Source organism: Streptomyces sp. NPDC126510 (assembly GCF_040302345.1).
GTDB lineage: Bacteria > Actinomycetota > Actinomycetes > Streptomycetales > Streptomycetaceae > Streptomyces.
The window spans coordinates 112,899-228,241 of record NZ_JBEORR010000014.1 but is presented as its reverse complement, the minus strand read 5'-3'; the positions used below and the strand labels follow the sequence as shown (position 1 = coordinate 228,241).

The following is a 115,343-nucleotide window of genomic DNA, read 5'->3' as shown; positions in this document are numbered from 1 at the left end:
TGGTGCACTGCGGCGAGCAGCTTTCCGCGCTGCCCGAGCAGCAGCCGCTGCTGCTCAACTTCGGCACTGCTCACCGTCGTACGAACACCACGCAGCGCCCGCCGCGCGAGCCGTCCCGGATCCAGCGGCTGGGACATCTGGTGCTGGAGACGCGGGTGTTCGCGCGGGCGCTGGACTGGTACCTGGACACCCTCGGCATGATCGTGTCCGACTTCCTGTTCCTGACCGGGCAGCGCGAGCGCGGCCCGGTCATGGCGTTCATCCGCTGCGACCTCGGCAGCGTGCCGGCCGACCACCACACGCTGGCCATGCACCTGGGGCCGGGCACCGGCTATGTCCACTCCGCCTACCAGGTCACCGACCTGGACTCGATCGCGGTCGGCGGCGAATACCTCAAGGAGCGCGGTTACCAGCGCAGTTGGGGCATCGGACGGCACATCCAGGGCAGCCAGCTCTTCGACTACTGGCGCGATCCCGACCACTTCATGCTGGAGCACTTCGCCGACGGCGACCTGTTCTCCTGCGACATCGAGCCCGGCTGGGCGGCCTTCTCGACCAGCGGGCTGGCCCAGTGGGGTCCGCCGGCCACGCGTGACTTCCTCGGTGCGAGCCCCACCCCCGAGCGGGTCCGCCACGTCATCGAGGCCCTGCGCGGTGACAACGAGATGGACATGGCGCGTCTGCTGGGTCTGCTCAAGGCCGCCCAGTCCTGAATCCTCAACTTCCTCACGAAAGTAGCTGACATGAGCACCAACGTCCTGCGCACCGCCGACGGGTGGTGGGCGGTCCTCCCGCAAGCTCACGACTCCGCTCGTGCAGGGGGGACCCCCATCGACCGGGCCGTCCCGGTCGACACCAAGGCCGTCACCACCGCCGAACTGATCGCCGACCGGGCCGCCGTACGAGCGGCCGCGCTCTCCGGCGAACCCGGCACGCCCGTCGCCGACCTGACCGCCCTCTCGCCGCTCACCACCCCCTGCCGGGTGGTCGCGCAGATGGTCAACTACCGTAGTCACGCCCGCGATTCGGGCTTCTCCGGCGACATCCCGCCCGCCTTCTTCCGCAAGGCGTCCGGCTCGGTCAGCGGCCCCGCGGACGCCGTCATCCGGCCCTCGCATGTGAAGTTCCTCGACTACGAGATCGAACTCGGCCTCGTCATGGGGGCGCCACTGCCCATCGGCACCCGAGTCGCCGAGCCGGACCTGCCGTCGTACGTCGCCGGGCTGGTGATCACCAACGACGTCAGCGCGCGGGACGTCCAGCTGACCAAGACGCAGTTCTACGAGAGCAAGTCGTACCCGACCTTCACACCGACGGGGCCGTACCTCACCCTGCTGGAGCCGGAGGACTTCGCCCACCTCCTCGACCTGCGGCTGAAGCTGTCCGTCAACGGCGAACTGCGCCAGGACCGCACCCTCGCCGACATGATCGTCCGCCCCGCGCAGGCTCTGACCCTGCTCGCCCGCTTCCAGACCCTCGACGCCGGTGACCTGCTGCTCACCGGCACCCCAGGTGGTACGGCGCTCAAGGCCCCGCCGAAGCCGGTCGAGAAGATCGGCGCGCTGCTGCCGCCCGCCGTGAAGTGGAAGGCGTTCTTCAAGAGCCAGGCGAAGAACCCGCACTACCTGCACGCGGGCGACGTGATCACGGCGACGATCGCGACCCCGGACGGCCGCATCGACCTCGGCGAGCAGCGCACACCCGTCACGGATGCGCAGTAGGGCAGAGGTGAGCCGCACATGACCGTCGAGCACAACCCGGCAGCCGTACCCGTGGTGATCATCGGGGCCGGACCCGTGGGCGTGACCGCCGCCCTCCTCCTCGCCCGGCGCGGAGTCCGCAGCGTCGTCCTCGAACGCCACCAGGACCTCTACCCGCTTCCACGCGCGGTCGCCGCCGACGACGAGGTACGCAGGATCCTCCAGGCCGCGGGCGTGGGAGAGGAGTTCGCAGCGATCGCCCGCCCGGCGAACGGGCTGCGGCTGCTGGACGCCCGGCACCGGGTGATGGCCGAGTTCCGCCGCACCGAGCACGGCCTGCACGGCTACCCGCAGACCAGCATGTTCGACCAGCCCGAGCTGGAACAACTGTTGCGCGCTGCCCTGGCCCGGCGCCCGGAGTGCGAACTGCGGGGCGGCGTGGAGGTCACCGCCGTCGGACCGGACACGACCGGCCCCGTGCGAGTGACCTACCGTGACGACGACGGCGAGCACCAGCTGTGGGCCGAGGCGGTCCTCGGCTGCGACGGCGCGGGCAGCCTCACCCGCGAGGCCATCGGCGCCGTATGGGAGGACCTGCGCTTCGAGGAGCAGTGGACCGTCGTGGACGTCCGCACGACGGCCGACGTCCGCTGCTGGGAGGGCGTCGACCAGGTCTGCGACCCGGACCGGCCGGCCACCTTCATGCGCGTCGGTGAGGACCGCTACCGCTGGGAGTTCCGGCTGCGGGACGGCCAGGAGCCGGTCCGCGAGCTGATCGCCCCGTGGCTGGCGCAGTCGTACGACGGGGACTTCGAGGTCGTCCGTGAGACGCAGTACACCTTCCGGGCGCGTGTCGCCGACCGCTGGCGCAGCGGACGGGTCTTCCTCCTCGGCGACGCCGCCCACCTCACTCCGCCCTTCATCGGGCAGGGCCTTTGCGCGGGCTTGCGGGACGCCTACAACTTCACCTGGAAACTCGCCCATGTCCTCCGACGGGGCGGCGAAGAACGGCTGTTGGCCACGTACGAGAGCGAGCGCAAACCGCATGCCCGCCATGTCATCCGGCTCGCGGTCGCCATGGGCTGGGCCATGACCGGCGGCCAGGACGGCGCCGCCGCGGCGCGCCGGAGGCTGCTGGCCGTAGCCTGCCGCATACCCGGGCTCGCCACGGCGGCCGGCCGCGACCTCAGCCCGCCTCTGACCAGCGGGCCCCTCGTCCGACGCCGTACTCGCAGGGGCCTGGTGGGCACCTACTGCCCGCAACCGTGGATCACGGCCGACGGGCGACGTACCCGCCTCGATGAGCTGCTCGGCGACTCCTTCGCCCTCCTGACCGCCGCCGAACCCGGGCCCTCGCTGAACGCCCTGGCCCACGGACTCGGCATCCGTGCGATCCCCGTCACGGACTTCGGCGACGACGGCACCCTCGCCGCCTGGCTGCGCGCAGGGCGGGCGGACGCCGTACTGCTGCGTCCCGACCGCATCGTCATGGACATCGTCCCGGCCGGCGGCCTCGACTTCACGGACACCTCCGCCTGGGCGTCCCTCCTGCACACCACGCGCGGCCCCCACCCTTCGTCCCGGACCGTCGACACCAGCCTGCTGAGGAGCATCACACGATGAGCGTGCCCGACCCTTTCCTGACGCCTGATCCGCAGGCCGTCGCGGACAGCTACATCATGGACTTCGCCCGCCACGTCGGGATGCCCGGCTCCGACTACGCCACCTTGCACCGCTGGTCGGTCACCGATCTGGAGGGCTTCTGGGGTGCGGTGTGGGAGTACTTCGACATCGACGCGGACACCCCGTACGAGCGGGCGCTGGCGGAGGAGCGGATGCCGGGCGCCCGCTGGTTCCCGGGCGCCACCCTCAACTACGCGCACCACGCCCTGCGCAACCACGCCGATGACGCCGTGGCGGTCATCGCCCTCGACGAGACAGGCTCCTGCTACGAGGTGACCGCCGGCCACCTGCGAGCCCAGGTCGCCTCGATCGCGGCCACCCTGCGTGAGTTCGGCGTGGGGCCAGGCGACCGGGTGGTGGGCTATCTGCCCAACACCCCGCACGCGATCGTCGCGTTCCTGGCCGCCGCGAGCCTGGGCGCCGTGTGGTCGGTGTGCGGGCAGGACTACGCCCCCAAGGCGGCAGCCGACCGGTTCGCCCAGCTCGAGCCGACCGTCCTGGTCGCCGCCGACGGCTACCTCTTCAACAGCACCACCTACGACCGCCGCGACGCCGCCCTCCAACTCGCGTCCGCACTGCCGACGTTGAAGGCCACCGTGCTGGTCGACCACGTGGGCCTGCCGTGGCCGTCTCGGGCGTATCCGTCACTGGTCGTTTCATGGGAGGACGCCTCCACCCGCACCGAGGAACTCGCCTGCGTCCCGGTGCCGTTCGACCACCCCCTGTGGGTCCTGTTCACCTCCGGCACCACCGGCCTGCCCAAGGGCATCGTCCACGGCCACGGCGGTGTCCTGCTGGAGCATCTCAAGACCCTGGGCCTGCACTCCGACCTGGGCTCCGGCGACCGCCTGCTCTGGTACACCACCACGCACTGGATGATGTGGAATCTCGTCGCCTCGACGCTGCTGACCGGCGCCACGACCTGCACGTACGACGGCAGCCCGGCGCCCCTCGCGAAACCCGACGTCCTGTGGGAGCTGGCCGCGCGTCACCGGGTCACCGTCTTCGGCACCAGCCCCCAGTACCTGCTCGGTATGGAGAAGTTCGGCATCGACCCGTCCGTCCACGACCTGTCGTCGATCCGCGTGGTCGGCTGCACCGGCTCCGCCCTGCCTGCCTCCGCCTACCCCTGGGTCCGTGACCATGTCGGCGACCGCGTGCTGCTGGCCTCCATCAGCGGCGGCACCGACGTCGTCTCCGGCTTCGCGGGCGGCGCACCCAACACACCCGTCTGGGCGGGACAGTTGTCCGCACCCAACCTGGGCGTGGCGCTGGCCGCTTATGACGCCGAGGGCTTCCCAGTAGTGGACCAGGTCGGCGAGCTCGTCGTCACCCGCCCGATGCCGTCCATGCCGCTGTCCTTCTGGAACGACCCCGACGGCACCCGCTACCGCGACGCCTACTTCTCCTCCTACCCCGGTGTGTGGCGCCACGGCGACTGGATCACCCTCACCTCCCATGGCTCGGTGATCGTCCACGGCCGCTCCGACAGCACGCTCAACCGCAACGGCGTCCGTCTGGGCAGCGCCGACATCCACGACGTCGTCGAACGCCTCCCGGAGATCGCGGAGGCGCTGGTCATCGGTGTGGAGGAGCCGGGTGGCGGATACTGGATGCCGCTGTTCGTGGTGCTCGCCGCCGGGGAGACCCTGGACGACGCCCTCCGCGAAAAGATCAGGAAAGCGATCCGGACCGGCGCCTCACCCCGCCACGTCCCCGACGACATCCTCGAGGTCCCCGGCATTCCGCACACCCGCACCGGCAAAAAACTCGAAGTCCCCGTCAAACGCCTCCTCCAGGGCGCCCCGGTCGAGCAGGTCGTCAACCCCGCGGCCGTGGATGCCCCCGACCTCATCGACCATTACGCCCGCCTGGGCGCCGGACGCCAGGACCGATCGGCATGACGACCGCACAGACCACCCTCGCCGTCGCGCTGTCCCTCGTCCTCCTCCCTCTGGGGCTGGCGAAGATCGCCGCCGTGCCGTTCATGCGTCAGGCAGCCGCGCACCTCGGCATGTCAACGGGCCTCTATCGAGTCGTCGGCACGCTGGAGCTCGCCGGAGCCGCCGGGCTGCTGCTCGGTCTGGCTTCGGCCCCGCTCGGCGTGGCCGCCGCCGCTGGGCTGGTTTTGCTCATGGTGGCTGCCGTGGTGGTACACCTGCGCCAAGGCGACCCGCCCGTGCGGGCCCTGCCCGCCGCCGTGCTGGCAGTGACGGCGGTGGCGTACGCCGGGATGGCGATCGCGGTCGGCTGACGGCTCGGGTGCGCGCCGCCTCAAGCGGAGGCTGCCGGTGCCCTACAGTTCAGGAGCTTCCCGTTCGGCGTACTGTCGACAGTGTGGAGTACACGGCCGCCGGCCTTGTGTCGCGTGTCGCCGGGGACCTCGGGCCGATGGCGGACGAGGTGATCGCCGACGTGGTGCGGTGCCTGCGGCGTGAGGTTCCCGAACTGTGGAGCAACCCGGATCTCGTCCGCATGACGTCCGAGAACATCACCGAGCATGTTGTCGGCGTGCTGGCCGGCCTGGAATACGGCATCGAGCCGAGCGAGATAGATCCGCCGTCCGCCGAGCTGGAACGCGCACGCCGGCTGGCCCGGCACGGCGCGCCGGTCACAGCGCTGTTGCGGGCCTTCCGGTTCGGTCAGGGTGTCGTCCTGGACAGACTGCTTGCAGAAATGCCTCGGCTGACGAAGGACGCGGAGTTGATCAGCGCGGCATCGCGCCTCCTGATCGCGATGGCGAACGGATACGTCGACGACGCGTCCGAGCAGGGTGTCACGGCGTTCCAGGAGGAGCGGGACCGGCGACTGCAGGGTCGGCTGTCCTTGGTGAACGAGGCCGGTTTGCGCATCGGGACCACCCTGGACATCGCTCGCACCACCCAGGAACTGGCGGACCTCGCCCTCGACCACTTCGCCGACCTGGTCACCGTCGACCTGCTCGACGCCATGGTCCACGGGGACGGCGGTCCGGAGCCGGGCCCGCTCGTCCTGCGCCGGATCGCCCAGGCGTCGTCGGCGCAAGGCGGCCCGGATCCGACGGTCGGGTTGGGGGCGGTTCACACCTGCGCGGACGGATCGGCCACGGCTCGCGCCCTTGCCACCGGCCGGCCCTCCCGGCACACGACGACGCCGACGGATCCTGCCGACGGCCTCGGCACTCATCCCGCCCGCTCGACGCTGGTGGTGCCGCTGAGCGCCCGCGGCGCCACTCTCGGCGTCGCGCGGTTCTGCCGTCACCACGACCCGGTTCCCTTAGACGACGAGGACCTGTTCCTCGCTCAGGAGATCGCGGCCAGGGCGGCCGTGGCCATCGACAACGCCCGCCGGTACACCTACGCCCGTGCCACTGCCCTCACTCTCCAGCGCAGTCTGCTGCCACGGCGTACGGCGGAGCAGTCCGCCGTCGATGTCGCCTGCCGTTACCTGCCCGCCGGTCCTCAGGCCGGTGTGGGTGGCGACTGGTACGACGTGATCCCGCTGTCCGGAGCCAGGGTCGCCCTGGTCGTGGGCGACGTGGTCGGCCATGGCATTCACGCCGCCGCCACGATGGGGCGCCTGCGCACCGCGGTGCGTACCCTCGCCGACATCGACCTGCCGCCCGATGAGCTGCTGACGCACCTGGACGACGTCGTCATCCGTCTGTCCGCCGAAGCCTCGGCCGAGCAGACGGAAGGGGCGGGGGACATAGGCGCCACATGCCTGTACGCCGTCTACGACCCCGTCGACGGCCGGTGCTCACTGGCCCGCGCGGGGCATGTGCTGCCCGCCGTGGTGAGCGGCGACGGAACCGTCGACTTCCTGGATCTGCCACCCGGCCCGCCGCTGGGCCTGGGGGGCCTGCCGTTCGAGGCGGCGGAGGTCGACCTGCCCGAAGGCAGCCTCCTCGCCCTGTACACCGACGGCCTGGTCGAAGCCCGCGACCGCGATATCGAGGCGGGCCTCACCCTCCTGCGCCACGCCCTCGCACAACCCTGCGCCTCCCTGGAGGCCGCCTGCGACACCGTGCTTCAAGCCCTGCTGCCCGCAGGCCGGCCGCACGACGACGCCGCCCTGCTGCTCGCCCGCACCCGCGTCCTCGGGGACCACCAAGTCGCAGCCTGGGACGTGGACGCCGACCCGACAGCCGTCGCCCGGGCCCGTTCGAGCGCTGTCCGGCAGCTGTCGGCCTGGGGCCTGGAAGCCTTCGACTTCATCACCGAACTGGTGGTCAGCGAACTGGTCACCAACGCCACCCGCTACGGCCGACCTCCCATCCGCCTGCGTCTCATCCGTGACCGCTCCCTCCTGTGCGAGGTGTCCGACGCCGGCAGTACCACCCCCCACCTGCGCCGGGCCCGCGTCTTCGACGAGGGAGGACGCGGGCTGCTCCTGGTCGCCCAGCTCGCCGAGCGCTGGGGAACGCGCCACGCCCGGCAGGGCAAGACGGTCTGGGCCGAGCTGGGCGCGGAGAAGCACGCCGGGCCTTCGGGGCCCGTCTCCGTCCTTTAGCCGGCCCGCGTGTGCACGGAGAGTACCCGCAGTTCTGATGAGTTCATCGTTTTTCTCTGCCGCAACCCTTGACGGTGTATTCCGTCAAGCTTGATGATTTCGTCATCACGGAGTTGTTCCGCTGACGGCACCCGTTTGCGCAACGGCGTGAGGGGAGTGGCAACTCACCGAGGCCGCGCTCCCGTCAGCCGTCCATGAACCAGTCGGCCCCGACAAGCACCGTCATGCCCCACGCTCTCTCACGGCACCTTCAGGAGGGCTCTTCATGCCCATGCGTACGGAGATTCCCGTCTACCACCCCGATCTGTACTCGGCCTCGGCCATCCGCGATACATATCCGCACTACGCCGCGCTGCGGGCACTCGGCCCCGTGGTCCGGCTGAGCAAGCACAAGGTCTACGCCCTGCCACGCTATGCCGAGTGCAAGCAGGTACTGCTGGACGACGACACCTTCGTCTCCTCGGGTGGTGTCGGCCTGAACCCCGTAGCCAACTGTGTGGGCCAGGGCACCACGCTGTTCAGTGACGGCGATGAGCACATCCGCCGCCGCTCCCTCCTCGCGCACCGGCTCACCCCCAGGGCGCTGCGCACGATGCAGGACTCGGTCGAGAAGCAGGCCGCCACCGTGGTCGCGGCCGCCGTCGCCCGCCGGACGGTCGATGCCGTCGAGGTCGCCACGGCTCTGCCGATGGCCGTCGTCCCCGACCTGGTCGGCTGGCCCCGGCAGGGCCGCGAGCACTTGCTGCGATGGGCCGGCGCCACCTTCGACGCCCTGGGTCCGTTCAATCGCCAGGCGGTGCGCACCCTCCCTGCGTCCCTCGGCATGCTGCGCTACGCGCGCGGCGTCGTGCGCGACCGGTCCGTGCTGGACGGCAGCATGGGGCACGACCTGCTGCGTGCCGCCGAAGAAGGCCGCATCATGCCGGACGAGTGCGCCACGATGATGATCGACTACCTGGCGCCGTCCCTGGACACCACCATCAGCGCCATCTCCAGCGCCCTGCACCTGTTCGCCACTCACCCCGAACAGTGGGGCCTGCTGAAGGCGGACCCGGACCTCGTGCCGAAGGCGGTCAACGAGGTAGTCCGCTACGCCTCCCCGATCCGCGCGTTCTCCCGGACCGCAGCCCACGACACGGAACTCGCGGGCATCCCCCTGCCCAAGGGCTCCCGTGTGCTGGTCCTCTACGGCTCCGCCAACCGCGACCCGCTGGAGTGGGACGACCCGGACACCTTCGACATCCGCCGCGACGCCGCCCGCCAACTCGGATTCGGGCACGGCACCCACGGCTGTGCCGGCCAGGGCCTGGCCCGCATGGAGACCTCCGCCATGCTCCGCGCCCTGGTCGACCGCGTCGACCGCATCGAGGTGGCCGGCACACCCGAGTGGGCCCTGAACAACGTCATCCACCGCCTCGAGAGCCTGCCTCTCGAACTCATCCCCGCGTGAGCCCCACGCATGACCGTTCCGAGGACAGCATCATGAAGGTCTCCGTCGACTACGCGCGCTGCGAAGGCCACGGCCTCTGCGCCGAGCAGGCCCCCGGCGTCTTCACCCTGGACGACGACGCCGAACTCACCCACCACTTCGAGGGCGCAGAGATACCCGACGAGCATCGGACCGCCTCGCGCGCGGCGGTCAACACCTGCCCGGTCTCCGCCCTGCGAGTCCTGTCGTGACCGCACCGCGCTCGGTGCTCGTCGTCGGCGAGTCACTCGCCGGCACCACAGCCGTCCGCCACCTGCGCACCCTCGGCTACACCGGACCGGTCACGCTCATCGGTGCCGAGAAGCACGGCGCGTACTCCCGCCCGCCCCTGTCCAAGGTGGTCCTGAAGGACCCGGCCGCGGACCGGACCCTGGGCCTGGCCCTCGACGGACTCGACGTCGACGTCATCCGCTCGGCCGCCGTCGCGGCCGACACCCGGTGCCGCACCGTCACGACCGCCGACGGCCGCCAGGTCGGCTACGAGGCGCTGATCGTCGCCACCGGCGCCCACGCCCGCCGGCTCGCCGCCTCCGGGCAGCGGGGCGAAGTCGTCCTGCGCACCCTGGACGACGCCCGCCTGCTCCGCGCCCGCCTGGCGGACGCCGGCTCGGCGATCGTGATCGGTGCCGGTTTCCTCGGCATGGAGGTGGCCAGCGCCTGCGCCGCCCGCGGCATCCCGGTCACCGTCGTGGACACCGACCGGCCGCTGGAACGCATCCTCGGCGACCACCTGTCCTCCGCGATCACCACACGAGCCGCGGCGTACGGCATCCGCTTCGTACAGGCCACCGGCCTCGCCACTCTGGCCGGCGACCCCGTGAGCGGGGTGGCCCTCCCCGACGGCACCGAGCTCACCGCGGACCTGGTGGTCACCTGCGCCGGAGAAGTACCCTGCGTCGGCTGGCTGGCAGGGACGGGCCTCGCCGACCGCCTCGGCGTAGGTATCGACGATGCCTGCGCCACCACCGTGCCCGGCGTGTTCGCCGCCGGCGACGTCACCTACCTCCGCGGCGACGGCGCGGGGCCCGACCGGCGTGCGCCCTTCTGGTCCAACGCCGTCGCCCAGGGCAGGACCGCGGCGGCCTCCGCCCTGGGTCTCCCTCCGCCGGGACCAGCGCAGGACGACTACTTCTGGACCGAGGTCGCCGGTCTCACCGTCAAGATCGTCGGCCGTCTGCCGCTCCTCGGCGAACCGACCACGGTGCAGGGCAACATGACCGACGGACGCGCGCTGCTGACGTGGAGCCATGTCGACGGAACGTCGACGGCGGTCGCCTACGGACTGCGCAAACCGGTCGCCGCGCTACGGGCCTTGGCCGCCACGTCTTTGCCGCCGTCACCGTGACGGCGGCAGATCAGCGTCGTGACGTAAGGGGCCTCGAAGTATTCGGCCCTACTGTCTCCGGCGGCCCCGTAGCCCTCTTCCCCGACCGGGACTTCCACTGGTTTCCGCTGCAGACGCACTGCAGAGGCTTTCCGCACACGCGCTGTCGGCGTGGACTTCCGCCAGGTCGCGGACAATGCACCGGAGTTGCTGCCACTCCAAGTGCTGGGGCCGGCATCTGCCCGCAGACGGAGACCCGTACGGCTACAGCACGGGCGCGCTGCTGCTTGCACCCGGGTGCCGAGTGCGCGGTGGACCGCTCTCGACGGCCTGGGCTCCTCTCAGAGCAGCGTCACTTTGCAGGAAGATGATCCGGTGGCTACCATCCTACTCAACAATGCGATTAGGTGCATAGTTGCCCAGCGATGATCGTGAGCCACTTCCAGCGTTGACGAGAGGCGGTCAGCCCCGTGTCGAGCAGTGCGTATCTGCGCTATGTCGCCTTGGGTGACAGTCACACAGAGGGGCTCGGGGACGGCGACGATGTCCGTGGACTTCGGGGCTGGGCGGACCGGCTCGCTGAACAGGTCGCTCGCCACAGTCCCGGCTTGCTCTACGCCAATCTCGCGGTGCGCGGCCGTAAGGCCGCTCAGGTGCGCGCCGAGCAGCTCGGTTCGGCTCTCGCGATGAGGCCCGACCTCGCCACCGTGGTGGCCGGGGTCAATGACGTGTTGCGTCCGAGCTGCGACCTCGACGAGGTGGCCGGTCATGTCGAGGCGATGTTCGCCGCTCTCACCAAGCAGGGCGCCACCGTCGCGACCCTCATGTTTCCCGACGTCGGGCGTATCACGCCGTTGGCCCGCCCGATCGGTCACCGTGTTCTCGCTCTCAACGCGCGCATTCGGGAGGCCGCCGACCGCCACGGCGTAGTGGTCGCGGAGACGGCCGCGCACGCGGCGGCCACCGATCCGAGGTTGTGGAGTGCTGACCGGCTGCATGCAGGCCCGCTGGGACACGCGCGCATCGCGGCTGCCGTGGCCCAGGCGCTCGGTCTGCCGGGCAGCGATGACAGGTGGGCCCTTCCCCTTCCGGTCGCGGGGACGGACATCTCTGCCTGGAGGGCGGTGGGTGCCGAACTGCGCTGGGCCGGCACCTTCCTCGGCCCCTGGATGGGCCGCCGCCTGCGTGGTCGCTCCTCCGGCGACGGCCGCCAGGCCAAGCGGCCGACGCTGCTTCCGGTGGCGGCGTCCGTTGGGGACACCTCCCCAACGGTGTGATGCTCTGGCTTGCGGCGACGCCGGTACCTCCTCGTGCTGAACTCTCTTCGTCGGACGGTAGGTGGACAGAGTGCAACCACGCGGGCCGAGCTGGCCCGGGCCTGAGTGCCATCTACTGCTGACTCCAGGTGGGACCGCCGCAGATCAGCTGTCGGCCCGGAGCGTGGCCGTGCGCTGTTCGAGCCTGCGCAGTGCCATGTCCCCCCACTGGAGGTTCTCCCGCTCGAAGGACATTCCGCGCAGCAGAGTGAGGTACGGGCCGATGCGCTCGGCCTCGGCGAAGTACGCCTCCTCGGATCGCCCGTCGAGCAGACGTTGCCGGAGCCTTTCGTAGCGGGCCAGCTTGGCGGTGGCCCACTCCATGCGCTCGGCGATGGCGGTCCGGACCGCTTCCATGTCGCCCGCGTCCAGGCACTGCACCTTGACCATCAGCTCGTCCCGGATGACCGCCGGTTTACCCAAGGGCTCGGCGGTGTAGGCGCGGACGGCCTTCCGCCCGGCCTCCGTCAAGGAGAACAGACGCTTGTTGGGGCGTCGCTCCTGCTCGACCACGCGGGCCGTGACGAGTCCTTCGGCCTCCATGCGCTCCAGCTCCCGGTAGAGCTGCTGGGGCGTCGACATCCAGAAGTTGGCGACCGTCGCGTCGAACGCCTTCGCGAGGTCGTACCCGGACGCCTCGCCCTCCAACAGCGCGGCCATCACCGCGTTCCGCAAAGCCATGGACACACGCTAGCACCGCTGTGATTACTCAACGAAGTGAGTAACGGTCACCCAATCCTTGTAGACAAGCCCGGGCGAGCCCGCTAATCTCGCGTACATCTATTCAATTTGTTGACTATGAGAGGTGGGCTCTCGTGCATCCCTTCCGCAAAGCTGTCGAGAGCGGCGACCTGGACGCCGTGGCCGCTCTGCTGGCCGACGACGTCGTCTTCACCAGCCCCGTCGCCTTCAAGCCGTACCCGGGCAAGGCCATCACCGCCGCGATCCTGCGCGGCGTGTCCCGGGTCTTCCAGGACTTCACTTATGTCCGTGAGATAGCCAATCCCGACGGCCGCGACCACGCCTTCGTCTTCACGGCCACCGTCGCCGGCAAGCATCTCCAGGGTTGCGACTTCCTGCACTTCGACGACAACGGGAAGATCGACGAGTTCACGGTCATGGTGCGCCCGCTCTCCGCCGCCCAGGCACTCTCCGAGGCCATGGGCGCCCAGTTCGAGCAGATCGCCCGAGAGGCCGCCGAGCAGTGACCGCGACGACGGACTTCGACGCGGTGGTCATCGGCGCGGGCAACGCAACGCCGGACTGACCGCTGCCGCAACCTCCAACGCGCGGGACCAAGCGCCTTCTTGGTGGAGCGTCACAATGTCCCCGGGGCTGCGCCACCTCCTTCCGACGCGGACGCTTCGAGTTCGAGACGGCGTTGCACGAGCTGCCCGGAGTCGGTATGGAGGGCCAGCAGTACCCGTTGCGCGGGCTGTTCGAGAAGCTGGGCATCGCCGATTCACTTGAGTTCGTCCAGGAGCACGACCTGTACCGCGCCGTGATACCCGGTCGGCGGTCTTGTGGCCCATCCATTCGGCGACGTCGGTGATGGGGATGTTGTGGGTGAGGCAGTTGGCGGCGAAGAAGTGGCGCAGGCCGTAGACGACCATCCCGTCGGGGATGTCGACCTGGCCGGCCCTATTGATCCGCTGCCAGCAGCGGCAGCAGATGCACCACCGACGCCGGCCCCAGATCCCGCTGCCCGGCCTTCCGCCCGGTGGCGTACTCCCCGAACCGCATCGCCCCGTACTTCGCGATCCGCTCCGCCTCCGCCTGCCCCCGCGGCGCCGCCCGCTTCGCGTTGTAGACCTCCGTCAAACGCGCGATCGCCTTGTCTGGCGTAGCGAACCCGGACTCCTTCACCTGCTTCCCCGCCGCCGACCGATACCGCACCGGACGCGGTTCGGGGGGGTGAAGGGGTATGACGGGGCTCCGTTGTCGGCTCCAGACCTGCCGGCGACGCCTCTGAAGCCGCGGGGGAGGGGGCGCTGACGTGTCGAAATGGCTGATCGGTCGGTGACGGGTGATGACTCGCCGCCGTGTGTTGTCTTACGCGGTTCAATCGTGTGCGGGAGGGCGGCTGGGCGCGTTACGCGCCCGATGCGCGGTGCTGGGCCATTCCACGGTGCCTCCGTCCGTGGGTGGTGGTGGCAGGACTCTTCACCCCGACCTGCGGCGGCTTCGTCACGAAGGGGCGGCGAGGCGCGCAGATGCCTCGCCGCACCCACACTGGCCATGCTCCGCGCCTCGCGGACTCGCTGTCCTTCGTCCACCTGGACATGGTCCGCGTGGTGCAGGACGACTCCGGAGTATGCGTGCAGATCCAGACCGACGACCACCGCACCGACGTCGGCCGGGCGCCTGTACGTCAACGCGCCGTGCCCAGGCGGCCCGACGCGCGGGGGACTGGGCGCTGACCGCAGAGAGGGAGTACGAGTACCGGGGTGGGGCTCAGCGTCGGGCGGGTCCGAACAGCCCGCCGACGATTTGCCGCAGTACGGCTTCCTCCTGAGCAGTGTCTTCCGTCCGCTCGTACTCAGTCAGCGCAATGCCGGCCAGCATGAACTCGTTCGTCAGCGCGCGCACCGCTGCGAGCAGGTGTTCGACGCCGAGGCCGCCGGGCTCCGGCGTGCCGACGGCCGGGAAGACCTGCGGATCGAGGACGTCGAGGTCGATGTGGACGTAGACCGCCTCGGCGCTGGTCGCACGCACCTGGGCCAGGAGCGGGCCTGGGCGGGTCAGTTGCTCGACGCCGATGTGCCGGATGCCGCGACGCTCGACGAGGTCCCGCTCGCCCGGGTCCAGTGACCGGGCCCCTGCGAGCACCACACGGTCGGCCGACACGCTCCGCACGGGGCGCAAGCCCTCGGGGCCGTCGCCGAGGAGCGCGCGCAGCACCATGCCGTGAAAGGCTCCGGACGGCGACGACTGCGGGGTGTTGAGGTCGGCGTGCGCGTCGAACCACACCAGCGTCAGCCGGTCCCCGAAGACAGAGAGGGCGGTTTCGACCGGGGCGAGGTCCACCCCGCAGTCGCCGCCGATGGTCACCGTTGTTTCACCCGGCGGAACCTCCGCCAGGGCTTCGCGCACAGACTGCAGGTGCCGCTCCAACACGTCGGCATTTCGTACGCCGCCCTGCGAGTTCCCGACGCCGCTGTCGATCACGACCCTGCGCCGCCGCTCTTGAGGCATCAACTCAGCAAGCCGGGCAGCACCACTGCGCAATCGACCAGCGGTCGTGGCCCCCGACCCCTGCCACTGCGCCACCTCGAGTACAACCTGACCGGACACGAAGATCTCCCCTCACGTTGATCAACCAGCCTAGGCCGCGTCACCGGCCGTCCCACAGGCCCCCACATGAGGGAGGGGGAGCTGTGCAAGTGCAGCCACAGTCTGCGTCGTGCTGTCTCGGCCGCGGGGCAGGGCAGACGGGCTGCGGCATCCCTCGGAATCCGGGTTGTGCCTGGCGGTTTCGTTTCACCGGTACGACTGTCGTGCACGGGTGGGGATTTCTGGGGCTGTTCACTCCCGCGCCGTGGTGGTAACCCAGGTCTGCTATCGCCCCGACCACCGCCGTATTTCCTTTGAGCCTGCCCGGTTCCGGACGCCCTCAGACTGCGGCCAAGGGGGCCCTGCACGCTGCTTCCTCGATCACCGCCCCCGAAGGGCGGCCCGAAGCGAAGGGGCCACCGCGATGACCACGCATCGACCACCGCCAGGCGCCCGACGGACCCACCCCGACCAGCACCGGACAAGCCGCCCTGGTCTCCTGCGGTGCGCACTCGGGATTCCACTGTGAACCTCTGGCAGAGCGGCTGCCCGGCTTTGACCCAGGCCGGATCCGACAGGGTGCCGACGAGCTCTGGGGTGACGTTCGGGTACTCGGTTGAGTCGAAGTTCTTCAGCCCCTTGGGCCGGGGGTAGTTCGCGTCCCTGACCAGCCGCTGCTTGCGCCGTTCGTCGCGTTCGGTTGCGGCGGGCTTTGCGCCGGGCCGGGAACACGGGGAGGGCCTGGGTGCCGTCGAGGGGCTGGCAGTAGGCGAGAAGCCCGCGGTGCACGGAGGGGACGGCGCTGACGCGCAGGGTGTAGCCCTGTCCGCGCCGTACGGTCACCCCGTGGTCGAGCGCGGCCCACTCAGCGGGCTCCAGCTCAGCGGCGCGGAGGAAGTCGACGACCTTGCCCGGAATGTCGAGGGTGACCGACACCGTCCCTACTGGCCGGACATCCGACCGGAATCGATCTGTGAGGCTGTTCGTCCTGCGATTAGCGTGCGGTGCGTCCTGTTCCACACCCGAGCGAAGAGGTCCCGATGCGCACGCGAAGCAAACTCGTCGGCATAGTGGCGGCCGGGGTTCTGGCTGCCGTGGGGATGGTGTCCCCTTCCAGTGCGGCCTCAGCGCCCACCGCTCTGGAAGCGAGGATCACCGCCGAGGCGAAGAAGGCCGGGCTCAGTGCCCGGGAGGTCGCGGATCTTCAGGGAAGGGTCGACGCTGAGCTGAAGCGCGCTCCTTCAGGGGCGAAGCAGATCAGTGTGAATCAGGTCGTCTACCGTGACGGCGCGGTGATCACGCTTGCGCTTCCGGGTGAAAAGCGGGCCCGTGCGGTGGCGGGTTCTCCCAACTGCCCGTACGGGTCGGCGTGCCTGTGGGAACACCCCAACTTCGAGGGGACCCGTTTCGAGCGGTCCTTGCCGTGCCATACCTGGATCGACCTGGGAGGGTTCAGGGACCGGGCCTCGTCGTACCAGGACAACCAGACCGCTGCCGCCTACCACGTGACCTACAACGACGGGCAGGGAGTGCTGTGGTCAACGCAGAACACCAACGGCCTGAGTGGCTATGTCGGTGACAGCCGGAACGACAGGGCGGATTGGATCATGCTGACGGGGGCGTGCTGATCCTCGGGTACAGCCCCCGCCGCTACCGTGAGCCGCGTGTACGCCGCCGCCTTCACCTCTCCGTGGAGGGAAGCCGGAGTACGGGTTGAACGTGCCGTCTCTCAATGCGGGCACCTGATCTTGTCTTGAGGGCGCCTTCGCCCGCGCCTGGCCCATCCCCACCTCCTAACCCCGTATGAGGGCGTCTGCACCGTCGGCCCCTGCACCCTCCCCCTGGGATGGCGCCGGGGCCGACCGCGGCCACAGCCCGGCGCCGGGTTCGTCCATGGCGACGGTCCGCAGCGGCCTATTCCCCTGGTCGTCGAGCTGGGCGAGCTCGCGCTCGTGAACGGCGCCCAGGGCCTCCCGGTCGTCCCGGCCCAGCGCAAAGCCGTCGAGGGTCGGGAGAACGCGGTGAAGGCGTTCAGCGCGTACGTGAACACCGACCGGTGGAACTGGACGCCGGCGATGGTCGACGAGTGGCTCGGAGACCTGCGCTCACTGCGCGACCTGAAGCGCTCGACGATCCGTTCGCACTCCGAGGCTGTCCGGTCCTTCTGCTACTCAACCGTCGTTCACCGGGTAGTTGGGCCACTTCGACGTGGTCCTGGACACCGGGGGGGGGCAACCTGCGGGCCTTCCGGCGCCCACTGAATCCCCGGCGGGCGCATGGTCACCATCGCCTTCGACCTGAAACGGCTCGCTACATCGCTCGGCTACCTCGCGGCCAGCACGCTCCACGGACACGGCCGGGTGTGCTTCTTCAGCGGCAACCCCACGCGGGCGGACTTCGACGACCCCGCCCGCCATGTGGCCGAGGCAAGCTGAGCCCTGCGGTGGACACGGTCTTCTCCCCTGGAGGAGACAGCAGCGGCACACCAGGCGTGGAGGCGGGCGGTGTCCAGGGCAAGTACGTGGTCAGGGTCGTGTAGGACATCTGTGGAGGTGCTGATCACAGCCACTCGTTGATGGCAGCAATGAGGACGGTCGCCTTGTAGCGGACCGCCGGCTTGTCCTATCGCGTGGCCACGGCGCGGTGCCTCTTGAGGCGGTTGATCCCGCACTCGACCGCGTGCCGCTGTCACTAGTGTTGAGACGGTTGCGCGCCTCATCGGCTTTGTCGGGGATGGCGCAGCGGATTCCGCAGCGGCGCAGGTAGGCGCGGTTTCTGCGGGAGGCGTGCGCCTTGTCAGGGCGGAACCGATGGGTACGGTCACGTGGCCGCCCGGCCGATGCGGGGCATGCGACCTTCACCCGTTCGAAAGGCGCAGAGGCACGCTGCCTGCGGCGGTAGAGGCCCGGCCACCACCGCCACCTGCCTCCACCTGGTGCTCCTGGACTGCGGCGAGCGGCGGATGCGAGGTACCAGTGCAGAGGGAGGCCCGGAACGCCCCTGTCGGCACGGGCCCTTCATTGTCGGCTGCGTGCAACTCGAAGTTCAGACCGCGTCACTCGTAGTAGCGCAGCGTCTGGACGTTCGGCCGCCTCGGCGACCTGCCCGCTGCGCAGGCCCGCGCTCACCGCTGCCCCACGACCGCCTCGGTCCGGACGGCCAAGGCGTCCAGCGCCGCCTCATGCGCCTGGCCCACCGAGATGTCCAGGCGGAGCAGGTCCTGGACGGGGGCGGTGGTGAAGGTGAAGAACGAGCAGCAGCCGCTCTCGCGCTCCACCAGACCCCGGACGCGGTCCTCCACTCCCTCTCCGCCGGCCAGGTGAAAGTGCAGGCGGAGCGGCTACGGCCGGGATAGCGACGTCAGCCGCTCGGAGAACAGTGCATCCCACTCCGCGAACCGCAGGGGCCGCTCCACGGTGGGTAGGGTGCAGGACTGCGGCACCCACGCAAGGTCACTCATCGCGCTCACTCTCCCGTCATCCACGCCCTCGCCGGCGGGGACACCTCCGACGGTAAACCTGTACCTGGGTACCGATTGCAAGCCAGGTAGCCGACGGGCCCCGGCCTCAGTGCACGGAGCGATGAGCGACAAGGTCAGCTTCCGCACGCGCACCGTGCTGCTGCCTTGGCCTCGGCCGGGGTCTGTGCAGGGTCGACGGTCTGCTCGTCGGGCGTACAGCAGGCGGTGGTTCCGCAGCACCCGTCCGGGACGCTGTCGGCGCTCTTGCCGAGGGTGTCGGCGTCGGCCTTGACGACGTAGACCTCCCACGGCTCCTTGCCGGGGCCGGTGACCCACACCTTGTCCTGGAGGGCGTAGCAGCATGACGTGTCGTTCTCCTCGAAGGTCGCCAGCCCGGCGTCCTTGAGGCGGGTGGTGGAGGCGTTGACCTGCTCGGTGGAGGAGACCTCGACGCCGAGGTGGTCCAGGCGGGTGTCCTCGCCGCTCTCGCCCTCGATCAGGACGAGCTTGAGCGGGGGCTCGGCGATGGCGAAGTTGGCGTAGCCCTCGCGGTGCTTGGCCGGCTCGGTGTCGAACAGTTTGGAGTAGAAGGCAATCGAGGCTTCGAGGTCGGCGACGCGCAGGGCGAGCTGGACACGGGACATGGCGGTCTCCCAACGACTTGTTTCGATGTCGGTCGATACAGTGACCTTGCCACCCGGATCGACGGCTGTCAATATTGAGGCATGTCGAAACAAGGTGGTCTGCCGGTGCTCGGACAGGACGACGCGGCGTGCTGCGCGCCGATGGTCCGCGAGCCGCTCGGCGAGCAGGCCGCGGCCGAGCTGTCGCGGATGTTCAAGGCTCTGTCGGACCCGATCCGGCTGCGGCTGCTGTCCCTGATCGCCTCCCACGAGGGCGGAGAGGCGTGCGTGTGCGACCTCATCGGCCCATTCGACGTCTCCCAGCCGACGATCTCCCACCACCTGAAGGTGCTGAGGGAGGCCGGGCTGGTCGGCTCCGAGCGGCGCGGGACCTGGGTGTACTACTGGGTGCTCCCCGAAGCCCTGGCGAAGCTGTCCGAGTTGCTCCGGATCCCCGCCGTGCCCGCGAAGGCCACCGCGTGAGAGCGCCGGCCCCGCTGCTTGGACGTGCCGCCGTCGAGGGGCTCGGCACGGCCGCGCTGGCCGCGGTGGTGGTCGGCTCCGGCATCCAGGCCACCGAACTGACCCGCGACGTCGGGGTGCAGCTGCCGGCGAACTCCCTCGCCACGGTTTTCGGCCTCGGAGTGTTGATCTCCCTGCTCGGCCCGCTGTCGGGGGCGCACTTCAACCCGGCGGTCACCATCGCCGCCTGGTTCACCGGCCGCCAGACCGGCGAGGCCCCCACCCTGCGTGACGTTGCGGCGTACGTGCCTGCTCAGGTCGCCGGGGCGATCGCCGGCGCGGTGCTGGCCGCCGCCATGTTCGGCAAGCCGCTGGTGCACTTCTCCACCCACGACCGGTGGGCCGGGCACCTGTGGCTGGGCGAGGTCGTGGCCACTGCCGGGCTGGTCTGGCTTATCTTCGGCCTGGCCCGCGCCGGCCGCGCGCACCTGGCGCCGCTGCTGGTGGCCTCCTACATCGGAGCGGCGTACTGGTTCACCTCCTCCACCAGCTTCGCCAACCCGGCCGTGACGATCGGTCGGGCGTTCACCGACACCTTCGCGGGTATCGCCCCCACCTCCGTGCTGCCGTTCCTCGCCGCCCAGCTGATCGGCGCCGCCGTCGGCCTGGGTCTGGTCGCCGTCTGCTTCGGGCGTCCGGCCGCCGTGAGCGAGGACGAGGTCACCGTCCCCCACGCCCGGCAGCAGCCCTCTGTCGGCTCCCGTTCCCCTGAAGAGAGCGCCCTGGCCTGATGAGCACCTCCGCCACCCCGTCCGTGCTGTTCGTCTGCGTGCACAACGCCGGCCGGTCCCAGATGGCCGCCGCCTTCCTCACCCACCTCGGTGGCGAGCGCGTCCAGGTCCGCTCGGCCGGATCCGCTCCCGCCGACACCGTGAACCCGGCCGTGGTCGAGGCCATGGACGAGGCCGGCATCGACATCTCCGCCGAGACCCCCAAGGTCCTCACCACCGAGGCGGTGCAGTCCTCGGACGTGGTGATCACCATGGGCTGCGGCGACGCCTGCCCCTACTACCCCGGCAAGCGGTACCTGGACTGGCAGCTCGATGACCCGGCGGGGCAGGGCGTCGCGGCGGTCCGGCCGATCCGCGACGAGATCGAGCGGCGCGTCCGCGGCCTGCTCACCGAACTCGGCATCCAGGCGGGGGCATGAGGGTCACCGCGTCAGGCGTGCACATCACGCCGATGCGGACCTAGCACGCCGAGTAGGTCCTGGCGCGACCTACCAGCTGGAGTCGACGAGGGCACGCCATCTTCTAGACCACCGCCCCGACCTAGGAGGGTTCGGCACCGCCAAGCTCGACAGCACCGCCTGTCGCACCGGAGGAGGATGGCCGGGTCCTGGGCTGGGGAACCGTAGTGCCGGCCTCCGACCGGCGCGCGTACGCCGCGTCGTCGAGCACTGAGCACTCCGTCGGGGAGGACGTACGGCACGGCCTCACGTCCCGCGCGAGCGGGCCACCGTGGGCGCCCCGCGCAAGGCGGCAGGGGACATGACGTGTCCGTCAAGTCGCGCAGCCACCAGATCGTCGCCCCTGCCGAGAAGCTCGCCGTCTACCGCAAGAAGGCCGAGGCGGCCTTGGCCGCGGCACAGCAGACCGGGGGCGGCCGGCCGTAACCGCGGCCGGGCGGCGGGGAGAGTCACTGTCGACGAGACAGGTTCGCCCGCTTGCCTCAGCCTTGCCGTTCACGGGCTCGGACCCGGTCTCGCGCGCAACGCCGACGAGGTCCGGCCCGACATCACGGGCTCGGTGACACGGCTCGGCCATCCGGCCGAGGCAGGCGGGCCCCAAGCCCTCACATCCGGCCGTTCGGCCGAGGCCGACCGCTCTCCCGTGGGGAGAGATTGGGTGCCGCAACCCCGTCTCTCCCCACCAGGAGCACTCCATGGAACGCAAGTCCTTCATCATCACCGGCGTCGCGGTGGCGGCAGTGGCCGTCGGAGGTGGAGCCCTCACCTATGCGGTGAGCGGTACGGAGTCGACCACTGGGCTCGACAGGTCCACCACCGTGACCGTGGACGGCCACAAGGCGCTCCGTGGAACCATCGTCGCAGGCCGCACCTCGTCGAAGTACAGTCCGCTGCCATGGATCGGCGGTGACACGTCCGTCGTGAAGTGCCCGGACCTCAAGGCGGTGGCCGGAGCGAAGGTGACCTGCTCCGCCAAAGACGACGACGGCAAGGACCTCTCCGTCCCGGTCACCGTCGTCAAGGCCGACGCCACCAGCGTCACTTGGAAGTTCGAGCGCGTCTGACCACGGGTGATCAGCGACCGGGTCGGAGGCCGAGCCATTCCGGGGAGGGAGCTCCCGTGACCTCACCGACGTAGAGAGTGAGCTGTTGCCTGAAGCGCTCGACGAGGCCCCGGTCGGCCATGAAGTTCCCGAAGCCGTCCAGGTGGGCGTTGCGGTACTCCCGGACGGGGCGGTAGCCCTTGCGCGTCCGCCCTACCGCTCCCTGACCACGCCGGACTCCCACGCCCAGGCGGCGATCTCGACCCGGTTGCGGGCGTCGATCTTCTGCTGGATGTTGGCCAGGTGCGTCTTGACGGTGGACAGGGACACGACCAGCTGCTCGCAGATCTCCTGGTTGGTGCGGCCCACCGCGACCAGCCGGGCCACGTCCATTTCCCGATCGGTCAGCGGCGAGGCGACGGCCGGCTCGTCCCGCGTGGCGGAAAGGTGCTTCAGCAGCCGGACGGTGACGGCCGGTGAGACCAGGGCGTCGCCGCGGGCGGCGGCTCGCACCGCCTCGATCAGCAGGCCGGGCGGAGCGTCCTTGAGCAGGAAGCCGCAGGCTCCGTTGCGCAGCGCCGTGTGCACGTAGTCGTCCTGGTCGAAGGTGGTGATCACCACGACTTTCATCGGGCTGTGGACTCCGGGGCCCGCCAGGGCGCGGGTGACGTCCAGACCGTCCAGTTTCGGCATCCGGATGTCCACCAGGCAGACGTCCGGGCGCATGCGGCGGGCGAGTTCCACGCAGGCGGCGCCGTCGGCGGCCTCGCCGACCACCTCGATGCCGGGCTGGGCGTCGAGGATCAGCCTAAAGCCCATGCGGACCAGTTCCTGGTCGTCCGCGATCAGTACGCGGATCGCTGTGTCGTTCACGCCGGTGATCCTTCCACGGCGGCCAGCACGGGGAAGGCGGCGGTCACTCGCCAGCCGCGGTCGTCGGTGGGGGCGGCGGTCAGCGTGCCTTCCACCGCTTCGACGCGTTCGCGCAGGCCGACCAGTCCGAAGCCGCCGCGTCCGCCGACCGGGCCGGGGTGGCGCGCGGCCGGTGCCGTGTTGTGCACCTCGACCCGCAGCCGAGGCCCGTCCACGTCGACCCGTACGGCCACTACGGCGCCGGGCGCGTGCCGGCGGACATTGGTCAGGGCCTCCTGCACGACTCGGTGCACGGAGGTCTCCACCTCAGGGGCGAGAGGCGCCTCGCGGGCCGCCGCGGCGACGTGCAGCTGGACGTCCGCTTCGTCTTCGGAGAACGCCGAGACCAAGCGGGCGAGTTCCGCCCACACCTCGCCGGGCCGGACGTCCGCGTGGTCGTCCTCGCGCAGGACCCGCACCAGTCGGCGCATCGAGTCCAGCGTCTCCGATCCGGACCGGCTGATGTTCTCCAGCAGCGGTGCGACCTGCTCCGGTGCGGTGTGTTGGAGGGTGAGCGCCGCGTTGGCCTGGACGATGATGCCGGTGACGTGGTGGGCGACGAAGTCGTGCAGGTCGTGGGCGAGTTCCAGGCGCTGGCGCTGGCGTACGGCGGCGATGTCGCGGGCCCGCTGCTCCTTCAGCAGCCGTGCCCGCAGACCCCAGGCGAGAGCCGTGCCCGCGCCGAGCGTCATCAGCAGGCACCAGTTGATGGCGGTCTGGCTGTCGTTCTGGATGTCTCTCGGCAGCCAGCGCAGTGGGATCGCGATGGCCGCCACGGCCAGTGCGGCCGACACGGCTGCCGCGGTCCTCGGGCGGGGCACCGCCCACACGGCACGGGACAGCAGCACCAGCAGAGCGACGCCCTCCAACACTCCCCAGGTACCGGCACCGTCCGGGCCCGCGAACACGGCGATCCCAACCGTCAGGGCCAGCGAGCCGGCTGCGACGAGTAGGGCACGTACCTGCATCTTGGGCCCACGGCCGGGCCACAGCAGCGCCGCGCAGGCGAGTGGGCCGGACACGATCGGCAGCCAGCTCGTCCAGCGGTAGTCGGGCTCCCTACCGGCGAACACGTCCAGCAGCCCCACCAGGCCGAGGAAGATCCAGCCGACGGCGACCAGCGCCCGGCGGCGCGGCGAAGTCTCGGAGTACACGCTCGGCAGGATACGGAAGAGGCGATCCCCCGCGGGCTCGGCCGAACGGCCGATGTCCGGCACTCACAACCGGCCGTCCGGCCGAACCCGCCGGGGGCGTGCGCCCCGATCGTGGACGGCATGCATCCGATGAGCACCGTTTCCTCCGGGGAGTCCGCCCGATGAACACCACCTCCGCCGTCCTGACCGGCACCGGCCTGTTCAAGTCCTACGGCATGACCCGCGCCCTGGCCGGGGTCGACATCGGCGTTACGGCCGACCAGTCGCTGGCCGTCATGGGTCCGTCCGGTTCCGGCAAGTCCACTCTGCTGCACTGCTTGGCCGGCATCGAACGGCCCGACTCCGGTGAGGTTGTGCTGGACGGCGAGCGGATCGACCAGCTTCGCGAACCGGCCCGCAGCGAGCTGCGCCGCACCGCGTTCGGCTTCGTCTTCCAGTCCGGCCAGCTCCTGCCGGAACTGCCCGCCGACGAGAACGTGGCCCTGCCGCTGATGCTCGGCGGCACGCCGCGCCGGGCGGCCGTCGAGCAGGCCCGGCAGTGGTTTGGCCCGCTGGGCCTCACGGGCCTGGAGGACCGGCGCCCCGGGCAGCTGTCCGGAGGCCAGGCGCAGCGGGTGGCCATCGCCCGCGCCCTGGCCGGTAAGCCGAAGGTGATCTTCGCTGACGAGCCGACCGGCGCGCTGGACCAGGCCACCGGCTTGGAGGTGATCCGCCTGCTGGTGGAGGTCAGCCGCAGCCAGGGCGCCGCCCTGGTCGTCGTCACCCACGACGCGGACGTGGCCCGTTGGTGCGACCGCACGGTGGAGGTCCGAGACGGCCGGCTGGCCGAAGAGCGGGCGGCGGCTCACGCAGGGACCGACACGAAGGCGGGGTACCGGCGATGAGAGCACTGGACCGCACCACGTGGACGCTGACCTGGCGGCTCACCCGGGCCGGCGGCCGCACCGGCCTGCTCGGCACCGGGCTCGCGGTCGCGGCGGCGGCCGTGTCCACCGCCCTGTTGTTGCTGTGCGTCGCGATGAACCTGGGCTTCCAGCACCGCGCGGACCGCACCGACTGGCGCACCCCGGTGAAGTCCTCCCACCCGGTGGCCGTCCAGGCGGTCGGGACCACGTTCACCCGGGGTGAGCCGGTCACCGTCGTCGACGTCGCACAGCTGCCCGGACGCACCGCACCCGCCCCGCCCGGCCTCGACCGCTTCCCCGCCCCCGGCGAACTGTGGGTCTCTCCGGCGCTCGGCGCCCTGCTCGACCGGCTGCCCGACGACCGCCACCCGGTCCCCGGCACACCCGCCGGGACGCTGGGCCGTGCGGCACTGGCACACCCCGACGAACTCGTCGCGGTGATCGGACACCGCCCCACCGACCCGGCGGTCACCGCCGAGCGCGCGCCCGATCCGCGCCGGGCCGGCGACATCGCCTCCCCCACCCGCGTCGCGTCCTTCACCGGCAAGCCGCTCATGGAGGGAACAGGCAGGCTGTACACGCTCCTGGCCCGGCTCGCCACCGTCCTCGTCATCGTTCCGCTGCTGGTGCTGGCGGCCTCCGCCGCGCGACTGTCGGTATCCCGCCGTGACCAGCGCCTCGCCACACTGAGGCTGGTCGGCGCCACGCCGGGCCGTATCGCCGGAATGACGACCGCCGAGGCGCTGCTCACCGGTGCTGCCGGGGCGCTGCTCGGTGCCGTGGGATACGGGCTGCTGCTGCCGGTGGCGGCGAGCCTGCCGCTCGCGGGCGGCTCCTGGTACACGAGCGACCTGTGGATCGGCGCACCGCCACTGCTGGCGGTGATGGCCGGAGTGGTGGCGCTGGTCGTGATCAGCGCGCTCGCCGGACTGCGTCAGGTGGTCGTCGGCCCACTGGGCGTGGCCCGGCGCTCGCGCACCCGTGGGGCGAGCGCCGGGCGGGCGGTGGTCTTCGTGGCCGTCGTCGCCGCCTATGGCTTGATCACGAAGGAGTACGGCAGCGACGACGTCGTGGCGCTGTGCGCGTTCGCCGCGGTCTTCCTGGCGCTGGCCGTGATCGGGCCATGGTTGGTCCGACTGCTCGGCGGGATCGTCACCGCCGTGGCCGAGCGGCCGGCGACGCTGCTGGCCGGGCGCCGACTGCTGGACGATCCCAAGGCTGCCTGGCGGATCGTCTCCGGACTCACCCTGGCCGGTTTCGTCGCCGGGTTCTTCGCCCTGCTCACCATCGACAGCACTCCCCCGTGGGGAGGACGGCCCGACCAACTCGCCATCGCCGCCCCGACCGGCAAGGTGACGCAGATGCGGACGCAGGCCGAACAGCGCCTGCACGCCGCCGGGGTGAGCGCCGTGGTCGGCGTGGACGACGGCTTCGTGGCCACGGCCCCCTACGACAGTCGCGAGATCACCGCCACCGTCTCCGGCGGCCCGGCCGAACTGGACCGCGCCCGCACCGCACTGGCCGGCCTGACGTCGGACCAGTACCCGCTCACCACCATCGACGTGAACTGGTCCGAGGCACAGTTCACCCAGGACTTCACCACCATCACCCGGGTGGTGCTCGTGGTGACGTTCACGGTCGCCATCACCTCCGCCGGGATCACGGCGGCCGCCGCCGTCCTGGACCGCCGCCGCACCTACGCCCTGCTGCACCTGGCCGGAACCCCGCTCCGGGTCCTGGACGCCGCCCGCAGCCGGGAGACGCTGATCCCGGTCACGGTGCTGGCGGGCGGTGCCGTCGCGACGGGACTGCTGTGCGGGGGATCGATGACGCTGGCGGGCGGCGACTCGTCGTTCGACGGACGCGGCCTGATCGTTCTCGCGCTGTGCTGCGCCGCCGGCGTCGGCGGGATCCTGGCGGCCGGTGGACTGAGCCGTCCCCTGCTGCGCGCGGTCGCCCGGCACGCCGGGGTGCGGGGAGAGTGATCGGTGTGGGGCTGAGCCCGACGGCCGGGCCCAGCCCCCGCGGCACGAGTGGAGGCGCGGATCACGTGATGCCTCGGCATCTTCCGCACCTCACGCCATGAGCCGAAGAGAACCGGTTCGGTGGATGTGCCTTCTCCCCAGGCCTGTTCCTGGTTCGCGGATCACCCGGACCGGATCGAGCTGCCCGCTGTCGCACGGGCCGCCGGACGTCCGACCCCAGCCACCCCCGCGACCACCACAGTCCGGTGATCGGCCTGGGTTCGGCCGGCGCGGGACGGCATTCTCGGCGGGCGTGGGCGCGGTGCTGCCCACACTCCCGAAGGCAGCCCCCCGTCGCGGGCCGTGGTCTGCCCGCCGTCGAGCATGGGGCCGGCCGCACACTGCTGTCGCCAGTCTGCCCGATCCGGCTGGAGGGCGCGTTGCGGTCCCACTGAAGGTGAAGAGGCCGTCGCCAGGTTTTCCGCGAGCACTTCCTGAAAGCGTTGCCAGCCCATGTCGGTCGGCGAGGTCGCTGGGAGCGGGCTGGGCGAGGACGCGGGCGATGAGGCCCCTGGTGGCCGCGGGGGAGAGCAGCGCCTCACCGGCCGCGACCAGACGGACGGCGTCGAGAAGGTGATCCTTCACATGGCTATCTGGGCGTCCGAGACGTCCCGGTCGAACGCGACCGTCGCGTAGGCGGTCCTGCCGTCCTCGCTGATCTGCCCCTTGCCGGCCGGCATGTAGGGGCCGGCCAGCGCTGTTACACCCGGCGCGTCGGCGATGTCCCCCAGCGCGACTGTCATCGCCTGCTCGACGCTGCCGCCGTTCATCTGCCACACGACCCGGCCGCTCCTGCCCGCAGCGCTGTCGGAGGCTTGCTGCAGCAGCGCCGCCTTGGCCGAGTCGGTGTCCTGCGAAGTGGAGCTGTTCCCGAAGGCGTTACCGGCGGGATAGGGACGGGCCTTTCCGGAGGACTGCACGTAGGCGTGGGCCGACGATCACGGCCCCATCCTTACGCTCGCAGTTCTCCGGTCTCTCGTCGCTGGCCGCTCGCAGACACTTCGTTCACTGCGATCGCAGCAGAAGCGGGGCGAAGAACGGCCCGCCCCCGGTGGGTGAGGGCACGCCGCTTCAGACACAGCGATCAGGCCGACGAACAGGTGCCCTTGCACGACCGGGCGGCCCGACGCGGCCCGAAGCGGACCCAGCCCCTGTCGGCCGACGGGCAGGGTCGGAGCCGACCGAGGCCAAAGCGGGTTCGGAGCCCGCGAGCCGAGCTGCCGGGACGGGGCGAGCCGTCAGGAGCGCCACTCCCGCGTGTGCGCGGAAGCGCTGTCCACCACGCCGCTGATCCGGCCGAGTCGGTCCGGTTCCGGTCGACCCCTCGACCCCCGGCGTCTCCTCCCCGCCCTGCCGGGGCACCGCCCGCCCATGTGGCCGAGCGATGCCCCGACACGGCTCCCGTCAGACGCGGCGGCGGGTGAAGCGCTGGTTGGGGTCGCCGGTGTACGTCCACTGGGAGATGCGGGCGCCGTCGGCGCTCGAGTGCTCCCAGACATCCATCGCCAGACCGGACTCCCGGTTGACGAGGCTGATCGCCCCACTGCCGTGGTCGACCACACGCCACTGCTGGCCGGTGGCGCCGGTGTCGGCCTGCTGGACGACGTCCGTGCCGGTCGCGCTGCCCGTCGGCTGGAGGAACAGGCCACTGTGCAGTGCCTTGACGCGGACGTGGCCGTCGCCGGCCTCGACGAACTCGAACTGCTGGTTGGTGCTACTGGTGGCGCCCCCCTGGACGAGCCGTGCGCCGGCGGCGGTGGAGGCACCGCTGATCTGCGCGGCCTTGCCGCTGTGCTGGGCCAGCAGGGTGTAGAGGCCCGGACCGCTGGGCGAGGTGCCCAGCTGGGCCTCCCACCTGGTGTTGGACCCGGACGCGTCAGCCGGGAGGCGGTCCCGCGCGGCGGTGTCGCCGTACATGGTCCAGCGGGCCCAGTCGACGACGGTCCTCGGGAAGCGCTGGTCGCTCCAGAAGCTGGTGTGGCTGCCGCCGACGAAGGTGAGGAACGCCTTGGGCCAGGTCATCTCCGAGTACGCCTGACGGGCCGAGGAGTACTGCGTGGTCGAGTCCCGGTCGCCGTGCACGAACAGGACCTTGGCCGAGACCGAGCCGGCCGGGTTGCCCATGTCCACGCAGGACTGGGGGTTGGCGGAGATGATCCTGCTGTCGGGCCAGGAGGTCAGCAGCCCGTGGGTGACCATGCCGCCCAGGGAGTGGCCCGAGACGCCGACACCGATGCCGGTGTTGATGTGCCCGGCCAGCGGTCCGCTCGCGTTGAGCGCGAGGGTGTTCGTGAGGATCTGCGAGACGTCCTTCGACGTGTTGCCGTTGTTGACGTCGCTGAAGTTGTGGTTGAAGTGCGGGGCCGGGACGATGAAACCCGCTGAGGCCAGGGCCCGGATGATGAACAGGGAGTTCTGCGGGCTGCTTCCGAGCCCGTGGGTCATGTTGTAGACGGGGAAGACGCCGCCTGCGACCGGGGCGTCGGTCACCGGGCTCCCCCCAGCGGTGCCGGTGGCCGGGTAGTAGACGTAGGTGGTGCACGGGCGGCTGCTGCGGGTCCAGTTGTACCGGCGCACGCCGACCGCGAACGGCGTGGTCGGCGCCGTGCCCAGCGGCCCCGCGGCGGCCGGTGCACCTCCTGCGCCTAGCAGGGACAGGCCCACGCCCGTTGCTCCGGCCGCGCTCATGCTGAGGAATGTCCGTCGTCGCATGCTCATGGATGACTCCTTGGGTGCAGGGGAGGAGGGGATGGGGAGGGGGGAGCAGGAGCGTCGCGCGGTTTGGCGCGCGAGCCACCGGACGGAGGGACCGATGGGGTCGTCCTGGGCGAAGGCGGGCTGGTTCTCCCGGACGTCGCCGCGGACCGCCGGGGCTATGGCGTGGTCGAGTCGCGTTCGCCGCGCCTGGGAACGACGTCGATGACCGCTGTGACCGGCCATGTACCGGTCATCCCGGTGATGGTCACCTCACCCGGCCTGTCGGTCGCGCCAGGTGGCAACGGCCGCCAGCGGACGGGGACACCGGTGATCGTGTTGTCGGCGGTGGTGAGCCTGTGGAGGGAGGGCGGCAACTTCGGGGCCGCTCCCACCACGGTGGCGGTGTAGACGGTGTCCTGGAGGATGTGTTCGGCGCGGCTGGCGTTGAAGACGTTGATGGAGGCGTGCGGCTCCCATGTGTTCGCCAGTCCGGGCACGGCCCGGAACATCGGCTGGTAGCCGGCCGGCTCCCACACCAGCACACCTGAACCCCGGTTGTCGACGACGTCGTTGGCGGCCTGGAACACCCTCCGGAGAGCGTCCGCCTGGCCCTGGATCGTCCGTGGGAAGGGTGAATTGGGGAGCGGCGAACCCTCACCGCCCGAGGCGGGGTAGGCGGTCTCGGCGATGTCGATCTCGTAGCCGGGATAGGTGGTGGCCATGGTGTTGAGGTTGTGATCCAGCGCTTCGGGCGAACCGTGCCACTCCGGGTAGTACGAGATGGCCAGCACATCAGGGTTCTGGCCCTTCGCCTTCACCCGGGTGAGGAACTGGTGCCAGAACTCCATCGTTTTGGCGAGCTTGTCCTTGTCGACGATCACATGTATCTCGACCTTGGATGCCGGTGACGCGTCGCGGACGGCCCTGATCCCTGCCGCCGCCAGGGTGGTGAACCGGTCCCACGCCTGGTCGTAGAGCTGTTGCTCCTTGGGGTCGGTTGACCGCCAGTACCGCCACAGCAGGCCACCGCCGGGCTTCGACTGGTAGACATCCGCCTGGTCGGCGAAGTACGGCGGATTCGTCGTGCCGATGTGGGTCGCCTCGCTGCCGTACATGAAACCGTTGATGATCTCGTTGCCGACGGCAACCTTCTCCGGTGTGGTGCCCTGCCGGATCAACCGCTTCAGATAGCCGGAGGTGAAGTCGTACACGGCCCGGGACAGGTCCCCGAACTCCAGCTCTGCCCAGGCGCGCGGTTTTGGCTGCTTGCTCGGGTCCGCCCATGAGTCCGCGTAGTGGAAGTCGATCCCCAGGCCCATGCCCCGCTGCTTGATCCGCTTGGCTGAGACCAGTGAGCGCTCCGGACCCTGACGCGGTATCGGCGCCGGTTGACCGGTGCTCTCGCTGCGCGGCTCGTTCCAGATCCGCAGCCGGGTGTGCTGCATGCCACGATCCTTGGCCACGTCGAGCAGGTGGGGCCCGGCGCCCCGGTCCTCGGCCAGGGGGTCGACCCAGTACTGCTGGTCCTCCACGTCGTCCATCCAGGACAGATCGGCACCGAGCGTGACGTCGTCGCGGAGGTAGTTGAAGACCTGGAGCTCGCTGACACCCGCTCGGGCGCGGCCCTGCTCACCTGTGAAGGTCAGCCGGACGAAGCGCGTTGCCGGCCGGGTGAACAGGTGTACCGCCCCTCGTGACACTGCTCGGCTGTGGGACCTGTCAGCGATGGTCTTCCACCGGCGGCCGTCGGATGAGGCCTCGACGACGTACCGGTAGGCCACGCCCCGGTCCGGGAACATCACCTTGACCTTACGCAGGTTGTCGTAGGTTCCACCGAGGTCGACGGTGAGCCACTGCCGGGCGTCGCCGCGACCGGGGTACCAGGACGTCGTCGGGTCACCGTCGATGGCCAGACCGGCGTTCGGTGAACTCTTGCCGGCTGTCGCGGAGGCCCACTCCTTGGCGGCGATATTGCTCTCGATCGGCTTGATGTCCGCGGTTCCGAAGGTCGCGCGGGCCGGTGCGGGGACGATGAGCAGGGTCGCGGACACCACGGTGGCCACCGTCGTCACGCCCGCTGTGACGCGGGCCGGACGATTGGGGCTCATGCCTTCCTCCTGACGATGTGATGTACGTGCGGAGAATGCTGTTCTGCACGCGACCGGCCGCTGGCCCGACTGGGAAGACGGCCGGAAGCGGATGTCACCCATCGGCGGCACCGACATCGAGGCAGTCGACGTCGGACCGTCCGGCCACCGTGCTCGGACCCAACCGGTTGGTTCGGGCGCCGGACGCGATCTCTGCCTGCCGGCGCTGCCCCGACTGGCGCTGCCTAGCCGGCAGAGGTCTTGACGAGTCCGAGGCCGTCGACGAAGAGGCGCCCGTTGCTGCTCGCCGCTCGGATCGTGACGGTCGCGGTACCGGCGGACAGCGGGATCTGCGCCAGCTCACGGCGCGTCCAGCCGCCCGACGCCGGGATGTTGAGGGTGCGCGAGCTGCCGACGGCGTCGGTGACGGTCACCTGCGCGGCGCTGAGCGAACCGCTGGTTTTGGCGAAGAGGGACAGCTTGTAGGTGCCGGCCGGCATGGTGATCTTCTGCCGGACTCCACCGGCGTAGGACTGTCCGGCGCCGATCTGCAGTGCGAAGCGAGAGCCGTTCGCACCGCCGTTGGAGTTGGTCACGATCGAGCTCGGTCCTGACTCACGGAAGTTGGTCCAGCCCTGCGCCTGCGGGACGATGATGCGGTCGGCCTGGAAGTTGGGGTTCAGCACGTAGTTGTTCGCCGGTCCGACGCGCCACTCTCCGGTCGTGGCGTTGAACTGCCACTGGCTCACCGAGTGGAACTGGGGCCTGGTGCCGGTCTTGGTCACCGGCATCCACTGGTTGTACCCGATGCCGTTCCAGGCGAAGTCGGCCCAGCGGTCGCCCGCGAAGATCACCGTTTCCTGCTTGGTTCCCTTGACCGTCACGAAGAACCCGGTCTGGGTCACGTGGCTGTAGTCCGTCTCCGTGCCGGCAAGCGTGTACTCGCCGGTGTAGGCACCCTGGATGTTGCTGGTGGTCGACTCCAGGACATGCGTGACCGAGGTGTTCCAGCCGTGCAGGTCCGATGCTCCGTGGTAGTACTTGCCGCCGAGTCTGAACATGGCGTTGCCCTCGCGGCCGGAGGAGTTCTGGCCGATCTGCACGGCGGGTTCCACCCGCAGCGAGTCGGACTCCCTGAACTTGGCGACGAAGGCCCGCCCTCGTCCCTCGCGGTTGGAGAAGATCAGGTAGTCCTTGCCGTTGTCGTCGGTGAAGACGGTCTGGTCCCCGGTGCCGGTCGTGGGCGAGTTGGTGATCTGAGTCTGGAAGTAGCCGTAGTCGAACGTGTCGGTGGGGGAGTCGCCCTGCAGCAACAGGACCCCGTGCCCGCCCCCGACGTAGGCCTGGGTGGCGAGCACGTATTTGCCGGTGTTCTCGTTGTACGAGACTCCGAGCCGCCCGACCCACCCTGCCTGACCGAGGGTGGCGCCGTTGTTGATTTTGGTCGAGCGCGTCGCTACGCGGTTCTCGAACTTCCAGTTCACCAGGTCCTTGGACGAGTACACGGGGATCGAGACGAAGCTGACGTCGCCGTCGTACTTCTTCGTCGGATTGGCCCGGTAGAGCTCGGCGCCCGTGTAGTGCACGCCGTACCAGTAGTAGGTGTCGCCGAACTTGAAGACCCCGCCGCCCTGCGAGTAGATGGGGTTGCCACTGGTGTCGTTCCAGAAGGTGTCGTTCGTGATGGTCTGGAACGTTCCCTCGTCGGCGGCCTTCAGATCCGAGGCGGCGGTCATCAGTGCCGTCTTCGCGGCGGCGACGTCAGATGTGGTGGCCGAGGTGTCGTCGGCCACATGGGCCGCGACGGTCAACGCCTTGGCGAAGGGCTTCCAGGAGTCAGCCGTGTACATGGACGGAGTGCGTGTCCGGTAGTCGGACACCAGGTGCTTGAGGCCCCGGTCGGTTACCGGTTCAGCAGCAAAACCCTGGTTCTGGAGCACCGTTGCCGAGTTGTCCGCGACCGTGCTCGTCGCAGGTGTCCTGGCCGCAGCGGTGCTCGACGAGAGCGGTGCCGCCAACGCCACGGACAACAATGCGGCGGCGGCCGCCTTCCAGCACTTCGGAACGACGCGCGATCCTTGCCTCACGATGTCACCTTCCGTCGTTCTCAAAGGCGCCGAGGTCCGGCGCACTTCCGCTGAATGGCAGTCTCACGTCGGTGCCCTTGTCGATCAGGGCACTTTGCGCCGCGAGACGGAGGTGGGGCAGCACGGGCAGGCTCCCGTCGGACGGGCGGGGCGCGTCCCAGCCGGACGTCGACACGCTCTGGAACTGGGAGTTCGACAAGGGGACGCCGAGGTCCCAGGAGTTGTACGCGGCGTTGGTGCCGGGCATGTACGACGTCGGCGTTCCGGTGTAGGCGATGTTGTTGCGCAGGTTGCCCCGCCCGACGGCGGCGCCGCTCGAGTCGACACCCCGCATGTTGAAGTTCGGGTGGTTTCCGTAGCCGGTGTTGTTGAAGAAGTCGTTGGCCACCGGGTGGTGGTTGGCGTAGAAGCCGGCCGCCTTGTTGAGGAACGCCACCGAGAAGCGGACGGTGTGTTTCGGCGCGTTGGCTTCGTAGTCGCCCCCATATCCACCCGACTTGAAGCCGGCTCCGTTGCCGGAAGACGTTGTCGTCCCCGGCACGTACCCATTGCGCCAGGCCCACGAGTTCTCGATGGTCACGGGCGAGTAGGTGGAGATGAGGTCGAACCCGTCATCGGCGTTCCACCACGCGCGGCATCCCCGGAACACGTTCGCGGGGCGGCCGGCCGGCGTGTAGTGCGAACCGAACCCGTCGGCGTTCTCACCCGGCCCGTCATTGCTGCGCGAGTCGTAGTTGTCGTGCGAGTCCGAATTGAGGACGAGGTTGGCGCCCCCGCCGTTGATGAACAGACCGGTGCCCATGTGGTGATGGGTGTCGATCTGCTCGAAGGTGTCGTTGCTGCCGGAAACCCAGATCCCCCAGGACTCGGCGTTCCGGTTGTTGTTCTGCGGCACGCCGGTGGCATCCAGCCCTTTGAGGTGGATCCAGCTGCCGGTGACGTTGAAGCCCTTGATACGGCAGTCGTCCGTCATGCGCGAGAAGTCGAAGACCGGTTTCTCGCCCGGATGGGCCCAGTACCGGATCGGGTTGCCCGGGCTGCCGCTCTTGTTCAGGGTGATCGCGTCGACTCTGGCGGACTGGCTCGAACAGGCGCTGGTCGCACGGGTGTAGGCATAGGTGCCGCCCCGGAAATAGACCGTGTCACCCGCCTTGGCGACGGACTGCGCACGGGCGATCGACGCCCACGGAGCGGCCTGCGTGCCCGCTGCGCCGTCACTCCCGTTCGGGGCGACGTAATACGTGTTCCCGGCCGCCGCATCGATCGCGGAGGCCACGCCAGGGGCCATCGCGATGGAACTCGCCGTGACCATCGAGAGCAGGAGGGCAGGGGTGACCGACCTCGCGGTTCTCACAGCTTCGTCTCCCGGGGTAGGTGATGCTCGTCTGCGGTGGCCGGCGCCGGCACCGAGGCAGCGGTCGACAGGGTGGGACTGCTCGTCGGGTGATCGGTGATGAAGAACCGGGCCCCCAGGCAGGGGAACCGCGCGTCGATGTCGCCGCCCGTCCCGCGCCCCACATCGGGGGTGCGGGATGCGGTGTGCCGCCAGATCATGGAGCCGTTGCCGGCCGCGTAGTGAAGGCGGTCGCCGGACAGTGTCCGTCGGGTGTGTACTGACTGCCGCGCAGCCAATTCCACCACTGGACCAAGGGCGGACCGGTGTTGTCTCTGCGGCCCTTCATGAGGGCGACCGGACTGGGCCGTGCACCGTCGAGGTATCCCACACCGACGTACATCGGGCCGTCCGCCAGGTAGTCCATCGGCACGGGAGCGGTCACACGAGGTGTCCAGGTCATGCCGTCGAGGAGCGCGACGAACCGGCGTTCGTCGTCGATGCGGGGGTCGGTGGTGCCGTCGCCGAAGCGGCCACCGCCAGCGATCCGTACGGTGAACTCGAAACGGCCGTCGCTGTCGAAGTCGTACAGGGGCACGCCGTCGTGGTGGCCGACATCGATGGTGGACGATCCGCCTTCGATGGTGTTCTGGCTGGTGCTGGCAGCGCCCACGTCGACCGCGCGGAGGAGCTGTCCGTCGCGCCGATACGCTTCCGGTTTCCGCGGCGAGGTCTGGCGATCCAGGACGAAGTCGTACTCACTGCCGCCGTCGAGCCCGATGCCGACCGGCGGCGTTGCGACACCCGCGTCGCCCATGAGGGCCGTAGCCGCGACGGACAGGGATACGGCTGTGGTTCCGGCTAACGAGACCTTGGCTGTCGAGCCGACCAGCCCTAACTCGCCCATGGAGATGCCTCCTGTCACCACTGATGCGGAGGTGCACGGCCCGAGGCGGTGAGGGGCGATGCCATGCGATCAGTTCATCGTGGCACCCATGGACTGTGAACGTTCCCACACCCGCTCGAATAGTTGAAAGAGTCGCCACCGGACTCTCATCTGTCAATCTCTGCGACCCAATCCCTCAGAACTCAGGGGCAAGCCGTCGGGTCGTCAAGCTCGGCTGTGATCGATAACAGCGCTCGTGCCGGCGATCGTGAGGGCACTGATGTCGAGGTAGGGACCGTACACGGACCAGGCCGCCACCGAACGGGGGGCGTTCTGGGCCGGTTGGGCGAGACCGTCGGCGCGCATCCCCGCCACTCAAGCGCGGTGCGCAGTGCAAGCCGTCGGGTGCTCGCCTGCTCCGGCGTCAGGATGCCCGTCGCCGTGCCGTAGACGGCGACTTCAGCGGTCGCCTCGGACGGGTCGCGTTGAAGGGTGACGGGGGTCGGTGGTCATCAGTGCCCGGCGCAGGGACTCGGCGGAAGCGGGTCCGGTGCAGGTGTCGTTGACTTTGGCGAAAGGGCAATGGAGTGAAGCCAGGCGGCATCGTGACCACAGGGCGAGGTGGAGGTGGGAGATGTCGCTGAACCCGACGACCGGTTTCGCCGTCCCACGACCGGGTCTCCCATCGACCTACCCGCTCCGCCTGGCAGGCGCGTCGTGTGCGGGACGCCGCTCCCGGGCCCCGGTCACCCCGACTCCACACGCGCCCTCTTGGAGGCGTTCGAGGTTCACTACGGGGTGGAGTCGCGTATCAGATGGACGAGAGTCGACGCGTGGTCGTCCGCGTCGAGCTCCAAGGGCAGGCCGTGTGTGAGCAGGACGGCGCCATGATGCAGCACTCCGGTGGCGGCATCCCGATACCGTGCCGAGGGCTCGAGGGCGCGCAGTGGCAGGGCCGGGTCGTCGCGGCCGAAGCGCCGCGCCGTTCTGAGGGCTATCACGGCCATTTCCCTGCCGTCGGGTGCCAGGTACTGCACGGCACTCGGCTCTCCGCCGTGGCGGGGCCCCAGCCGGTACTGCTCGCCGAGCTGTACGAGGTGTCGTACGCGCTTGTAGGCGGCCACGTGTTCTGCTGCCCGGTCCATTTCGGCCGGGCTCCACCGGCTCAGGTCGCCGCCGATCCCCAGGACGCCGTTCATGGCGACGTGGAAGCGGTAGTCCAGGGGCACGCTGCGCCCGGTGTAGGGGTTGGGGCTGTCGGTGACCCAGGCGCCCATGATCCGGGCCGGGTAGAGCTGGGAGAAGCCGTGCTGTATCTCGACGCGGTCCACGGCGTCGGTGTTGTCGGAGGTCCACACCTGGTCGGTGTGGGCAAGAATGCCGAGGTCCAGTCGGCCTCCGCCGCTGCTGCACGACTCGATGCGCAGGTGTGGATGGTCGGCCCGCAGCCGGTCGAGCAGGGTGTAGAGGTTGCGCACGTGCTCGATCCACAGCCGGTCGGGATCCCCGTCCGCGTCGGGCCAGCCGGCCTCGGAGAAGGGGCGGTTCATGTCCCACTTGAGGAAGTCGATGGCGTTCTTGGACAGCAGTTCGTCAAGTCGGCCGTGCAGCCATGCCGCGACATCGGGGCGGGCGAGGTTGAGCACCAGTTGGTTGCGGTGCTCGGTGCGGCGGCGGTGCGGGTGGTGCAGCACCCAGTCGGGGTGGGCGCGGTACAGGTCGCTGTCGGGGTTGACCATCTCGGGCTCGACCCACAGGCCGAAGCGCATACCGAGTTCGTGGACCCGGTCGATCAGGGGGGCGAGGCCGTCGGGGAAGCGGTCGGGGCTGGGGGTCCAGTCGCCGAGTCCGGCGGCGTCGTGGGTGCGGGCGCCGAACCAGCCGTCGTCCATGACGAACAGCTCGGCACCGAGCGCAGCCGCCTTCTCGGCCAACGCGATCTGACCGGTGACGTCGATGTCGAACTCGGTTGCCTCCCAGGAGTTGTAGAGCACCGGTCGCATCTCTTCCGGGTGCGGCAGCACCTGGTTCAGGACGTGTCGGTGCCACAGACGGGATGCCGCGCCGAAGCCGCCCTCCGTGTACGCGCCCGCGCAGACAGGGGTGCTCAGTTCCTCGCCCGGCAGGAGCTTCCAGGTGACCGGGTCGTGGCCGAAGCCCGCGGACAGGGTGACCCGTTCGGTGGGCATGCGCTCGGCGGTCAGCCGCCAGCTGCCGCTCCATGCGAGGGCACACGACCAGACGGCACCGTGGGCCTCGTCGGCCCCGCCGTCGTCGATCATGGCCCACGGGTTGGACTGGTGGCCGGTGGTGCCGCGGCGGCTGGTGAGGACGGTCTCGCCGTAGGGCAGCGGGGTCCGGTTCAGCTGGGTCTCGGCGCACCACTGCCCCCGTACCTGGCTCAGGCGGTACTCGCCCAGTCGGGGCAGTACCCAGGTGGCGGAGTCGGCGCGGACGATCGTGATCGCGCCGTCGGCCTCGGTGCCGGTGTGGCGCAGGACGAGGTGGCGTTCGATGACATCGGTGTCGGAGCGCACGCGGTAGTGGGCCTCCAGGGTGAGCGGGTAGTGCCGGTCGGCGAAGCGCAGCACCAGTTCCGTGCCGTCCTCGTGGTACAGCAACCCCTCGCCGGCCGGTTGCGGTTCGAGGTCGCGCACGCCGTCCGGGAAGCGGACCTGGACGCCCGCGTGGGCGTAGCGCATGGCTCCGGCGGTGTCGAGGTCGAGGGTGCCGTCGGCGTCGTCCTCGAAGGAGCGGCGGCCGGGCTGTGGGTAGCGGAGCAGGGAGACGGCCTGGTCGAGCGTGAGGCGGGGCCCCCAGTGCAGGCCGCGCAGTCGGTCGGCGTCGTCGAGGTGCAGCACGTAACTGGAGCCGGGTCCGGACAGGACCCACAGCCGGTGCTCGGGGTCGTGGGCGATGTTCGGCATGGCGGCCTTTCGGGCTGATGGCGGTCGGGTGGTGGGAACGTGCGGCGGCACGCAGGGAGCAGGGCCGCCGCCCGGCTCGGCGGCGGCCCTGGGGTGGGTACGGTCAGCCGTTCACCGGGGCGACCTCGATGTAGTCGATGTCGGGTGCGTAGGCGGAGGAGTTGGAGATCTTCAGGGTGTTGGTTCCGGCGTTGAGGTTGACGGTGGTGCCCAGTGACCAGAAGTCGCTCCAGCTGTAGGTGTTGCGGAAGGTCGACGTGGTCGGGGTGCCGCCGTTCACCGTCAGCTGGGCGGTGCGGGACTTGACGTTGGTGTTGTAGCTGCCGGTCCCCGACCGGTCGTTGTTGGCGTAGTGGACCACCACCGCGTACCGGCCCGCGGCCGGGGCGCTGATGTTGCCGAAGGTCAGCGTGTTGGCGCCGCCGTTGCCGATGTAGCCGACGTTCTTGCCGCCGGAGCTCCACACGTTCGACTGGATCTTGGCCGCGCCGGCCAGGGTGCCGCTCTCGGCCTCGATCTTGGTGACGCCGGTGGTGTCACCCGAGCCGGTCACCTTCAGGTCCCGCAGGGTGACCGTGGCGCCGCTGTTCGGGCTGACCTTGATCCGGTTGATGCCGGCGACCAGGTAGAGGCGGTTGCTCGCGGTGGCCGCCGCGCCGCTGGAGTTGGCCAGGGTGGCGACGGTGGTGCCGTTCAGGGCCAAGGCGGCCGTTCCGCCCGTGGAGGCGTAGTCGGTCTTCACGGTGTAGTAGCCGTTGGTGGGCGCGTAGGCGTCGAACGTGGTGCTGTCGCCGGAGTCCAGGACGACGGCGCCGGTCCCGGCCTCGCCCACGTCCGCGTACGACCAGCCGGGGGTGCCGCTGGTGTCGGCGAACGTGGCCTCGTACAGCGTCTCCGGGTTGCTCTGCGCGTCCGTCAGGCCGATCTTGTCGAGGGTCACGTCACCCACGCCGGTGCCCAGGGTGCTGTCGGACTTGGCGAGGGAGATGGTGTGGCTGCCCGCGCTCAGTGTGACCGGGACGGTGATCGTGCTCCGGTACCCGGAGTTCAGGGTGGACGGGTAGGTGACGAACTTCGGGTTGGCGCCGTCGATCCGCAGCGCTTGCTGAGCCGGGGTGCCGGTCTGGTTGCCGTAGAAGATCCGCAGGTTGTACGTGCCGGAGGACGGAGCGCTCACCGCGAAGTCGACCTTGCTGGTCGCCGCGCTGAGGCCGGTGACGTCCTTGTTGCCGGAGGCCGCGTACTTCTGAGACTCGTTGTAGTTGGCGCCGTTGCCCTCAGTGGTGATCGTGCCGCTGGTGATGGTGCCGTTCTCGGCCTCGTACGAGGTGCTCTGCGGCACGGTGGGCGTGGCGGCGGTGCCCCCGCCGTTCGGGGTGACCGTGATGCGGTAGGCCGACATGCGGTTCAGGCCGGTCAGCGGAACGGTGATGGACCCGCTGGAGGGAGTGAAGGCGGCACGGGAGATGGTCTGCGGCGGCGCGGACACGCCGTCGTAGCCGGACCAGTCCAGGGCCTGCACGGTGACCTCGACCTTGCTGCCGAAGGTGGTGCTCGGGATGTTGTTGATCACCACGTCGGTGTCGGTGGCGGATCCGCCGAGGACCACCTGGGCCTGCTTGCGGGTGGCGTCCAGCGAGGCCATGCCCTGGAGGGTGTCCTGGACGTTGGGCTGCGGCGGGGTCGCCTTGACGGTCTGCCCGGTCATTCCGGCGTACCAGCGCCAGAACCACCACGAGCCGTTGGGGCTGTTGGTGAGGGCCGTGTTGCCGTCCATGTTGCCGGCCGCGTCCCAGTAGGGCTGCTGGGCGTAGACCTTGGTGTCCTCGAACATCGCGGCCCACTGCACCATCTGGCCGGGCACGGACAGGTCGCGCCGGTTGGCGTACTCGTCGATGTTGACCGTGATGGGGCTGATGCCCCGGGCGCTCTCCAGGGAGCGGTACGTGGCGTAGTGGCCGCGGTACGAGGCGAGGGAGCCCGGGCCGAGCTCGTGCCAGGTGAACACGTCCGGCAGCTGGTTCTTGGACTTGGCGTAGGTCAGGAAGTCGCCGAAGAACTTGCTGTTCCAGTTGGCGGTGTTGGGCCCGCCTATCTTCGCGTCGGGGATGATGCTCCGGATCCGGTCGTAGACGGTGCTCCAGTCGGAGTTGAACTTGTTCAGGGCGTTCTGGTAGACGGTGGCGTCGCCGCTCTTGATGCCGGTGTACCAGATGCCGTCGGGCTCGTTGAAGGGGACGAAGACGACCTTGTCGGCGTACGAGGTCCCCTTGATCGCGTTGACCGCGCTGTCGACCTTGGTGAGGTAGTCGCTGATGCCGAGGTTCTGGTACGGCCAGTTCGAGTACATGTCCTGGATGTTGGTGTACATCGTGCCGCCGCCGTTGCGGAAGAACGACGGGGCCACTTGCAGGATGTCCCCGTTGGGGTGCTGGGCACCGTTCGGGGGCTTCTGCGATCCGGTGGTGAGCTTCAGGGGCGCCAGCAGGTTGTCGCTGGGGACGCCGTCGTCGCTCTGTCCGTACAGCGCGCCGTTCGAGCCGCGCAGGACGGCCCCGGTGGTCGTGCCGAGGTCGACGGTGAAGGTCTGGGTGGCGGCGGCTGCCGGCTGGGGCACGGCGAGTGCGGTGCCTACGAGGGCCGCGCAGGCCAGCAGTGCTCTGGTGAGGTGTGCTCTTCTCCGGCCGGGCGGCGCGGCGCCCGGGGTGCGGGTGTCGAGGGACATGGGAACCTGGCTTTCTCCTCCCGCGGCACTGCGGGAGGACGGATCGGGGAACCGGGATGTTATCGCTCACATCCCCCGCGGATGGAAGCGCTACGGAGTTTCTTCTGGCCGCCGGTGCCACGAAGGCTCCGGCGGGGCGGTCAGGCGGTCCGGTGTGGCGCCGGGCCGGTGCTCTCGCGGACGATCAGTTCCGGTTCGGCCCACAGCGGGAGTACGGGAGCGTTCTCCGGGTCGAGGAGCCGGTGCAGCATTCCGAAGGCGCCGCGGCCCAGCCCTTCGAAGTCCAGTCGTACCGTGGTCAGGGTGGGGTGGGTGTACGCCGCGTACGGCGCGTCGTCGAAGCCCATGATGCTCAGGTCACCCGGCACGTCCCGGCCCGCCTCCCGGGCCGCCCGCAGCACACCGAGTGCGAGATCGTCGTTGCCGCACAGCACGGCGGTGACCTGCGGATCCGCGACCACCCTGCGGGCGGCCAGATACCCGGATCGCGGGCTCCAGCCGCCGTCCAGCGGCTCGGGGGCGGAATGACCGGCGGCGGTGAGCGCGTCCCGCCAGCCCTCGGCGCGCTGCCCGACCCGGGTCGTGGAGGACGGGATGGTCATGTAGTGGACGGTGCGGTGGCCCAGGCCGAGCAGGTACCGGGTGGCCTGGGCGGCCGCCGCCCGGTCGTCGAGCCAGGCTTCCGGCCGGCCGTCGGCGTGCTCCTCCTGCGGCCGCTCCACCACCGCGGCCGCGGGGAAGTCGGCGGGAAGCGCACGCCAGGCCCGTTCGCCGGCCGCGTTGAAGGCGATCACCAGGACAGGTTCCCCGGGCCGGGCGAGCCGGCCGGCGACGTCGTCGGGCGTCAACGGGGAGTTGTCGTCCAGGACGCTGACCGACACCGCGAAGTCCGCGGCCCGGGCCGCCTCCTCTATGCCCCGCAGCGCGAGGGAGGCCCCGTACAGGGTGGTGTCCGAGGTGAGCACCGTCACCGAGCGCACCACACCCCCGGCCAGCGCCCGGGCCAGGCGGTTGGGCTTGTAGCCCAGCTCGTCGATGACCTTCAGCACGCGGTCGCGGGTGGTCTTCTTCACCCTCGGGCTGCTGTTGACCACGCGGGAGACGGTCTGGTGGGAGACCCCTGCCGCCTTGGCGACGTCCCAGATGTTGACCGAGCGCTGCCGGTCGCCACCCTGTTCGGAGGGTGCCTCGCCGGGACGGGCTGGGGTGGGCTTCTGCATGGTCGTGGGCTCCTGGCGGGGTGGGCGGGGCGTGTGTCGGCGGTGCCGGCTACTTGACGGCCGCGTTGGACGCCTCATTGACGGAGTCGGCAGCCGCCTTGGGGGTCTGTTGTCCCAACCACACCTGATTGAAGGCGTCCTGCACCTTGACGTTGTACGTCGACGAGGACGTGGTCAGCGGGTAGCCGATCGTTGTGCCCTCGGCCTCCTTGGAGAAGGCGCTGACGTCCACGCCCCGCTGCTTCCACACGCCCACGTAGTCCTTGTTGAGCGTGGGGATGCCCGGCCACACCGACCCCTCGGAGACGATGATCTTCTGGGACTCCTGCGACCCGAGCCACTTCACGAGTTCCCACGCCTCCTTGGGGTGCTTGCTGCCGGCGTACAGGGCGTTGCTGAGCCCGTTGTACACCGTGCCCTTCCCCACCGGGCCACCGGGCAGCTCGGCGACGCCGAAGTTGCCCTCCATCGAGCTCTGGTACGCGTTGAGGTCCCAGCTGCCGTCCCACACCACGGCCGCCTGCTTGCGGGCCAGTACCTGTGGCAGGGACGCCCCGTTGGGCGGGTTCGTGACGGAGGCCGGCACCGCCACGTGGTACTTCAGCCGCAGGTCCTGGATGAACTGGATGGCCTGCACGCAGGACGGCTGGTTGATCGTCCACTTGCCCCACGCCTTGTCCTGGAGCTTGCAGCCGTTCTGGACCGCCGCGTCCCACCAGTCCGTCTGGCCGTTGGCCGACCCGAGCGCGAGACCGTACTGCTTGACGTGCTTGGCGTCGAAGCCCTTCTCGTTCGGGTGCTTGCCGTTGGCGTCGACCGTGAGCTTCTGCAGCGCCTTGACGAAGCTGCCGCCGTCGGTGGTGTTCCAGGTCAGGCCGTCCAGCTCGCCCTGCGTGAGCCCCGCCTTCTTGACCATGGTCTTGTTGTAGACCTGGGCGATGGTGTCCCAGTCCTTCGGCAGGCCGTACTGCTTGCCGTCCTGCTGCCAGCCGGCCAGCAGCTTGGGGTCGTAGATCGACGTGTCCAGCTTGTCGGCCTTGATGTACGGGGCGAGGTCGGTGAGGACGCCCTGCTGGGCGAACTGCGGGAAGTAGGCGACGTGGTCCCAGAAGACGTCGGGCGCGGTGCGGCCGGCCATCTGGGTCTGCAGCTTGCTCCAGTACTGGGCCCACGCGTTCAGCTCGATCTTGACCTTGATGTTGGGGTGCTGCTTCTCGAACACGGCGATCGACTTCTTCAGCGCCGGCTCCTGGATCGCGTCCCACATGGCGTACCGCAGGGTGACGGTGCCTGAGGACGAGGAGGAGTCCGAGCCGGACGATCCGCAGGCGGTGGAGAGGCCGAGCAGGAGTGCGCCGGCGGCGGTGGCGGCCAGGATTCTTCGGGAGGATGCGGACATGGTTGGGCGTCCCTTTCGGTGCTGGTGGTGTGACGTGGTGTGGGGGAGGTCGGGGTGGGGCCGGCTACTTCAGGCCGGTGAGGGCGATCGAGCGGACGATGTGCCGCTGGAAGACGAGGAACACCGCGATCAGGGGAAGCAGGGCAAGGGCCGCACCGGCCAGCACGATGTGCGGAAGGTCGGAGACGTGTTCGCCCTGGAGGGCCGCGATACCCACGGTGATCACCCGGGTGCGGTCGCTGTTGGTGATGATCAGCGGCCAGATCAAGTTGTTGCAGGTGTTGACGAACGTGATGATCGCGAGCGTGGCCAGGATCGGACGGCTCAGCGGTAGCATGATCCGCACCAGGATGGTCCAGGTGTTCGCCCCGTCGATGCGGGCCGCGGCCTCCAGGTCCTTGGGGACGGTGCTGAAGTGCTGGCGTACCAGGAAGACGCCGTACGGGGTGCCGAAGACGGTGGGCAGGATCAGGCCGGCGTACGTGTCCACCATGCCCAGTTCACGCATCATCAGGAACAGCGGCACGAGCGTGATCATCTGAGGCACCATCATGGTGGCCAGGTAGCCCCAGAAGATCCAGTCGCGCCCCGCGAACTCCATCCGGGCCAGCGCGTACGCCGCCAGCGCGCTGAACACCACCTGCCCGGCGGTGACGACGACCGCCACGACGAGGGTGTGCAGCAGGAAGGAGGACATCCCGTACTGGTCCCACACGTCGGCGAAGTTTGCGAAGGTGGCCGGGTGTGCGGGTGCCCAGGCGTCGGTCGACAGCAGGTCCGACGGCCGCTTGAACGCGCCGTTCAGCGTCAGCAGGTACGGGGCGATCGACAGCAGCGCTCCGGCGGCGAGGATCCCGTAGAGCGTGGTTCTGCGGACGGCGGTGGAGAGAGAAGACATGGTCGTGGCCGTCCTCAGCTGAAGTCGTAGACGGTGCGCTTGCGGAAGTACAGGACCTGAACGGCCGTCACCAGCAGGATCACGGCGAAGAGGAGCATCGCCAGCGCCGAGGCGTAGCCGGTGCGGAACAGCTGGAAGGCCTGCTGGTAGATGTCGTAGTTCATCGTGGTCGTCGACCCGCCCGGCCCGCCCTGGGTCATCACGTAGACGGTGTCGAACATCTGGAACGACCCAATGGTGTTGGTGACCAGCACGAAGAACATCGACGGGCGCAGCAGGGGCAGCGTGATCCGGAAGAAGCGGTGCACGGGTCCTGCCCCGTCCAGGTCGGCCGCCTCGTAGAGCGACTCGGGGATCGCCTGCAGGCCGGCCAGCAGGAAGAGCATGGTGTAGCCCGTGTACTGCCAGATGTTGACCGAGGCCAGCACCGGCATGGCCCAGGTGGTGGACGACAGCCATGCGGGGCCGTCGATGCCGAACAGGGCCAGGAACTGGTTCACCACGCCGTGCTGTGGGTCGAACGCCCAGCTCCAGACGATGCCGAGGGCCACCGGCATGGCCATCCACGGCAGGACGAACAGCACCCGGAAGACCTTGCCGCCCCGCAGTTTCCGGTTCATCGCGAGGGCGAGCAGCAGCGCGAGCACGGTCTGCGCGGGGATGTTCAGCAGGACGTAGTACACGGTGTTGCGCATCGCGCGCCACACCTCGCTGTCGCCCATCATCTCGCGATAGTTCGCCAGCCCCACGAAGTGCGGGGCGCCCATCAGGTTCCAGTCGAAGAAGCTGATGACGACGACTGCTGCGATCGGCGCCACCAGGAAGAGCACAAGCCCGGCGAGGCTCGGCGTGAGCAGCAGGTAGGCCTCGACGGTGGCGCGAATCCGGCCCCGCCTGCGGTGGTGCACGGTTGCGGCCGACGTCGGCGGAACGGCTGGGGGACGTCGGCTTCCGTCGCCCGGCAGGTAGGGCGCTGTGGGCCTAGGAATGTTATCGATCACATTTACGCTCCGTCGGGCGGCTCTCGGGGCGGCGATGCCCTGAAGTGGGAATCTCCAGGCGTTAAGCGTCTCGACGGGCGTGGGCCTCGCCGACGGTTGTGCTGTTCGCCATGACGTACAACGGCGGAATCGCCGCCGACGCGAGAGAGAGTGTTACCGTTAACACTCCGTTCGGTCAATGGACCGTGACCGGATTTCCTCCCCCAGGTCGGTTCCGTGCACACCGCGATGCCGCAGATCGACTTCGCCGGACACGTGTGCATGGCGCTCGTTCGTCGGCCAGGCATGTTGAGGCTGACCGGAATCTTGTCATCTGCGTGAGGCCCCGATATGTTCCGCCGTGCTTGGAAACCTCTGTTTGTGTTCGCTTCTGTTTCGTTTCCCGCTGCACCGGACGGTCCTGCACAGCCAGACGGTGGCAGGGTGGCAATGCATCCGGCACGGCGGACGGCCCCTCAGGGGCGCCTAGCTGGCCTGCTCCAGTGACAGTTGTCCCGGTGTGCCCGCTTTTGTGCGCGACTCGCGACCACGACCCCGACCCACTTCCCTGGGCAGAGCCCGTCCCTGGCCCGGGAACGGGTCTGGCCGGCCTCGCATCGACATCACCCCCTCGTACGTGCCAAAGCCCCGGCGCGGAACGTTATCCCCAGGAGGACCGACCCTTGCCCGACATCCTGCGCCTGCCCGACAGGCACATCAGACGGATAGCGGCCCTCGCCGCCGCGTTCCTCATGCTCGCCCTGCTCACCGGGCGGTATCCGTCGACCGCGTACGCCGTCACCAACACCGCGATCACGGTGGACGGCACCAGCAGCGGCCGGACCTTCGACGGCGTCGGAGCGATCAGCGGCGGCGGCGGCAACACCCGCCTGCTGGTCGACTACCCCGCCACCCAGCGCAACGAGATCCTGGACTACCTGTTCAAGCCCGGCTACGGCGCGTCCCTGCAGATCCTCAAGGTGGAGATGGGCGGCGACGTCAACTCCACCGACGGCGCCGAGGCCAGCTTCCAGCACGCCCGCGGACAGATCGACTGCAACGCCGGCTACGAGTGGTGGCTGATGGAGCAGGCCAAGGCCCGCAACCCCGGCATCAAGCTCTCAGCCATGCCCTGGGGTGCCCCGGGCTGGGTCGGCAACGGCACCTTCCACAGCCAGGACATGGTCGACTACTACATCGCGTGGCTGGGCTGCGCCAAGCAGCACGGGCTGGGCATCGACTACGTCGGCGGCTGGAACGAGCACGTCTACAGCGCCTCGTGGTACAAGAGCCTGAAGGCGGCGCTGATCTCCAACGGCTACACCTCCACCAAGCTGGTCGGCGGCGACAACTACGGGCCCAACGCCTGGACGATCGCCACCGGCATGAAGAACGACAGCGCCCTGTACAACGCCGTGGACATCGCCGGTGCCCACTACCCGTGCAACAGCACCATGACCAGCTGCAGTTCCACCACCGACGCGCAGACCCTCGGCAAGCCGATCTGGGCCAGTGAGAGCGGCTCGCAGGGCGCCGAGGCCGGCGCGGCTCCGGTCGCCCGGGCGCTCAACCGCGGCTACATCGACGCCAAGATGACCGCCTTCATCAACTGGCCCATCGTCGCGTCGATCTACAACAACCAGCACCACAACGCCAAGGGTCTGATCACAGCCAACCAGCCGTGGTCGGGCAACTACATCGTGGGCCGCACCGCCTGGGTCATCGGTCAGACCACCCAGTTCACCTCTCCGGGCTGGAAGTACCTCGACACGGCCAGCGGCTACCTCGGGGGCGCCCGCGCCAACGGCTCCTACGTCAGCTATGCCGCGCCCGACAAGAGCGCCTGGAGCACGGTCCTGGAGACGGTGGACGCCACCGCCTCGCAGACGGTCACGCTGAACGTGGCCGGCGGTCTGCCCGGCGGCACCCTGCACGTGTGGTCCACCGACCTCTCGCAGCCCGGCCTGGGCAACCCGCGCATGGTGAAGAACGCCGACTTGACGGCCACCGGCGGCTCCTACACCCTCACCCTCGACCCCGGCCACGTCTACACGCTGACCACCTCCTCGGGTGGGGGCGCCGGCAGCACCACGCCGCCGCAGCGCTCGCAGCTGGCTCTGCCCTACTCCGACTCCTTCGCCGGTTACAGCACCGGCCAGGAGGCGAAATACCTCGCCACCATGAACGGCGCCTTCCAGGCCGCACCCTGCACCGGCGGCCGCAGCGGCCAGTGCCTGCGCCAGACGGCTCCCATGGCGCCGATCGCCTGGGTCACCCAGACCGGGCCCCAGCCGTACACCATGATGGGCGACACGGGCTGGAGCAACTACACCGTCAGCTCCGACGTGCTGCTGGAGAAGAGCGGCAGCGCCGCGGAGATCCTCGGCAGGGCCGGCACTCAGGCGAACAACAACCAGGGACTCAACGCCTACCACCTGCGCCTGTCCGACACCGGCGCCTGGTCGCTGCAGAAGACGAACACCTCCTGGACGTGGACCACCCTGGCGAGCGGCACGGTCACCGCGCCCGGCACGAACACCTGGCACAACATGGCCCTGTCGTTCCAGGGCAGCACCATCACAGCCAAGATCGACGGCACCACCGTCGGCACGGTCACCGACACCAGCTACGGCGGAGGCCTCGTCGGTCTCGGCACGGCCGGCTTCTACCCCGTCCAGTACTCCAACCTGTCCATCACCCCGGGTACCGTGCCCGACCTATCCGGCACCTACAAGATCGTCGGCGTCCAGAGCGGCAAGGTGCTGGACGCGATCGGGGCCGCCACCGCCAACGGCACGAAGATCGACCAGTGGACCTACGGCGGAGGCACCCACCAGCAGTGGAAGCTGACCCGCAACAGCGCCGGCTACTACAGCATCGTCGGCGTCGGCAGCGGCAAGGCCCTCGACATCGACCACGCCACCGCCTGGCCCGGCACCCAGCTACAGCTGTGGACCCCCGCCGGCAGCGTGAACCAGCAGTGGCAGATCTACCCGAACGACAACGGCAACTACGTCATCGAGTCCCGCCTGGACGGCTACCGGATCGACGTCCTCGGCAACTCCACCGCGGACGGAGGAGTCATCGACCAGTGGCCCGCCGGAGGCACCACGAACCAGCAGTGGAACCTGGTGAAGCTCCCCTGACGTCCTGACAGTTCGAGCACGACCCCGGGAGGGGGCGGACCGGCACCGGCCGGTCCGCCCCTGCGGATTGCGTCCGGCGTGCCTACGCCGACTGCCGCGGGGCCGGAATTGATCTGTTCCGGCCCCGCGGCAGCGGCGATGGTGCGTCAGGGGCGAGGGTGGCGTCGGCGCAGCACCCGCTTGCGGGTGCGCGCCGCGGCGACGACACCGACGGCCGCGGCCCCGGTGAGGAGGAGGGCGGTGTAGGTCGTTCCGATCACCACCGGGGACTTCACCAGTTGGATGCCGCCCAGGACCAGCGCGGTCACGGCCAGGGTGACGGCGACGAACACGGCGATCTCCAGCGGGATCATCCAGGACGGCGCGCGGTCCGGCCGGGCGGTCTCGTCGGCACCCCCCTCGTCGCCTACCTGATGATGTTGATGCATGTCACTTCCCTCCGCTTGCCGGCCACGAACAGGTGCGCGCACGCCTTTCCGTAGTGCGGCAGGGTGTGGTTCCTCTCCCGCTTGCGGATCAGGTCGCCGTAGGCGCACGTATTGTGCATGGAACCCTTGTTGATCGAGTAGGTGCGCCCGTTGGTGTCGGCGTAGTGGAAGTCGACCCGCCAGTTGCAGAACTTGGTGTAGATCGAGGCGGGCGGGTAGCAGTCGGCGCTGCCGTCCTGGTAGGTGATCTTCCTGCCGCTGCCCTTGATCAGCTGGCTCCAGAAGCAGCCGGTGGGGATCCTGATGGTGGCTCCGCCGACGGCGTATTCGAAGGTGCTGACGGGGGTGGCGCTGACCGCGGTCATCGGGGAGATGCTGACGTCGTCGCCCGATCCGCCGTCGACCACCGGGGCCTGCGACGTGTCGAGCGGCAGTTGTACGGCCGCCACTCCGTCGAGGTCGTTCAGGGAGAGGACCACCGCACCGCTTGCCGAGGTGGTGGCGAGGGGCTCCTTCGCCAAGTCCCTGACGTGCCGGGTGACAGAGGTGTTCTCCTCCCACGCGATCTGGCCGCCGGTGTCGTCGTAGTGGTACTTCGTGGTGCCCGCCGCGGTCCAGGCTCCGTCCTTGAGGGTCTCCTGCCGCGCGGAGGCGGCCCGGGCGGCGGCGTCGTAGGTGAAGGTCTGCCGTGTGTCTGTGACAGTGCGCCGGTAGACGGTGCCGTTTGCGAAGTAGGCGAAGGACGTGCCGCCCGCGAGGGCTGTGGCGCGGCCCAGGGCGTCGTAGGTGTAGCCGGTGCCCGTGGGGCGGCCCGCGCTGTCGTAGGTGCGGGTCGTGGTCGTGGTGGTCCGTTCCGCGGACAGGCAGGAACCGGTCGCGGTGGTGATCTTCTTCAGACTGCTGTTGTCGTCGTAGTCGTACGACTCGTCGACACAGCGGAACCAGTTGCCCGAGTGCATCGCCGCGGAGCGGCCGAGGGCGTCGAACGTGTAGTCGGCGCTGACCGTGGAACCCTTCGTCTGGCTGCGGGTGGTGTTCTGGTCGTGGATGTTCACGTCGGTGTTGTCGGCGAACGCCACGACGCCCGCGCTGTCGGTGTACGTCTTGGACACCGTGTTGCCCGCGGTGTCGCGGTCCCAGGTGACGGTGAACCCGCCCGGCAGCTGCTCGCTCGCGATCGAGCCGTCGGCGTCGTAGCCGGCCGTGACCTTTCCGGCTACGGAGTCGGTGACGGCGGTCGCCCGTCCTCGGGGCTCCTTGTCGCTGTCATAGGTGTACGTCGTCGTCGACGGAACCGAGTCGGTGACCTTGACCGGGCGGTCCAGGCCGTCGTACTCGGTGGTCGCCGTGTTGCCCGCGCCGTCGGTGACGGCGGTCTGGCGGCCCAGCCTGTCGCGGGTGTATGTGATCGTCCCGGTGTCGGAGACGATCGTGGCCGGCTCGCCGTCGGACGGGTTGTACGTCCTGGTGACGGCCGGGACCGTCTGGTCGCCGTTGCCACTGACGGCCGTCTTGAGCACCCGGCCCGCGGCGTCGGTGGTAACCGTGGTGGTACGGGTCTCCGAGCCGCCGGTGACGGTCGTCCGGGCCGTCTGGCCCCAGCGGTCGTACTCGACGGTCGTGGTGCCGGTGCTGTTCGGGTCGGCCGAACCGGAGGAGCAGAGCAGGTCAGCCCATTCGGGGCGGCCCTGGCAGGCGCCCGACCCGGTGGCGGTCCAGTAGCGGCGGGTTGTCGTACCGGCGTCGGACCCGGTCGACAGCGGCTCGGACTCGGCGACCACCCGCCCCTGGGTGTCGTATCCGGTGATGCGGCTGACGTTCTTGCCGCTCGGGTCTTCGGTCTCCCTGGTGGGCAGGCCCTTGGCCCAGTCGTAGACCGTCCGGCTGGTGCGCGCGTCGGCGCCCGTCGGGTAGCCGTCGACGGATGCGCTCACGACCGTGGTGGTCGGCTTCCGGGACACGGTCGCGGTTCCGTCCGTCGGACGGCCCTCGTCGTAGCTGTTGGCGGTGTGCCGACGCGCCGGAATCCGGGATCCCGCGGGCCGGTCGGTGCCGCCGGTGCCGGCCTTCAGCGCGCTCTGCAGGACCACCAGGTGCAGCGGGCCGTACTCGTCGAGCAGGGAGCCGTCGGCGGTGTAGGTGGACACGGTGGACAGCTGCTGGGCACGGTCGGCCGTGGACAGCCCGTCGATGCCGAGGACGGTGAGCCGGTCCAGTGCGTCGCCGGAGGAGGCGAGGGCCAGGGCGCGGTTGGCGGCGCTGAGTTGCCGCACCACGGCGCCGTTCTCGTCGTACTCGGTGGTCGAGATGTGACCGCCCGGCTCGGCGGTGTCGACCTCTCGGCCGGACGCCGAGAAGTAGGTGACGGTTGCCCGCGTGAAGTCGCCGCTCGCGGCGTCGGCTCCATCATGGGTCGTGGGCACCTTGGCCGCGGCGTCGGCCGGGAAGACCGCGGTGCCACGGACCGGGGGCTGGGTCTGGCCCCACGCGGCCACGCCGGAGGCGGAGAGGTCGTAGGGGGCGTGGCTGCCGCCGGCGGCCACGTCGTAGACGACCTTGGTGACCGCGGTTCCGTCGGTCTCGGTGGTGCTGCCCGTCTTCAGGGTCGGCCGGGAGACCGACAGCAGCATGCCGGGGCCGGCGGGTGCGGCCGAGCCGACCTGGCCGTAGGAGTAGGTCCACGGCAGTTCGCCGGGCGGGGTCAGGGTGGCGACCCGGCCGGCGGCGGTGTAGGTGTACTCCGTCTTCAGAGCCGGCGAGGTCCGGGGGTCCCACGCCTCGCGCAGGCGGCCGTCGGTGTCGTAGGCGTACGTGGCGACCGCGGTGGGGGTGGCCTTGTCCGCGCCCGGGTCGGTGGCCCAGAGCCTGATCTGCCTCACCTGGCCGGCGACGTCACCGAATGCGCCGCTCGCGGCCGTGGTGGTGTCCGCGTAGACGTACTCCAGCATCCGGCAGCCCCTGGTGGCCGGGGTGGCCCGGCAGGTGTCGGACGGGACGGCGGTGGTGGGTGCGATCAGGTACTTCGGGCGGGCCAGGGTCTTGCCACCTGACGTGGTCTTGTCCCACACGTATGTCGTGGTCGAGTTGTCGGTCGGCAGCGCCGTCGACGTCACCTGCCAGGCCGCCGCGTCCGAGGAGACCTTGGCGAACTTCGTCACCGAGCCGTCGGAGTGCTTCAGCGTGAAGCCCGCGGTGAGCGACCCGGTCAGAGCCAGGCCCTGAGCGCCGGGCTCGGCGGTCCAGCCGCCTACGGCGGTGGCGGTGAAGCCGACGGCCGAACCGTCCGCGCGCAGCGCCGCCACCGCGGTCGCGGACGTCTTGCGGAGGTACACCCAGCCGGTGCCGGTGCGGTCGGAGCCGAAACCGGCGCTCCACTGGGGGCCGTAGACCGGCGCCTGACCGTCCTGGTCCTCGGCCAGGCCGGGACGGCGGGACGAGGCGGTGCGGGTGGCGGTCAGGCCGAAGGCGTCGGCGTCGTTGGCGCTGAAGGTCTGGTCGCCGGTGACGGCGTTCACGCCACCCGGGGCGATGTCCTCGGCCACGTCGGCGCCGCCCCACCGGTCCAGGGTGACCGTGCTGCCCGGGGAGTTCACCGTGGCGCTGCCGGTGAACTTGGCTCGGAGGTCGACCGGGCCGTCCTCCGTCAGAGTCCTGGTGATGTTCCAGGTGAGCCCGGCCGGCGTCACGTCGCTCATCGCCAGCGGCCAGGCGGCGAGGGCCGAGTCGTCGGCGGTCTTCGTGACATCGGCGACCGGGACGTCCTGCCACGTGTCGGTCTCGCCTCGGCGGTACTGGTAGGTCACACCGGTGCTGCCGCTGCCGCCGCGGGAAGTCAGGGAGACGGCCGAGTTCGGCCGGTCGCCCTGGGCCGGGGTCAGCAGTGCGGCGCCACCGACGCCGAAGGCGTACGCGGTCGTGCCGGTGGAGACGTTTCCGCCCGAGTCGATGGTCTTGGCGTACAGCGTGTGCCAGCCGGCGGCGGGCTTGATGGTGACGTCGAGCGGGTCACCCCCCGTGCCGTTGGCCGTGTCATCGGTCCGCTGCGGCGTGTTGGGGTCGTCCAGGCCCCAGTAGTAGCCCTGGCCGTCGGTGGAGGAGGTGTCCAGCACACAGGTCGCGCCCGCATCGGCCTTGTCGGTCCAGACGTCCTTGGCGTACGGCGTGCACGTGACGGCGGGGGCCGCGGGCTTGGCCGTGTTGAGCGTGAAGTTCGTGTACGCCGACCAGGTGCCGTAGTCGGTGCCGTCGTAGGCGCGTACCCGCACCCGCAGATGGGAGCCCGCGGGGAAGGCGTCGGCCGAAGGCACGGTGAGCTTGGCCGTTGCACCGGAGGCCACACCCGAGCTGGTGCCGGTGTACGCGTAGGTACCCGCGTCGTTGTACGTCGGGTTCGGGGTCACTTCGAACTGCGCCTTGACGGTGCTGCCGTCGGCGTCCGTCACCTTCGCACTCAGCAGGGGCGTGAGCGAGGTGACGTAGCGGGAGCCGTTGTAGGCGTTGACCGTCGACGGAGAGACCGCGAGAGCGGAGGTGGTGCCGTAGGAGTTGTAGGTGACCGTCAGGTGCGGCTCGGAGGTGGCGTCCCCCGAGGCGTAGTTCGCCGAGCGGAAACGGCGCCAGGTGAGCGAGTCCGACTCGTCCGCGCCGCGGATCTGCATGCCGTGGTTGGCCGAGCCGTCGGCCCAGGTCTGCACGATCCCGTCGACGTCGAAGTTCATGTACCCGGCCGGGCACGACGAGCTGTAGCCGAGCGCCGCCGTGTTCGTCTTGGCGTCGGTGGTGGTGGTCCCGGGCTGGGCGCTCCAGGCCACGGTGTCCGGGTCCCAGTCGGCGGTGATCCGGCGGACCTGTACGCCGGCGCCCGTGGTGGCGCAGGTCGAGGAGTAGTACGAGTACAGTGCCAGGTTCGTGTCGAGGATGTGCTTGCCCTTGAACCTGGACACGTCGAACTTCACGTAGCTGCGGGCCACCGTGGTGCCCGCGTCATATGTGCCGGCCTTCAGTTCGGTCGAACCACGCTGCGAGTCAGGGTAGTTGGTCGCCACCCAGGTGTCGGTCGACGCCGCCAACGTGGAGACCGGGTCCACCGTCACGGGGTACGTCACGTCCGGATCGGCCAGGAAGGCGGCATCCGGCTTCAGGACAAGCACGGTGCCGCCATCGGCGTCGTGCTCAATGGCGGTATCCACCTCGGCGACGTGCGCCGGGTCACCGGACGCCTTGTCCTTGTCCGATCCCCACATCGCCGGCGCCGAAGCCTCGGCGACAACCTCACCGTCCGCTGACTTCAGCAGCAGGTGGCCGTTGTCGGCCTTGGACAGCTTCAACCCCTTCAGATCCAGCGGAACCCGGTACGACACCTCTCCCGCGGGCCGGTCCTTCAGGACGACCGACTGCTCGAAGCCCTGCGGTAGGGCCTGTACCGTCAGATCGGCGCCTTCGGTGAGCGCGTAGGTGGCGGTGTCACCCTTCAGCGTCGGCGCGGGCAGGCTCTTGGACCAGCCCATCGCGAACACGTGCTTGCCCTGCTGTACCGAGGCGAGTGTCCCCGTCCCGCCGTCGGACAGTTCGACCTCGGCCGCGGTCGCCTTCGGTGTCACGGCCCTACCGGTGTCGGCGAGAGTCGTGTCGATGTCGTGCCACTTGTCGTCGCCATCCTGGACACGCACCGGACCCGAGAACGCCTCCGTGGTCAGCGATCCGTCCGGATTCGCCCACGTGGTCGAGTCCTCCGCGCGTTCGGAGAGTATCTCGATCCGCCGGTCCTGCAACCGGGCCATCAGCCGCGCGGACGCCTCATCCGCGGCCTGCGCAGGCCCTCGCTCCGTGGCGCTCACCAGGGACGCCCCCACCCCGGTTGCGGCCTCGGCCGGCGCCTGTCCCGTGCCTGCCGCAATCAATGCCGGTTGTGCCACCAGCGTGAGCGACACGGCTAGTGCCGCCGCTCTGAACCGCTGCGACCGGCTTTGCGGCCGCGCGAGGCCCGACGCCCCGCGAGGCGCCCCCACCCCTTGCTTTCTCAATGCACTCTCCACGATGGATCTCCCAGGAAGTGGGAGACAGGGAGGAGAGATCTATCAACACGAAGGACACGGAATCTTCACAGGGGGGCAGGTGGGGGGATCACCCGGGCCGGATCACGTCTTATTCTTGATGGATTAGCGACGATTTGCCTGCAATCTGAGGTGACTTTTACGCCACGCCAAAAGGTAGCCCCAGGTACCGAACCATCGTGATGAATCTGCAATCTCGATTTCCCGCGGATTCACGACATTACTTTCTCGACCCCCAAATTCCTTACTGCAGCTCACCTTTGACGACGAGTCGGAGAAACGCGAGATCCTCCACTGACCCCTGCATCTCAGGGAAGGCGCCCGAGAGGACGGTCGCGGTGCCGGGCCTGGCGCCTATGAGCTGCTCGGCGGACGTCATGCGGGTGCTGGAGGCTCGAACGCCGTTCTGAGGAGTCAGCGGCCCGGGGGGACGCCGGGGCCGAGGCCCAATGACATCACCAGACGGTCCTGGCCTGGCCCGAAATAGTCCCGTCGCACCTCGGCCTCTGGTTCCTCGGGACTGAACCCCAGGGATCGGTAGAGCTCGACGGCGGGACGGTTGGCCGATTCCAGGGTGAGCCGGACCCGCTCGATGCCGGTGCGGCGCAGGCGGGTGAGGATCTCGGCCATCAGCTCGCGGCCGAGGCCGTGGCCCCGATGACCCCGGGCCACACACAGGGCGAGGATCCAGGCGTCCTGCGACAGCGCCGGGGTGCCCGCCACCACATGGCCGTGCAGGTTTCCCGTGCCGTCGTCGAGGACCAGGAAGTGCTCGGCGTACAGCTCGACGAGCTGGCGGAGCAGGAAGGCGGGGTAAGCCAAGTCCGAAAAGACCTCCTTCTCCAGTCGCAGCAGCTCGGGCAGGTCGTGCTCGTGTACGGCGCGGAGCAGGACCGGGCAGGCCTCCGGGGCGGCGGGTCGCCCGGCGGCGAGGAGACGTTGCAGGGGTTCGGCGGTCATGACGCTCCTGATCGGTGCGGGCGGGCGTGGCAGGCGCCTGCGCACGCGTGGTCCGCGTCCGCTGCCTCACTCATCCTGAGGGCGGCGGTGCCCCCGCGGAAGGCGAAGACAGGAATCGCGGCACCGAGGCGTGGGAAGCATCAGGAACGGGGGTGTCGACATGCGCATGGAGCCGCGCCAGCATCTGCTGGATGTATGGCGGGCGGTGGCCCGTCACTCCTTCTCCTTCGAGGACGGGAAGCCCGGCGAGGGGGACCGCGACGGGCTCAGCAGCGTCGCGGACGCCGAGCGGTTGCTCTGCCTGCTGTATCCCGCTACGGAGATCCCCGCCCTGCGGATCGATCAGCCGGACACCACCGAACGGGACGTCCTGCACGCACTGGAGAGCGTCGGCGGTCGGCTGGAGATCCCGCCCCACCTGATCGCCACACTGGGCCGGTTCATGCGCACCCACAGCGGAGAGGACGGCCATCCCACCTTCCCCGGCGGTCACTTCCTCACCCCCGCCGAACCGGGAGCCCACCTCACCCGTGATCAGGCCCAGCTGGGCGTCGTCGATTCCTACGCCAAGTCCGTCACCCTCTGCCTCGCCACTCTGGGGTTCCTCAAGGTCTACGAGACCACGACCTTCCGGCCCGAGGCCCGGGCCGCCGTCGCCGAGTTGCGAGACGTCACCGGCACCCGGCTGACGGCTGCGATGATCAGCCTGCTGCGCTCCTTCACAGTGAACGTCTTCGGCGCCGAGTCCGAACAGGGCCGCCGCCTGATCCAGATCATCGGACAGAACAAACAGCCCGACCCGGTCGTGCTTCAGCAGTTCGCCCGCCGGTTCCGGCCGCTGCGCGTCACCATCGTCGAGAGCCTCACCCGCGGCGTCCGAGTCGACGAGTCCATCCGCGACGAGAACCAGCTCTTCGAGTGCGGCTGGGCCTGGGGCGTGGTCGAGGACGCCCCCGAGGTCACCGACCTCGACGGGGTCGTCCCCGCCCAGCCCGCCGGGATCGCCGACAGGCTGCCGTACGTGTACTTCACCGTCGTCGCCCTCGACGCCATCCAGAACCTGTTCTCCGAGCGCACCCTCGTCCTCGGCCTGCTTGACGAGGACCAGCAAAAACTCGCTGAGGCCCTGCGTCTGCGCTGGGAACTGAGCCAGCAGTACTGGTCGGCCGTCGCCCGCTTCGGCGCCGACCGCTGGCCCCTGGAGGACCTGCCCTGGCGTACCCCCGGCCTGCTCCTGGAATCCGAGTACTTTTCACTGACCGTCGCCGCCGTCCTCGTACAGGACCTCGAGCGCCGCAACGCCACCGACGACGACCTCACCCGCACCGCCGCCCTCATGGAACGGCTGGCCGACCGCGGCCGGGTCACCAGTCGGATGACTGAGAACGATCCCGCCAGGCGGCTGCACGACCCCGGCGTGGCCATGCCGCTCGCCGGTTCGGAGCGGTCCGGCAGCCTCCTCCTGTGGCGGGCGCCCGACTTCTCCGCCCAGCTCCTGAAACGAACCCTCCAGCTCGCATGCCTCTCCCGGGACTTCAGCGCTCGGGACCGCTTGTTGCGCCTGGCCGAGCAGGCCTTCGAGCACCTGTGGCGCCGGCGCGTCGAGGAGGGCGAGGGCGAAGGTCTCTGGGCGGTCGGTCCGAACCTGTCCTGGAGCATGACCGAACGCGTTACCGAGTGCCTGGTCGCCGCCTACAGGCTGTATGCGCGGTCCCCCTTCCGTAGCCACGACATAGAGCGACTGGCAAGGGACATGCTCGGCGAGGCCGCCTGTCTCCTTGGCCAAGAGCAGCTCGCGGCACCTGTCGGCCCAGCCGGCGGCAGTCGGCAGCGCTCGCTGCGCAATATCGTCAACCGCCTTGACCGAGCCCGTCGGCTGCTCGACAGCCAGCCGGGGACCGCCTACGCCCTGGCCCTCGCCGTGCTGGGGGAACTCGATGTCCTGGCCTGGGCCAGGAACGAGGACTGAGCCCGCGCGTCCGCACCGCCCACCTCGATGTCACAGCTTGAGGCTCATGCCGAGGCGGTGAGCGCCCGGTCCGAAGTGATCAGGGCGAGGCCCCTCGGGGTCTGGGGTGAAACCGAGGGACTCGTACAGCGCTCTGGCTGGTTCATTGGTGGGTTCCACCCAGAGCCGGACGCTGCTCGCCCCTTCGGCGCTCACGGTCTTCAGCGCCTGCGTCATCAGTGCTCGGGCCAGCCCCTTCCTGCGTCTCGCGGGCGCGACGCCCAGGCTGAAGATCCAGCTCTCCCCTTTGTACGGCGGTGTGGCGAGCACGTAGGCGCACAGGCTGCCGTCGTCGTCCTCGATGACCAGCAGGTGGTCCGCGTACATGTCCAGCAACTGGCGCAGGGTCGAGTTTCGCATCGGATCGTCGGGAAAGGCAGCCCGATCCAGACGGAGAAGGCCGGGCATGTCCTGCCCCCTGGCCTCGCGAGGCCGGCCGGGCGGAAGCGAAGGTGCTGGCATCGCACCAGAATTGCCTGGTGCCCCCGCCGGTTCAAGTGCCCGGAAGCGTGCCGGGTCCTGCCGTGCGTTCATCATGTCCCCTTCCACCGACTGTGTTGATACCGTGAGGCATGCCTTTCGGATCATCGGATGAACAGGCACAGTTGAACGGGGGCGCGCAGTGGGACGACTTCGACCCCGCGAGGTACGTCGAGAAGAACTACAGCGAGGTGCTCTCCGTCGACGAGGAGATTATGTCGATTGTCCGCGCCCACTTCAGTGATCATTTCCGGGGACGGTCCGATCTGCCGGTTCACGGTATCGACGTGGGGGCGGGAGCCAATCTCTACCCCGCATTTCTGATGCTGCCCTGGTGCGACCGAATCACCCTGCTGGACCGGTCGAAGACCAACCGCGCCTACTTGCGGGGTCAGATCGACAAGCATGACGGAAGTTGGGAGAAGTTCTGGCAGAAGCTGTGCCAGGACGACGCCTACGCAGCGATCTCCGACGGCCCCTGGCCCCGGCTGCGGGAGGTCGCGCAGGTGAAGGAAGGCGACATCCTTCGGCCCGTCGACCTGCCGGACAACTGGCAGACGGGCACCATGTTCTTCGTCGCGGAGTCGATCTCCACCGACACCGAGGACTTCCATCGCGCCGTCCAGCACTTCCTGGAGGCTCTCACCCCTGGCGCCCCCTTCGCGGCCGCCTTCATGGAGCACAGCGCCGGGTACCAAGTGGGTGATCTGTGGTTTCCCGCGAGCAACGTGAGCCGGACGGAAATAGAGGCCAGCATCAGGCGCTTCACCGATTCCGTGCAGATTCACGAGATCGGTGAGCAGGGAGAGGTGCGCACCGGCTACGACTACATCATTCTCGGTTGCGGTTTCCGGTGAGCGGGTAGCTTTCGATGACCGTCATGGGGAGGCGTGGCCGGCGAGGGGGGAGAACAGGATGCGGATCAGGCCACGGCAGCATCTGCTGGACATATGGCAGGCACTGGCCCGGCATTCCTTCCCAGGAGGAGTGTGGGCCTGGGACGACACGGACGGACGCAGCAGTGTCGCGGACGCCGAGCGGCTGCTCTGCCTGCTGTATCCCGCCACCGAGATCCCGGCCTTCCGGCTGGACCACCCCGACACGACGCAGCTCGACGTCGCGAAGGCGCTGAGGGCCCTGGGGGACACCACGGACATCCCCCTCCGTCTCATCGAGGTGCTCGGCGAGTTCATGGAGCGCAACCGCCACGGACGGGAACCCGACTTCGCCGGGGGCGACTACTTCGTCCCGGTCGACCCGGCGCTGAAACTCACTCCGGAACAACGGGGCATCGACGTCGTCGACTCCTACTCCATGTCCGTCAGCCTGTGTCTGGCCGTGCTGGAGTTCCTCAAGGGGTGCCGCAGCACGACACGCCGGCAATCCACCCTCGACCGCATCGACCGGCTCCAGAGCGACACCAGCGTCCGGTTGTCCGCCGCGCTCGTGGGTCTGCTGCGGTCCTTCACCGTACACGTGATCGACATCGCGTCCCCCGAGGGCCAGGTGCTCGCCGGCCTCCTGAACGAGGACGGCCTCTCCGACCGTCAGGTCGTCGATCGCTTCCAACGCCGGTTCGGGACGCTGCGTGCGACCATCACCGAAAGTCCCGGCCTCCATCTACCCGCCGAGGTCCGTGACGAACTCACGAACCCCAACCGCCTGTTCGAGTGCGGCTGGTCGTGGAGCATCGTGCGGGACGCCCCGGAGTTTCCCTTCAAGAGCCCCGCCTACGAGGCGGTCCCGCAGCCCGCCGGTGTCGCCAGCCCCCTGCCCAACCTTCACTTCACGGTCGTCGCGCTGGACGGCATCGTCGACCTGTTGTCGGAGCGCACTCTCACCCGGGGGCTGCTCGACACCGAGCAGCACAAACTGGCCAACGCGCTGCGGCTGCGCTGGGAGATAACCCACCAGTACTGGTCGGCCCTCGCGCGCTTCGGCGAAGACCGCTGGCCGCTGGCGAAGATCCCGTGGCGGACCACGTCCCAGCAGTCGGACTCGGCGTACTTCTCCCTCTCCGTCGTCTCCGTCCTGGTGCACGACATGATGCGCCGGCGTACCACCGGCCACGACCTCAACCATCTCATCAAGGTCATGGAACGCCTCAACGAGCACGGTCGGTTCACCGGTGCAGCCACGAACGACGCCCAGGAGACCGGCCCGCACAGCCCAGGGGTCACCATGCCGCTGCCGGGCAGCGAGGCACTCGGACCCGCCATGGCCTGGGTGATGACCGACTTCCCCACCCAATTGCTGAAACGAGCTGTCCAGTTGTGCTCGCTGGCGCAGAAGACCTCGGAAGAGGAGAAACTGCTGCGCCTCACGGAGGAAACCCTCGACCACGTCTGGAGCCACCGCGTCGAGGACGGTGCGGGCGTCGGCCTCTGGAACGGCCTGCCGGTCACCGGCCTCCAGACACCGGTCCCAGCCGGTAGACCGTCCTGGAGCATCACGGAACGCGTCACCGAGTGCATGGTCGCCGCGCACATCCTGTACATCCAGCCGCCGAGCCACAGCCGCGACCTGTCCGGCCAGGCGCAGGAGGCGATCAGCGAGGCCGCCCACCTGCTGGGCAGGGAACAGGAGCAGTACCCGGCCCCGCGCCGGGCCACCGACCAGGAGAAGTGGATGAAGCGCCTGGAAGCCGACCTGGAGCGGGCGCACCGGCTGGTCGGCGAACAAGCGGGGACGGCGCTCGCGCTCGCCCTCGACGTCCTGGCCCGGCTGGACACCCTCGCCCGGGCTCGCGGCACCGACGGGGAGGTGTGACGGTGCTCGTCTTCTCAGCCTCGGACAAAGGCGGGACCGGCAGGTCCGTCACCAGCGCCAACCTCGCCTACCAATGTGCCCTGGACGGCTCCGACGTCTGCTTCCTGGACTTTGACTTCGGATCTCCCACCGCCGCCACCGTCTTCGACCTTCCCGACGTCCACCGCGAGGCGGAGACGACCGGACTGCACGCCTATCTGCAGGGCACCGTCGGCGAACCCCTGCGCGTCGATGTCTGGGCCCGCACCGAACACTCCGACCTCCGTGACCGGCCCAACGGCTCCGGTCGTCTCGTCCTCCTGCCGGGCGACCGCTACGGAGGGGAGTTCGTCACCGGTGAGGAGCACGTGCACCGGTGCGTCGACCTCGTCCTGCGGCTCAGACGCGAGTTCGACGTGATCATCGTGGACCTGAGCGCCGGACGCAGCTACGCCGTCGACCTGGTGCTGGACGCCACCTCGCCCCGCGGCGGACTCGACCGGCTTCCCCACCGATGGCTGGTCTTCCACCGGTGGACGCGGCAGCACATCGCCGCGGCAGCGGAACTCACCTTCGGACCGCGCGGCATCCTCAGCACCGGCGAGGGCATGGGCCACGACGGGGACGCGCTGCGTGGCGCCATCCGATTCGTGCGGGCGGCCGTACCCGATCCGGATTCGCCCCTGTGGTCCCAGGTCGGGCCGGCGAGGTACGCGTGGATGACGCAGTGCGACAGGGCGCTCGAGAAGCTCGCCTCGGACCGGGGGCTGGGCCGGACCGGCATGGTCGCGAAAATCCCGCTGGAACCCGTCCTCCAGTGGCAGGAGCGGCTCATCACCGACCAGGACGTGCACGACCGCCGGATTGCCGACCCGGAGACCTGGCGGGCCCTGGGCGACCTCGCGCAGCGGCTGACCGACGACAGCTTCTGGGGGGAGCGGTGAACCGACCCGTCCCGATCTTCCGCGAGTCCAGCGCCGAGCCGCGTACCGCATCCCTGCCGTTCTCCCACCTCTCCCTGGAGATCGGCCACTTGTACATGGAGGACATCGTCGAGGGGCCCGAGCGGCTTCGGCGGCACTTCGCCACCGTACGGCCGTGGGTGGACGCCGTCCGGTCCGGCCTCGGCACGTCCGTCACCGGCTCGCGCCCACGCGTCAGCACCTGCTTCCTCATCGACGACTACTTCTCCCGGCTCGCCGCTCCTGACGAACTCCTGCCGTCGCTCGTCGAAGAAGCCACCCGTGCCGGACTGGCCATCGACTACCTGGCCCGCGAATCCGCCTGTGCGGTCGCTCCCGGCGCCGACCGCACGCGGATCCGCCCCGCCGAGTCCGTCATGGACAGGCTGGTGGAGTCCCCGCCGCCGGGCAGCGGCGGCTTCCGGCCGCCCGTCAGCCGCACGGGTTGGCTCAGCAACGGCAGACGCACCCCGTCACAGCGCACCTCCGCCGCCCTGGACCCGGCCGGAGCCGTCTGGCAGCCGCCAAGGGAGACAGGCGCGCGTGGTCACTCGGTCTTCATGGACGTCGAGCTGTGGAGCGAGACGGAAGGGCAGCGCACCTGGTCCTGTGCCTTCCTCGCCGCAGTGTGCTGCCCGGCCGGTTCCTGCCGGTCGAGCACGCCGTACGCGTCATCCTCGACCAGGTCCACGTCGAGGAGGGGCCGCTCAGGCAGGTGGCGCAGCGGTCCGCCGCCGAGCGCTTCGACGTGCCCCCGGGCATCGCGGACCGCGTCTCCTACGTGTTCCCGCCCGGGTTGTGACATGTCGACCGCGCGCACGGACGCCGGTTCCATCCTCGCCTGCGGTGAGGTCCGCACCTGCCTGCTGCCCACCCGCGACCCGCTGGACGAGCCGACGGCCGTGCGGCTGCTGCGGTTGCGCACCGACGAACGGGTCAGGGTCTCCCGGCACCCGAGCCGCCAGGTGGTCTCCCCGGAGGTGCTGACCGGTGTCGACTGCCCGCTGCCCGCCGACACCGGGACTCGGGTCCGCGCCGTGGGCACAGTGCGGGCCCGCGCTGTGCTCGTGGAGGGCCGGGTGCTCCAGTCCTCCGCGTTCTTTTCACTGGCCGGCGCCGGGACCGACCGGCGGCAGCCCTGGGGCCACTACCTGGTCAGGCCCGGGCTGCTCGTTCCCGTCGGGCGACTGCCCGAGCAGGCGGTCGCCCGGGGCTTTCTCCTCGGTCACCGTCCGGGACAGCTGGACATCGGGTCGATCGCCGAGTCCCTGGTGGCGCGGGTCTCCCGGCAGCACCGGGTCCTGGACCTCGATCCGCCGCTCACCACCGCCGACACCCGTCTGCGCTGGGCCGCCGCGCGGACTGCCCCCGGTGACCGTCCCACCGTTCTCTTCACCAAGGACGAGGACGGGCTGCGTGTTGTGGAGTTGCGTCTGCCGCCCGACACCGCACCCGGTGACGCGGCCGGACTCTGCGAGGACCTGGCCCTGCACGACTGGCTGCTCACCACCGTCGCCGACAAACTCGACGGACTACGGACCGGCGCGGCGGACCACCGGGCCGACTCCCTGGTCCTGGGGCCGCTCGTCGACCACGTGCTGCACCTGTGGATGCCCCGGGCCCGCGTCGACCGTGCCCTGCACCCGGTCTGGGAGCAGTTGGACGAGACACCGGGTTACGGAAGGCAGTGGAAGACACTCACCCAGCGCATCCGGGACCGGCTGGCGCTTCTTTCACTTCGCTCGCGCCAGGAGGTGCCGGCGCCGGGCCGACCGGACACCATCCTGTGAGCATCTGAGGGGGGGAGAGGTACATGCAGGGAGATCCGGGCACACCGGGACCGGCCACCGGCGGGGTGCGCGTCGCGCCCCTGGTGCTGAAGGTCCTCATCACCGTCGTGGTGAGCACCGTCGCGTATGTGCTCACCAACCTGGTGGAGCAGTCGGGCGACGAGCTGTGGAAGATCGCGGTGGCCGTCGTCATCGGCGGTTCCGCGCTCATCGTCCAGTACATGGTGGACTTCGAGCAGCGGCTTGCCACGGTCGAGACCGGTCACAGAGAGCGCAGTCGTCGGCTGGAGGAGCACTTCGACCACCTCAGTGACGCTGCCGCGTTGCTGAGCGATCTGGACGATGCGGGCATGAGCACCAGTGACGCCAAGCGCCTGATCAAAAGCTTGAGGCGGGTCGGTCAGCAGGGCCCGGAGATCGTCAAGGCATTCGCCCGGTCGGAGGTGGAGAGTCTTGCCTCCGTCGTCACCGACCTGACCGGGATGAGCGCGCACTGGCCACGGGACAACAACGAGTGGCTCATCCGCCTGACGCAGTGCGCCCAGCGGACCATCGACGCCACGAGCAGCTCCGTTGACCAGCCCTTCTGGGGCACGGACTCGGCGGGACCGTACCTGGACGCACAGACCGAGGCGATGGCGGTCCGTCATGTCACAATCCGCCGTCTCTTCATGATCAAGGAAACCGAGGCGGAAGACTCCGTCGTCATGGCCCGGTTCACCAGGCTGTGCCAGGCCCAGCGCAATGTCGGCATCATGGTGCGCTACCTTGTCCTCCCGCCTTCTCCGGAAGAGCAGCCGCACCCGAGGCCGGCGGCGCGGGACGTGGTGATCTTCGACACCGATCTGTATCTGGAGTTCGAACCGGACCAGCTCGGAGTCAACGTGAAGACCACGCTCGACGCGCAGCGCGAACGGGTCAACCGCCAGGTCAGGTGGTTCAACGCCCTCTGGACGCGGGCCCGGGAGATCGCTCCCGGAGCCGACCCGGTGACATGAGCACCGTGCTGCGCCGCCGGCACGGTTCGGGTGTCCAGGACGTCCTCGGTCGCCCGGCTCACCGAACTGACCACAAGTGCCCGAGCGACAAGCATGATGGGATGCCCGCGCCGCCGGGCACTCCGTCGACGCCACTGGCATGGCTGTAGACCTGGAGTTCTGAAATAGCGGCCCGGGACGAAGTCACCCACTCAACACGGAAGCTCCGGAGGGAACGTGCTCCGGAGCTTCCGTGGATGAGAGGGGAATGGGCCTCGACGAGTCCGGCGAGGTTGTCCTGACAGGGTTTACGGGGCCGGTGTCCCGCGGCGCTTGATCCACCACACGCCGCCTCCGAGGGCGAGCAGTACGGCGGCGCCGATACCGGCCCACGCGGCCGGAGCCATCCCGTCGTCGGCCCCGTCGTCGGCCTGCTTCGCGGAGGGTGTCGCCGCCGCAGCCGACGGCTCGCTCGGTGCGTCACTGGAGGGCGCCGCGGTCGTGGCTTCGTCCGTGGGGCTCGGGCTGACCGGTGTCGCGCCGGGCTCGGCGGGCCCCAGTTCCAGGGTCGGCGCGGGGTTGCCGTGCCCATGGCCGTCGTCGCCCGAGTCGTCCACATCGATCCAGCGGTCGACGTGGCCGTCGCTGTAGGTCTGGAGCGTCTTGAACACGAGTTCCTCGGCCTCCGGCAGCTGACGGACGGTCACGGAGAACTCGGCGTCTTCGCCGACGGCGAGTTCGGGGCCCGACACGGTGTAACCGCGGCTGGTGGTGCCGAACTTCCAGCCCTTGGGTCCCTGGTCGTAGGTGATGTCCGCGGGAATGATGCCCTTGGGCAGGACCACCTCCAGCTTGGTGATGCCGGCCGAGGAGGACTCGGATGCGGCGTGGAAGTCCAGGGTGACGTTCTGGGCGAGGGCGCGTGCGCCCTTCGCCTCGACCTCCGTGTGGGCGTACGCGGGGCCGGCGGCGACGACGCCGGCCACGAGGACCGCGCTGACGGTGGTGAGACGGCGCGCGGTGCGCGCCTTGCCGTGACGGGACACAACGGACTCCGGATGGTCGTCGGTGCATGACATCTCACCCGGTCCGGCGCAGACACGTGGCGGGGCACGCGGGCCACGGCGGGCGCGAGCGGTGGATCGTTCAGGGAGTCGGATCGCGACCCCGGCGAGTTCCCTCAAGAGTGTGTGCTGTGCGTCACAAGGGTTGTCCGGGGTCGCGATGTGGAACGGCGCGTCTACTGCGCCATCTCGTACGTCCCGGACAGCGCCTCGACCCGCTGCCAGACTCGCTCCGTGCGCCCCTCGTCGACGACCGGCCGCCGGACCGAGGCCAGTGCCCACTCCTGCTGCCGCTCGGTCGCCGAGTCCTTCCCGTGCAGTTCGACGGCGTGCCCGGAGAAGTCCCGTACGAGGACGGCGAAGAGTTCGTCGAGTACGTCCTCGTCGAGTCCGGTCAGCTCGGCCTGCTCCAGGACGAGCTGCCCGTGCACGACGAGCGCGAAGAGCTGGCCGATCGAGAGGACGAGGTCGAGGTCGCGGCTCTGCTCCGTGTCGGGGGCGGCCGTGGCGACGAACTCGCAGAGCGCGTCGGCCTGTTCGCGCAGGCGAGCGACGTTGGGCAGGTGCGCGTACGCTTCGAAGGCCGGGCGCCAGTCGTGGAAGCGCACCGAGCCCAGGCCTCGGGCCGGCCCCTGCCGGAACAGGAAGTCGTCGTCGGCCGCGTCGAGACGGGTCGGCACACTCGGGTACTCGGCCGGGTCGAGGAGATGGTTGCGCATGAACTTCAGGATCAGCGCCAGATTGACGTGGACCGTGCCCTCCAGCTTCGGCAGGCTCCGGATCTCCACAGCAGCCTGGCTGAAGTAGTTGTCCTTCTCGAAGCCCTTGGCGGCGATGACGTCCCACATCAGGTCGATGACCTTCTCGCCCTCCGTGGTCACCTTCATCTTCGTCATCGGGTTGAAGAGCAGGTAACGGCGGTCGTCCGGGCCGGCGGAGCGGAAGTAGTCGACAGCGCGGTCGCTGAACAGCTTCATGCCGACGAGCCTGACGTATGCGTCGGTCAGCTCGCGCCGCACGTGCGGGAAGGCGGTGACGGGGCGGCCGTAGAGGACGCGGTTGCTCGCATGGGTGACGGCCTCGTACATCGCGTGTTCGCAGATGCCGATCGAGGCGGTGCACAGGTTGAACTTGCCGACGTTGACCGTGTTGAGGGCGGCGTCGAAGGCCGCGCGGCCGGTGTGCAGAACGTCGGCGGACGTTACGGGATAGTCCTCCAGACGGAACTCGCTGACGAACTTGGACGAGTCGACGACGTTCTTGACCAGGTGGTAGGCCGGATGACGGCTGTCGGCGGCGAAGAACACGTAGCCGTCGGGACCCTCGACGTCGGTACGGCGACCGAAGACGGAGACGAGCCCGGCGGCGTTGCCGTTGCCTATGTAGTACTTGGAGCCGGTGGCACGGAAGCCGCCGTCGCCGTCGGGCTCGAGCAGCATGTCGGTGGAGTAGATGTCGGCGCCGTGGGCCTTCTCGGACAGGCCGAACGCGAACACCTCTCCCTGCGAGAGGAGTGCCGCGGCGCGGGCGCGGGCGGCGGCGTTGTCGCTCTGCCAGACCGGGCCCAGGCCGAGGATGGTGACCTGCCAGGCGTACCAGTAGTCCAGTCCGTAGAAGCCGAGGATTTCGTTGAGCGCGGCGATACGGGCGGTGTCCCACCGCTTGTCCGGCTCGCCCTCTCCCGCGGTGGACGACGGCGTCAGGAAGGTGGCGAACAGGCCCTCCTTGGCGGCGAAGGCGAGGAAGTCACCGAGCCATGCGCGGGTCCGGTAGTCCTCGATCAGCTGCCGCTTCCCGCGCTGCTCGAACCAGTCGACGGTGGCACGCAGCAAGCGGCGTGTCTCGGGGTCGAAGTGCGCGGGGTCGTAGGTGCGCGGGTTGAAGAGCAGGTGGTCAGCCATGGTGAGGACCCCTTTCGGCTGGTGGACGGATGGGAATGGAGAGGTACGGCGGCCGGAGAGGAAGGAGCGGTCGCGGCCGGTGCGGCGGCGCGGTCAGTGACCCGGGCCGAATCGGGCCAGCGTGGCGAGCACGTCGTCCAGCCAGCCGATCATCATCCGCTCGTAGGCGATGCCGCCGCGCAGTACGACGTGCTGGAGCTCGCGCTCCGCGTCCAGGGGCGCTTCCGGAGCGGCCGCGCCCGCCTCGGGACCCGTGAAGTCCCGCTCCTCGCCCGCCAGATAGTGCGCCAGCCGGTCCCGGTGCGCCTGCCGGTGCCGCTCCACCTCGCGGATCAGGGCAGCCGGGTCGTCGAAGGCGGCACCCCGGATCTTCACCGCCAGGTCGTGGCGGACGCTCTCCGGCTCGATCGGATCGTGCAGCCACGAGGACAATGCGGCCCGGCCGAGGTCGGCGACGGAGTACTCCTTCTTGTCCGGCCGCCCTTGCTGCGGGATGTCCCGGGCCTCGACCCAGCCGTCGCTCTCCATGCGCTTCAGCACGCGATAGATCTGCTGGTGGGTCGCGGTCCAGAAGTAGCCGATGGACCGTTCGAAACGCCGGGCCAGCTCATAGCCGGATCCCGGCTTCTCCAGGAGCGACACCAGGATCGCGTGTTCGAGCGCCATGACGACGATCGTGCTATGCAACTCGTTGCATAGCAAGTCCCAACCATGGCGATGCGACGCGGCTCACGTGAGGAGCGCATCGTCCTGCTCGCTCAGGAGAGGTTCAGGGAGCGCCGGACGGTCAGGACCGCGAAGTCGTCGTGACGGCTGTCGTGGCCGGTGAAGGCGCGGGCGTCTTCGAACAGGGCCCGGGGCAGCTTGGTGGGGGAGACCCTCAGGTGGCTCGTCAGCCGCTCCTCGACCGGATAGAACGTCCCGTCGGGCGCGCGGGTCTCGGTGAGTCCGTCCGTGCCCAGCAACAGCGTCGAACCGGCCGGGAAGTCGAACCAGTGCACGGTCGTGGGCTCGGAGGCCAGCCCGGCGAGACCGAGCGGCACACCGGAGTCCAGCGGTGGCGTGGTCACTTCGGCGTCGTGCATCAACCAGGGTGGAACGTGCCCGCAGTTGACGAACTGCGCCTCCGGGCCGTGGTCGACACCGATGATGAGCGCCGTGACGAACCGTTCGTCGTCGCCCGTCTGTTCGGCGTAGGAGTTGTGGCGGACGACCGCGGTGTCCAGGGCGTCGACGAGAGCCGTGAGCGTGGGCTCGCGGTGCGCCGCCTCGCGGAAGGCGCCGATCACGGCGAACGCCGCCCCCACGGCGGCCAGCCCCTTGCCCTGTACGTCCCCGATCAGCACCCGGGTCCCCCAGGGAGAGGCCACGACGTCGTAGATGTCACCGCCGACGAGACGATCCTCCTGCACGGGTTCGTAGACACCGTTGACCAGAACGTCGTCGGTGACCAGGGGGAGGGGACGCAGGATGTGCCGCTGCATGGCCGCGGCGGTGGAGCGCAGGCGGAGCATCTCGTCCTCGCGCCTGATACGCCGCCGGCAGGCGTAGACCGAGGTCGTCCCCAGCGCGAGGGTGAACAGCACCAGCAGCGTCCGGTCTAGCCATCCGCCCCCTTCGTCGTGGCGGAGCAGCACGGTGAGGGTGACGACGAGCGTGGCCCACGCGGAGACGAACCCCGTCTGCCGGACCGTGCACAGGGCCGACGCCGTGCCCGGCAGGAAGACCAGCAGCCCGAGGAGCCACACCGGGGACCGGGACAGGGCGCCCAGGAACTCGACCAGGACCGTCACCGCCAGCACGCCGACGACCAGCTCGGCGTTCCCCGGTGGCTCGATGGCCTGCGGGGCGTGGGCAGACCTTCTCCGGCGGGTGCGCAGGAGGTGGGTACCGGTCATGGGACTCCCGGGCAGGTGGGGTGCTCTCTCTGTTCTACAGGCCGTGGGGCGCACCGGCCTTTCATGTCGGCGGGTGCCGGGGACGCCGGCCCGCCGGTCGGGGGCGGCACCGGGAGGATCGACCCTGCCCGGCGGACGATGCCGACAGCGGGCCGCACGCACCCGTCCCCTGTCATCCCCGGCCGGGCAGCGCCTGCTCGAACCAGACGACCTTGCCCGTGCTCACCCTGGTCGCCCCCCAGCGCTCCGCCAGCTGGTCGACCAGGAACAGTCCCCGACCCCCCTCGTCACTCAGCCCGGCGTGCCGCATCCTCGGCACCTGCGGCGAGTCGTCGCCCACTTCGCAGCGGAGTACGGCCGTGCGGAGCAGGCGCAGGGTGATCGGCCGGGACGCGAAGCGTACGGCGTTCGCCACCACCTCGCTGACCAGCAGTTCGGCCGGCTCCACCATCGAGTCGAGGCCCCACTGGTGCAGTGTCCTTCGCGTCAGCCGGCGGGCCTGCCGCGCGGTCTGCGGCCGTGGAGCCATGTACCAGTACGCCACCGTTTCCGGCAGGATGCCCTCGAACCGGGCCGCGAGCAGCGCGATGTCGTCGTCCCGGTCGCGCGTGCCCAGCGTGTCGAGCGCGTGGTCGCACAGCACTTCCAGCGACGGGGGTTCCGAACCGGCAGCGCCGGCGCGCAGGTGTGCGCACAGCCGCTGCACGCCGGACAGCACGTCCGAGTCACGGGACTCGACGAGCCCGTCGGTGTACAGCAGCAGGGTCGCTCCGGACGGCGCGTGCATCTCGGTGGACTCGAAGGCCCTGCTGCCGACGCCGATCGGCGCCCCGGGCGCGATCGGCAGTACCTCCTGCCGGCCGTCCGTGTGGAGGAGTACCGGGGGCGGGTGACCGGCGTTGGCGACCAGCAGCCGATGCAGTACGGGGTCGTACATGGCGTACAGACAGGTCGCCATGTGCTCGCTGCCCAGCCGCTCCGCCTGCTCGTCGAGGTGGTGGAGGACCTCGTCGGGAGGAAGGTCGAGCCCGGCGAGGGTCTGCACGATGGTCCGCAGCTGGCCCATGATGGCGGCCGACGTCATGGAATGGCCCATGACGTCGCCGATCACCAGCGCGACACGGTTGCCGGGCAGGGGGATCGCGTCGTACCAGTCGCCGCCCACCTGCGAGGCCCGTGAGGCGGGCAGGTAACGGCTTGCCAGCCGGACTCCGGTCGGCTCGGGCAGTGCCGGAGGGAGCATCGTGCGCTGCAGTGCTGCGGCGACCGACGTCTCGCGGAGGTAGAGCGCGGCCTTGTCGACGCCCAGTGCGGTGTGGGTGGCGAGCTGGGAGGCGACGAGCAGGTCGTCTTCGGTGAAGGGGGGCCGGTCGGGGCGGCGGACGAGGACGACGCTGCCCATGACGTGGCGGCGGCCGTGCATCGGGGCGATGATCAGCCGGGGTCCGGGTCGCGCCGCACCGGGAACGCTCACCGGTCCCAGCAGTTCGGTCAGGGCGGGAGCGGCCCCTGGGGCGTCCCCCGGCACGGGCTGCCCGGCGCGCAGCAGCTCGGCCAGCGGGCCGTCGGCGGCCGGGCGTACGACGTCCGCCGGTCGCACGTCCGCCGGGGTCCTGCGGGTGAGACCGGGTGCGTGGGCTGCCGGATCCCTCGGCGGCGCCCGGTCCGTGCTGTGCAGCCGCAGCATGGCCGGGGAGCCAGGAGCCTCGTCCCCGACCGGCAGCGGATCGGACAGGTGGACGAAGGTCGTGTCGGCGAAGGACGGGACAGCCGCCCGGCACAGTTCGTGCAGCGTCTCGTCGAGATCGATGCCGCGGGCTATCCGGCGCGTCGCCTCGTCGAGGTAGCGGAGCCGGTCGGTCTGCGGCCCGAGGAGCTGTGGCCGGCGCCGGGGCGTGACACGCTCCTTCGCCCTGGCCTTCCTGCCGGGGTGTTCGTGAGTTCCCAGGTGCTTCGTCACCGTGTCGCTTCCGTCTGGGTGGGCCCCGGGCACCTGCCGGTGCGTGCGGAGCGGGAGCGGTCAGCCGCGCCGTCGGCAGCGCAGGAAGATCTGCACCTCGGGCGGTACGTCGGCGCTCGCGGGTGCGTAGGTGTAGGAGGCCTCCTCGACGATCTCGAAGCCGGTCGCCTCGACGGTCTCCCTCAGCTCGTCGCGTAGGTATCCGGACACCCGGATGGTCTTTCCGAGGAACGGGATCGAGAAATCGTCCACGTCGGCCTCCACCATCGACAGCACGAACATGCCGCCCGGTACAAGGAGATGGCGGACGGTCCGCAGCGCGAGGGGGATCTCGGAGCGCGGCAGCATGAGCAGGGAGAAGAAGGCGGCCACCGCGTCGAACCGGCCGAGGTCGCAGGGTCCTCCCGGCCGCAGATCAGCGATGTCCACCTGGTGGAAGGTGCCGCCGGGCACGTGCTCACGGGCCAGGGCGACCATTCCGCCCGACAGGTCGACGCCGGTGACCTCGAAGCCCGCCTCCGCCAGCTGCCGGGCGGTCGGGAGCCCGGTGCCGCATCCCAGGTCCAGCACGCGGGACCCGGCCGACAGGGAGTCCACGAGCCACTTGGTGGCCGCGACCTGCCCTTCCTTGTGCGGGAAGGCCTCGTCGTAGTGGTCGCCGATGGCGTCGAAGGCCTCTGCCTGGCCGGTGCGGTCAGGCACTGCGTCCTCGTAGCCCAGGTCGCCGGGAGGGCTGCTGCTCACAGGCGTTCCCCCTTGTTCATCCTGCGTAATTTTTCCACATATCCCCCTTATAGGGTCCACGGAGACGTCCCGCATGCGCACCGTATCCCTTGGGCAGCGCAATGTAGTGGGCGGCGGCCTCGAACGGCGGTCGGTCAACCCGCGGCGGTCGTCGTCGAGCCGTCCTCGAGCCTGGCGGCATGGAGGCTGTCCAGCCGCCCTGGCCGAGGGCACGCCGCCCGGTGCGTCGAGATGGCGATCACACGTGCGGTGTCGTCAGCCGTTCAAGGGCGCGACGGTCACCTTGTCGATGTCCGGCGCGTACGCCGTCGAGTTGCCGAAGGTGATGGTGTTGATGCCCGCCTTGAGGGTGACCGGGACCGGCAGGTCCCAGAAGTTCGACCAGCTGTAGGAGTTGCGGAACATGACCCTCTGGGAGGTGTCGTCGACGGTGATGTCCGCTGCCCGGGAGATGACGTTGGTGTTGTAGTTCCCGGACCCGGCGACCTCGGCGTTGGCGTAGCGCACGTTCATCACGTAGCGCCCGGCCGACGGGGCGTTCACCTTGAAGGTGAGCGTGTTGCCGGCGCCCAGGCCGACGTGCCCGACGTACTCGCCGCCGGAGGCCCAGGAGTTGCCGGAGACCGACGCGGTGCCGGCGGGGGTGGCGTCCTCGGCCTCGTAGGCCGTGGCCCCCGAGGTGCTGACCGCGCCGGTGACGCGCAGGTCGCGCAGGGTGAGGCCGCCGTCGCCCGGGACGGCGGCGGTGACGCGGTTGTTGCCCTGCGACAGGTACAGCCGCAGGGGCTTGTCGGTGACACGGCCCCGGGTGGAGGGCAGCGCGGCGGCGGTGGCACCGTCCAGGCTCAGGGTGCTCTCGCCGGTGGCGGCGTAGTCGGCGTGCACGGTGTAGTAGCCGTCGGCCGGCGCGTGGACGTCGAAGGCGGCCTTGTCGCCGCGGCCCAGCACCAGGGCGCCGGCGCCGCTGATCCCGGAGGCACTGTAGTCGTACGACGGGGACCCGCTGATGTCGGCGTAGGCCGCTGGGTAGACGGTGTCCGGGGTCCTGGACGCGGTGAGGTCGATCTTGTCGAGGGTGACCTCGTTCGTGCCCTTGCTCAAGGTCAGGGTGTGCTTGCCGGCCGTCAAGGAGACGGGTGTGCCCGCCGTGGCGCGGTAGGTCCAGTTCAGGGTGGAGCCGTAGGTGAGGGTCTTCGGCGCACCGCCGTCGACCGTCAGGGTCTGGGTGGCGGGCCCGCCGGACTGGTTGCCGTAGAAGACGTCCAGGTCGTAGGTGCCGGTCTTCGGAACGTCGACGGTGAAGGCGACCTTGCTGTTTGGCTGGTTCAGGCTGCCGACGTCCTTGGTGCCCGAGGTGGCGAAGCCGTAGGGGTTGCCCAGCGAGCCCTGGGAGTAGACGGTGCCGCCGGTGACGGCGGCGTTCTCCGCCTCGTACGAAGCGGACCAGGGCAGGCTCGCCGGGATGGGGGAGCCGCTGCCGGCCGGGTTGACGGTGACGCGGTACGCCGACATGGCGTCCAGGTTCGTCAACGGCACGGTGATGCTGCCGTTGGCGGCGACCTTGCCGGTGGTGCGGGACACCACGCTCGGCGCGGCGGCGCCCTCGTAGCCGCTCCAGCCGATGCGCTCGACGGTGACGTTGACCTTCTTGCCGAAGCGCGAGGGGACGTTGCGGAGCACGGTGTCGACATCGCCGGAGGTGCCGCCGAGCAGTACCTGGGCCTGTGTGCGGCCGGTGTCCAGTGAGGCGATGCCCTGGACGGTGTCGATCGTGTTCGGCTGCGGCGGGTCCAGCCGTACGGTCTTGCCGGTCAGGCCCGCGTACCAGCGCAGCAGCCACCAGGTGCCGTTGGGGATGTCGGTCTGCGCGGCGTTGTCGTTGAGGTTGCCCGCGATGTTCCAGTAGGCCTGGTCGGCGTAGACCTTGTTGCGCTCGAACATCGACAGCCACTGGACCATCTGGCCGGGCACGGACTGGTCGCGCCGGTTGCCGTACTCGTTGATGCCGACCGGGCGTTCGGAGATGCCGGCCTTCGCCTCCACGGCCCGGTAGTCGACGAGGTGGGATTCGAAGTCCTCGAGGGAGTCCGGGCCCAGCTCGTGCCAGGTGGTGATGTCCGGGAGCACTCCGGCGGCCTTGGCCCACGGGTAGAAGTCGCCCATGAGCTTGCCGTCGTAATGGGTCTCGTTGGGCCCTGCTATGCGGGCACCGGGGATGATCGAGCGGATCTTCTTGTAGACGGTGCTCCAGTCGCTCTGGAACCTGCTCAGCGCGCTCGCGTACTTGGCGCTGTCGGAACTGCCCAGATCCGGATACCAGTTGCCGTCGGGCTCGTTGAAGGGCACCCACACGAAGTCGTCGCGGTCGGGGCGTGCGGCGACCTTGCGGACCATGGTGTCGACCTTGGCCAGGTAGTCGTCCAGACCGAGATTCTCGTACGGCCACTGGGCGTAGACGTCCTGCATGTAGATGTGGACCTCGCCGCCGCCGTTGCGGTCGTAGCCCTTCTTGATCGCGAGAGCGTCCCCGTTGGGGTGCTGCGCCCCGTCCGGCGCCTTCTGCACGTACCGTGGTCAAGTGCAGCGGGGCCACCAGCTCGTCGCCGGGGACGCCGTCGTCGCTGAGCCCGTACAGCGTTCCGTTGGCGCCGTGCATCACGTCACCGGTGGTCCTGCCCAGGTCGACGGTGACCTGCGGGGTGGCCGCATGGGCGACGGGAGCGGTCACGGCGGCCGACCCGATCAGCGAAGCGGCGCAGGCGATGGCCCCCATGAGGCGCGTGGTGCTGCGTGGGGTGTGCTCGGTTCGGGGCATGTGCGTCCTCCGCCTCCCGCGTCGCAGCGGGAGGATGGTGAGTGGACCCGGGGAGCCCGGACGGGCCGGGCGGACCGGAGGGTGAGGGCCGGGGCGCGCGGGGAGTCGCGCCCCGGAGGTCGTGGGCGCGCTATTTGACGGCGCCGCTGGTGATGCCGGCGACGATCCGGCGCTGGGCGATGACGAAGACGGCCACCATCGGAAGGCTCAGCATCACGACGTAGGCGAAGATGAGGTGCCAGTTGTTCAGGTACAGCTGGGCGCTCGCGACCTGGTAGAGGTTGAGCGGGAGCGTGGCCTTATCCCCGCCGCCCAGCACGAAGAACGCGTAGAAGATGTCGCTCCAGGCGAAGAGCATCACCATGATCGTCGCGGTGGCGATGACGGGGCGCAGGAGCGGCAGGATCACCTGGAAGAAGACCCGGGCCGGGCCGGCGCCGTCCATGCGGGCGGCCTCCTCCAGTTCCTCGGGGAGGTTCCGGATGAAGCCGGTCATGAAGAAGATCGACGTGGACAGGTACATCCCCGTATAGACCGCGATCATGCCCAACTGCGTCCCGGCCAGGCGGAGTTGACGCAGTTCCATGACGATGGTGATGACGGCGGGCGGCAGCAGGAGGCCGCTGATGCTCAGCGCGTACAGCGTGCCGGTCAGGCGCCCCTTGCGGCGGGCGAAGACCCAGGCGGCGCCGGCGCCCAACAGCAGCACGAGGACCACGGAAGGGACCACGACCAGCAGGCTGTTGACGAGACCCTGGACGACCTTGCCCTGGTCGAAGGTCTGCTGGTAGTTCTCCGCGGCCTGCACCCGGTGCGGCAGCGAGAGGTTGGGCTTGATGGCCTCGGCCTGGGGCTTCACGGAGGTCACCGCGACGAGCCAGAGCGGGATGCCGATGGTGACGGCGGCGATGAGCAGGACGGCGGCCTGCTGCAGCCGGCGCGGGGCGCGTCGGCGGGCGGGAGCGAACACGGTGGCGGTCACTGGTTGTTCTCCCTCCGGCGCAGGCCGACGATCACGGGCACGGCGAGGACGACGACCACGAGGAAGAGCACCAGGCTCATCGCGGACGCCTGGGCGTACAGGCCCTGGCCGAAGATGCGGAACATGTAGATGTTGAACACCTCGGTTTCGCTGCCCGGACCACCCCCGGTGGTCGCCTGGACGATGTCGAAGGTGTTCATGGAGCCGATCAGCGCGGTCGTCACGTTGAACGTCACCGCGGGCGCCAGCAGCGGGAACCGGATCGACCAGAAGGTGCGCCAGGCACCGGCCCCGTCGATCCGGGCGGCCTCCAGCACGTCACCGGGCATGCTCTTCAGGCCCGCGAGGTAGATCAGCATGGCCAGGCCCATCCACTTCCAGCCGTGGACGAGGGTCACCACTACCAGGGTCCAGGTCGTCGATCCGAGCCAGGGCGTTTCGACCTGGTGCCCCGCGAGGGACGACAGCACGCTGTTGAGCGCCCCGTCCTGTGCGAGCAGGGCCCGGAAGATGTAGCCCACGGCCAGGGCGGAGATCAGTACGGGCAGGAAGAACACCGCCCTGAAGAAGCGGTTGAAGCGGGTGTCACGCTCCAGCAGCAGGGCCAGGCCCAGGCCGAAACCGTTCTGGAACACGGCCACCAGGACCGCGTACTCCAGGGTGATGCGGATGTCGCGGGCCATCGAGCCGTCGTTCAGGATGGTCTCGAAGTTCGACAGGCCCACGAAGCCGATCTGCGGGTGGAACGCCGACCAGTCGGTGAACGGGTAGACGAAGTTCAGCAGGTTCGGCAGCAGGAAGAACGCACCGAACACGGCGAGCGCGGGAAGCGCGAACCACCACGGCTGGTCGGCCCTCCTGCGGACGCGCTCGCGCCGGCCGCGACGGGGCGATGCGCTCCGGTCCTTCGCGCGCGCGGCGTCGATGGCGCCCCTGGTGGCGGTGTCCACCACTTGCTTACCTCCGGATGCGGGCCCCGGGCGCGCCGCCGACGGCGGCCCGGGGAGCGGGTTGGCGATAGGGCGACGGTCAGAAGCCGGAGACGCCGCGCGCCTTGAGCACCTGCTCGAACTGGTCCTGGGCGGCCTGGGCGACCTGCCGGGGCGACTTCTTGCCGTAGATCATGTCGGCGAGGGCGAGGTGCATGTCGGGCGCGGTCAGTGCCTTGACCTGGAAGACGCCGGTGGCGGAGGGCAGCGCCTCGGCCTGGGCGATCGCGGTCTGCGGCAGACCGCCGGGGTTGGGCACCGACGGCTGCACCGAGACGAGCTTGTTCGCCTTGATGTAGTCCGGGTAGTCCTTGCCGAGCCAGAAGGAGAGGAACTGCCGGGCGGCGTTCTGCCGCTTGGTGTCGCCGGTCTTGAAGGCGACGACGCCGTTGGTCTGGTCGGGCGAGTACTCGGCCTTGGCGGCGCTGTTGGCGATGGGGAACCAGCCCAGCTTCTTGTCCATCTCCTCCGTGCTGGAGGTGGCCTGTATCTGGGACTGGAGCGAGGTGACGTTGAGAGCCATCGCGGCGCTGCCGTCCATGATCGCCTTGCCCTGGTCGACGAACGTGGCCGTCTTGTAGTTCTTCTGCGCCAGGCCGCCGTCGAGGACCTTCGTCTTGTACCTGGTGATGGCGTCGACGACGGTCTTGTCGGTCCAGGCGGCCTTGTTCTTGTTCAGCTTGTCCCAGAACGTCTGCGGCAGATCCGTCATCTGCACCTGCACCTGCCACTGCAGGGGCCACTTGTCGCCGCCGACCTCGAAGAAGGGGGCCACGCCCGTCTTGGACTTGATCTTCGAGGCGGTGGCGAGGAGGTCGTCGTAGCTCTTCGGCATCGTGGTGATGCCGGCCTTCTCGAAGACGTCCTTGTTGTAGTAGACGCCGAGGACCGCGGGGCTGGTGACGATGGCCGCGTAGCGGTGGCCGTCGACCTGGCCGAGGCCCTGTTCCGTCTTGCCGAGCTTTTGGACCCAGTCCTCGTTGTCGAGCTGGAGCAGGTTCTGCTGAGGCTGGATGAACGGCAGGGTGCTGCCCGTGGGCTGCCAGAACATCAGGTCCGGCTTGACGCCCGAGGCGAGCTTGGTCGGGACGTTCGACTCGTAGGGGTCGGGGATGACCTCGGTGTTGATCTTGGCGCCGGTGGCCTTCTCGAACGCCTCGATGGCCTGCTTGGGCTGCCCGACGCTGTTCTGGGCCGTCCACATGGTGAGTTGGACACCCTTGAGGTCGGCGGTCGGATCGACGGACCCCTCGGGAGCGGCACCGGTTCCGCCGGCGGTGCTGTCGCTGCAGGCGGTGGCGGTCAGGCCGAGCAGACAGGCGGTGACAAGGACGGAGACGGCTCTTCTCATGGCGAGATCCTCGGTCGTAAGGAACGGGAGGGCGGTGCGCTGCTGTGGAGAGGGGCGATGGCCGCGGGGAACGGGAAGGGGGCGGAGGGAGACGTGGGGTGCGGGGATCCGGTCCGGCTCATGTGCGGCGCGGGCCCGCACTCTCCCGGAGGACGAGGGCGGGTTCGGCCGGCACGGCGACGGATGCCCGCCGATCGGTGTCGAGCCGGGCCCGCAGCAGCCCGAAGGCGGCGCGGCCCAGCCCCTGGAAGTCCATGCGGACCGTCGTGAGGGACGGGGTGAGGTAGGCGGAGTGCGGAGCGTCGTCGAAGCCGATGACGCTGACGTCCTCCGGGACCCGCCGGCCCGCGTGGTGCAGGGCCCGCAGGACACCGAGCGCCAGGTCGTCGTTGCCGCAGAGGATCGCGGTGGCCTCCGGGTCGCGGGCGAGTTTCTCCCCGGCCTCGTATCCGGATTGGGCGTCCCAGCCCTTGCCGGACGGTTCGGGAGCGGCGACACCGGCCGATTCCAGGGCCTGGCGCCAGCCCTCGGCGCGCGGTCCCACCGAGCGCCGGGGTCCGGTCGAGGCGGGAATCGCCACGTAGTGGACGGTGTCGTGCCCCAGCGACAAGAGGTGCTCGGTGGCGGCACGGGCCGCCTCGCGGTCGTCGGCCCACACGGCGGGCCGACCGGGTGAACTCCCCGGGGGCGGCGCCTCCACCACCGCCGCGCACGGCACGTGTGCCGGTACGCGGTCCAGGGCGGCCGCGCCCAAGCGGTCGAAGCCGATGACCACCAAGCCGCCACCGGCGTCGGCGGCCGAGGCGATCGTGCGGTCCAGGTCGTCCTCGGGAGTCAGGACCCGCACGCCGAGTGTGTGGCCCGCGGCGCGGGACGCCTCCTCCAGGCCCCGCAGGGTGGCCGCGTAGCCGTAGAGCAGGGTGTTCGACGTGAGGACGGTGATCGACCGGTTCACGCCGCTGGCCAGCGCGAACGCGGTGGCGTTGCGCCTGAATCCCAGGGTGTCGATGGCCTCCCGCACCCGCTCGCGGGTCTCGTCCCGGACGTTCGGGTGGCCGTTGATGACCCTCGAAACGGTCTGGTAGGAGACGCCCGCCGCCTGGGCGACGTCGCGGATGCTCGCGGCCTTCCGCTGTCCCTGAGGGGGGTCGGAGGAGTCGCCCGACCTTGTGTGACCGGTCACAAACATGCGAGGATTGTGAGCGGTCACAACGCGGGCGTCAAGAGACCGCGAGCGCAGAATCCGCTTGAGGGCCCATCCACCGCCGGGGCCCGGCTCCGTCGCCGTCGGTGAATCCCCAGATCAGCCCCCACAGACCGCCGCAGGACCGAATCATCCCGGAAGGGGAATCGCGTTGACCGCTACCGTCGAAGCAGCCGAGGGCTCCTGGGTCTGGTCGCATCCGGAATCCGGCCTGCACGCCGTCATGGATGCCACCGGAGCGGTGAGGCTGGGAAGACCCGGTCAGGACTGGGCCCGCCTGGTGCCCCTCGTCGAGGTCACCGCCACCGGCCACGGACGCATGTGGTCGGGGGAGCGATTCATCGAGACGGCCATCGGTGAGCGCCTGACCTACCGGGGCCATGAGACGGTCCGGCGCGGCGACGGGGAGCGTACGACGATCCGGCTCATGGACACCGGGACCGGCCTGGCAGCCCACGTCACCCTAGAAACCCGGACGGGCAGCCGGTGCCTGCGGGCCCGGGTACGCCTCGTCAACGAGGGCGACGTGGCGCTGCGGCTGGAGAGCGTGTCCACCCTGGCCCTCGGCGGCGTCGTCGACGGGGCCGGCGGCCTCGACGGCCTGACCCTGCACTGGGCGGACAACGACTGGCTCGCCGAATGCCGGTGGCGGCAGGACGGGTTCCGCAGGCGGGTGGTCCCGCTGAGCCGCTCCGCCCACGGCCACGAGGGCCGGGGCTGCTTCGAGCGGTACTCGCAGGGGAGCTGGTCCACCGGCCGCCACCTCCCCGTGGCCGGCCTCACCGACTCGGAAGGCCGCGCCTGGCTGTGGCAGATCGAGTCCAGCGCGGGCTGGCGCTTCGAGACGGGCGAACGCGAGGGGGCCGCCTACGTGGCCCTGTTCGGCCCCGACGACGCACACCATCAGTGGCGGCACATGCTGGCCCCCGGCGAGGAGTTCCACACCGTCCCGGCCGTGCTCGTCCACACGGAGACCGGCGGACTGGACGCGGCCTTCGGTGAACTCACCGACCACCGCCGGAGCATCCGCCGCGACCACCCCGACCACCGCGCGCTGCCGGTGATCTACAACGACTACATGAACACCCTGATGGGCGACCCCACCACCGAACGGCTCCTGCCGCTGATCGAGGCGGCGGGTGCGGCCGGTGCCGAGGTGTTCGTGATCGACGCGGGCTGGTACGACGACGACGCCCAGGGCTGGTGGGACGCCGTCGGCGCGTGGGAGCCGGCTCCCCGCCGTTTCCCGGGCGGTCTGCCGGAGGTCCTGGACGCCGTCAGAGCGCACGGGATGACCGCGGGGCTCTGGCTCGAACCCGAAGTCGTCGGCGTACGCAGCCCCCTGGCGCGCACGCTGCCCCCCGAGGCGTTCTTCCGGCGCGGCGGTCTGCGTGTCACCGAACACGGGCGGCATCACCTGGACCTGCGTCACCCGGCCGCCCGCGCCCATCTCGACGAGGTCGTGGACCGGCTGGTCGGTGAGTGGGGCGTCGGCTACCTGAAGCTCGACTACAACATCAACATCGGCCCCGGCACGGAGAACGGCTCGGAGAGCGCGGGCGCCGGCCTGCTCGGACACCACCGTGCCCACCTCGACTGGATGGCCTCGCTCCTCGACCGGCATCCCGGCCTCGTCCTGGAGAACTGCGGATCGGGCGGGCTGCGCATGGACTACGCGCAGCTGGCCGTGGCCCAACTGCAGTCCACCAGCGACCAGCAGGACCTGCTGCGCTATCCGCCCATCGCCGCCGCGGCCGCCACCGCCGTGACACCGGAACAGGCCGCGGTCTGGGCCTACCCTCAGCCGGACCACACGCTCGACGAGATCGCCCTCACCCTGACCGGGGCCCTGCTCGGCCGCGTCCACCTCTCCGGCTTCCTCAACCAGATGAGTCCCGAGCAGTCCGGCCTCGTCCGATCGGCGATCTCTTTGTACAAGGAGCTCCGGCCGGAGCTCGGCGGGGCGAGGCCGTTCTGGCCTCTGGGGCTTCCCGGCTGGGAGGACGAGTGGATCGCTCATGGACTTCGGGGCCCGGCGGCCACGTTCCTCTCCGTCTGCAGGCGGGCACCGCAGAACGCCGGAGCGGCCACCCCGAGCAGCACCCTCGCCATCCCCCACCTGCGGGGCAGGCACGTCCGGCCCGTGGTGCTGTATCCACCGACAGCCGATGCCGCCGCGGAGTGGGACGCGGACGCGGGGCGGCTCACGCTCTCGCTGCCGCGCGGGAACACCGCCGTTCTCCTCCGGCTGGACTCGGTGACGGCGGACGCGCGGGGATGACGTGCGGCTGGACCGCGGCCCGTTCCTGCAACGGAACGGGCCGCGGCCGCGCAACAAGGACACGCCCCGCCGGCTCGGCGCGGGGCGGGTCTCAGAACCGCGTGAAGAAGTTCCAGATCTCGCCCGGCACCCAGGTCCTGGAGCCGCTGTCGCCGGGGGCACCGTCCTGGGGCGCGGCGATGTGGCCCTCGTCGAACGCGGCCCACACGACCGGGCGTCCGGAGGAGCAGCCCGCGTACTGGGTGACGCGGTGCGCCCTGCTGCCCTGCGCGGGTTCGGGCGCGTTCTGGGCCGTGCACCCGTTGTTGCGGACGAACCGGTCGCGCAGCGAACGTCCGCCCGCCACCCCGAGGACGGAGTCCCGGATGCCGTGGATGCCCAGGTACGCGACGGGCTGGGAGCCGCCGCTGCAACCGCTGAGCTGCCCGCCGGACTGAACGGCGACCGCGCGGAACACCGTCGCCCGGGAGCAGGCCAGGGCGTAGGTCATGGCGCCGCCGTAGCTGAAGCCGACGGAGAAGCGCCGGGTGGTGTCGACGCACAGCGCAGCGTCCACCTGGCGGATGATGGCGTCGACGAAGGCCAGGTCCTCGCCGCCGGAGTTGGCCCAGCCGTTGTTCAGGCCCTGGGGTGCGATGAAGACGGCGCTGTTGTTCGCGAGCCGTTGGAGCCCGTAGTAGGCCCAGGTGCCGTTCTGGACGGTGCGGCCCGTGGCCACGTCAGTGGAAGTGCCGCCCAGCCAGTGGAAGCCGAAGACCATCCGGTAGGAGCGGTTGCGGTCGTAGTTGTCCGGCACCTTCAGGATGTAGCTGCGGCTCTTGCCGTTGATCTGCAGGGTGTGGGTGCCGTTGTTGAGTCCGGGGGCCTTGCCGCATCCGGCCGTCGCCGCCGGGGCCGCGGCCGCGGCGGGCGCGGTGCGCGGCCCGTCCGTGGCGTCGTGCAGAGCCGTGGCACTGGTGGCCGTGGCCAGGGCGAGGAACGCCGCGGCGACGACGGACCATAACCTGGGTGACTTGCGCGCTGGCATCACATCACTCCTTCATGGGAGAACGGGTGTGTGCATGACAAATCGCGTACGTAGGGGGCGCGCCGCTCAGGAGCTCCGGCGACCCCCGGTTCTCATGGTTCGTCCGATACCTCGAACAGCGCTCGGAGTTTCGGTAGTTGGGATGATAGGAAGCTCGCCGCAACCGTCAATGCGTGGCACAGGCTTCTTCCCGCGCGTTGTGGCCGAACCCCGTCCGTGCCGCGACTCCCGAGGGGCCGCTACGCCTGAGGATCGAGAGACTGCAGGTGCCGACGGAGCCAGTGCTCGGTGTTGCTGACGTGCAGCAGGGCGGCGGCCTGGCTGAGGGCGGGGTCGCGCGCGCACAGGGCGTCGAAGATCGCCTGGTGTTCCGCCAGGGTCCGCTCGGACGACCGGTCGTCTACCTGCCCGCGCCAAATGCGTGCGCGCAGGGTGTGGCCGGAGATGCCCTCGAGCAGGGAGAGCAGGGTCTCGTTGCCGGTGGCCGCGACAACCGCCCGGTGGAAGGCGGCGTCGTGCGCGTTGAGCTGCTCGACGTCGTCGCGAGCCTCGCGCATGGCGTCCAAGTGCCGCTCGACATCGGCCAGTTGCTCGTCCGTGATCCGGCCGGCGGCGAGCCCGGTGGCGAGCGGTTCCAGCAGCCGCCGCACCTCCATCAGGTCCAGCAGCGCGCCCTTGTCGCTCTGGAGCAGCTCCACCGCGCCGCCCAAACCCTCCAGGAGCAGGCTCGGCTGGAGACTGGTCACGTACGTACCGTCTCCTCGGCGGACCTCCAGCACCCGGGCGACGGACAGCGCCTTGACCGCCTCGCGGGCGAGGTTGCGCGACAGCCCCAGCTGCGCCGCCAACTCCGGCTCCGGGGGCAGTTTCGCGCCCGGGGGAAGCGCCCCCGAGCGGATGAGCTCACGGATCTGCTCTATGGCCTTGTCCGTCAGGGACAACCTGAGCTCCCTCCGTGAGTGCGCCGCTCCACAGGGCCCCTTCCGCGAGTCCGCGGCAGGGCCGTCACATGTGACGCCGATGATACCGGCAGGACCGGTCGAAGATCCCCGGACGTAACGGGGCGGGGACGTCGCGCCGGGCCCGCTCGTCCCGCTTCCGGACGGTCCGCACCCGGCGTGGCCGGCCCTCGTCAGGAGGCGAGCCCGCCTGCCGGGCCGCTCTCGGGCGAGCCGCTCGTGGACTCCAGGTGCTCCCGCAGCCACTGCTCGAAGTTGCTGACATGCAGCAGTGCCGCCGCGTGGCCGAGTGCGGCATCCCGCGCGGCCAGGGCGGCGTAGATGGCCTCGTGCTCCGCGAGGGTGCGCTCGTGGGACCGGCTGTCGACCAGGCCGCGCCAGATGCGGGCGCGCAGGGTGCGGCCCGAGATGCCTTCGAGGAGGGTGATGAGGGTTTCGTTGCCGGTCACGTTGGTGATGGCCCGGTGGAACGCCGCGTCGTGGGCGTTCAACTGCTCGATCCCGCTCGCTTCCCGCATCGCGTCCAGATGCCCCTTCACCTCGGCCAGACCGTCGTCCGAGATCCGGGCGACGGCCAGCGCGGTGACCACGGGTTCCAACAGGCGCCGGACCTCCATGAGGTCCAGTACGACGCGCGGGTCCACCTGGAGCAGCTCCACCGCGCCGCCGAGCCCTTCGAGGAGCAGACCCGGCTGGAGGCTGGTGACGTAGGTGCCGTCTCCCCGTCTGACCTCCAGGACGCGGGCCACGGCCAGCGCCTTGACCGCCTCCCGGGCCAGATTGCGGGACAGGCCGAGCTGGGCCGCCAGTTCCTGCTCGGGGGGCAGCTTGGAGCCGGGCGGGAGCGCACCGGAGGCGATGAGCTCGCGGATCCGCGCGATCGCCTTGTCGGTCAGGGACACGGGGTGCTCCTCTCGGAGACGCCGTCACCGTGCGGGACCTGCCCGAGGGGTACGTCGGGCCGGATGAGTCCCTGGTCGAGGAGGTCGTTCCAGAGGCCGGCGGGAGTGCTCCGCCGGTGGAGCTCGGCGTTGCGGGTGACCTGGTCGGCGTTGCGCATGCCGAGGGTGACGTTGACGACGTGGGGGTGGGTGTGGGGGAAGGCGATGGCCGCGGCGGGCAGGGTCGTGCCATGGGCCTCGCAGACCTCCGCGATGGCCAGGGCACGCCGTACGAGGTCGGGCGGGGCGTCCTGGTAGTCGTACTTCATGCCGGCGGCGGGACGGTCGCGGGAGAGCAGGCCCGAGTTGAAGACACCGACGGCGACGACGCTCTTGCCGGTCTCCCCCGCCGCGGGCAGGACGTCGTCGAGGGCGCCTTGGTCGAGCAGGGTGTAGCGCCCGGCGAGCATCACGACGTCGGCGGCGGTCTCGCGCAGGAACCGGGCGAGCATGGCGGACTGGTTCATGCCGGCGCCGATCGCACCGACGACGCCCTGGTCGCGCAGGTCGGCGAGGGCGGGCATGGCCTCGTCGGCGGCCTGCCGCCAGTGGTCGTCGGGATCGTGCAGGTAGACGACGTCGAGGTGGTCCAGGCCCGTGCGCTCCAGCGTGGCCTCGATGGAACGCAGTACGCCGTCCCGGCTGAAGTCCCACTGACGGCGCACGTCGTCGCGGACGACGAAGCCATCGGTGTCGACACCCCGCGGGTTCTCGTTGGGGACGAGCAGGCGGCCCACCTTGGAGGAGACGACGTACTCGCCACGGGGCCTCTCCCGCAGCGCGGCGCCCAGGCGGCGTTCGGACAGGCCGAGGCCGTAGTGCGGGGCGGTGTCGAAGTAGCGGATACCCGCGTCCCAGGCGGCGTCGACCGCGGCTGACGCCTCCTCGGGGGTGGTGGTGCGGTAGAGGTTGCCGATCACGGAGGCTCCGAAGCCGAGCTCGGTGAGTTCGACACGGGTGTTGCGGATCGTTCGGCGTCGCAAGACGTTCTCCTCGGGACTTCGGGGTGCGTGCGGTCAGCGTCTGACGTGGGCCGAGCCGCCCGCGACGAGCGCCTCCACCTCGGCGAGGGTCGCCATGGAGACGTCCCCCGGGGTGGTCATGACGAGGGCGCCGTGGGCGGTGCCGTAGGCGAGGGCCCGTTCCAGGCCCGCACCGGTGAGCAGGCCGTAGACCAACCCCGCGGCGAAGCCGTCGCCCGAACCGATGCGGTCCAGGACGTGCAGTCCGGGCATCCGCGGACCGGCGACGAGGCCCGTCCCGTAGGACCAGGCGAGCGCGGACCAGTCGTTGACGCCGGCGGACGGCACCTCGCGCAACGTCGTGGCCAGCACGCTCACCCCGGGCAGCAGACGGGCGACCTCGGCGAGTGCGTCGGGAACCTCGTCGGCGGTGAGGCGACAGGCGCCCGGATGGCTGCCCGCGAGACCGAGGGCACCCACGACGACGTCGGCGTGCCGGGCAAGGCGCAGGTCCGCCTCCCGCGCGCCGTCGGCGCCGCCCCGGCCGGCCCAGAGGCTCGGACGGTAGTTGGGGTCGTACGAGACGGTCACCCCATGACGGCGTGCGGCGGCCATCGCCTCGTCGGCCACATCGAGGGTGGTGTCCGACAGCCCGGCGAAGATGCCGCCGGTGTGGAACCAGCGCACCGGACCGGAGAAGACGGCGTCCCAGTCGACGTCTCCCTTCCGCAGTTGCGACACGGCCGTGTGCGCCCGGTCGCTGACGCCGAGAGCACCGCGGATACCGAAGCCGCGTTCCACGAAGTTGAGGCCGTTGCGGGCGCCGCGGCCGATGCCGTCGTCGGGGACCCAGCGGATCAGCGAGGTGTCGACACCGCCCTGCAGGACCAGATCCTCGACGAGCCGGCCGACGGCGTTGTCGGCGAGGGCGGTGACCACCGCGGTGCGCAGCCCGAAACAGCGGCGCAGACTCCGTACCACGTTGTACTCACCACCCCCCTCCCACACCTGGAAGGAGCGGGCGGTGCTGATCCGGCCCTCGCCCGGGTCGAAGCGCAGCATCACCTCGCCCAGGGCGATCACCTCGGTCACGGCGTGCTCCTCTCCACTGCCTCGGCGGTCAGCCGGCGGATCTCCGCGTACTCGCCGCGTTCCAGGTGGCCGGAGGTGACCATCCAGCTGCCGCCCACGGCGAGGACCGCCGGGTGGGAGAGGTAGCCGGGCATCAGGTCCGGCCCGATGCCGCCGGTGGGCACGAAACGCGCCTGCGGGAAGGGCGCCGCCAGGGCCCGGAGCATCCGGGTGCCGCCGAGCGGCTCGGCGGGGAACAGCTTGACCGTGTCCAGGCCCGCCTTCAGCGCGCTCATCAACTCGGTGGCGGTGGCGATGCCGGGCACCACCGGAACCCCCAACTCCCTCCCTCTGTCGACGACTTCCGTGTCGAAGCCGGGGGAGACGAGAAACCGGGCTCCGGCCGCCACGGCCCGCTCCGCCTGCTCGGCCGTGAGGACGGTGCCGGCTCCGACGGTCAGACCACCGTGAGCCGCCATGGCCTTGAGGGTCAGCTCGGCGTCGGGCGTGCGGAAGGTGACCTCGGCGCACCGGGCACCGCCCGCCGCGAGCGCTTCGGCCAGGGGGCCGGCACTCGCCACGGACGGCACGGTCAGCACGGGCAGGAGACGGGCCCCCTCGAGGACGGCCGTCAGGTCGGTACCACTCGTCGCGCTCATCGGCCGAGCCATCCGCCGTCGACGGGCAGGGTGGTGCCGTGGATGTAGTCGGCCGCGCCCGACGCGAGGAAGACGGTCGCACCGGCGAGATCGTCGGCGGAGCCCCAGCGGCCGGCCGGAATCCGTTCCAGGATGGCCTTGCTGCGCGCCGCGTCGTCCTGGAGCGCCTGCGTGTTGTCGGTGGCGATGTAGCCCGGGGCGATGGCGTTGACGTTGACGCCGTGCGGGGCCCACTCGTTGGCCAGGGCCTTGGTCAGGCCGGCGATGCCGTGCTTGGCGGCGGTGTAGCCGGGGACCGTGATGCCACCCTGGTAGCTGAGCAGCGAAGCCGTGAAGATGACCTTGCCGTGCCCGCGGGCGACCATGCCCGCCCCGACCGCGCGGGTGAGCGCGAACTGTGCGGTGAGGTTGACCTGGAGCACCAGCTCCCAGTCCGCGTCGGAGTGCTGGGCGGCGGGCGTGCGGCGGATGGTGCCGGCGTTGTTGACGAGGATGTCCACCGGGCGTTCACGCCCGGCGAGGTCCGCGCCGAGCGCCCGGACGGCCTCGGGATCGGCGAAGTCGGTGCGGATAGCCTCGAAGGCGCGGCCCGCGGCGATGACGTCCTTCTCCACGTCGCTGCCCGGCTCCAGTGACGCGCTCACGCCGATGATGTCGGCGCCGGCCTCGGCGAGGCCACGGGCCATGGCGCGGCCGATGCCACGACTGGCACCGGTGACCACGGCGAGCTTTCCGGTGAGGTCGAAGGCGTTCATGCGGCGGCTCCCTCGGAGTCGGTGGTGCAGTCGACGAGGATCTTCATCACGTCGCCGCCGCCTTCCAGGGCTTCGAAGGCGGCCGGTGCCTGGGTGAGCGGGACGACCTTGCTGATGAGGCGGTGGGCGGCGACGGTGCCGTCGGCGACCAGGGCGACCGCCTTCTCGAAGTCGGAACGGTCGTACAACCGGGCCCCGACGAGGGTGAGTTCGCGCCAGAAGAAGCGGTGCAGGTTGATCTCGCGGGGCCTGGGGTGGATGGCGACCAGGCAAAGCCGCCCGCGCACCCCGAGGACCTCGACGGCGGTGTCGACGCCGCCGGCGGCGCCGGACACCTCGAAGGCCACGTCGGCGCCCGCGTCTCCGGTCCACTCACCGACGAGCGAGGGGATGTCGGCGGCGGCCGGGTCCCAGGTGGTCAGACCGAGTTCCTCGGCGAGCAGGCGGCGGTGCGCGCTGAGTTCCACCACGCGCACCTCGGCGCCGGCGGCCCGGGCGACCAAGGCGATGAGGATGCCGACCGGACCGCCGCCGACCACGACGACCTTCTCGCCGTGGCGGACACCGGCCCGGCCGACGTCGTGCACGGCGACCGCGGTGGGCTCGACGAGCGCGGCCTGGTCCAGGGGCAGCGAGTGGGGCAGTCGGATGAGGGTGGAGGCGGGGACGGTCCAGCGCTGCTGCATCGCACCGGGGGAGTCGATGCCGATGAAGTCGAGGTGCTGGCAGATGTGCCGGTGACCGGAGCGGCAGGCCGGGCAGGTGTCGTCCCAGCGCAGCGGCATCACGGTGACCGCGTCCCCGGGGCGCCAGCCCTCAACGCCCGCCCCGACCGCGACGACGCGGCCGGACATCTCGTGCCCGAGCACGGCGGGCGTCGCCACGCGGGCGTCCATGTCGCCGTGGAAGATGTGCAGGTCGGTGCCGCAGATACCGACGTAGGCGGGGGCCACCTGCACCTCGCCCGGGCCGGGTTCGGCGCTTTCGGCGGGTGCGGTGTCGAGAGTTCGGGCGGCGAGATAGCGGACGGCGAGAGTCATCGTGGGGTCAGGGTCCTTTCAGCGCGGACGCCGATGGTCAGCAGCAGGTTGGCGTAGGTACGGATGTCGGCGGTGACGACGGCGAGGGCGAGGTCGGGTGAGCGGGCGGCGTCGTAGAACTCGAAGCGGCCGAGCGTCTCGACGGGGACGGGCGCGAGCCGGGAGCGGTACTCGGCGATGGCGGGCGGTTCGGGCTCCCCCTCGGGCGGCACCATCACGTGGGCCGTCTCGACGGGCAGGGCCCGCAGCAGGACGTCGAGGACCGTGGAGACGTCGAGTACGCCGGGGGAGAGGTTGAGGTGGACGATCCTCGCCCGTTCACCGACGGCGGTGCTGGCGGGGTAGTGGCCGTCGGCGAGCAGGACCCGGGCCCCGTGCCCGGCTCCCGCGAGCGCTTCGAGGATGCCGGGGTGGAGCAGTTCGGTCAGCAGCATGAAAGGGCCTCTTCCTACGTCTCGTACAGCCGGTAGAAGCCGGCCGCCGTGTCGCACAGCAGCGCCTGCTTCTCGTGCTCGGAGAAACCGTGCAGCAGCTCCTCGACGGTGGCCGCCCAGCGGGCCCAGCCGCCGGCCAGGACGCAGACGGGCCAGTCGGAGCCGAACATGAGCCGATACGGGCCGAAGGCGGCCAGCAGGGTGTCCCACACCGGCCGGATGTCGGCGATGGTCCACTCGCGGTGATCGGCCTCCGTGATCAGCCCGGACACCTTGCACCGCACCTGCGGGAAGCCGGCCAGCACGCGCACCTTCCGCTGCCAGTCGGGCAGGGTGTCGCGTTGGGCGTGCGGGCCGATGGGCGGCTTGCCCGCGTGGTCCAGGACCAGGGGAAGCTCGGGGAAGCGCTGGGCCAGACGGATGGCCTGCGGGAACTGGTGGCTGCGGATGAGCACGTCGTAGCCGAGGCCCCGGTCCTGGACGGCGCGCAGGCCCCGTTCGACGACCGGCTGCTGCAGCCACTCCGGATCGGGCTCCCCCTGCACCAGGTGCCGCACGGCCCGCAGGTACGAGCCCCCGGTACCGGCGAGGAGCACGTCGAGCATGTCCCCGATGTCGGCCCCCGCGAGATCCGCCCAGCCGACGACCGCGCCGATCAGCGGGTCCTTGTCGGCGAGCACGAGCAGTTCCGCCGTCTCCGGCACGGACGCGACGCACTGGACGAGCACCGTGCGGGTCAGCCACCGGCCCGCGATCGGCCGGATTGCCTCCCGCCGCAGGTCCTCGACGCCGTAGGTGCGGCGGATCGGTTCGAGGCCCGGCTCGTCCAGCCAGGGCTGCGGGCGTCGGCCCAGGTCCCACACGTGGTGGTGGGAGTCGACCAGGGGCAGGAACTCAGACACGGGAGGACCAGACCGGGCCGTCGGGGTAGGAGTACTCCTTGAGGGACTCCGGGTGCATCTGCGCGCTCAGCCCGGGCAGGGTCGGTGCCAGGTAGTGGCCGTCGGTGATGCGCACCGGGTCGACGAAGTGCTCGTGCAGATGGTCGACGTACTCGATGACGCGGTCCTCGGTGGTGCCGGAGACGGCGACGTAGTCGAACATCGACAGGTGCTGCACCATCTCGCACAGGCCCACCCCGCCGGCGTGCGGGCAGACCGGCACGCCGAACTTCGCGGCGAGCAGCAGGATCGCGATGTTCTCGTTGACACCGCCGACGCGCGCCGAGTCGATCTGCACGATGTCCACCGCGCCGGCCTGCAGCAGCTGCTTGAAGACGACCCGGTTGGCGATGTGCTCGCCGGTGGCGACCTTCATGGGGCTGAGCGCCTTGCGGACGGCCGCGTGGCCGAGGATGTCGTCGGGTGAGGTGGGCTCCTCGATCCAGTACGGGTCGTAGGGGGCCAGCTCGCGCATCCAGTCGATGGCGGGCTGGACGTCCCATCTCTGGTTGGCGTCGACCGCGACGCGGATGTCCGGGCCGACGGCCTCGCGGGCGACGCGCATGCGCCGGATGTCGTCCTCCAGGGACGCCCCGACCTTGAGCTTGATCTGGGTGAAGCCGTCGGAGACGGCCTCGCGGGACAGCCGGGCCAGCTTCTCGTCGGAGTACCCGAGCCAGCCCGGGGTGGTGGTGTACGCGGGGTAGCCGCCGTCGATCAGCAGGCCGATGCGCCGCTCACGGCCCGGCTCGGCGCGGCGCAGGATCTCCAGGGCCTCCTCTGGGGTGAGCGCGTCGGACAGCCAGCGGAAGTCCACCTGCGCGACGAGCTCCTCGGGGGACATCTCGCCGAGGAAGCGCCAGACGGGCTTGCCGGCCCGCTTGGCCGCGAGGTCCCAGGCGGCGTTGACGACGGCGCCGGTCGCCATGTGGATGGCGCCCTTCTCCGGTCCCAGCCAGCGCAGTTGGGGATCGTGGACGAGGGAGCGGGAGAAGGCGCCGAGGTCGCCGCAGACCTCCTCGACCGACCGTCCGACGACGTGCGGGGCGAGGGTGGCGATGGCGGCGGCCTGCGCGTCGTTGCCCCGTCCGGTGGTGAAGGCCAGCGCGTGGCCCTCCAGCCCGTCGCCGGCGTCGGTGCGCAGGACCACGTAGGCGGCCGAGTAGTCGGGCTCGGGGTTCATGGCGTCCGAGCCGTCGAGATGCTCCGAGGTGGGGAAGCGGACGTCCAGGACGTCCAGGGCGATGATGCGGGCGGTAGAGGGCACGGCGGAGGACATGGCAGCAACTCCTGTGGGGGCGGGCGGGGCACGCGGCCCCCTGCGACGGGAAGGGCGGGGCGGTCATCGGTGTCCGGCGGCGACGGCCGCCGGGTTCACTCCTGGACCTTGCCGCCCGTGATGCGGGAGATGGTCAGGGCGACCAGGATGATCAGGCCGTTGAGGGCACCGATCCACTGGGCGGGGACACCGGCCAGGGTGAGCACGTTCTGGATCATGAAGAGCAGCAGGATGCCGCTGAAGGCACCGAACACGGTGCCCTTGCCGCCGTTGAGGCTGATGCCGCCGATGACGGCCGCGGCGAAGACGGTGAAGATGTAGCCGTTGCCCTGGGCGGAGGCGACGGAGGCCAGTCGTCCGGAGAGCATCAGGCCCGCGAGGGCGGCGAGCAGGCTGCCGGTGACGATGACGATCCACAGCACCCGGTCGGTGCGGATGCCGGCCGCCTTGGCCGCGTCGACGTTGCCGCCGATGGCGTAGAGCGAACGGCCGAAGCTGGTCCAGCCGAGGACGACGATCGCGACGGCGAACAGGGTCAGGCAGATCCAGATCGAGGCCGGCATGCCGAACCATTGGGCGGTCCCCAGGTACAGCATCGACGACGGCAGCTGGAAGAACGTCTGGCCGCCGGAGATGCCGGTGAGGATGCCGCGCAGCACGATCAGCATGCCGAGCGTGACGATGAAGCCGTTGAGGCCGAAGCGGATGATCAGCACGGAGTTGATGACGCCGATCAGCAGACCCACGGCCAGGGTCACGGGGATCGACAGGCCACCGGGTATGAGCCCGAGGCCGTGTCCGGCTCCGGCCGGCACCACCAGCCAGGCGGCCACGCCGGGCGCGAGACCCATCGTGGACTCCAGGGACAGGTCCATCTTCTTGACGATCAGGATCATCGTCTGCGCGAGGACCAGCAGCGCCATCTCGGACATGGTCTGCAGGACGTTGATGAGGTTGTCGGCCTGCAGGAACACCGGGTTGACGATCTGGCCGACGATCGCGATGGCCACGATCGCGGGAACGAGGGCGAGGTCGCGCAGCCGGGCCAGCGGGATCCGGCCGCCGAGCAGCGCGGTCCGCTTCGCGCGGTGCGCGTCCGTCGCGGTCACGGACGCGTCGGCGACGACGGTTTCAGGCATCGAGGTCCATTCCTTCCATCGCGGCGACGAGGTCGTGGTCGTGCCAGCCTCGGGCGATCTCGTTGGTCACACGGCCCTGGAACATCACCAGGACGCGGTCGCACATGCGCAGGTCGTCGAGCTCGTCGGAGGCGATGAGCACTCCGGTGCCGCTCTGAGCGGTCTCCTCGACCTTGCCGAGGAGGAATTCCTTGGACCGCACGTCCACGCCCGCGGTCGGGTTGATCAGGACCAGCAGCCGGGGGTCGTCGGCCAGGGCACGGGCCATGACGACCTTCTGCTGGTTGCCTCCGGAGAGCCCGGACACCGGCAGCTCAGGGCCCGGTGTCTTGATCGCCAGGTTCCGGATCATGTCCTCGGCGAGCCGGTCCCGCCGGCCGCGGTTCAGGAACCCGTTGGAGCCGAGCCGCTGGGGCACGGACAGCGTGGCGTTGTCCGCGATCGACATGTCGGGCACGAAGCCCTGGTGGTGCCGGTCCTGCGGGACGAACCCGGCACCGGCGGCGAGGGCGGCGGGCACGCTGCCCGGCCGGGGCCGGCGCCCGGCGATCTCGACGTTCCCGGTCGAAGCGGCCCGCAGACCCACGACCGTCTCGGCGACCTCGGTACGGCCGCTGGCGGCGGCCCCCGCGAGTCCGACGATCTCCCCGGCGCCCACCCGGAACGTCACGTCACCGTAGTCGCCGTCGCTGCCCAGCGCGCGCACGGACAGCGCGGGCGGTGCGGTGGGGTTCAGGCTGCTGGGGCGTTCCTGCCGCCGGTCCGCCGCCGCCTCGCCGGTCATGGCGGCGACCAGCTCGGTGCGGGGGAGGCCGGCGACCGGGGCGGTCACGATGTGCCGGGCGTCGCGGAACACCGTGACCATGTCGCAGATCTCATAGACCTCCTGCAGGTGGTGACTGATGAACAGGAAGGTCACGCCCTGGCGTTGCAGGTCGCGGATGCGGTCGAAGAGCCGGTTGATCGCCGCCCCGTCGAGTTGCGCCGTGGGTTCGTCGAGGATGATGAACCGGGCCCCGAAGGACAGCGCCCGGGCGATCTCCACGAACTGCCGCTGCTCCACGTTCAGGTCGCCGGCCGGGCTCTGCGGGTCGACGTCCACCGACCAGGTCGACAGCAGTTCCTGCGCCCGGCGGCGTACGCCCGTCCAGCTGATCAGCCGGTTGCGCCCGTGGTCGTGCCGGTTCAGGAAGAGGTTCTCCGCGACGGTCAGCGTGGGGATGATCGTGGATTTTTGGTAGACGCAGGCCACGCGCTGCCGCCAGGCGTCGCGGTCCGCCAGTCGCGGTGCGGGGCTGCCGCCGAAGGTGACCTTGCCCTCGTCCGGGGACTGCAGGCCCGTGAGGACGGACACCAGGGTGGACTTGCCCGCCCCGTTGCGTCCGACGAGCGCGTGGGTCTCGCCGGCTCTGATGGTGATCCGGGCGCCGTTCAGAGCCACCGTCGGACCGAATCGTTTGACTATGCCCGTCGCCTCGACGATGGGCAGGCCCGTGGAAGCCTGCCCGAGGTCCGCCGGGGCGGGCACGGGGTCCGCTGTTCGCTCCCCGTCCTTCATCTCAACCGCCTAGATCTCGTCAGCCGTCGCTCTGCCGGGGAATGTCAGCCGAGGTTGTTGCCCCAGAGGGCCTTGTCGTCGCTCTTGACGCTGGGGACGCCGCCGTAGGTGCCGCCGTCCGCCGTGACCAGCGGGGCCGAGAGCTGGTCCTCCAGCAGACCGGGACGGACCTGGATGATGGTGCTGTCGTGGTCGGTCTTGCCGGGCTTGAACTTCTTCCCGTCGATCGCGGCCTTCAGGTAGTACAGGGCGTACTTGGCGTAGAGGTCGGCCGGCTGGGAGACGGTGGCGTCGATCTTGCCCGCGGCGATGCTCTTGAGCTCCTCGGGGATGCCGTCGTTGGAGACCACGAACACGTGCTTCTTGTTCTTCGGGTCGACCAGCAGACCGCGCTGCTTGAGCACCTGGAGCGTGCCGGACAGGGCGAAGCTGGACTGCATGTAGACGCCCTTGATGTCCGGGTTGGCCGTGAGGTCGGTCTGGAGCTTCTGGGCCGCTATCGCCCCGTCCCAGTTGGTGGCCTCACCGAAGACCTTGATCCCGGGGTAGTTCTTCTTCATGCACTCGTTGAACGCCTCGGTGCGGTCACGGCCGTTGATCGAGTCGAGGCCGCCCTGGAGCATGACGACCTTGCCCTTGCCGCCCAGCTTGGTGCCGAGGAACTGGCAGGCCTTCTCGCCGTAGGCCCGGTTGTCGGCGCGGACGACCATGTAGACCTTGCCGCTGTCGGGGCGGGTGTCCACGGTGACGACCGGGATCTTCTTCGCCTCCATCTGCGCCAGGGTGGGCGCGATGGCGGCGGTGTCCTGCGGGGCCATCGCGACGCCCTTGACGCCCTGGCTCATGAACGTCTGCGCGTTCGCGGTCAGCTTGGCGACGTCGTTCTGCGAGTTGGTGGTCTTCAGGTCCAGACCCAGCTCCTTGCCGAACTGGGGGGTGTACTTGATGTACGAGTTCCAGAAGTCGGTGTCGGAGCGGGGGTAGTCGACACCCACGAGCGGCTTGTCGCCCGACGACGCGGCGGTGGTGGAGCCGCCGCCGCAGGCGCTGAGCAGCGTCAGTGCGGAGAGGGCGGCGGCCGTCGAGCAGAGAACGGATCTGAGTCTCATCGTTGGATTCCTCGCGCTGGTCCCGTAGCGGAAGTTGTTACGCCGACACGACAGCTGTGTGTCGCTCGTGAAGAGATGGGATGTTTATAGATGGTGTTCGGTCGAGCCGTCTAGAGGCTTGGGTAAAGTTGCTGGTAAAACGCGCAACTCGATCTAGGGCAGGGTCGGTGTGCGGCCTGAGGGGTAGATCCATCCCATCAATATTGAGATGGATCCGTGACACCCGTCACAGCCCTACGAGCTGCCACTCTTGGTTCCAGCCGGTGCCGGCGGGCCACTGGATGACCTTCGCGCGGTTGTCCGTGGAGTTGCCCTGTACGTCCGCGCAGAGCCCGCTCCTGACGTTGACGAGACGGTAGTAGCCGCTGGTGGACGCCGGTACGAGCTTCCACCACTGGTTGGGGGAGTTGGTGTCCGACCACTGGTCCAGAGCCGTGCCGGCGCTGGTGGAGCTCCCGGGGTTGTCCAGCAGCCTGCCGCTGTTGACGTTGGACAGCCGGAACGAGCCGTCGTAGTCGGGCAGCAGCTTCCACTGCTGGTTGGGGCTGCCGGACCAGTCGTACTGGATGACGGAGCCGCCGTTGTCGGTGTAGGAGCCCGCCACCTCCATGACCTTGCTGCTGTTGTGGTTCACCAGCTTGAACGGGCCGGTCAGCAGACCGACGGTGATCGTGGTGACCGTCCCGGCGGTGAGCGACACGACCCGGGCGTGGTTGCCCAAGGGGGACGTCTTCACGGTCGCGGACGTGCTGACGGAGGTCATGCCGCGCCGGCACACGAAGGTGATGTCCTGGTTGATGTCCGAGGTGAGCGAAACGGTGGCGGTACGGGCGCCGGTGTCCCAGGTCAGGGACCGCACGGTGATGCGGTTGCGGCCCCGTACGCCCTTGATGGTGCCGGAGGGCAGCTGGTCCGGGAGGGCCGGGAGGATCTCCAGGACACCGGGGCGTGAGTAGACCAGGGCTTCGCCGAGCACGCCCGGGATGGCGTTGGCGGCGTCGCAGTTGTAGATGTCCAGATTGGGGTTGTGGGACGTCATCAGGGACCGCCACACCATGTTCTTGCCGTAGATCTTCAGGAGGTTGGCGTAGACGCCCGGGGCGTCCTTGAGCCGGGCGCGGGCCAGGGCCCGGTGCAGGCTGCCGTGGGCCGAGTAGTTCTCGTCGCCGCGCAGGTCCAGAGCCCTGCGGGCGTACTTGACGAGGTCGGGCTCCTCCTCGGGGTTGATCTCGTGCAGCGGCCAGGCGCCGTACATGTGGTGGACGTGCCGGTGGTTGTAGCGGTCGGTCAGGCCCGGCCAGGACCATTCGGCCAGCGCCCCGTCGCCGTTGACGGTGTAGTCGGGCAGCTTGGCCAGCAGCGCGGTCCAGCGCTGCACGCCCTGGCCGCTGCCCTGCTCCACGTCGAGCTCGTTCGCCGCGTCGATGGCGGCCTGCAGGGCGTGCTTGCCGGCCATGATGTCGCCGGTGGCGTTGATGGAGAGGTACTGGCCGGTGCTGGCCGGAGAGTTCTCCATGGAGAAGGAGGGGACGAAGACGGCCTTGCCCTCGGAATCGGTACGGGTGAGGAAGTCCTCGTAGAACAGGGCCAGTTCCATCAGGGCGGGACCGAGCTTGTTCTTCAGGAAGTCGGCGTCGCCCGTGACCTGGTAGTACTCCAGCAGCGGGTAGAGCAGCCAGTCGGCACCGCCGGTCCACGCCTCACCCGGGAAGCTGCCGCTGTTGAAGTGCAGCATGTGCCCGTACTCGCCGTCGGTGCGGGACGGGGCGAGGAAGCCGCGGGCGCCGTAGAGGTTGGTGGCGTTGTCCCGCCAGTGGGCCAGCTGGCCGAGGACCAGATCGAAGTAGCCCTGCATGGCGTCGCCGAGATCGAGGATGTTGGCGCCCGCGACTTGCAGGTTGATGTTGGCGTCGGTGGTGATGTCGTCGGCCCAGGAGCCGTTCCAGGTGCCGGTCCAGATCCCGGTCAGGCGTGGTGGCAGGACACCGCTGGAGCTGACGAACAGGTAGCGGCCCGAGTCGTACATGCGCTCCAGCAGCGCACGGTCGATGGTGGAGGAGTTGCTCTTCTGCCGCGCGATCAGGGCACTGGTGGACAGCTGCCGGTCGGCGGTGGAGACGTTCAGGTCGAGGCTGGAGCGGTCGTACATCACCTGGTGCTTCGGGGCATGGCGGCCGAGCAGGGTGGCGTAGTCGGCGGTGAGCGCCGCGAGCGCGGCCTGCAGCGGCTTGGCGTCCCAGCCGGTGGCCGTCTCGTACCGGCCGAGCTTGGTCAGCAGCAGCACCTTGGTGGCCTTGGCGACCACGAGCGTCGCCCCGCTCGCGTTCACGGAGGCGTTGCTGCCGGTGACGACGACCCGGGTGACGCCCTCGTAGCCGTACGCGCCCCCGGACGGATAGGTGCCGCGCAGGTTGAGGTAGCCGTCGGCGCCGCTCTTGGTGGCGGTGGTGGTGTAGGTGACGCTGGTCGGCGCACCTTCCAGGGCGGTGTTGACGCTGATCGTGGTGTCGACGGTGCGACCGGTGGCAGGCAGCAGTTCGTGGACGATGACCTGATCGGCACGGGAGACGAAGACGTGCCGCTTCCAGGTGCCGTACTGATCGGTCCAGGTGTGGGTGACCTCGCCGGTGCGGAAGTCGGTGATCCGGGCGAAGTCGTTGACCGTGGTCATGCCCGGGGTGGACAGCTGCAGTTCGTAACCGGGGTGGAAGGTCTGCGTCCAGCGCAGGTTCCACCCATGGGCGAAGGTCGAGGAGGCACCGGCGTAGTCACCTGTCAGGGCCTTGTCACGGGCTGACTCGAGGTAGGGCGATATCACGGGAGGCATGACGTCCCGGCTGCCGTTGGGCAGGACGAACCGGTGGTGGTTGAAGATCATCTTCTCGAGCGTCGGCGCCCCGTAGTAGACGGCGCCGTACTCGCCGTTGCCGCTCAGGAACCCGTCGGTCCAGGTCGAGGAGGCGGCGTCGTCCCAGATGCCGCGGTCGGGGAGGGTGACCTGGGGCGGCACGGCGGCGGCGGCCGACGGGGCGAAGACGAGGCCGGGCAGGGCCGTGGTGCCGGTCACGAGAGCGGCCGCGGCGAGGAAGTTTCTGCGGCCGAGGGGGCGGTCGGGCAGTGGCATGGTGAAGACTCCGTTGTCCGTGGGCGGGCGCGACGGGCCACGGGCACGGCTGTGCTCATGGTGGTCGCGGATCCGGTGGGGCGAGGGCGGCCTGCCGGGCCGGAGTCATGGCTGTCGGGCGGGGTTCATGAGCGGCGGCAGGAGTCGGAGCCACTGACTCCATCTCGTGAACCCGGCGGGACGAACGCCGATGACATGGGATGAATTAACGGGGATGTTTCCCGGCTTGTCCAGAGCGCGAGCCGCAAAATCTTGACGAGCAGGTGATATGTCGGTTTTGTCAGGCCGTGCGGATGTGGGGGTGACTCCAAGGAGGGGGCTCCGCCCTCGCTACATGGGATGTCTGCTCGGGGCGTCCGATCCCCTCAGACCTGCTTGCCGGAGCGCTTGTCCCGGATCCGTTGGGCGACGTCGCGCAGCTTGACGTTGTGGTGCTGCGAGATGTTGCGCAGCACGCTGAAGGCGTCCTCGTCGCTCATCCCGTGGCGCTCCATGAGGATGCCCATGGCCTCGCCGATGGCGTGCCGGGTCTCCAGCGCGTGTTCGAGCTGGTCGATGGTGCGGGCGTCCGCGAGGGCGACGGCGGCGTGCGAGGCCAGCAGCCAGCCGGCGGTCGCGATGTCGTCGGTGAAGGTGCCCGGGCGGCCGGAGTACAGGTTGAGCGCGCCGAAGTCCTCTTCGTGGGTGTAGAGCAGGACCCCGGTCATGCTGCGGATGCCCAGCTCGCGCGCTGCCTCGGCGTAGCGGGGCCAGTCGGGCTGAGACCGGGTCATGTCCACGATCCGGAACAGGCGCTCGTCGTCCGCGTGGCGTGCCAGATCGAAGCACGGCCCCTCGCCCAGCTCGCCCTGCAGACGGTCCGACTCCTCGACCATGTCGCCGCACGAGGACAGCGTGACGGCACGGCCCTTGCGCACCGCGAGGATCCCCGCCGCGTCACAGCCGTCCACCAGCCGCACGGCCGACGCCACGATCTCGTCCAGCGTCTGCTGCACGGAGTTCTGCTTCAGCAGGGTCCGCGCGAGCACCGCCATCTCCTCGGCGAACTTCTGCCACTCCATGTCGCACCGCCCGCATCGATCACCAGTCCGGCCACCCTACGCACAGCCTTGTCCCTCACCGTCGAAGGCGCCAGAACCACACCAGCGTGGCGTGAGCCGCGCCGTCTTCCGGTTCCGTGCACCGAGCGATCGTGAGCAGTGGCCGCGGTAACGAGATCACGCATCACCTGGGTTGCCGACGATCCCGTCCCATAACCTCGTGTGTGGAGACGTCGGAGGCCGGACGTGTCCACCGTGAGGAGGCGATGGTGCTCGACAGGCGCACGGGCGCGCGGTTGCTCGCGGGCGTCATGCTGGCGGTCTGCATGGTGCTCGTCGGCCCCAGCGCACCGAACGGTGCCCTCTTCGCCGGGGCGCAGCCCGCCGTGGCCGCCAGGGACGTCGTGCCCAACCGGGTCATGACGTGGAACATCTGCAACCCGTGCTCGGCGAGCGACGTGGACAAGGCCGCGGAGATCGCCGCATACGCGCCCCAGGTCGTCGGCCTGCAGGAAGCCTGTGTGCGTGACGTGGAGAGGATCCGGGAGTATCTGGAGAACCTCCACGGGCTGGCCTACCACGTCGAGTACGGGTCGGTGCTGCGCAAATGGGGCCGTTGCGGAGGGACGCCGTGGAGCCCGGGAGCCTTCGGCCAGGCGATCCTGTCGGCCGCGCCGATGACGGACCCGGTCACCGTGGAATATGCCGACGGCGGCTCCGAGGACCGCGGGTACATGGCCGTCACCACCACCGTCGACAGCCGGTCCGTCCGGGTCTTCAACACCCATCTCGCCCAGCGACGCCAGGAGACGGTCCGGGCGGAGCAGATCCGCGTGCTCGCGGCGGAGGTCGCCCGGCACGACCGCGCGATCGCGCTCGGCGACTTCAACGCCGTGCCGGACGCCCCCGAACTGTCCGGCATCTGGGCGCTGGCCACGGACGCCGACCCGCAGTGCCGTCCGTCGCCCGCCGGCAGCTGCCAGCCGACGACCGACTGGCAGAGCAAGTTCGACTACGTGTTCCTGCGAGGCGTGGTCCCGCTCAGGCACCGCGTGCATCCGACCTCGTCCTCGGACCACAGCCTGCTGCACGCCGACCTCGACCTGGGCTGAGGACGTTCAGCGGCCGGCCACGCCCGGCCCGGCCCGCCTCGACCGGACGGTCCGCTTTCCCGGGACCGCAGGTCAAAGGCCCGCACGGGGTGGCGGAATCAACGACGCCGGCCCGCCACGTGGAATCTTGCGCCGTATGGGCATACGGGGAGGGCAAGCAAGCAAGGGACGCCGGCGAGCGGGAGGCCGGCTCGATCAGCAGGGAGGCCGCGATGACGGGGCCGGAGTACACGGAGACCGTTCACGGGCCGTCCGTGCCGACAGCGTCCGTCGCGCCGACCGCGTCCCTGGAAGCCATCGGCGCCGGCGCCTACGTCGTGGACGAGCAGGGCTGCATCATCGCCGTGAACGCCCACACCGAACACCTGCTGGGCCGGCCCGCCGCCGACCTCATCGGACACGACGCGCACGACCTGCTGCATCGCGGCCCGCAGGGGCAGCCCCTGCCGAGAACCCAGTGCGCCATGCGGCAGGCCTTCCACGCCGGGCGCACGGCCCAGGCCGACGAGGACTACTTCGCCCGCGCCGACGGCACCGTGCTGCGCATCTCCTGGCTGATCACGCCGTACGCCCTCGATGGCCGGCACGGCGGCACGCTGGTCGTCTTCCACGCCCCCGACCACCCGCACGTCGCCGAGCCGCAGCCGGAGCCGGCGGCGCATCCGCTGTCGGAGCTGGCACGGCTCGCCCTGCTGGCCGAGACCACCACGCAGCTGACCTCCACGCTCGACGTGGACGAGGCGCTGCGGCGGCTGGTGAACCTGGTCCTGCCCCGCCTCGCGGACTGGGCGGTCATCGACCTGATCACGGAGCGGGACGAGGTGTGGCGCACCGTCGTGGTCCACGCCGACGGCGAGAAGCTCACCCACCACGAGGACCTGCAGGGACCGATGCCGCCGATCCCCGAGGAATCCCCGATGCCCCTGTCCAGGGCCCTGCGCGGGGTCGCCTCCAACCTGGCCGGCCCGCAGACCTACCAGGGGGCACCGGACTCCGGCATCGCGGTGGAACAGCGCCGCCTGTTCGACGTCACCGGGATGCGCTCCGCCGCCATCGCGCCCATTCGCAGCACCCGCGCCGTCCTGGGAGCACTCACGCTGGGCCGCGACGAGACATCGACGCCCTTCACGTCCGTGGACCTCCCCCTCATCGAGGACATCGCGCGCCGGGCCGGTCTGGCCCTGGACAACGCCCGCCTCTACCAGCGCCAGCGCAAGGTCGCCGAGACCATGCAGAACCATCTGCTGCCGCAGATGCCGGGCGTCTCCGGCCTGCAGATGACCGTCCGCTACCTGCCCGCACCCGACGCCTCCCAGGTCGGCGGCGACTGGTACGACGCCTTCCCCCTGTCCGACGACTCCACCGCCCTGGCCATCGGGGACGTCGTCGGCCACGACCTCGAGGCGGCGGCCGGCATGGCACAGGTCCGCAACATGCTCCGCGCCTACGCCTGGTCCCAGCACGAGCCGCCCAGCCGGATCGTCGAACGGCTCGACGAGGCGATCCAGCACATCACCGACGTCACCATGGCCACCACGATCTTCGCCCGGGTCGAACCGGCCGACGACGGCTGGCGGCTGTCCTGGACCAACGCCGGCCACCCTCCGCCGCTGCTGATCAGCCGGGACGGCCTGGCCCACTACCTCACCGACGGCCACGGCATCCTGCTGGGCACCCAGACCGGCACCCGGCGCCCGGACGCCACCGCGCAGCTTCCGCCCGGTTCCACCCTGGTGCTGTACACGGACGGACTCGTCGAAGCGCCCCGCCGCACCCTCGACGAGGGACTGGACCGACTGCGCCAGCACGCCGCCGCCCTGGCCCACCGGCCCCTCGCCTCGTTCACCGACCAGCTCCTGCGCCGCGTCCGCCCCGCAGGCAACGACGACGACGTCGCCGTCCTGGCCCTGCGCGTCCCCGACAGCTGACCGCAGGGGAGAGGGCAGGCCTCGCCGAACGGCTCAAGCCACCTGCGGCGCTCCTCCCCGAAGCCCCGGCGTACAACCCGGACACCGCGTCCGTCCGGCACGGCCGGGCCTCCGTGCGGGGCGGTTCCCACGCGTGAAGCGCCCGTGAAAACCCGGTGGAGAGCATGTCGGTGGGTCCGCCTATGCTGCACCGGAAGATCACGGGGTACCAGGGGAGGGCGCGGCATGTTCGGCAAGCTGTTCGGCAGGGGCGGGGAGAGACCGGCGGCCGATCCGCACGTCCTGCCCGCCCCGCGCAGGCAGAAGAACGGGATGTACACGCTGCGCGCGCTCGGGGACGCACGGGTGCTCGCCCTGGTGGAGGCGGCGGACGCGGGTGACTGGGACGCCGTCAAGGGGGCACTGGCCCCGTTCGACCTGGGCCGCGACCACCGGGTCCTGGGCGAGCTCGCCGTGCTGGACGGCGTGCAGGACTGGATCGGCCGGGCCGTCGCGGAGGAGAAGGAGCACCGGGCGGCGGCCCTGCTCATATCCGGGGCGCGCCACATCACCTGGGGCTGGGAGGCGCGTACCGCCGAGCTCGCCGTGAACGTCACCCGGGACCAGTGGCGGGTCTTCCACGAGCGGCTCGAGATCGCCGAGGAACACCTTTTGCAGGCCGCCGAGCTGCGGCCGGAGTGGGTCACGCCCTGGCGTCAGCTCCTCACCTCCGGCCGGGGCATGTCGCTGGACTCCGCCGTCAACCGGACCCGCCGCGACGCGGCGCTGCGCCGCGACCCCCTGGACCTGGAGACCCACCTGGAGTGGGTGTCGCAGTTGCAGCCCCGCTGGGGCGGCGAGCCGGGGCAGGCCCTGGCGTTCGCCCAGGAAGCGGCCTCCCGCGCCCCTGAGGGGCACCGCCTCGGCTGCGTGATCGCCATGGCGTACATCGAGGAGTGGGTCGAGTCGGACCGCGGCGACTACCTCCACACCGACGAGATCCGGGCGCAGTTGCGGGAAGCGGCCGACTACAGCATCCTCCACCCCGCTTATGTGTGGCGCCCCGGCTGGCAGCAGGACTTCAACATGTTCGCCATGGCCCTGTCCCTGGCCGGCGAGCGCCACACGGTCCGGCGGGTCTTCCAGACCCTGGACGGCGCGTACACCAAGTGGCCGTGGACCTACTTCGCCGAGCCCGAGAAACAGTTCGCCCAGCGGCACCGCCGCACCTGAGCAGCCGGGCCAGGAGCCTGCGCGCACCCGCCCGCGCCCGAGTCGGTGCTGGTGCCCGCACCGCCCGAGCCGAGCAGCCCGTAGCCCGGTGCGCACCGCACACCCCGCGTCCGAGCGCCCCCGCCGCACCACCCGGCCTCGTCACACCCGCCGGCCCCGCCGCCCTGGTACCGCCGGCGCCGCGCGCCATCCCCTCGCCCCTCCCACCCCGGACTGCCCCATGACTCTCCACGACACCGTCCCGAACCCGCCGTCCGACGCCGACCGCACCTTCCAGGTGGATCTGCGCGGCCTCGTCGACCTCCTCTCCCACCACCTCTACTCCAGCCCGCGCGTCTACCTGCGCGAACTGATGCAGAACGCGGTGGACGCACTGACCGCCCGGCACGCCCTGGAACCCGCCGCCCCCGCCGACGCCTTCGGCGTACGCCTGCACGCCGACGGCTCGGTGGTACGCGTCGAGGACGACGGCGTCGGTCTCACCGAGGCAGACGTGCACGGCTTCCTCGCCACCATCGGCCGCAGCAGCAAGCGCGCCGACCGCATCGCCGAGCAACGGGGCGACTTCATCGGCCAGTTCGGCATCGGCCTGCTCTCCTGCTTCCTGGTCGCGGACGAGATCCACGTGTTGAGCCGCTCCGCCCGTACCCCCGACGCACCCGCCGTGGAGTGGCGTGGACGCGGCGACGGCAGCTACACCGTCCGCACCCTGCCCGCCTCCACCCGGCCCCGGCCCGGCACCACCGTCACCCTGACCCCCCGCGCCGACGCGGGGGAGTGGACCCGGCCGGCACAGGTGCACGCACTGGCCCGCCACTTCGGCTCCCTGCTGCGCCACCCGGTCACCTTCGACGACGGCACCGGCGGTACGGACCGCTCCGGCACGTCCGTCAATCCCGAGCCCGCCCCCTGGGCGCGTACGTACCCCACACCGGGAGCCCGTTCCCGGGCCCTGGCCGCCTACGGCGAGGAGGCCTTCGGCTTCCAGCCGCTGGACACCATCGAGCTGGACCTGCCGGCCGTGGGCCTGAAGGGCATCGCCTGCGTCCTGCCCGAGACGGTGCCGGCCGGGCGCCGCCACGGCCACCGCGTGCACGTCAAGGGCATGCTGCTGTCCGAGCAGGCCGAGGAGATCCTGCCCGACTGGGCGTTCTTCGTCCGCTGTGTCGTCGACGCCGAGAGCCTGCGCCCCACGGCGTCCCGCGAGTCCCTCTACGAGGACGCCACCCTCGCCGCCGTCCGCGACGCCCTCGCCGAGCGGCTGCGCGACTGGATCGCCCGGACCGCCGCCGGCGACCCGGACCTGCTCGGCCGCTTCCTCCAGGCCCACCACCTGGCAGCGAAGTCCCTCGCGGTGCACGACGACGAGATCCTGCGGATGCTGCTGCCCTGGCTGCCGTTCGAGACGACCGACGGGCACTGCACCCTCGACGAGTTCGCCCGCACCCACCGCACCGTGCTGGTGACGTCGAGCGTGGAGGAGTTCCGCCAGGTCGCCGCGATCGCCTCGGCCGCCGGGCTCGGCGTCGTCAACGGCGGCTACACCTACGACCGCGAACTGGTCCACCGGCTGCCCGAGATCAGGCCCGAGGCCAGTGTCGCCGACCTCGACCCGGCGACCCTCACCGCCCACCTCGACCCCGTCGACCGGGAGACCGAGCTCGCCGCCGCGGCGTATCTCGCGCAGGCCCGCGACGCCCTGGCCGTCTTCGACTGCGACGTCGCCCTGCGCACCTTCCAGCCCGTCTCCGCGCCCGCCCTCCTCATCGACAGCCGTGAGGCCCGGCACGAACGCACCCGCTCCCAGCTCGCCCGTGAGCAGGAGGGCGGCCTGTGGGGCGACATCCTCGGCGCCCTGCGCCACGAGGCACCGCGGGCCCAGCTGATCCTCAACCAGCTCAACCCGCTGGTCCGCACCGCCGTCGCCATCGACGAGCCCGAACTCGCCCGCACCAGCGCCGAAGCCCTCTACGGGCAGGCCGCGATGCTGTCCCGGCGCCCGCTCCGGCCCGCCGAATCGAGCCTCATCAACCGCTCCTTCCTCGACCTGCTCGCCCACGCCCTCCGCAAGGACAGCTGACGATGCCCACCGCACCCCACCCCCAGACCACCGACGAGCTGTACCAGGCGCTCCAGGAGAACCAACGGCGCCCCTACGGCCGCACCCGCACCGTCACCGCGGAGGAACTCACCGACGCTGCCGAGCAGTTCGATGACCCTGCCCCGCTCGTCCGCGCGCTCCTCGAACTCCAGGAGGCGTACACCTACGGCTCCGAGCCCCGGAAGTCGCCGGTCGTCTTCGCACGTCTGCTCACCCTCTTCGACGAGCAGCCCGACGTCTTCGACGAGCGCCTGCGCCACATGCTGTTCTGGCGGTTCAAGTGGGTGTCCAACGCCCTGCGCGCCCTGCCCGAGATACCGCTGACCAGCCTGCGCCAGTGGCTCACGGAGATGCGCGACCGCTACGAGAAGGCCGGCCTCGGCCTCCAGCCCTACTATGGCGAGGCGTACCAGCTCGCCGCCCACGTCGGTGAGGACACCACCCTCGCCTACGAGCTGTGGGCGGCCCGCACTCGCACCCGGCTCAGCGACTGCGAGGCCTGTGAGATCTGCCGGCGCGCCCGCCACCACCTCGCCGCGGGCGACGACGAGCGGGCCCTGCGGGCCTGGGAGCCCGTCCTCGCCGGCCAGGAGTCGTGCCAGGAGGAGCCCGCCCGCTCCCTGTCGTACGCGCTGCTGCCCCTGCTGCGGACCGGCCGCGCCGACCGGGCCCGCGAACTGCACCTCGCCGGTTACCGCGGCTGCCGCCGCAACCCCTCGATGTCCGGGGAGGTGGGCCGGCACCTGGAGTTCTGCGCGCTGACCGGCAACGAGGCCCGCGGCCTGGAGCTGCTCGCCGAGAACCGGAACCTGTTCGACGAGGTCGACTCGCCGCTCGACCAGCTCGACTTCCTCACCGGCGTGGAGGTCCTGCTCCAGCGCGTCGAGCTCCTTGGCCACGGCGAGCTGCCCGCCGCCGGATACGCGGGCCGCACCTGGACCGCCGCCGGTCTGCGCGCCGAGGTAAGCAGCCGCGCCGACGACCTCGCCGCCCGCTTCGACGCCCGCAACGGAACCACGGCCCACACCGGCCGCCGCAGGGACCGCCTGGACCGCGCCCCGCTTCTGGACACCCTGGAGCTGACCCTGCGCACCCGCGGCCTCGACGACGTGACCCCGGCCGCCACCGCTGCCCCGACGGCCCCCGCCGTACCCGAGTCGCTCACCGAACTCATCCTGCGCGCACGGGCGCTGGACGAGCAGGGCCACCCGGACGCGCGGGCCTGCTGGGCGCGGCTGCGCACACTCGCCGCCGCCCGCGACTACACCCACCCCGACGACCCGGCCGTCGGACCGCTCGCCCGGCTGCGCGCCGACCTGCTGGCCGAAGAGGCGAACCGGGCGCACGAGAGGGACCGGTTCACCGACGCCGCCGCCCTGAACGAGGAGGCCGCGGCCCTGTACGACGACGCCGGCGCGCCGGGCGACGCCGCAGTCACCCGGGCCGGCCTTCTGCTCGCACACGCCGAGATCCTCGCGGAGGGCGCCGACGGACCGGAGACGAAGGCCGCCGCCCTCACCGACGCCCACGCGTCCATGGTCCGCGCGCACGAGGAGACGCCCGGCCTCACCCCGCATCAGGAGGCACGCCTGCTGCGGCTGCGGGCGACCGCGCTCGCCCTGCGTCTGCAGACGACCCGGAGCCAGGAGCACGTCGCGCCGGTCTTCGCCGAGGCGGACCTGCTCACCGCGTTCGCCGCCCGGCACGACATCGCCGGGCAGATCTCCGGCGCACACATGCTGCGGGCCACCACGTACGCCCTCTCCGGTGACCTGCCCGCCGCGGTCACCGAGGCCGATGCCCTCCTGGACCGGCTGAAGGCCCAAGGCCCCGCCTGGCACCTGCCCCGCACGCTCGGACTGCGCGGCCGGCTCCGGCTCGTCCTCCAGGACCCCCAGGCGGCGTACGCCGATCTGGCCGAGGGCCTGCGCCTGGCCGCCGACTGGTCGGCCGAGGCGGTCGGCACCACCCGCCTGCACGCCGACCTGGCCGAGGCCTGCATGCACCTGGGCCGGCCCGAGGAGGCGCTGCGGCACCTGACGCGCGCGGCGGAGCTGGACCTGTGGCACGGCAGCCGGACCGACGCGTACTGCACCTACGGCAACGCCGCCCAGCTCAGCCTCGACCTGGGCCGCGTCGAGGACTGCATCGCGCTGCTCGACTCCCTGCTGGCCGAACCGGACGTGGCCGCCGGAGAGCTGGACGACCGGCTCGTGGCCCAGCTGCGTCTGACCCGCGCCCGAGCTCTGCACACGGGTGAAGACCTCAAGGCCGCCACGGCGGAGTTCGTCGCGCTCGCGGCCGAGTCGGCCGGCTGGGACGACGACCCGGGCAGCCACGCCATGATCGCCGCGGAGACGGCCGTGCTCCTCGCCGAGTCCGGTGAGTTCGGCCGGGCCCGCGAGGCCGCCGGCCAGGCGCTCGCCGCCCACGCCGAGGACCCGCGCTACGAGCACCTCAGCAACTCCCTGCGTGAACTCGCCCGTCTCCAGGCGCAGCAGCAAGGCGCGGACGGACTGCCCGACGCCCTCGCCGTCCTCGCCGACGCCGGCCGCGTCGCCGACGAGGCCCGTGCCGCCGGGTACGAGGCCCACGGCCGTTCCCTGGACACGGCCCTGGCCTACGAGTACGGGCGGGTCAACGCCTACGCCGGCGCGTACGAGGACGCCCTGACGGCTCTGGACCAGGCACTCACCCTGCTAGGCGAGCCGGGAAGGGACGACGACCGGGCCGGCGAATGGGCCGAGTGCGTACGCCTCGCGGGCGTCGTGGAGGGCCTCTACCTGGAGCGTCCCGCCCCCGCTCTCACCCGGCTGGACGCGGCCGTCGTCCGCCTGACCGCCCTGGGCCACACCGAGGAGACCGAGTCGCTGACCGCACTGGCGGCCCGGTTGCGCGACGAGGAGTGACGGGCGGGGTGATATTCGCTGGTCGGAGGATCGGTGCGGCGCACATACTGACGCGGTGGATCCAGTGACACTTGAGACCGGGCGTCTGGTGCTGCGGGCCTTCGAGCCGGGCGACGTGGACGCGGTGCACGACGCCTGCCAGGACGAGGACATCCAGTTCTACACACCGGTGCCGGTGCCCTTCCGGCGGCAGCACGCCGAGAAGAGCGTTCTCGAGGAGTGGCCCGAGGGCTGGGCCGCCGACAAGGACTACGTCCTCGGGGCGTTCCGCAAGGACAGTGCGGCTCTCGTCGGCTCGTACTGCCTGACCAAGGTGAGCGCGGGCGTCTACGAACTCGGCTACTGGGCGGTCAAGGAGCAGCGCGGCCAGGGCTACTCGGTCGAGGCCGCGCGGGCGCTGTGCGACTGGGGGTGGGCCACGCTCGACGTCCACCGCATCGAATGGTGGGCCATGACCGGCAACACCGGATCGCGTGCCGTCGCCGAGCGACTGGGCTTCACCCTCGAAGGGACGCTGCGCAACCGCGGCATCGCCAACGACGGCAAGCCGCACGACTGGTGGGTCGGCGGACTGGTACGGGCCTGACGTGGAGCGCGGGGAGCGAAAGGGCAGCGCCGGGCGCGCTGTGAAGGTGGGCCTGCTGATGGCGTGCGTACCGGGCCTCCCGTGGGCCGCTCTCGCCCTGGGGGTGGCCCTGGTGGAGTTCCTCCGGGGAGGGGACACGCCGCCCGGGACCTGCGCTACAGCGGCTTGCTCACGGGAGGAAGCCTGCTGGCCGGTGTGCTGATGGGCCTGGTCCTCGCCGGTGGACTGGCCGTCGCGGCTCGTGTCCTCACCCGCCGGTGGGCACTCACCCTCGTGGGAGCACTGCTCGGGGCGCTCGTCTTCCCCGCCGAGTTCGTGGCCGTCGCGATCGGCACGGACGGGGCCGTCGCCCAGCTCGGCACGACCTTCCTCGCTTGGCCGTTCATGACGGCGGTGGCGGCACTGCACAGCACGGACATCGCGGGCCGCACCCGCAAGCGCACCTGGCTGTGGGCACCCGGCCGCGGGCCGGCGCCGGTGGCCGTCCGCTCGGTGCCCGAACCGCGTCACGGTCCCTCGTAGGGTGCCCTCCGTGAGGGTGGGGACCGAACAGACCCGGCTCATCGTGCTGCGGGGCAACAGCGGGGCGGGGAAGTCGTCCGTCGCGGCCGGGGTGCGTGAGAGGTTCGGGCGGGGGCTGGCGCTGGTGGGGCAGGACAACCTGCGCCGGGTCGTGCTGCGGGAGAGGGACCAACCCGGCGCGGCGAACATCGGCCTGATCGATCTGACGGCCCGCTACGCCCTCGACGCCGGGTACCACGTCCTGGTCGAGGGGATCCTGTACGCCGACCGCTACGGCGAGATGCTCACCCGGCTGCGCGCCGACCACCGCGGGCCGACCCACGCGTACTACCTGCACGTGCCGTTCGAGCAGACCCTCGCCCGTCATGCCGGCAAGCCGATCGCCAACGAGGTCGGCGAACCGCAGCTGCGCGAGTGGTACCGCGAACTGGACCTGCTGCCCGGCGGCATCGAAACCGTCATCGGCGCCGACAGTGCCCTGCCGCGGACCGTGGACCGCATCATGCTCGACACGGGGCTGGCCGGTCTGCCGGAGACTGATCTCTAGCACGACTCACCCGTCCGCACGCGCCGGACAGGGCGTGGGCGGTGCGACGCGGTGAGGATGGGCGGTGCCGGACGCCCGCACCGGCGGCTCGGTGCTGCCTGGTGGGACGTGTGGCTGTCGCTGCCCGTACGCGCGAGGGAGAGGTATGACCGAGACCGAGGAGGCCGGGGCCATCTCTGCCGGGGCCGCGTCGCCGGCGGCACACGGTGACCCGGGTACGGGCACGGTCGATCTCCGGCGCGTCGGGGCGAACCCCGACTTCTGGTACCCGGTCGCCCTGGCGAAGAACGTGCGGCGCGAGCGAGCGTTCGCGGCGACGTTCGCCGGCGAGCGCATCGCGCTCTACCGCGGGCGGAGCGGCACCGTGTACGCGCTGGAGGACCGGTGCGCCCACCGGCAGGTGCCGCTGAGCATGGGCGTGGTGGAGGGCGAGACCCTCCGCTGCTGCTATCACGCCTGGGCCTATCGCGGCGACGGCCGCATCTCGCAGATCCCGTACCTCTCCAAAGGAGACGGCCGGCCCCCGCGCGGCGTGCGCGGCTACCCCGTGCGCGAGGCCTACGGCCTGGTCTTCGTGTTCCCCGGCGACCCGGACAAGGCGGCCGCCGCTCCGCTGCCCGACCTGCCGGCGTTCGGCTCGCCGCGGTACAGGACGATGACGTACTCCCGGACCGTGCACTGCCACTACTCGTTCATGCACGAGAACCTGCTCGACATGAACCACCAGTTCCTGCACCGGGGCGTGGTCGGGAAACTCCGTCCCGAGCTGCTCGACTCCCGTACCGACGAGCGGTCGGTGGAGGCCAGGTACCTGTTCAGCCACGCCGGGGGGAAGCGCAACCGCGGGGCCAGCCTGCTGGCCGCCGAGGGGATCGGCGGCAGCGACTCCAGCGACGTCATGACGATCCGCACCGAGTACCCGTACCAGATCCTGGACCTCGTCCCGGAGAACGCCGAGCGGCCGGCCTTCCGCCTCTGGGTCGCCTACGTCCCCGAGGACGCCGAGCAGCGCCGCTGCCACACCTTCGGCCTGCTCATGATCGAGAAGCCGCGGATTCCCGGCGCTCTGCGGTTGGCCTGGCCTCTCATCAGGCGTTTCACCGAGCGGGTGTTCGCCGAGGACCGGATGGCCGTCGAGGCGGAGCAGCGGGCCTGGGACGAGCAGGGCGAGGACCGCAATCGCGAGGTGTTCTCCCTGATCCTGGACGTCCGCGAGGTGCTGCGCACCAACGGCGTTCCCATCCGCCCCCGGGCTGCCGCGTGCGGCGCCGCCTCGCTCTGCACCGGGCAGGACCGCGATCCGGCGGCGATGGCCGACACCCCCTGAGGGTGCGGACGCGTACCCGTGGGGCTCAGGCGAAGAACTCCCGCAGCAGCCTGTTGAGTTCGGCGGGTCGCTCGGTCAGCAGGGAGTGGTGCGAGGCACCGGGCAGGGTGACGACGCGCGCCGAGGCCAGGAGCCGGCGTGCGGCGGCCGCCGCACGCAGCGGATCGTGGGCGCGGCTGTGTTCCGCCAGGAGCACCAGGGCCGGGACGGTGCATTCCGCGAGTTCCCGCGCCTTGGGGCGCCGCATGGCCACGACCTTCGACCGGTGGGCGGTGGCTGTGCTCCCCAGGAACGCCCGCCACACCGGATCCTCGGGGTCACGGCCGGACTCCCACCGGTGGAAGGCGAGCACCCGCTCGGCGCTGGGCCTCAGCAGCATCGGCAGGGCGCGGGCGAGGTAGCGCGGGCTCATACCGGTGAAGCAGTTGACCGGGTCGAGCAGCGCGAGCCTGCCGAGCCGATGGGGCGCGTGCAGTGCGTAGCGCAGGGCGATCCAGGCGCCGTACGAGTGGCCGCACAGGTGCGCGCCGTCCAGGTCCAGCGCGTCGAAGAGGGCGTCGAGCCAGGCCGTGAGGTCCGCCGCGCCGCGTAGCGGTGCTCCGTCGTGGACGCTGCGGCCGATGTCGCCCATGAGGTCGACGGCATGGACGCGGTGCCTGGCGGACAGGGCACCGGCATTTGCGAACCAGGCGGCCGAGGTGGTTCCGCCGCCGGGCAGCAGGACGAGCGGGGTTCCGTCCTCGCGACCGCTGATCTGGACCCGGGTGCTGCCGTAGGGGGTGGGGACGTCGACGCCGTGCACCTCTCCCGGCCACTGTCGCAGGACGTCGTCGTACGCCCTGAAGAACGCTGCCGTGTCATCCATGTCCCCGCCCCGTATGACTCGTTCACCGATACTCTCGACCAACGAGATATTAGGGGAGTGAAGCATGGACGACCAAAATCCCGGTCTGCGACTGGTGCACCTGCTGCGGGCGGTGACGATGGAACTGGACCTGTTCGCAGCCGAGTTCGCGGGCCGCAACGGGCTTCATCCCACGGACGTACGGGCGTTGATCCACCTGCTCGACGCCGGCCGGGAGGGCGTGCGGGCCACCCCGGGATGGCTGGGCGCGCAGCTGGGGGTGAACTCGGCGTCGACCACGGCCCTGGTCGACCGGCTGGAGCGGCTGGAACTGGTGCGGCGGGAACGGGACACCGCGGACCGCCGGCGCGTGCTGCTGGTCCTGCGGGAGGAAGCCGTCCATCTGGGCTGGTCCTTCTTCGGGCCGCTGATCCACGAGATGGTCGGCTCGATGCGGTCCTTCGACGAAGCGGAACTGGCCGTGGTCCGGCGTTTCCTGCTGGCCATGCGGGACGTCGCCGCGGCCGGGCGCCGCACCCAGCGGGACGGTTCCGGGGGAGGGTGACGTCAGGCCGCCGCGAGCGGCCGGTGCACGTTTCGCGTGCCTGGCCGGCCTCGCCGCCTTACGGTGCCCCGACCATGACCGGCCAACGCGCAGGCCCTCACGGGCGGGGATTGGTGCGGTGCCAGCGCGGGCGGGTGTCCGGGCCGCGGCGGCCCGCCACCGACGCGCAGCGCGGGCACAGGCGCCGCACCCGGTCCGCGGCCCCGCCGGACTCCGGGAAGGTGTCCGGCCAGCCGACGTGCGGGAACCGGACCAGCCGGGAACGGCTGAGGGACAGGCCGCAGACCGTCTCGTTGCGGCCCGGCTCCCAGGCGTGCACCTCACCGGAGGGCAGTCGGCGCCGCCCTTCCTCCTCGTCGGTCCACTGCCCGGACGCCGCGACCGCGTACTGCCTCACGCGTGCCACGGCGGGTCAGCCGGCCGCGTGGTCGACGTGCAGCCGCACCTGCTCCTCCAGACGTCGCAGGCTGCCGTCCAGGGCGTCGGAGACGGCCCGCTCGCCCGGGTCGTGGCTGTCGTCGAAGAACGACAGGTGCACGGTCACCTCACTGGCTCCGCCGTCCA

At 70.4% G+C, this 115,343-nt stretch carries 89 protein-coding genes and 4 pseudogenes (2 of these 93 cut by a window edge); 39 read left to right on the top strand and 54 right to left on the bottom strand.

The window, feature by feature from the left end:
• From ABTX60_RS21955 to ABTX60_RS21910, 10 genes are all read left to right on the top strand, one after another.
• On the top strand, positions 1–713 hold the 3' portion of the coding sequence (locus tag ABTX60_RS21955; protein ID WP_352098686.1) for a VOC family protein. 433 nt of this gene lie to the left of the window's left edge; only the last 713 of its 1,146 coding nucleotides appear in the window; its start codon lies off the left edge, out of view; its stop codon occupies positions 711–713.
• 30 nt (positions 714–743) lie between these two features.
• Positions 744–1,721, top strand: a complete 978-nt coding sequence (locus ABTX60_RS21950) for a fumarylacetoacetate hydrolase family protein (protein WP_352098685.1) — start codon at positions 744–746, stop codon at positions 1,719–1,721.
• Between the two features lie 18 nt (positions 1,722–1,739).
• Positions 1,740–3,323, top strand: a complete 1,584-nt coding sequence (gene mhpA / locus ABTX60_RS21945; RefSeq protein WP_352098684.1) for a bifunctional 3-(3-hydroxy-phenyl)propionate/3-hydroxycinnamic acid hydroxylase MhpA — start codon at positions 1,740–1,742, stop codon at positions 3,321–3,323.
• Positions 3,320–5,287, top strand: a complete 1,968-nt coding sequence (locus tag ABTX60_RS21940; RefSeq protein ID WP_352098683.1) for an acetoacetate--CoA ligase — start codon at positions 3,320–3,322, stop codon at positions 5,285–5,287. Before mhpA ends, ABTX60_RS21940 begins: the two co-directional genes overlap by 4 nt.
• Positions 5,284–5,637, top strand: a complete 354-nt coding sequence (locus ABTX60_RS21935) for a DoxX family protein (protein ID WP_352098682.1) — start codon at positions 5,284–5,286, stop codon at positions 5,635–5,637. Before ABTX60_RS21940 ends, ABTX60_RS21935 begins: the two co-directional genes overlap by 4 nt.
• Before the next feature lie 83 nt (positions 5,638–5,720).
• On the top strand, positions 5,721–7,874 hold the full coding sequence (locus tag ABTX60_RS21930) for an ATP-binding SpoIIE family protein phosphatase (RefSeq protein ID WP_352098681.1): 2,154 nt from the start codon (positions 5,721–5,723) through the stop codon (positions 7,872–7,874).
• A gap of 265 nt (positions 7,875–8,139) precedes the next feature.
• Entirely contained in the window at positions 8,140–9,324 is a 1,185-nt protein-coding gene (locus ABTX60_RS21925; RefSeq protein ID WP_352098680.1) for a cytochrome P450, read from the top strand.
• Positions 9,321–9,554: a ferredoxin gene (locus ABTX60_RS21920; RefSeq protein ID WP_502992363.1), complete on the top strand. Its 234-nt coding sequence runs from the start codon at positions 9,321–9,323 to the stop codon at positions 9,552–9,554. The genes ABTX60_RS21925 and ABTX60_RS21920 overlap by 4 nt, the downstream gene beginning before the upstream one ends.
• Entirely contained in the window at positions 9,551–10,708 is a 1,158-nt protein-coding gene (locus tag ABTX60_RS21915; protein ID WP_352098679.1) for an NAD(P)/FAD-dependent oxidoreductase, read from the top strand. Before ABTX60_RS21920 ends, ABTX60_RS21915 begins: the two co-directional genes overlap by 4 nt.
• Positions 10,709–11,157: 449 nt before the next feature.
• Positions 11,158–11,964, top strand: coding sequence for an SGNH/GDSL hydrolase family protein (locus ABTX60_RS21910; protein WP_352098678.1), 807 nt, complete (start codon positions 11,158–11,160; stop codon positions 11,962–11,964).
• Positions 11,965–12,108: 144 nt separating this feature from the next.
• On the opposite strand, the gene ABTX60_RS21905 is transcribed toward ABTX60_RS21910, so the two are convergent.
• The gene (locus tag ABTX60_RS21905) at positions 12,109–12,684 is read right to left on the bottom strand and encodes a PadR family transcriptional regulator (protein WP_352098677.1); all 576 of its coding nucleotides are present in this window, start codon (positions 12,682–12,684) and stop codon (positions 12,109–12,111) included.
• Positions 12,685–12,818: 134 nt separating this feature from the next.
• Between ABTX60_RS21905 and ABTX60_RS21900 the strand changes: the two genes are divergently transcribed.
• Positions 12,819–13,211 carry a nuclear transport factor 2 family protein gene (locus ABTX60_RS21900; protein WP_003994666.1) on the top strand — a complete coding sequence of 131 codons (393 nt, stop codon included), beginning with the start codon at positions 12,819–12,821 and terminating at the stop codon, positions 13,209–13,211.
• Positions 13,212–13,644: 433 nt separating this feature from the next.
• Here ABTX60_RS21900 and ABTX60_RS21895 read toward each other — a convergent pair whose 3' ends face one another.
• Positions 13,645–13,824, bottom strand: coding sequence for a hypothetical protein (locus tag ABTX60_RS21895; protein ID WP_352098710.1), 180 nt, complete (start codon positions 13,822–13,824; stop codon positions 13,645–13,647).
• A gap of 78 nt (positions 13,825–13,902) precedes the next feature.
• On the opposite strand from ABTX60_RS21895, the pseudogene ABTX60_RS21890 reads away from it, so the two are divergent.
• Positions 13,903–13,998, top strand: a pseudogene (locus tag ABTX60_RS21890) (pirin family protein); the annotation flags it as partial.
• Between the two features lie 459 nt (positions 13,999–14,457).
• On the opposite strand, the gene ABTX60_RS21885 reads toward ABTX60_RS21890, so the two are convergent.
• Positions 14,458–15,297 carry an arginase family protein gene (locus tag ABTX60_RS21885; protein WP_352098676.1) on the bottom strand — a complete coding sequence of 280 codons (840 nt, stop codon included), beginning with the start codon at positions 15,295–15,297 and terminating at the stop codon, positions 14,458–14,460.
• A gap of 1,019 nt (positions 15,298–16,316) precedes the next feature.
• On the opposite strand from ABTX60_RS21885, the gene ABTX60_RS21880 reads away from it, so the two are divergent.
• A complete protein-coding gene (locus ABTX60_RS21880) occupies positions 16,317–16,904 on the top strand; it encodes a peptidase inhibitor family I36 protein (RefSeq protein WP_352098675.1) in 588 nt (195 codons plus the stop codon).
• 565 nt (positions 16,905–17,469) lie between these two features.
• A pseudogene (locus ABTX60_RS21875) lies at positions 17,470–17,815 on the top strand (zinc-binding dehydrogenase); the annotation flags it as partial.
• Between the two features lie 585 nt (positions 17,816–18,400).
• Here ABTX60_RS21875 and ABTX60_RS21870 read toward each other — a convergent pair.
• On the bottom strand, positions 18,401–18,577 hold the full coding sequence (locus tag ABTX60_RS21870; protein WP_352098674.1) for a hypothetical protein: 177 nt from the start codon (positions 18,575–18,577) through the stop codon (positions 18,401–18,403).
• Positions 18,578–18,870: 293 nt separating this feature from the next.
• Positions 18,871–19,380, bottom strand: a complete 510-nt coding sequence (locus tag ABTX60_RS21865) for an ArsI/CadI family heavy metal resistance metalloenzyme (protein ID WP_352098673.1) — start codon at positions 19,378–19,380, stop codon at positions 18,871–18,873.
• Between the two features lie 81 nt (positions 19,381–19,461).
• Here ABTX60_RS21865 and ABTX60_RS21860 point away from each other — a divergent pair, with 81 nt between their 5' ends.
• The 4 genes from ABTX60_RS21860 (at position 19,462) to ABTX60_RS21845 (ending at position 22,134) form a co-directional block, all read left to right on the top strand.
• Positions 19,462–19,842, top strand: coding sequence for an ArsR/SmtB family transcription factor (locus ABTX60_RS21860; RefSeq protein ID WP_352098672.1), 381 nt, complete (start codon positions 19,462–19,464; stop codon positions 19,840–19,842).
• The gene (locus ABTX60_RS21855) at positions 19,839–20,612 is read left to right on the top strand and encodes an aquaporin (protein WP_352098671.1); all 774 of its coding nucleotides are present in this window, start codon (positions 19,839–19,841) and stop codon (positions 20,610–20,612) included. The genes ABTX60_RS21860 and ABTX60_RS21855 overlap by 4 nt, the downstream gene beginning before the upstream one ends.
• Positions 20,612–21,031, top strand: coding sequence for an arsenate reductase ArsC (locus ABTX60_RS21850; protein WP_352098670.1), 420 nt, complete (start codon positions 20,612–20,614; stop codon positions 21,029–21,031). The genes ABTX60_RS21855 and ABTX60_RS21850 overlap by 1 nt, the downstream gene beginning before the upstream one ends.
• Positions 21,032–21,765: 734 nt before the next feature.
• A complete protein-coding gene (locus tag ABTX60_RS21845; protein ID WP_352098669.1) occupies positions 21,766–22,134 on the top strand; it encodes a hypothetical protein in 369 nt (122 codons plus the stop codon).
• 192 nt (positions 22,135–22,326) lie between these two features.
• Here the strand turns inward: ABTX60_RS21845 and ABTX60_RS21835 are convergent, their stop codons facing one another.
• Positions 22,327–22,986 (bottom strand): response regulator, encoded by a 660-nt coding sequence (locus ABTX60_RS21835; RefSeq protein ID WP_352098668.1) that lies wholly within the window; start codon positions 22,984–22,986, stop codon positions 22,327–22,329.
• The gene (locus tag ABTX60_RS21830) at positions 22,983–24,179 is read right to left on the bottom strand and encodes a sensor histidine kinase (protein ID WP_352098667.1); all 1,197 of its coding nucleotides are present in this window, start codon (positions 24,177–24,179) and stop codon (positions 22,983–22,985) included. The genes ABTX60_RS21835 and ABTX60_RS21830 overlap by 4 nt, the downstream gene beginning before the upstream one ends.
• A 161-nt stretch (positions 24,180–24,340) precedes the next feature.
• On the opposite strand from ABTX60_RS21830, the gene ABTX60_RS21825 reads away from it, so the two are divergent.
• Both ABTX60_RS21825 and ABTX60_RS21820 read left to right on the top strand, forming a co-directional pair.
• Positions 24,341–25,063 carry an ABC transporter ATP-binding protein gene (locus ABTX60_RS21825; RefSeq protein WP_352098666.1) on the top strand — a complete coding sequence of 241 codons (723 nt, stop codon included), beginning with the start codon at positions 24,341–24,343 and terminating at the stop codon, positions 25,061–25,063.
• Positions 25,060–27,069 carry an FtsX-like permease family protein gene (locus ABTX60_RS21820; RefSeq protein ID WP_352098665.1) on the top strand — a complete coding sequence of 670 codons (2,010 nt, stop codon included), beginning with the start codon at positions 25,060–25,062 and terminating at the stop codon, positions 27,067–27,069. Before ABTX60_RS21825 ends, ABTX60_RS21820 begins: the two co-directional genes overlap by 4 nt.
• Before the next feature lie 495 nt (positions 27,070–27,564).
• On the opposite strand, the pseudogene ABTX60_RS21815 reads toward ABTX60_RS21820, so the two are convergent.
• From ABTX60_RS21815 to ABTX60_RS21755, 13 genes and pseudogenes are all read right to left on the bottom strand, one after another.
• Positions 27,565–27,687: pseudogene (locus tag ABTX60_RS21815) on the bottom strand (DNA-binding response regulator); the annotation flags it as partial.
• 2 nt (positions 27,688–27,689) lie between these two features.
• Positions 27,690–28,028, bottom strand: a complete 339-nt coding sequence (locus ABTX60_RS21810; protein WP_352098664.1) for a hypothetical protein — start codon at positions 28,026–28,028, stop codon at positions 27,690–27,692.
• Positions 28,029–28,512: 484 nt separating this feature from the next.
• Positions 28,513–29,826, bottom strand: coding sequence for an RICIN domain-containing protein (locus tag ABTX60_RS21805; protein ID WP_352098663.1), 1,314 nt, complete (start codon positions 29,824–29,826; stop codon positions 28,513–28,515).
• 155 nt (positions 29,827–29,981) lie between these two features.
• On the bottom strand, positions 29,982–31,913 hold the full coding sequence (locus ABTX60_RS21800) for a glycosyl hydrolase 53 family protein (RefSeq protein ID WP_352098662.1): 1,932 nt from the start codon (positions 31,911–31,913) through the stop codon (positions 29,982–29,984).
• Positions 31,914–32,137: 224 nt separating this feature from the next.
• On the bottom strand, positions 32,138–33,742 hold the full coding sequence (locus ABTX60_RS21795) for a family 43 glycosylhydrolase (RefSeq protein WP_352098661.1): 1,605 nt from the start codon (positions 33,740–33,742) through the stop codon (positions 32,138–32,140).
• A 241-nt stretch (positions 33,743–33,983) separates the two neighbouring features.
• A complete protein-coding gene (locus ABTX60_RS21790) occupies positions 33,984–35,333 on the bottom strand; it encodes a right-handed parallel beta-helix repeat-containing protein (protein ID WP_352098660.1) in 1,350 nt (449 codons plus the stop codon).
• 196 nt (positions 35,334–35,529) lie between these two features.
• Positions 35,530–36,129, bottom strand: a complete 600-nt coding sequence (locus ABTX60_RS21785; RefSeq protein WP_352098659.1) for a hypothetical protein — start codon at positions 36,127–36,129, stop codon at positions 35,530–35,532.
• Positions 36,130–36,989: 860 nt separating this feature from the next.
• Positions 36,990–39,125, bottom strand: coding sequence for an alpha-galactosidase (locus ABTX60_RS21780; RefSeq protein WP_352098658.1), 2,136 nt, complete (start codon positions 39,123–39,125; stop codon positions 36,990–36,992).
• A 103-nt stretch (positions 39,126–39,228) separates the two neighbouring features.
• A complete protein-coding gene (locus ABTX60_RS21775; protein ID WP_352098657.1) occupies positions 39,229–41,850 on the bottom strand; it encodes a carbohydrate-binding protein in 2,622 nt (873 codons plus the stop codon).
• Between the two features lie 140 nt (positions 41,851–41,990).
• Positions 41,991–43,070 (bottom strand): LacI family DNA-binding transcriptional regulator, encoded by a 1,080-nt coding sequence (locus ABTX60_RS21770; protein WP_352098656.1) that lies wholly within the window; start codon positions 43,068–43,070, stop codon positions 41,991–41,993.
• Positions 43,071–43,119: 49 nt separating this feature from the next.
• Positions 43,120–44,469: an ABC transporter substrate-binding protein gene (locus tag ABTX60_RS21765; RefSeq protein WP_352098655.1), complete on the bottom strand. Its 1,350-nt coding sequence runs from the start codon at positions 44,467–44,469 to the stop codon at positions 43,120–43,122.
• Between the two features lie 64 nt (positions 44,470–44,533).
• Complete coding sequence (locus ABTX60_RS21760) at positions 44,534–45,367, bottom strand: carbohydrate ABC transporter permease (protein WP_352098654.1); 834 nt, start codon at positions 45,365–45,367, stop codon at positions 44,534–44,536.
• 14 nt (positions 45,368–45,381) lie between these two features.
• On the bottom strand, positions 45,382–46,275 hold the full coding sequence (locus ABTX60_RS21755; RefSeq protein ID WP_352098653.1) for a carbohydrate ABC transporter permease: 894 nt from the start codon (positions 46,273–46,275) through the stop codon (positions 45,382–45,384).
• Positions 46,276–47,030: 755 nt separating this feature from the next.
• Between ABTX60_RS21755 and ABTX60_RS21750 the strand changes: the two genes are divergently transcribed.
• Complete coding sequence (locus ABTX60_RS21750; RefSeq protein ID WP_352098652.1) at positions 47,031–49,493, top strand: RICIN domain-containing protein; 2,463 nt, start codon at positions 47,031–47,033, stop codon at positions 49,491–49,493.
• 146 nt (positions 49,494–49,639) lie between these two features.
• On the opposite strand, the gene ABTX60_RS21745 is transcribed toward ABTX60_RS21750, so the two are convergent.
• The 3 genes from ABTX60_RS21745 to ABTX60_RS21735 all read right to left on the bottom strand — a co-directional run bounded on the left by ABTX60_RS21745 (position 49,640) and on the right by ABTX60_RS21735 (position 56,934).
• Positions 49,640–49,921 (bottom strand): hypothetical protein, encoded by a 282-nt coding sequence (locus ABTX60_RS21745; protein WP_352098651.1) that lies wholly within the window; start codon positions 49,919–49,921, stop codon positions 49,640–49,642.
• Positions 49,900–55,758 (bottom strand): DNRLRE domain-containing protein, encoded by a 5,859-nt coding sequence (locus ABTX60_RS21740; RefSeq protein WP_352098650.1) that lies wholly within the window; start codon positions 55,756–55,758, stop codon positions 49,900–49,902. The genes ABTX60_RS21745 and ABTX60_RS21740 overlap by 22 nt, the downstream gene beginning before the upstream one ends.
• Before the next feature lie 630 nt (positions 55,759–56,388).
• Positions 56,389–56,934: a GNAT family N-acetyltransferase gene (locus tag ABTX60_RS21735; protein ID WP_352098649.1), complete on the bottom strand. Its 546-nt coding sequence runs from the start codon at positions 56,932–56,934 to the stop codon at positions 56,389–56,391.
• A 160-nt stretch (positions 56,935–57,094) separates the two neighbouring features.
• Here ABTX60_RS21735 and ABTX60_RS21730 point away from each other — a divergent pair, with 160 nt between their 5' ends.
• On the top strand, positions 57,095–58,903 hold the full coding sequence (locus ABTX60_RS21730) for an SCO2524 family protein (protein ID WP_352098648.1): 1,809 nt from the start codon (positions 57,095–57,097) through the stop codon (positions 58,901–58,903).
• A gap of 30 nt (positions 58,904–58,933) precedes the next feature.
• Here the strand turns inward: ABTX60_RS21730 and ABTX60_RS21725 are convergent, their stop codons facing one another.
• Positions 58,934–59,404, bottom strand: coding sequence for a GNAT family N-acetyltransferase (locus tag ABTX60_RS21725; RefSeq protein WP_352098707.1), 471 nt, complete (start codon positions 59,402–59,404; stop codon positions 58,934–58,936).
• A 110-nt stretch (positions 59,405–59,514) separates the two neighbouring features.
• Between ABTX60_RS21725 and ABTX60_RS21720 the strand changes: the two genes are divergently transcribed.
• The 6 genes and pseudogenes from ABTX60_RS21720 to ABTX60_RS21695 all read left to right on the top strand — a co-directional run bounded on the left by ABTX60_RS21720 (position 59,515) and on the right by ABTX60_RS21695 (position 65,920).
• Positions 59,515–60,279 carry an SCO2525 family SAM-dependent methyltransferase gene (locus tag ABTX60_RS21720; RefSeq protein WP_352098647.1) on the top strand — a complete coding sequence of 255 codons (765 nt, stop codon included), beginning with the start codon at positions 59,515–59,517 and terminating at the stop codon, positions 60,277–60,279.
• A gap of 58 nt (positions 60,280–60,337) precedes the next feature.
• Positions 60,338–62,191 carry an SCO2524 family protein gene (locus ABTX60_RS21715; protein ID WP_352098646.1) on the top strand — a complete coding sequence of 618 codons (1,854 nt, stop codon included), beginning with the start codon at positions 60,338–60,340 and terminating at the stop codon, positions 62,189–62,191.
• Positions 62,192–62,193: 2 nt separating this feature from the next.
• Positions 62,194–63,114, top strand: coding sequence for an SCO2523 family variant P-loop protein (locus tag ABTX60_RS21710; RefSeq protein ID WP_352098645.1), 921 nt, complete (start codon positions 62,194–62,196; stop codon positions 63,112–63,114).
• A pseudogene (locus ABTX60_RS21705) lies at positions 63,111–63,934 on the top strand (SCO2522 family protein). The gene ABTX60_RS21710 and the pseudogene ABTX60_RS21705 overlap by 4 nt, the downstream one beginning before the upstream one ends.
• 1 nt (position 63,935) lies before the next feature.
• A complete protein-coding gene (locus ABTX60_RS21700) occupies positions 63,936–64,922 on the top strand; it encodes an SCO2521 family protein (protein WP_352098644.1) in 987 nt (328 codons plus the stop codon).
• A gap of 23 nt (positions 64,923–64,945) precedes the next feature.
• Entirely contained in the window at positions 64,946–65,920 is a 975-nt protein-coding gene (locus tag ABTX60_RS21695; RefSeq protein ID WP_352098643.1) for a hypothetical protein, read from the top strand.
• A 287-nt stretch (positions 65,921–66,207) separates the two neighbouring features.
• Here ABTX60_RS21695 and ABTX60_RS21690 read toward each other — a convergent pair whose 3' ends face one another.
• From ABTX60_RS21690 to ABTX60_RS21640, 11 genes are all read right to left on the bottom strand, one after another.
• Entirely contained in the window at positions 66,208–66,945 is a 738-nt protein-coding gene (locus tag ABTX60_RS21690) for a DUF1775 domain-containing protein (RefSeq protein WP_352098642.1), read from the bottom strand.
• 194 nt (positions 66,946–67,139) lie between these two features.
• Positions 67,140–68,864, bottom strand: coding sequence for an acyl-CoA dehydrogenase family protein (locus ABTX60_RS21685; protein ID WP_352098641.1), 1,725 nt, complete (start codon positions 68,862–68,864; stop codon positions 67,140–67,142).
• 93 nt (positions 68,865–68,957) lie between these two features.
• Entirely contained in the window at positions 68,958–69,530 is a 573-nt protein-coding gene (locus ABTX60_RS21680) for a PadR family transcriptional regulator (protein ID WP_352098640.1), read from the bottom strand.
• A 92-nt stretch (positions 69,531–69,622) separates the two neighbouring features.
• Positions 69,623–70,762 carry a PP2C family protein-serine/threonine phosphatase gene (locus ABTX60_RS21675; protein ID WP_352098639.1) on the bottom strand — a complete coding sequence of 380 codons (1,140 nt, stop codon included), beginning with the start codon at positions 70,760–70,762 and terminating at the stop codon, positions 69,623–69,625.
• 172 nt (positions 70,763–70,934) lie between these two features.
• Positions 70,935–72,722, bottom strand: a complete 1,788-nt coding sequence (locus tag ABTX60_RS21670) for a SpoIIE family protein phosphatase (RefSeq protein WP_352098638.1) — start codon at positions 72,720–72,722, stop codon at positions 70,935–70,937.
• A 60-nt stretch (positions 72,723–72,782) separates the two neighbouring features.
• Positions 72,783–73,466: a class I SAM-dependent DNA methyltransferase gene (locus ABTX60_RS21665; RefSeq protein WP_352098637.1), complete on the bottom strand. Its 684-nt coding sequence runs from the start codon at positions 73,464–73,466 to the stop codon at positions 72,783–72,785.
• 255 nt (positions 73,467–73,721) lie between these two features.
• Complete coding sequence (locus ABTX60_RS21660) at positions 73,722–76,031, bottom strand: CBM35 domain-containing protein (RefSeq protein ID WP_352098636.1); 2,310 nt, start codon at positions 76,029–76,031, stop codon at positions 73,722–73,724.
• 380 nt (positions 76,032–76,411) lie between these two features.
• Positions 76,412–77,263, bottom strand: coding sequence for a carbohydrate ABC transporter permease (locus ABTX60_RS21655; protein ID WP_352098635.1), 852 nt, complete (start codon positions 77,261–77,263; stop codon positions 76,412–76,414).
• Positions 77,260–78,216, bottom strand: coding sequence for a carbohydrate ABC transporter permease (locus ABTX60_RS21650; protein ID WP_352098634.1), 957 nt, complete (start codon positions 78,214–78,216; stop codon positions 77,260–77,262). Before ABTX60_RS21650 ends, ABTX60_RS21655 begins: the two co-directional genes overlap by 4 nt.
• Before the next feature lie 76 nt (positions 78,217–78,292).
• On the bottom strand, positions 78,293–79,603 hold the full coding sequence (locus ABTX60_RS21645) for an ABC transporter substrate-binding protein (RefSeq protein WP_352098633.1): 1,311 nt from the start codon (positions 79,601–79,603) through the stop codon (positions 78,293–78,295).
• Positions 79,604–79,721: 118 nt separating this feature from the next.
• Positions 79,722–80,792 carry a LacI family DNA-binding transcriptional regulator gene (locus ABTX60_RS21640; RefSeq protein WP_352098632.1) on the bottom strand — a complete coding sequence of 357 codons (1,071 nt, stop codon included), beginning with the start codon at positions 80,790–80,792 and terminating at the stop codon, positions 79,722–79,724.
• A gap of 238 nt (positions 80,793–81,030) precedes the next feature.
• Here ABTX60_RS21640 and ABTX60_RS21635 point away from each other — a divergent pair, with 238 nt between their 5' ends.
• Entirely contained in the window at positions 81,031–83,088 is a 2,058-nt protein-coding gene (locus tag ABTX60_RS21635) for a glycoside hydrolase family 36 protein (protein ID WP_352098706.1), read from the top strand.
• 91 nt (positions 83,089–83,179) lie between these two features.
• Here ABTX60_RS21635 and ABTX60_RS21630 read toward each other — a convergent pair whose 3' ends face one another.
• The 16 genes from ABTX60_RS21630 to ABTX60_RS21555 form a co-directional block, all read right to left on the bottom strand.
• Positions 83,180–84,115 (bottom strand): CE1 family esterase, encoded by a 936-nt coding sequence (locus ABTX60_RS21630; protein WP_352098631.1) that lies wholly within the window; start codon positions 84,113–84,115, stop codon positions 83,180–83,182.
• Positions 84,116–84,354: 239 nt separating this feature from the next.
• Positions 84,355–85,056, bottom strand: coding sequence for a FadR/GntR family transcriptional regulator (locus ABTX60_RS21625; RefSeq protein WP_352098630.1), 702 nt, complete (start codon positions 85,054–85,056; stop codon positions 84,355–84,357).
• Positions 85,057–85,247: 191 nt separating this feature from the next.
• Positions 85,248–85,976: a FadR/GntR family transcriptional regulator gene (locus ABTX60_RS21620; RefSeq protein WP_352098629.1), complete on the bottom strand. Its 729-nt coding sequence runs from the start codon at positions 85,974–85,976 to the stop codon at positions 85,248–85,250.
• Entirely contained in the window at positions 85,967–86,998 is a 1,032-nt protein-coding gene (locus ABTX60_RS21615) for an aldo/keto reductase (RefSeq protein WP_352098628.1), read from the bottom strand. Before ABTX60_RS21615 ends, ABTX60_RS21620 begins: the two co-directional genes overlap by 10 nt.
• A gap of 33 nt (positions 86,999–87,031) precedes the next feature.
• Positions 87,032–88,069 carry a PfkB family carbohydrate kinase gene (locus tag ABTX60_RS21610; protein ID WP_352098627.1) on the bottom strand — a complete coding sequence of 346 codons (1,038 nt, stop codon included), beginning with the start codon at positions 88,067–88,069 and terminating at the stop codon, positions 87,032–87,034.
• Complete coding sequence (locus ABTX60_RS21605; RefSeq protein ID WP_352098626.1) at positions 88,066–88,707, bottom strand: bifunctional 4-hydroxy-2-oxoglutarate aldolase/2-dehydro-3-deoxy-phosphogluconate aldolase; 642 nt, start codon at positions 88,705–88,707, stop codon at positions 88,066–88,068. The genes ABTX60_RS21610 and ABTX60_RS21605 overlap by 4 nt, the downstream gene beginning before the upstream one ends.
• Positions 88,704–89,462, bottom strand: a complete 759-nt coding sequence (locus ABTX60_RS21600; RefSeq protein WP_352098625.1) for an SDR family oxidoreductase — start codon at positions 89,460–89,462, stop codon at positions 88,704–88,706. The genes ABTX60_RS21605 and ABTX60_RS21600 overlap by 4 nt, the downstream gene beginning before the upstream one ends.
• Entirely contained in the window at positions 89,459–90,502 is a 1,044-nt protein-coding gene (locus ABTX60_RS21595) for a zinc-dependent alcohol dehydrogenase (RefSeq protein ID WP_352098624.1), read from the bottom strand. Before ABTX60_RS21595 ends, ABTX60_RS21600 begins: the two co-directional genes overlap by 4 nt.
• Positions 90,499–90,936 carry an RbsD/FucU domain-containing protein gene (locus ABTX60_RS21590; protein WP_352098623.1) on the bottom strand — a complete coding sequence of 146 codons (438 nt, stop codon included), beginning with the start codon at positions 90,934–90,936 and terminating at the stop codon, positions 90,499–90,501. The genes ABTX60_RS21595 and ABTX60_RS21590 overlap by 4 nt, the downstream gene beginning before the upstream one ends.
• Positions 90,937–90,950: 14 nt before the next feature.
• A complete protein-coding gene (locus ABTX60_RS21585; RefSeq protein WP_352098622.1) occupies positions 90,951–91,838 on the bottom strand; it encodes an amidohydrolase family protein in 888 nt (295 codons plus the stop codon).
• Positions 91,831–93,156, bottom strand: a complete 1,326-nt coding sequence (locus tag ABTX60_RS21580; protein ID WP_352098621.1) for an L-fuconate dehydratase — start codon at positions 93,154–93,156, stop codon at positions 91,831–91,833. The genes ABTX60_RS21585 and ABTX60_RS21580 overlap by 8 nt, the downstream gene beginning before the upstream one ends.
• Positions 93,157–93,251: 95 nt before the next feature.
• Positions 93,252–94,295 (bottom strand): ABC transporter permease, encoded by a 1,044-nt coding sequence (locus ABTX60_RS21575; protein ID WP_352098620.1) that lies wholly within the window; start codon positions 94,293–94,295, stop codon positions 93,252–93,254.
• A complete protein-coding gene (locus tag ABTX60_RS21570) occupies positions 94,288–95,853 on the bottom strand; it encodes a sugar ABC transporter ATP-binding protein (RefSeq protein WP_352098619.1) in 1,566 nt (521 codons plus the stop codon). Before ABTX60_RS21570 ends, ABTX60_RS21575 begins: the two co-directional genes overlap by 8 nt.
• A gap of 44 nt (positions 95,854–95,897) precedes the next feature.
• On the bottom strand, positions 95,898–96,962 hold the full coding sequence (locus tag ABTX60_RS21565) for a sugar ABC transporter substrate-binding protein (RefSeq protein WP_352098618.1): 1,065 nt from the start codon (positions 96,960–96,962) through the stop codon (positions 95,898–95,900).
• A 226-nt stretch (positions 96,963–97,188) separates the two neighbouring features.
• Positions 97,189–100,086 carry a glycosyl hydrolase family 95 catalytic domain-containing protein gene (locus tag ABTX60_RS21560; RefSeq protein ID WP_352098617.1) on the bottom strand — a complete coding sequence of 966 codons (2,898 nt, stop codon included), beginning with the start codon at positions 100,084–100,086 and terminating at the stop codon, positions 97,189–97,191.
• Positions 100,087–100,451: 365 nt separating this feature from the next.
• Positions 100,452–101,147: an ANTAR domain-containing protein gene (locus tag ABTX60_RS21555; RefSeq protein WP_352098616.1), complete on the bottom strand. Its 696-nt coding sequence runs from the start codon at positions 101,145–101,147 to the stop codon at positions 100,452–100,454.
• A gap of 245 nt (positions 101,148–101,392) precedes the next feature.
• Here ABTX60_RS21555 and ABTX60_RS21550 point away from each other — a divergent pair, with 245 nt between their 5' ends.
• The 9 genes from ABTX60_RS21550 to ABTX60_RS21510 all read left to right on the top strand — a co-directional run bounded on the left by ABTX60_RS21550 (position 101,393) and on the right by ABTX60_RS21510 (position 113,370).
• A complete protein-coding gene (locus ABTX60_RS21550) occupies positions 101,393–102,238 on the top strand; it encodes an endonuclease/exonuclease/phosphatase family protein (RefSeq protein WP_352098615.1) in 846 nt (281 codons plus the stop codon).
• A gap of 212 nt (positions 102,239–102,450) precedes the next feature.
• Positions 102,451–104,166 carry a SpoIIE family protein phosphatase gene (locus tag ABTX60_RS21545; protein ID WP_352098614.1) on the top strand — a complete coding sequence of 572 codons (1,716 nt, stop codon included), beginning with the start codon at positions 102,451–102,453 and terminating at the stop codon, positions 104,164–104,166.
• A gap of 225 nt (positions 104,167–104,391) precedes the next feature.
• Positions 104,392–105,378 (top strand): hypothetical protein, encoded by a 987-nt coding sequence (locus ABTX60_RS21540; protein WP_352098613.1) that lies wholly within the window; start codon positions 104,392–104,394, stop codon positions 105,376–105,378.
• A 220-nt stretch (positions 105,379–105,598) separates the two neighbouring features.
• Positions 105,599–107,458, top strand: coding sequence for an HSP90 family protein (locus tag ABTX60_RS21535; RefSeq protein WP_352098612.1), 1,860 nt, complete (start codon positions 105,599–105,601; stop codon positions 107,456–107,458).
• A 2-nt stretch (positions 107,459–107,460) separates the two neighbouring features.
• On the top strand, positions 107,461–110,388 hold the full coding sequence (locus tag ABTX60_RS21530; protein WP_352098611.1) for a hypothetical protein: 2,928 nt from the start codon (positions 107,461–107,463) through the stop codon (positions 110,386–110,388).
• Between the two features lie 55 nt (positions 110,389–110,443).
• Positions 110,444–110,974, top strand: coding sequence for a GNAT family N-acetyltransferase (locus tag ABTX60_RS21525; RefSeq protein WP_352098610.1), 531 nt, complete (start codon positions 110,444–110,446; stop codon positions 110,972–110,974).
• Between the two features lie 165 nt (positions 110,975–111,139).
• Positions 111,140–111,496: a hypothetical protein gene (locus tag ABTX60_RS21520; RefSeq protein WP_352098609.1), complete on the top strand. Its 357-nt coding sequence runs from the start codon at positions 111,140–111,142 to the stop codon at positions 111,494–111,496.
• A gap of 1 nt (position 111,497) precedes the next feature.
• Complete coding sequence (locus ABTX60_RS21515) at positions 111,498–112,043, top strand: AAA family ATPase (protein WP_352098608.1); 546 nt, start codon at positions 111,498–111,500, stop codon at positions 112,041–112,043.
• 145 nt (positions 112,044–112,188) lie between these two features.
• Positions 112,189–113,370: a Rieske 2Fe-2S domain-containing protein gene (locus ABTX60_RS21510; protein ID WP_352098607.1), complete on the top strand. Its 1,182-nt coding sequence runs from the start codon at positions 112,189–112,191 to the stop codon at positions 113,368–113,370.
• A gap of 25 nt (positions 113,371–113,395) precedes the next feature.
• Here ABTX60_RS21510 and ABTX60_RS21505 read toward each other — a convergent pair whose 3' ends face one another.
• On the bottom strand, positions 113,396–114,235 hold the full coding sequence (locus tag ABTX60_RS21505; RefSeq protein WP_352098606.1) for an alpha/beta fold hydrolase: 840 nt from the start codon (positions 114,233–114,235) through the stop codon (positions 113,396–113,398).
• Positions 114,236–114,299: 64 nt separating this feature from the next.
• Between ABTX60_RS21505 and ABTX60_RS21500 the strand changes: the two genes are divergently transcribed.
• A complete protein-coding gene (locus ABTX60_RS21500; protein WP_352098605.1) occupies positions 114,300–114,779 on the top strand; it encodes a MarR family winged helix-turn-helix transcriptional regulator in 480 nt (159 codons plus the stop codon).
• Positions 114,780–114,876: 97 nt separating this feature from the next.
• Here ABTX60_RS21500 and ABTX60_RS21495 read toward each other — a convergent pair whose 3' ends face one another.
• Together ABTX60_RS21495 and ABTX60_RS21490 are read right to left on the bottom strand one after the other, a co-directional pair.
• On the bottom strand, positions 114,877–115,185 hold the full coding sequence (locus ABTX60_RS21495; RefSeq protein ID WP_352098604.1) for a hypothetical protein: 309 nt from the start codon (positions 115,183–115,185) through the stop codon (positions 114,877–114,879).
• A gap of 6 nt (positions 115,186–115,191) precedes the next feature.
• A protein-coding gene (locus tag ABTX60_RS21490; RefSeq protein ID WP_352098603.1) for an SRPBCC family protein crosses the window boundary here: on the bottom strand, positions 115,192–115,343 show its 3' end. The gene runs 262 nt beyond the window's last position; 152 of the gene's 414 nt are visible here — the last part of the coding sequence; the start codon falls outside the window, past its right edge; the stop codon is at positions 115,192–115,194.

Coding starts and splice junctions, on each gene's coding strand:
- ABTX60_RS21805 (WP_352098663.1), bottom strand. CDS start 29,826: ATGAGCATGCGACGACGGACATTCCTCAGCATGAGCGCGGCCGGAGCA.
- ABTX60_RS21940 (WP_352098683.1), top strand. CDS start 3,320: ATGAGCGTGCCCGACCCTTTCCTGACGCCTGATCCGCAGGCCGTCGCG.
- ABTX60_RS21845 (WP_352098669.1), top strand. CDS start 21,766: ATGGAACGCAAGTCCTTCATCATCACCGGCGTCGCGGTGGCGGCAGTG.
- ABTX60_RS21530 (WP_352098611.1), top strand. CDS start 107,461: ATGCCCACCGCACCCCACCCCCAGACCACCGACGAGCTGTACCAGGCG.
- ABTX60_RS21775 (WP_352098657.1), bottom strand. CDS start 41,850: ATGTCCCTCGACACCCGCACCCCGGGCGCCGCGCCGCCCGGCCGGAGA.
- ABTX60_RS21580 (WP_352098621.1), bottom strand. CDS start 93,156: ATGTCCTCCGCCGTGCCCTCTACCGCCCGCATCATCGCCCTGGACGTC.
- ABTX60_RS21635 (WP_352098706.1), top strand. CDS start 81,031: ATGGATGCCACCGGAGCGGTGAGGCTGGGAAGACCCGGTCAGGACTGG.
- ABTX60_RS21765 (WP_352098655.1), bottom strand. CDS start 44,469: ATGTCCGCATCCTCCCGAAGAATCCTGGCCGCCACCGCCGCCGGCGCA.
- ABTX60_RS21860 (WP_352098672.1), top strand. CDS start 19,462: ATGTCGAAACAAGGTGGTCTGCCGGTGCTCGGACAGGACGACGCGGCG.
- ABTX60_RS21820 (WP_352098665.1), top strand. CDS start 25,060: ATGAGAGCACTGGACCGCACCACGTGGACGCTGACCTGGCGGCTCACC.
- ABTX60_RS21825 (WP_352098666.1), top strand. CDS start 24,341: ATGAACACCACCTCCGCCGTCCTGACCGGCACCGGCCTGTTCAAGTCC.
- ABTX60_RS21555 (WP_352098616.1), bottom strand. CDS start 101,147: ATGGAGTGGCAGAAGTTCGCCGAGGAGATGGCGGTGCTCGCGCGGACC.
- ABTX60_RS21565 (WP_352098618.1), bottom strand. CDS start 96,962: ATGAGACTCAGATCCGTTCTCTGCTCGACGGCCGCCGCCCTCTCCGCA.
- ABTX60_RS21800 (WP_352098662.1), bottom strand. CDS start 31,913: ATGAGCCCCAATCGTCCGGCCCGCGTCACAGCGGGCGTGACGACGGTG.
- ABTX60_RS21505 (WP_352098606.1), bottom strand. CDS start 114,235: ATGGATGACACGGCAGCGTTCTTCAGGGCGTACGACGACGTCCTGCGA.
- ABTX60_RS21535 (WP_352098612.1), top strand. CDS start 105,599: ATGACTCTCCACGACACCGTCCCGAACCCGCCGTCCGACGCCGACCGC.
- ABTX60_RS21880 (WP_352098675.1), top strand. CDS start 16,317: ATGCGCACGCGAAGCAAACTCGTCGGCATAGTGGCGGCCGGGGTTCTG.
- ABTX60_RS21645 (WP_352098633.1), bottom strand. CDS start 79,603: ATGAGAAGAGCCGTCTCCGTCCTTGTCACCGCCTGTCTGCTCGGCCTG.
- ABTX60_RS21735 (WP_352098649.1), bottom strand. CDS start 56,934: ATGACCGCCGAACCCCTGCAACGTCTCCTCGCCGCCGGGCGACCCGCC.
- ABTX60_RS21685 (WP_352098641.1), bottom strand. CDS start 68,864: ATGGCTGACCACCTGCTCTTCAACCCGCGCACCTACGACCCCGCGCAC.
- ABTX60_RS21675 (WP_352098639.1), bottom strand. CDS start 70,762: ATGACCGGTACCCACCTCCTGCGCACCCGCCGGAGAAGGTCTGCCCAC.
- ABTX60_RS21785 (WP_352098659.1), bottom strand. CDS start 36,129: ATGGGCGACGCGGGTGTCGCAACGCCGCCGGTCGGCATCGGGCTCGAC.
- ABTX60_RS21715 (WP_352098646.1), top strand. CDS start 60,338: ATGCGGATCAGGCCACGGCAGCATCTGCTGGACATATGGCAGGCACTG.
- ABTX60_RS21540 (WP_352098613.1), top strand. CDS start 104,392: ATGTTCGGCAAGCTGTTCGGCAGGGGCGGGGAGAGACCGGCGGCCGAT.
- ABTX60_RS21575 (WP_352098620.1), bottom strand. CDS start 94,295: ATGCCTGAAACCGTCGTCGCCGACGCGTCCGTGACCGCGACGGACGCG.
- ABTX60_RS21725 (WP_352098707.1), bottom strand. CDS start 59,404: ATGCCAGCACCTTCGCTTCCGCCCGGCCGGCCTCGCGAGGCCAGGGGG.
- ABTX60_RS21500 (WP_352098605.1), top strand. CDS start 114,300: ATGGACGACCAAAATCCCGGTCTGCGACTGGTGCACCTGCTGCGGGCG.
- ABTX60_RS21545 (WP_352098614.1), top strand. CDS start 102,451: ATGACGGGGCCGGAGTACACGGAGACCGTTCACGGGCCGTCCGTGCCG.
- mhpA (WP_352098684.1), top strand. CDS start 1,740: ATGACCGTCGAGCACAACCCGGCAGCCGTACCCGTGGTGATCATCGGG.
- ABTX60_RS21590 (WP_352098623.1), bottom strand. CDS start 90,936: ATGCTGCTGACCGAACTGCTCCACCCCGGCATCCTCGAAGCGCTCGCG.
- ABTX60_RS21630 (WP_352098631.1), bottom strand. CDS start 84,115: ATGCCAGCGCGCAAGTCACCCAGGTTATGGTCCGTCGTCGCCGCGGCG.
- ABTX60_RS21560 (WP_352098617.1), bottom strand. CDS start 100,086: ATGCCACTGCCCGACCGCCCCCTCGGCCGCAGAAACTTCCTCGCCGCG.
- ABTX60_RS21720 (WP_352098647.1), top strand. CDS start 59,515: ATGCCTTTCGGATCATCGGATGAACAGGCACAGTTGAACGGGGGCGCG.
- ABTX60_RS21730 (WP_352098648.1), top strand. CDS start 57,095: ATGCGCATGGAGCCGCGCCAGCATCTGCTGGATGTATGGCGGGCGGTG.
- ABTX60_RS21595 (WP_352098624.1), bottom strand. CDS start 90,502: ATGACTCTCGCCGTCCGCTATCTCGCCGCCCGAACTCTCGACACCGCA.
- ABTX60_RS21770 (WP_352098656.1), bottom strand. CDS start 43,070: ATGCAGAAGCCCACCCCAGCCCGTCCCGGCGAGGCACCCTCCGAACAG.
- ABTX60_RS21745 (WP_352098651.1), bottom strand. CDS start 49,921: ATGCATCAACATCATCAGGTAGGCGACGAGGGGGGTGCCGACGAGACC.
- ABTX60_RS21695 (WP_352098643.1), top strand. CDS start 64,946: ATGCAGGGAGATCCGGGCACACCGGGACCGGCCACCGGCGGGGTGCGC.
- ABTX60_RS21760 (WP_352098654.1), bottom strand. CDS start 45,367: ATGTCTTCTCTCTCCACCGCCGTCCGCAGAACCACGCTCTACGGGATC.
- ABTX60_RS21550 (WP_352098615.1), top strand. CDS start 101,393: ATGGTGCTCGACAGGCGCACGGGCGCGCGGTTGCTCGCGGGCGTCATG.
- ABTX60_RS21700 (WP_352098644.1), top strand. CDS start 63,936: ATGTCGACCGCGCGCACGGACGCCGGTTCCATCCTCGCCTGCGGTGAG.
- ABTX60_RS21600 (WP_352098625.1), bottom strand. CDS start 89,462: ATGAACGCCTTCGACCTCACCGGAAAGCTCGCCGTGGTCACCGGTGCC.
- ABTX60_RS21510 (WP_352098607.1), top strand. CDS start 112,189: ATGACCGAGACCGAGGAGGCCGGGGCCATCTCTGCCGGGGCCGCGTCG.
- ABTX60_RS21865 (WP_352098673.1), bottom strand. CDS start 19,380: ATGTCCCGTGTCCAGCTCGCCCTGCGCGTCGCCGACCTCGAAGCCTCG.
- ABTX60_RS21570 (WP_352098619.1), bottom strand. CDS start 95,853: ATGAAGGACGGGGAGCGAACAGCGGACCCCGTGCCCGCCCCGGCGGAC.
- ABTX60_RS21640 (WP_352098632.1), bottom strand. CDS start 80,792: ATGTTTGTGACCGGTCACACAAGGTCGGGCGACTCCTCCGACCCCCCT.
- ABTX60_RS21680 (WP_352098640.1), bottom strand. CDS start 69,530: ATGGCGCTCGAACACGCGATCCTGGTGTCGCTCCTGGAGAAGCCGGGA.
- ABTX60_RS21925 (WP_352098680.1), top strand. CDS start 8,140: ATGCCCATGCGTACGGAGATTCCCGTCTACCACCCCGATCTGTACTCG.
- ABTX60_RS21905 (WP_352098677.1), bottom strand. CDS start 12,684: ATGGCTTTGCGGAACGCGGTGATGGCCGCGCTGTTGGAGGGCGAGGCG.
- ABTX60_RS21935 (WP_352098682.1), top strand. CDS start 5,284: ATGACGACCGCACAGACCACCCTCGCCGTCGCGCTGTCCCTCGTCCTC.
- ABTX60_RS21850 (WP_352098670.1), top strand. CDS start 20,612: ATGAGCACCTCCGCCACCCCGTCCGTGCTGTTCGTCTGCGTGCACAAC.
- ABTX60_RS21950 (WP_352098685.1), top strand. CDS start 744: ATGAGCACCAACGTCCTGCGCACCGCCGACGGGTGGTGGGCGGTCCTC.
- ABTX60_RS21605 (WP_352098626.1), bottom strand. CDS start 88,707: ATGAGCGCGACGAGTGGTACCGACCTGACGGCCGTCCTCGAGGGGGCC.
- ABTX60_RS21795 (WP_352098661.1), bottom strand. CDS start 33,742: ATGTACACGGCTGACTCCTGGAAGCCCTTCGCCAAGGCGTTGACCGTC.
- ABTX60_RS21780 (WP_352098658.1), bottom strand. CDS start 39,125: ATGCCGAACATCGCCCACGACCCCGAGCACCGGCTGTGGGTCCTGTCC.